We start from the raw sequence: 112037 nt of genomic DNA on the forward strand, positions 1-112037 counted from the left end.
AGTTGGTCAGCAGCACGTGCGGGCCGAACTCCTCCAGGGGCACGCCCGTGTAGCGCGGCAGCCAGTTGGAGACGATCTCGTTCTTGTCTTTCATCGGGTGTCCTTCTTTTCTCGTTTGCCCTGCGATTTTGCCACGCGCGCGGCCCCGCCCTCGCGGGGGAACCATGACCTTCGGCCTAGTGGTTGCACCGGGGCCGCGGGCTAGGGTGTCCGCTTCCCTCGCTGGAGCCCGCGATGCGACCGCTTGACCTCCGAACCACCGCCCTTGCCGCCGCCCTGGCGCTCGGCCTCGGCCACGCCGCCGACGCCCGCGTCACCGTGCTGAAGGACGACCCGTACCCGAGCACCTACGAGCGCGTGGCGGCGCCGGATACCCTGATCCGCAATGCCACCGTGCTGGTCGGTGACGGTTCGCGACTGGAGAACGCCGATGTGCTGCTGCGCGACGGCAAGGTGGCCCGCGTGGGCTCCGGCCTCGACGCCCCGAGGAATGCAACGGTGGTGGACGGCACCGGCAAGTGGATCACGCCGGGGCTCATCGACGTGCACTCGCATCTCGGCGTGTACCCGTCGCCGGGCCTCGACGCCCACAGCGACGGCAACGAGATGACCAACCCCGTGACCGCTCAGGTCTGGGCCGAGCATGGCGTGTGGCCGCAGGATCCGGGGTTCGGGACCGCGCTCGCCGGCGGCGTCACCTCGATGCTGATCCTGCCCGGAAGCGCGAACCTCATCGGCGGGCGCGGCGTGGTGCTGAAGAACGTGCCCGGCGAGACCTACCAGCAGATGAAGTTCCCCGGCGCGCCGTGGAGCCTGAAGATGGCCTGTGGCGAGAACCCGAAGCGGGTCTACGGCGGGCGCGGCTCGGCGCCGATGACCCGCATGGGCAACGTGGCCGGCTATCGCAACGCCTTCATCGAAGCGCGCGAGTACCTGGAAAAACTCGAGGGCGAGGAGCCGCCGACGCAGGACCTGCGCCTGGAAACGCTGGCCGGCGCCATGACGGGCGAGATCCAGGTGCAGGTCCACTGCTACCGCGCCGACGAGATGGCGATCATGCTCGACCTCGCCGAGGAGTTCGATTTCCAGGTGGCGGCCTTCCACCACGGCACCGAGGCCTACAAGATCGCCGACCGCCTCGCCGAGGCCGGCACTTGCGGCGCGCTGTGGGCCGACTGGTGGGGCTTCAAGGCCGAGGCCTACGACGCCGTGCAGGAGAACATCCTGATCGTCGATCGCGCCAACGGCGGCCGGGGATGCGCCGTGGTGCACTCGGATTCGGCGGAAGGCATCCAACGCCTCAACCAGGAGGCCGGCAAGGTGATCGGCGTCGGCCGCCGGGCCGGCATCGACATCGCCCCGGAGCACGCGGTGCGCTGGATCACCCAGAACGCCGCGCGCACGCTCGGCATCGAGGAACAGGTCGGCACGCTCGAGCGCGGCAAGATGGGTGACGTGGTGCTGTGGAACCAGAACCCCTTCAGCGTCTACGCCAAGGCCGAGAAGGTCTGGATCGACGGCGCGCTGATGTTCGACCGCAACGACCCGGCGCTGCAGCCGGTGTCCGACTTCACGCTCGGCCAGGAGCCCCTCTGATGCGCGCCCTCTCCGTCCTCGCCGGCGCCGTCGCGCTGGCCCTCGCCGGCCTCGCCTCCGCGCAGTCGGTCGTCTTCATCGACAACGCCAAGGTGCACACCGCCGGTGCCGCCGGCACGCTGGCCAATGGCGACGTCATCATCACCAACGGCGTCATCAGCGCGGTCGGCGCCGAACTGGCCGCCCCTGCCGGCGCCACGCGCATCGATGCCCAGGGCCAGCCGCTGACGCCGGGCCTGTTCGCCGGCCTCACCGCGCTCGGCCTCGAGGAGATCAGCGCCGAGTCGAGCACCGTGCACCAGAGCCTCGGCGCCGCCACGCCGCACGTGCATCCGGGCGAGACGCGCTGGCGCCCGGAGTTCGACGTGCTGCCCGCCTACAACCCGCGCTCGCAGGTGATCGGCGTCAACCGCATCGAGGGCCTCACCTTCACCGTGCTCGCCCCCGGCGCCCTCGAGGAGGGCAGCTTCGTCGCCGGCCAGGGCGGCGCCGTGCGCTTCGACGGCGGCTTCGACGCGCTCGTCGACGGCAGCCGCTCACTGTTCGTCGACCTCTCCAGCGGCGCCGTCGCGATGTCAGGCGGCAGCCGCGCCGGCCAGTACATGCTGCTCGACCAGGCGATCCGCGAGGCCAAGCCGCCGGCGTCGCCGATGATGATGGTGTCGCCCGGCCACGGCCTGCTGACGCCCGCCGGCCGCGACGCGATGAGCCGCTACCTGCGCGGCGGCCGCGTGGTGTTCACCGTCGATCGCGCCGCCGATATCCGGCAGGTGATCGCGCTGGGCCAGCGCTACGGTTTCCAGCCGGTGATCAACGGCGGCGCCGAGGCTTGGGTCGTGGCCAACGAACTGGCGGCGGCGAAGGTGCCGGTGCTGCTCGACGCGCTCGTGAACCTGCCGAACAGCTTCGACCAGCTCGGCGCGCGGCTCGACAACGCGGCCAAGCTGCACGCCGCCGGCGTCACGGTCGCTTTCTCGCAGGCCGGCGACGCGACGCACAACGCCCGCAAGATCCGCCAGCTGGCCGGCGTGGCCGCGGCCAACGGGCTGCCTTGGGAGATCGCGCTCGCGGGCCTCACCTCCGCGCCGGCGAAGGTGTTCGGCATCGACGCGAAGATCGGCAGCATCGAGGTCGGAAAGACCGCCGACCTCGTGTTGTGGAACGGCGATCCGCTCGAAGTGACGACGACCGCAACGCAGGTGTTCGTGGGCGGGCGCGCCGTGCCGATGCAGTCGCGCCAGACCCTGCTGCGCGACCGCTACCTTGCGCCGAAGGGCGAGCGCTCGCGGCTGTACCCGACGGGGCGATGAGCGTGGCAGCGGCGAACGGCACCCTGCACTTGCGACGCGTTCCTGCCCTCTGGCAGGACCGGGTACGCGACTACGTGGTGCTGGTCGATGGCGAGGAAGCGGGCCGAATCGCGAACGGCGCGGCCCTCGCGATGCCGCTCGCGGCCGGCGAGCACCGCGTGCAGCTCGCCATCGACTGGTGCCGCTCGCCCGAAGTGCGGGTCACCGTGCCCGCGGACGGGACCGTGGCGATGGCGTGCGGGCCGAACGCGAACCCCTTGCTCGTCCTGCTTTACATCAGCGTGTGGCGCGACCGCTACCTCTGGCTGCGGCGCGACGCCGCCTGACCGGACGGCCCGTCTTCAGAGCCCGAGCGCGAACAGGCCGAGGCAGAGCAGCAGGCCGAGGCCGGGGACGATGACCGTCAGGGCGCCGACCGGCAGGTAGGCGTCCCTGTGGGTCTCGCCGCAGATCGCGCGGATGGTCGTCACCACGTAGCCGTTGTGCGGCAGCGAATCGAGCACGCCCGAGCTGATGGCGACCGAGCGGTGCAGCTGTTCCGGATTGACGCCTTGCGCGAGGAAGATCGGCGCGAGGATCGGCAACGCGATGGCCTGTCCGCCGGAAGCCGAACCGGTCATGGCCGCGATCAGGCTCACGGCGATGGCGGCCGTGGCGACCCCGGAGCCGGGCATGTGGGTCACCGCATCGACGGCGACGTCGAAGGCGGGCGACAGCTTCGCCACCGCGCCGAAACCCACCACGGCGGCGGTATTGCCAATCGCGATCAGCGCGCCCGTGCTGCCCTCGCCGATGGCCTTGCCCGGCTGCCGGAGCATGCGCAGGCACAGCAGGGCGACCGCGGCGCAACCCGACAGCAGGGCGACGATCAACGCGGAGACGCCGAAAGCGTCATGCAGCGCGAACGAAACACCCAACACCACGAGGGTGGGCAGCAGCGCCGCCCACAGCGGCGGCAGGTCGGCACGCAGCTCGCCGGGGTCGCCCTCGCGCGCCTCGAAGCGCTCGCCGCGCGCCTTGGCGCGCCTCAGCATCCAGCCAAGCCAGAGCTGGCCGAGCACCGCCATGAACAGCGCCGTGGCGAGGCTGGCTTCCCAGGCCGCCCAAGGCGTCGTGTCGAGGTAGGGGATCGGGATCCAGTTCTGGATCTCGGGTGAGCCGGCGGAGGTCATCGTGAAAGTGACGGAGCCGAAGGCCAGTGCCGCGGGGATGAAGCGACGCGGCAGGTCGGCGGCACGGAACAGGGCCAGCGCGGCCGGGTACACCGAGAACGCGACCACGAACAGGCTGACGCCGCCGTAGGTCAGGATGGCGCAGGCCAGCACGACGGCGAGCGCGGCATGCGACGGGCCCAGGTGGCGCATCACGGCTGCGGCAATCGCGTCGGCGGCACCGCTGTCCTCCATCAGCTTCCCGAAGATGGACCCGAGCAGGAACATGAAGAACCAGTTGGTGACGAAGCTGGTGAACCCGCCCATGTAGGCACCGACCAGGTTCGGCGCGCCCTCGACGGCCAGCGGCGGCAGCAGGGCGATGCCCGACGTGAGGGCGACCAGCAGCGCGCACAGCGGCGTGGCGACGAACAGGTTCCAGCCGCGCATGGTCAGCACGACCAGCAGGGCGAGGGCGAGGGCGAGGCCGAGGGCGCTCAGCATCGGGACGGCTCCGGACGGGACGGCGGCAGCATGATCGCCACCCGGCCGGGACGTGATTGGACGAACGTACAGGTGCTGCCCCCGGGGCACAGGCCTAGTCTGCGCAGCAACCGCGCCGGGGGGCGCGCTCCACACCTTTGGGGGAAGACCGATGTTCCGCAGCGCACTCAGCACCGCCATCCACGCCGCCCTGCTCGCGGGCCTCGCCGCCACGCCGGTGGCCTTTGCCCAGTCGGCCCCGGCCGACGCCAACCCGGAAGCGAAGACGCTCGATGCCGTCACCGTCACGGCCCGCAAGCGCGAGGAAACGCTGCAGGAGGTGCCGATCGCGGTGACCGCCTTCACCGCGGACGCGCTGGATCGCCTGGGCACGCGCGACATCGCCGACCTCGACGCGCAGGTGCCGAACCTGACGATCTACGCGGCGCGCGGTTCCAGTTCGACGCTCACGACCTTCATCCGCGGCGTCGGCCAGGCCGATCCGCTGTGGGGCGTCGACCCGGGCGTTGGCCTCTACCTCGATGATGTCTACATCGCCCGCCCGCAGGGCGCGCTGCTCGACGTGTTCGACGTCGAGCGCATCGAAGTGCTGCGCGGGCCGCAGGGCACGCTGTACGGCAAGAACACCATCGGCGGCGCCATCAAATACATCTCGCGCGGCCTGCCGACCGAGCTCGACGGCCATGCCTCGGTGACCGTGGGCAACTACGGCCAGATCGACGTCAAGGCCGCCATCGGCGGCCCGATCGCGGCGAACGGCGGCCTCCGCGGCCGCCTCGCCGTCGCCAAGCTGGACCGCGACGGGTTCGGCGAGAACCGGGTCACCGGCGACGACGTCAGCGACAAGGACGTGTTCGCCATTCGCGGCCAGCTCGGCGCCTTCGTCAACGACCAGCTCGACATCCAGTTCGCCTTCGACATGGTCGACGACCAGAGCGGCGTGCGCGGCGCGCAGATGCTGGAGGCCAACCGCTTCAACGCGGTGCTGTTCCCGACGCTGGGCGCCTTCCCGCCGCTCGCCGATCGCTACGACGTGCGCAACGGCATGCCGAACATCAACGACACGACCATCGAGGGCGCCTCGACGACGGTGAACTGGCGCGCCACCGAGGACCTGACGCTGAAGTACGTGCTGGCCAAGCGGCAGAGCGACACCGAGACCAACATCGACTTCGACACCACCACCGCGCCGATCGCCGACGTCAAGGCCTTCTACGCCGACGAACAGGTCAGCCACGAGCTGCAGGCGAACTGGGACGCTGGCGGCCGCTCGCGCGGCGTGGTCGGCCTCTACGCCTTCGACGGCGAGGCCGGCGGCCAGGTGCTCAACAACTTCTTCAACCTGAGCTTCGGCGACACGCAAGGCACGGTGTTCACCGAGAGCGTGGCGCTCTACGCCGACTGGACGTTCGACCTCAGCGACCGGCTGTCGCTCGACGTCGGCGCGCGCTACACGGACGAGGACAAGCGCGCCAAGGTGCTGAACCGCTGCTACACCAGCGCCACCTTCACCACGCTGCGCGACTGCACGCCGGCCATCGCCACCGACGACCCGGCGGCCGCGAACTTCGACCGCACGATCAACTTCAAGAACACCTCGCCGAAGATCGCGCTGAACTTCGACCTGAACGACGACGTGATGCTCTACGGCCTCGCCTCGCGCGGCTTCAAGTCGGGCGGCTACAACATCCGCGCGCAGGCCACGCTGGTGCCGCGCTCCGCCCTGCCCTTCGACGACGAGGTGGTGGACAGCTTCGAGGTCGGCGCCAAGATGGGCCTGCTCGACCAGCGCCTGTTCCTGAACCTCGCGGCGTTCCACAACAAGTACGAGGACATCCAGCTCTCCGTCTTCACGGCGAACCCGGCGGGCGGCTTCTTCGGCGACTTCACCAACGCCGGCAAGGGCACGGTGCAGGGCGTCGAGGCCGAGTACCAGTGGCTGCTGAGCGACGCGTTCACCGTCAGCGGCAACCTCGCGTGGCTCGACGCCGAGTATGACGAGTTCCTGTTCGCCGGCGTCGACATCGCCAACGAGCAGGAATTCACCAACGCGCCCGAGTTCTCCGGCGCGATCAACCTCGAGTGGCGCACGGCCGTCGGCAGCGCCGGCGAGCTCACGGCGCGCGTCGGCTACAGCTACCAGAGCGAGGTCATCGCGACGACCGAGATCATCCGCAGCAACGTGCCGCCGGCCGCGCCCTTCGGTCGCCTGCCGATCAGCCAGGACGGCTACGGCCTCGTCAGCGCCGGCGTCGTCTGGCAGAGCGGCGGCCCGTGGTCGGTGTCCCTGCAGGGCACCAACCTCACGGACAAGGAGTACCTGACGACCGGCTACAACCTGGCGCAGGCCCTCGGCGTCTACACCGGCTTCTACGGCGCGCCGCGCCAGTACAGCCTGTCGGTCCGCTACGACTTCTGAGTCCGCGATGACCCACCGCCGCCCGCTGCCCCTCGTCCTCACCGCGATGCTCGGCGGCCTCTCGGGCTGCGGCGGCGAGCCGGCACCGCCGCTGGCCGCGATCACGCTCGACGCGTCGCGCGTGGCCGTGGCCGGGGTGTCGTCCGGGGCGTACATGGCCACGCAGGTGCACGTGGCGCTCAATGCCCGCGTGCACGGGGCGGCCCTCGTGGCCGGCGGCCCGTACGGCTGCGCGCAGGGGCAGCTCGAGACCGCGCTGGGCCCGTGCATGACCGCCCAGCCGGCGCCTCCGGCGGCGGCCACGCTGGTCGCCGTCGCGAGGCAACGGGCGGCCGACGGAACGATCGATCCGCTGGCGACGTTCACCGGTGATCGCGTGCTGGTGCTGCACGGCAAGGACGACGCGACGGTGGCGCCACCGCTCGCGCCGATCACCGCCGCGGTGTTGCGGGATCTTTCCGGCAACGCGGCCACGGTCACGCTCGACGACCAGCGCGCCTTCGGCCATGGCTGGCCCACGCCCGATGCCGGCGTCCCTTGCGGGCAACCGGGATCGCCGTGGCTGCTCGACTGCGACATCGATGCCGCCGGCGAGGTGATGGGCGCGCTGTTCGGCGAGGCCGGTGAGGCCGGTGCCGGCACCGGCGCCCTGCTGCGCTTCGACCAGCGCGAGTTGGCCCCGGAGGGCGCGGTGGGCCTGGCCGATACCGGCTTCGTCTATCGGCCCGGCGCCTGCACGGACGCCGCCTGCGGCGCACTCGTGGTGTTCCACGGCTGCCAGCAGAACGAGGAGAGCGTCGGCGAGGCCTTCGTCCGCGACGCCGGTTTCAATCGCTGGGCCGACGTGCATCGCGTGGTCGTGGTCTATCCTCAGGCGCAATCGAGCTACATGCCGCTGAATCCGAAAGCATGCTGGGACTGGTGGGGCTACGGCGGCGCCGACTACGACCTGAGGACGGGCGGGCAGATCCGCTTCGTCGCGGCGTTGCTCGACCGGCTGGCGGGGACGCGCTGATCCCCGAACCGGCCGCATCGCGGCGCGGGGGAGGACCCGCATGTTGAGCGAATGGGGCGTGCTGTTCGCCGCGGTGCTGTGGCTGGGCCTGCTGTTCGGCACCGCGGTGTGGGGGGAGCGCCATCCGGGCGCGATGGCGCGGCACTGGGGATGGGTGTTCGCCCTGTCCCTCGCCGTGTACTGCACCAGCTGGACCTTCTTCGGCACGGTGCAGCAGGCGCGCGATTCGGGCTGGGCGCTGCCACCCACCTTCCTCGGCACGATCCTGCTCTACGCGCTGGCCTTTCCCGTCCTGCTGAAGCTCTTCCGCCTCGCACGCGAACTCAACAGCACCTCGCTGGCCGATTTCATCGCCACGCGGCTGGGCCGCAGTTCCGCGCTCGCGGCGACCGTCACCGCCATCGCGGTGATCGGCATGGTTCCCTACCTCGCGCTGCAGCTGAAGGCCGTGGCCATGAGCCATGGGCTCGTGACGCGCGGCAGCGACCTGGCCGCGCCGCCCGAGCAGGACAGCGCGCTGTACGTGGCGATCGCGCTCGGCGCTTTCGCGATGCTGTTCGGGACGCGCCGGGCCTCCGCGGTCGAGCACAACCGCGGCCTCGTGTTGGCGATGGCGGCGGAGTCGCTGCTCAAGCTCACCGCCATGCTCGGCCTCGGCCTGTGGCTGCTGACGCGCCCCGGCGGCCTCCCCGATGCCCCGCTGCCCCACGTCGAGGGCGGCACCGCGGGCTTCCCCGCGCTGGTGCTGCTGGGCGCGCTCGCGATGCTGACCCTGCCACACCAGTTCCACGTCGGCATCGTCGAAGCCCGCGACGAGACGCACCTGCGCACCGCGCGCTGGCTGTTCCCGCTCTACCTCGCGCTGATCGCCCTGCCGGTGTTGCCGCTGGCCATGGCGGGCGAGCAGACGCTGGGCGCGATGGGCGTTCCCGCCGACCTGTACGTCCTGGCCCTGCCGCTGGCCGAGGGGGCACCGGGGATGGCCCTGCTCGCCTTCCTCGGCGGGCTGTCCGCCGCGACCGGCATGCTGATCCTCGCGACGCTGACGCTGAGCGTGATGATCGGCAACCACTGGCTGACGCCGCTGCGGCTGCGCGGCGGCTGGCGTGCCGGCGACGGCGACCTGCGCGGCGCGGTGCTGCGGCAGAGGCGTTTCGCCATCGCCGCGGTGCTGGCACTCGCCTGGGCCTACAGCCGCGTCCTCGGCGACAACGATGCGCTGGCCGATATCGGCGCACTCTCGTTCTCGGGCCTCGGCACGCTGGCCCCCGCCGTCGGCTTCGCCCTGTGGCGACCGCAGACCCCGCCATGGGCGGTGCTCATCGGGCTGGTGGCCGGTTTCCTCACCTGGGCCTGGGTGCTGCTGCCGGGCGTCGCGGAGCCCATGGGCCTCGCCCTGGTCGATCGCGCCGGTGCGCCCTTCGGCTGGTCATGGCTGTCGCCGGACGGCCTGTTCGGCCTGGGCGGGTGGAGCCCACTGAGCCGCGGCGTGGCCGCCAGCCTCGTCGTCGGCACGGCGCTCCCCCTGCTGCTCGCGAGCTGGCGCGGTACCGCCGGCGATCGTCGCGACGGCCCGCTCGACGTCACCGCGGTGAAGCGGCTCGCCTCGCGCTTCCTTGCCGCCGACCGGCTCGATGCCGCGCTGAGCGACGCCCCCGCCACCGGGCTGCTCCCGGCCGGGCAACTGGCCCGCGTGGAGCGGGAACTGGCCGCCGTCGTGGGCGCGTCCTCGGCACGCCTGCTCCTCGACGCCCTGCGCCAACCAAGCGGCCCGGCGCCCGAGCAGGTCGCGGAACTCGTCGACGAGGCGACGCAGGGGCTTCGCTTCAACCAGCAGCTCCTCGAGGTGGCGCTCGAGCACATGAGCCAGGGCATCAGCGTCGTCGACCGCGAGCTGCGGCTGGTGGTGTGGAACCGCCGCTATCGCGAGATCTTCGGCTACCCCGACGACCTGCTCCAGGTCGGCATGCCGGTGGCCGCGCTGGTCGAGCACAACCTGCGCCGTGGACTCACTGGCGACATCGACGTGGCCCGCGGCCTCGAGCAGCGCCTGCAGCACATGCGCGCCGGCACGCCCTACCTGAGCGAGCGGCGCATCGGCGATGCGGTCATCGAGATCCGCGGCGAGCCGATGCCCGGCGGCGGCTTCGTCGCCACCTTCACCGATGTCACCGTGTTCCGTGCAAGCGAGGACGCGCTGCGCCGCGATGCCGAGACGCTGGAGGCCCGCGTGGGCGACCGCACGCGCGAGCTGGCCGAGGCGAAAGCCGAGGCGGAACGCGCGAACCAGGCCAAGACGCGCTTCCTCGCGGCGGTCAGCCACGACCTGACGCAGCCCCTGCACGCCGCGCGGCTGTTCACCGATGCACTGGCGCAGCGCAGCGACGCCGCCGGCGTGGCGCCGCAGGTGGCGCGCATCGCCGGCGCGCTGGAATCGGCGGAGGATCTGCTCGGCGGCCTGCTCGACATCTCGCGGCTCGACGCCGGCGGCCTCGCGGCGCAGCCCATCGACCTGCCGCTGCAACCGCTGCTCGACGGATTGGCACGGGAGACAGGCGTCATGGCGGAAGCGAAAGGCCTCTCGCTGCGCTGCGTGCCGACGACGGCCTGGGTGCGCAGCGACCCACAGCTGCTGCGCCGCGTGCTGCAGAACTTCCTCGCCAATGCCGTGCGCTACACGCCGCGCGGCGGGCTCGTGCTGGGCGTACGCCGTCGCGGCGCGGACGCGCTCGCCATCGAGGTCTGGGACAGCGGCATCGGCATCGCGCCCGAGCAGCAGCGCCTGGTGTTCGAGGAGTTCCGTCGCCTGCAACGTGGCGGGCAAGGCCTTGGGCTTGGCCTCGCCATCGCCGATCGCCTGGCGCGCCTGCTCGACGCGCCGCTGGCACTGCGCTCGCGGCAGGGGCGCGGCAGCGTGTTCTCGATCACCGTCCCGCGCGCGGCGGCGCGATCCGCGACCACCGACGCCCCGCCCCGTCCCGCCGAAGCCGCGGCCGACCTCGCGCTGCGCGTCCTGGTGGTCGACAACGACACCGTGGTGCTCGACGCCACGCGCCACTTGCTCGAGGGCTGGGGCGCCACCGTCCGGACGGCCGGCACGCCGGACGAGGCCCTGCGGGCGGCGGCGGAACTGGGGCCGCAGGCGTGGGTGCTCGACTTCCACCTCGACGACGGCGCCACGGGCGACGCCCTGCACCAGGCCCTGACGCGCCGCCATCCGCGCGGCGCCGGCATCATCGTCAGCGCCGACCATGGCGAAGCGGTGCGGCAAGCCGTGCTCGCCGTGGGCGCCACGCCGCTGACCAAGCCACTGAAACCACTGCGACTGAAATCGCTGCTGGCCGCGATGGCGCGGGCCTGAGGCGCCACGCGGGACGGCGCGGGCGCGGTCGGCGCCGCTATTCCCCGGCGAGCCCGCTCAGCAGCACGCCGGCCTGCGTGCGATTCCGCACGCCGAGCTTCTCGAAGACGACGGTGAGGTGGGCCTTCACCGTGCGTTCCTGGATGCCGAGCTCGTCGGCGATCTGCTTGTTGAGGCGCCCTTCGGCCACGCGCTGCAGCACCTTCAATTGCTGCGGCGAGAGCGTCGCCAGGCGCGCGGCCAGCGATTCGGATTCGCCATCGCGCGGCGTGCGGGCGAGCAACTCGCGCAGGGCCGCCGGCATCCAGGTCTCGCCGGCCAGCAGGGCGCGCACGCCCGCGTGGAGTTCGTCGGTGCCGGCGTGCTTGGTCAGGTAGCCGCAGGCGCCCATGGCCAGCGCGCGGCGCACGGTGGCCGGGTCGTCCTGGCCGGAGAGGATGGCAACGGCGACGCCCGGATGCGCCGCGCGGAGTTCACCAAGCGCCAGCAGCCCGTGCGTGCCGGGCAGTTGCAGGTCGAGCAGCACGAGGTCGATGTCGGGCGATGTCGCGAGCACGGACTGGGCGCTGGCCAGATCACCGGCCTCGTCGATGCGCGCGCCGGGCAGCCCCGACGCCAGGGTCTGCCGCAGCGCGAGCCGGTAAAGCGGATGGTCGTCGACGATCAGCAGATGGTGCATGGCGGCAGCTTAGCCGCTCACTGCGCCGTCCACCCGCCATCCACCGGCAGCGCGGCGCCATTGAGGTTGTGGGCCTCGCGACGGCACAGCCAGAGCGCCAGTGCGGCGATCTCGGTCGGCAGGGTCATGCGCAGGCTGGGCTGCTTCTCGGCCAGGAGGGCGCGGATGCCGCTGTCGCGATCACCATTGACCGTTCGCGCGGCGATCTGCGGTTCGATCAACGGTGTCTCCACCCAGCCGGGGCACACGCAGTTGACGGTAACGCCGCCCGAGGCGCGCGAGCCCTGCGCGGCCATCTCCAGCGCAGCAACCTTCGACAAGCCGATCAGCCCATGCTTCGCCGCCACGTAGGGCGCCTTGTTCACCGAAGCGACAAGCCCGTGCACCGAGGCGATGTTGATGACGCGGCCGAAGCCGCGTGCGGCCATGCCCGGCAATGCCGCCTTCATCGTGTGGAAGCAGGCGCTGAGGTTGATGGCGATCAGCGCGTCCCAGCGATCGTCGGGCATCTCCGCCAGCGACGCCGTGTGCTGGATGCCGGCGTTGTTCACGAGGACATCGATCTCGCCAGCCGCGGCCATCATCGCGTGGATGGCTTGGGGATCGCGCAGGTCGGCATCGTGGTGCACCGCGGACGCCGCACCCGCCATGCGGACGGCCGCCAGCGCGGCGGCCACCTGGCCACTGCCGCCAAGGCCGTTGATGTGCACGTGCGCGCCGGCGGCGCCGAGGGCCTCCGCGACGGCGAGGCCAATGCCGGAGGTGGCGCCGGTCACCAGCGCGACGCGGCCTTCGAGGAATCGATCAGTCATGGCGCCAGCTTGCCGTGCGGGGGCGCGCCCGGCCTTTGGACGAAAGTACGATGGCCCCGCCGCCCCCGGCTCGCAGACTGCCGTGATGAGCATCGAACCGCCCTCGCCCTCCCGTCCGCGTGCCCTCGCCGCGACGCCGCCCATGGCCCTTGCCCTGCTGGCGCTGGTGGGCGGCGGCGCGGCGCTGGCCGGCACGCTCCCCATCGCCGGCACGGTGCCGGTGCCCGCGTCCAGCGTGCATCGCGACAGCGATGACCTGCTGACCGCCGGGCTCGGCCTCGAGGGCCTGCGTGGTCCGATCCCCGCCCTCGCCGATCCGGCGGCGCCGACCTTCGCCGAACTGCGACGCCGGGCGGTCTGGACGAACTGGCGCGGCATCGCCGACGTGAGCGCGGCCGGCGGCCTCGGCACGACCTACGGCGATCTCCGCCCCGTGCCGGGCCGCGAGTTCCACGGCCGCGCGACCGTGCCGGGGGCTGCGCACCCGCATCGCGTCCTGCTGCAGCTGCCTGACACCTTCGACCGCGAACGCCCCTGCCTGGTCGTCACCGCCTCCTCCGGTTCGCGCGGCGTGTACGGCGCCATCGCGCTGGCCGGCGGCTGGGGCCTGCCCAAGGGCTGCGCCGTCGCCTACACCGACAAGGGGGCCGGCACCGACTGGACGCGCCTCCCCGTCGAGGGCCGCGAGGACGCGGTGCACGTCCCGCACGCGCATTCCGGCGACCACCCGGAAGCCGACTGGGGCCGCCACGTGCTGCAGGCCGCCGCCTTCGGGCGGGACGTGCTGGTGCGCGAAGCGGCGATCCACCCGGACGCGCTGCGGGTGATCGCCGCCGGCGTGTCCAACGGCGCCGGCGCCGTGCTGCGCGCTGCGGGCGATGAGGCGGACGCCTCACGCCGTATCGCCGATGCCCCACGCATCGACGGGGTGGTGGCGGTGTCGCCCAACATCCATCTCGATGGTGCGCGGCCGCTCTTCGACGTCGCCACCCACGCCGCCCTGCTGATGCCCTGCGCGCTGGCCGCGCCGCACTTCGACGGCGACGCCCTGCTCCGTCCGGGCGGCACGCTCCCGCCGGCCTACGCCGCCGGCTGCGCCACCTTGGCGAAGCACGGCCAGATCGACGGCGACGGCCTTCCCGCCCAGGCCACGGCCGCATGGAACGCCATGCAGGCCGCGGGATGGACCGACGCCGCCCTGCGTGCCGGCGGCTTGAGCGTGGCCTTCGACCTCTGGCGCGCCGTGGCGGCGGGCTATGCCTCGGCCTACGCACGCGCACCCGCGGACGCGATGCCGCTGGGCTACCGCTATGCGGTGCGCGACGCGCAGGGCGCACCGGTCGCGGCCACGCCGGCGGAAGCGGCGCTGTGGTGGAGCGACAGCAGCGGCATCCCGCCCGGCAACGGCGTGGTGCTGCTCGATCCGCCCGGCGACGACGGCCGCGTGGCCGGACTGCTCGGGCTTCGTGCGCTGGCCAAGGACGACGCTGCGGTGCGCGACGCCATCATCGCCACGCGTGCGCTGCCCCCGCGCGACGGGCTGCCGATCCTGCTGCTGCATGGCCTCGATGACGGCCTCGTGCCCGAATGGACGACGAGTGCGCCTTACGCCGCGTTCGCCCGCCAGCACGGCGCACGCCTCGGCTACTGGCGGATCGCCTTCGCCCAGCACTTCGATGCGTTCCTCGGCATGCCGGGCCTGACCGGCCGCTACGTCCCGCTGATGCCGGAGGCCTACGCGGCGCTCGACGCGATGCTGTCGCACCTGCGCGACGGCGCAGCGCTGCCCGGTGATCGGACGATCGGCGTGCCGGCGCCCTGAGGCGCCGGCGCGACACCCTCGTTCCGCCGCCGGGAAACTCAGGCCCTCCTGAACACGATCGTCCCGCCCTCGCTGCTCACCTGCAGCGTGTCGCCGGCGACGAACTCGCCACCGAGGATCTTCTGCGCCAGCGGGTTCTCGATCTGCTGCTGGATGGCGCGCTTCAGCGGCCGCGCGCCGTACACCGGGTCGAACCCGACGTTGCCCAGCACGTCCAACGCCTTGTCATCGATGCCGAACTTGATCTGCCGCTCGGCGAGGCGCTTGGCCAGGTAGGCGGTCTGGATGCGCGCGATCTCGCGGATCTGCTCGCGGCCCAGCGGGTGGAACACGACGATCTCGTCGAGGCGGTTGATGAACTCCGGGCGGAAGTGCGACTGCACCACGCCCATCACCGCCGCCTTCATCTGGATGTAGGCCGCGTCGCCCTCGCCGCTCAGCTCCTGGATGTGCTGGCTGCCGAGGTTGCTCGTCATCACGATCACCGTGTTGCGGAAGTCCACGGTGCGGCCTTGGCCATCCGTCAGGCGGCCGTCGTCGAGCACCTGCAGCAGCACGTTGAACACGTCCGGGTGCGCCTTCTCGACCTCGTCGAGCAGGATCACGCTGTAGGGGCGGCGGCGCACGGCTTCCGTCAGGTAGCCGCCTTCCTCGTAGCCGACATAGCCCGGGGGCGCACCGATCAGGCGGGCCACGGAGTGCTTCTCCATGAACTCGCTCATGTCGATGCGCACCATGGCCTCCTCGGTGTCGAACAGGAAGCTGGCCAGCGCCTTGCACAGCTCGGTCTTGCCCACGCCCGTGGGACCGAGGAACAGGAAGCTGCCGTTGGGCCGGTTCGGGTCGGAAAGGCCCGCGCGCGAGCGACGGATCGCATCGGACACCGCGCGCACGGCTTCGCGCTGGCCGACCACGCGGTTCGCCAGCACGTCGTCCATCTTCAGCAGCTTCTCGCGCTCGCCCTCCAGCATCTTGCTGACCGGGATGCCGGTCCAGCGCGACACGACCTCGGCGATCTCCTCGGCCGTCACCTTGTCCTGCAGGAGGGTGAAGCCCTTGGTCTCGGTCGCCTGCGCATCACTGAGCTGCTTCTCGAGCTGCGGCAGCTTGCCGTACTGGATCTCGGAGGCGCGCGCCAGGTCCTGCCGGCGGTGCGCGGCCTCCAGCTCGGACTTCAGCTGCTCGATCTGCTCCTTGAGCTTCGTGGTGCCGGTGACGGCGGCCTTCTCGGCCTTCCACACCTCTTCGAGGTCGTTGAACTCGCGCTCCAGCTTGGCGATCTCGGCCTCGAGGTCGGCGAGACGCTGCTTCGATTCGTCGTCCTTCTCCTTCTTCAGCGCCTCGCGCTGGATCTTCAGCTGGATCAGGCGGCGCTCCTTGCGGTCCATCTCCTCCGGCTTGGAGTCGATCTCCATGCGGATGCGCGAGGCCGCCTCGTCCATCAGGTCGATGGCCTTGTCGGGCAGCTGGCGGTCGGCGATGTAGCGGTTGGAGAGCGTGGCCGCGGCGACGATGGCCGGGTCGGTGATCTCCACGCCGTGGTGCACGGCGTAGCGCTCCTTCAGGCCGCGCAGGATGGCGATGGTGTCCTCGACGCTCGGCTCGCCCACGAACACCTTCTGGAAGCGGCGCTCCAGCGCGGCGTCCTTCTCGACGTACTTGCGGTACTCGTCGAGCGTGGTGGCGCCGATGCAGTGCAGCTCGCCGCGCGCCAGCGCGGGCTTGAGCATGTTGCCGGCGTCCATCGCGCCCTCGGCCTTGCCGGCGCCCACCATGGTGTGCAGCTCGTCGATGAACAGGATCACCTGCCCTTCGTTCTTGGCGAGGTCGTTGAGCACGGCCTTCAGGCGCTCCTCGAACTCGCCGCGGAACTTGGCACCGGCGATGAGCGCGCCCATGTCGAGCGAGAGCACGCGCTTGCCGCGCAGGCCTTCCGGCACCTCGCCGTTGATGATGCGTTGGGCGAGGCCCTCGACGATCGCCGTCTTGCCCACGCCCGGCTCGCCGATCAGCACGGGGTTGTTCTTGGTGCGCCGCTGCAGCACCTGGATGGTGCGGCGGATCTCCTCGTCGCGGCCGATCACCGGGTCGAGCTTGCTGTTCTCGGCGCGGGCCGTCAGGTCGATGCAGTACTTCTCCAGCGCCTGGCGCTGGTCCTCGGCGTTCTCGCTCTGCACCTTCTCGCCCCCGCGCATTTTCTGGATGGCCGCCTCGAGCTTGGCCTTGTCGAAGCCGGCGGACTTCAGCAGCTTGCCGGCCTCGCCGCTGTCCTCGACGCAAGCCAGAAGGAAAAGCTCGCTGGCGATGAAGGCGTCGCCGCGCTGGCTGGCCAGCTTGTCGGTCACGTTGAGCAGGCGCGCCAGCTCGTTGCCGAGGTTCACCTGGCCGGCCTGGCCGGTCACCTTCGGCAGTTTGTCGAGCGCCTCGCCGATCTTCTCGCGCAGCAGCACCACGTTGCCGCCGGCCTGCGCCAGCAGCGGACGCGTGCCGCCACCTTGCTGATCAAGCAAGGCCGAGAGCAGGTGCGCGGGTTCGATCAGGTTGTGGTCGCGCACGAGCGCCAGCGACTGCGCGTCCTGCAGGGCCTGGGCGAAGCGCGAGGTGAGCTTGTCCATCCGCATGGGTCGTCTCCGAAAGGGGCGGCGGCCCACGGAACGGGCCGCGATGGCTTCCAGATGCGGATGATGGCGAGGTGATTCAAGGCCGGCTTGATCCGGCGCAAGCCGGGAGGGGCCGACCGTTCAGCCCGATCGCGCCCCGTCGGACAACGGGCGCGACGCCGGCGCGCGCATCACAGCGCCTCGAGGTCTTTCTTCGCCTCGCTGTTGCGGGGATCGAGCCGTACGGCCGTCTGGAACGCGATGCGCGCCGCAGCGGTGTCGCCCTGCTTGGCCTCGATCTGGCCGAGGCGCCACCACGCGGCCGTATCCCGTGGATCGTTCTCGCCGCGCGCCAAACCGCCATCGAGGTAGCGCTCCAGCGCGGCGCTGCCTTCGTCGAGGAACTGGCCGCTGATCGCGGCAAGGCGGCCCAGCTGGTAATGCGGCGCGGCCTGCTGCGGCTGCGCCGCCGCCCACGCAAGGAGGAATGTCCGGGCCTCGGCATAACGCTCGAGCGCGACGAGGCTGTTCCCCACCATCACGCGGGTGTCGATGTCGTCGGCCGGCAGCGCCGGCACCGCGGCCACCGCGGCATCGATGGCGCGCATCGCCGCGGCGTTGTCCTCGAAGTGCGCGCGTTGGATGGTGGCTTCCGCCAGATGGCCGCGCGCCGCGTTGCGCTTGGCGATCTCGGCCTGCTGCGCTTGCGCCTTCTCGACGCCGCCGCCGATGGCCCCAGGGGCCTGCAAGTAGAACTGGATCAGGGCCGATCGCGCGTCGAGGAGGTTGCCGTCGAGCCGAACCGCGGCCTCGAAGGCGTCGCGCAGGTCCGGCGCCATCCCCATCTTGCGGAGCATGTTCACCTGCCCGATCCGTGCCCCGAGGCTGTTGCCGAGCCAGAACTGCGCCTGCGCGTCGTTGGGCGCGATCGCGACCGCCTGCTCGGCGCTCTCGACGGCGTCCTCGGCCTCGCCCTTCTGCAGCTGCGCACGGGCCAGCAGCACCCAGGCGCGGGCATTGGCCTCGTTGGCCTCGACGAAGGCCTGCGCCTTGGGCAGCGCGCCCGGGTCACGGTTCTTCAGCAGGGCTTCGATGTCGGCGACGTTCGCGAACGCTGCGGCGGAGAAACCGGCCAACAGGAGGCCGAAAGCGAGGGGGGCGAGGCGCATCACGACACTCCGGGGGACAAGGGCGGTGAGTCCAGCATCACCGCACGGCCGGCCCGTCGTCGCCCTGCCGTTCGTCATGACGGCACCTGCCGTTCAGCGGCCGGTCGGAGCCCGCCACAGCAGGCTGGCCATCCGCCCGGTGCGGGCGTCGCGTCGATGGGAGAAGAACGCGTCCGGCTCGCCGATCGTGCAGCGCCCGCCGCCGGCAACGCGCGACACGCCCAGTGCCGCAAGACGGCGCCGCGCGAGCGCGTACAGATCGACGCGCCAATGGCCCGGCCGCGTGGCGATGAACGCACCTGCGGCACCATCGTCGGGATCGACGAAGGCCGCGCGCACCTCGTCGCCCACCTCGTAATGCGCCGGTCCCGCCGCCGGGCCGAGCCAGGCGATCACGCGCTCGCCGGGCACGCCCATCGCCGCGACCGTCGCCTCGATGACGCCGGCGGCCAAGCCGCGCCAGCCGGCATGGGCCGCACCGAGCACGGTGCCATCGTCGGAACACAGCAGCACGGGCAGGCAGTCGGCGTGCAGCACCGCGAGCACGACGCCGGCACGACGCGTCACCGCGGCGTCGGCCTCGGGCTCATCAGCGGTGGCTGGCACCGGCACACCGTCGACCGTGCCGGCATCGGCATCGAACACCGCCGTGCCGTGCACCTGCCGCAACCAGTGCGGCGTCGAGGGCAGCCCCAGCGCCTCGCGGAGAGCCTCGCGGTTCGCCCGCACGTTCGCCGCGTCGTCCCCGTCGGCGGCGCGGTGGCCGCCAAGGTTCAGCGTGTCGAAGGGCGGGGGCGACACGCCCAGCCCCCGCCGCTGCGTCGAACCACCGCACACGCCGGCAGGCGCAAGCCCCTCGGCGACGTCGAAGAACGTCAACGCGGCGTCCACCAGCGCGATGCGATGCCGATCGCCGCCGTCACTTGATGCCCTTGGCGGCGGCTTCCGCGGTGTCCTCGCGCAGCCGCGCCAGCAGGGCGAGCATGTCGTCCGGCATGCCGGCTTCGAAGCGCAGCGTCTCGCCGCTGGCGGGGTGCACGAAGGCCAGCGATTCGGCGTGCAGGGCCTGCCGCTTGAAGCCGCGCAGGCCCTCGACCAGGGCCTCGGTCGCCCCCTTCGGCAGGCGCAGGTTGCCGCCGTACAGCGGGTCGCCCACCAGCGGATGGCGCACATGCGCCATGTGCACGCGGATCTGGTGCGTACGCCCGGTTTCGAGGCGGCATTCCACCAGCGTGTGGCTGCGGAAGCGCTCGCGCACGCGGTAGTGGGTGACGGCCTCGCGGCCGCTCTCATTCACCGCCTGGCGGATGCGGTCGGTCGGGTGGCGGCCGATGGGGGCATCCACCGTGCCGCCGGCCACCATCGCGCCGCAGGCCACGGCCAGGTACTGCCGGTGCACCTCGCGGTTCGAGAGCTGCTCCACGAGCGAGGCATGGGCGCGCAAGGTGCGCGCCACCACCATCAGGCCCGAGGTGTCCTTGTCGAGGCGGTGGACGATGCCGGCGCGCGGCAGCTCGGCCAGCTTCGGGTCGAAGTGCAGCAGCGCGTTCACCAGCGTGCCGCGCGGGTTGCCGGCACCGGGGTGCACCACGAGGCCGGCCGGCTTGTTCAGCACGATCACCTCGTCGTCCGCGTGGCGGAGGTCAAGGGCGATGGCCTCGGGCTCGGCCGTGGTCTCGATCGAGGGGGTCACCCACACCGTGACGGTCTCGCCGCCGCGCAGCGCCTGCTTGGGTTTCGCCTCGGCACCGTCGAGCAGGGCCTCCCCCGATTTGATCCAGCCGGTCAGCCGTGAGCGGGAGAAATCCGGGAACAGGTCGGCCAGCGCCTGGTCGAAACGTCGGCCGGCGTGCTCCAGCGGCACCACCGCCTCGAGCAGTTCACGCTCGTCCTCGCCACGCGCATCGTCGGTGTCCGGGCGGGCGGAATGGGGAAGGGTCATGGTCGGGGCGGCTCGGCGGCGATTCAGGGGATTCCGCTATTATCGACCGTCCTGAACCCCGCTGGTGCCCGTTCCGTGCCGTCCATGCCGTCCACGCGCGTCCTGACCCGCCTCGCCCTCCTGTCGCTGCTGGCCCTCGGCACCACCGGCTGCCAGACCATGAAAGGCTGGTTCGACGGCGGCGAGCCGGACACCGAGACCCTGCCGGTCGAAGCCCTGTACGCCGAAGCCCGCGAATCGCGCGAAGCCGGCAACTACGCGCGCGCCGAGACCTACCTGACGCGCCTGACCGGCCGCTTCCCCTTCGGCCCGTACACCGAACAGGCCCAGCTCGACCTGGCCTACGCGCAGTACAAGCAGGGCAAGCACGAAGACGCCACGTCGACGATCGACCGCTTCATCCGCACCTACCCGACGCACCCGGCGATCGACTACGCCTACTACCTGCGCGCCCTGAACGGCTTCGACCGCGACAGCTTCTTCCTGCAGCGCATCGCCCGCGCCGACATGTCGGCCCGCGACCTGACCCGCGTGCAGGCCAGCTTCGAGGCCTTCGCCGAGCTGCTGCGCCGCTACCCGAGCAGCCGCTACGCCGCCGACTCCCGCCAGCGCATGGTCTACCTGAAGAACTTCCTGGCCCGCCACGAGGCGACCACGGGGCTCTACTACCACCGCCGCGGCGCCTACGTCTCCGCCATCAACCGCGCGAAGTACCTGCTCGAGATCTACCCGCAGAGCGAGTTCGAGGCCGATGGCATCGCACTGCTCGCGTCCAGCCATGCGGCACTCGGCCAGGACGACCTCGCGGCCGACGCCCGCCGCGTGCTCGAGAAGAACTACCCCGACCACCCCTACCTCCGCGGCGAGTGGCCGGAGCGCGGTGGCCTCTGGGGCCAGCTGAATCCGTTCGGCGCCGGCCGCTGACGCCACGCCGCGCCTCGCGCATCGATGAAGGCCGCCTCCGGGCGGCCTTCGCGTTTCCGGGGCTCAGCGTCGCCAGCCGTTGGTGATCGGGTAACGCCGCTCGCGGCCGAAAGCGCGGCGCGAGAGCTTGGGCCCCGGCGCGGCCTGCCGGCGCTTCCACTCGCTGATGCGGACGAGGCGCAGCACCTGGTCCACGGCCTCCACCGGAAAACCGCGCGCCAGCAGCGCGTCACGGCCCTCGCGGCCTTCGATGTGCGCCTCCAGGAGGGCATCGAGCAGGTCGTAGGGCGGCAGCGAATCCTGGTCGGTCTGGTTCTCGCGCAGTTCGGCCGAGGGTGGGCGGGTGATCACCGCCTCGGGGATGGCCGGCGGCGCGCCGGCGGGCTGCCGCGCATTGCGCCAGCGCGCCAGGGCGAACACCTCCATCTTGTAGAGGTCCTTGATCGGCGCGTAGCCGCCGCACATGTCGCCGTAGATGGTGGCGTAGCCGACGGCGTACTCGCTCTTGTTGCCCGTGGTCAGCAGCAGGCCGCCGTGCTTGTTGGCCAGCGCCATCATCAGCGCACCGCGGCAGCGCGACTGCAGGTTCTCCTCCGTGACGTCCGGCGCGAGGCCGGCGAACAGCGGCCCGAGGGCCTGGAGGAAACCCTCGAACGGCGCCTCGATCGCGACGGTCTCCAGCCGCACGCCGAGCGCGGCCGCCTGCTCGGCCGCGAGGTCGTTCGAGAGATCGGAGGTGTAGCGCGAGGGCAGGCGGACGGCGGTGACGTTCGCGGCGCCGAGCGCATCGACCGCCATCGCCAGCACCAGGCCGGAGTCGATGCCGCCCGACAGCCCCAACCACGCCGAGCCGAAGCCGTTCTTGCCGCAGTAGTCGCGCAGGCCGCGCACCGCCGCGCGATAGGCGAGCGATTCACGGGACTCGTCGTCCTCCGTCGGCCACTGCACCGGGGTGAACCGGCCGCTGCCGGCGTCGAAATCCGTGATGAGCCACTGGTCGTCGAAGGCGCGCGCCGCCGGGTGCAGGCGGCCATCGGCGTCGGCCAGCACCGACGCCCCGTCGAACACCAGCTCGTCCTGCCCACCGACGAGGTTGAGGTAGGCGATGGCGGTGCGCGCTTCGGCCGTGCGCAAGGCCATCAACGCATCGCGATCGGCGAGTTTGTCGCGCTCGAAGGGCGAGGCGTTCGGCACCACCACCAGGCGCGCGCCGGCCGCCACCGTCGCCGCGATCGGCTCCGGATGCCAGAGGTCTTCGCAGACGATCACGCCCACCGGCACGCCGGCCACGTCGACCACGCAGTCCTCGTGGCCCGGCGCGAAGTGGCGGCGCTCGTCGAACACCGCGTAGTTCGGCAACTTGCGCTTGCGGTAGGTCGCTTCAACACGACCGTCGCGCAGCACGCTGGCCGCGTTGAACACCACGCCGCCGACGGCCTCGGGCCAACCGACCACCGCCGTGATCCCGCCCGTGCAGCACGCGGCCACGCGCTGCAGCTGCGCGGCACACTCGGCGAGGAAGCCGGGGCGCTCCAGCAGGTCCTCCGGCGGGTAGCCGGAGAGCGTCAGCTCGGGGAAGACGACGAGGTCGGCGCGATGCGTGTCGCGCGCCTCGGCGATCCACGCGATCACGCGGTCGGCGTTGGCGGCGACGGCACCGACGGGGCAGTCGAACTGGGCGAGGGCGAGGCGCAGCGTCATGCGGCACGCGTGTCGCGGATGGCCTGCTCGAGCAGTTCGGGATCGACACCGCGCGCCTTCAATGCTTCGGCAAGGCGTCGCGCCGGGTCGCTCAGCAGCTCAGCCTCGTCACGGCGCAGGCCTTCGCTGATGTAGGCCTTCAGCAAGGTCTGATAACCGGACATGCCGCGCAATGGCGCGATCGCCTTCATGGACGCGACGACATCCTCGGGGATACGCATCGTGATCGAGGTCATGGTGCGGGCAGTCGCCAGACGCTGGCGGATTCGGTCATTCGGCATAGCGGGCCTCCTCGTCGCGCGTCGCGCGTCTAGCGGAAATCAGGCGAAGCACACCGTCGACAATGTCGACGTGCACGACATACAGCAGGCGCGCATGCGCATCGAAGCCGATCACCGCGTGCCGCGCCTCATCGTTTCTCGACGCATCGACGACCACGAACAGCGGATCGAAGAACACCGTCGCGGCCTCCTCGAAACGGACACCGTGCTTGCGCACGTTGGCATCGGCCTTTGCCTCATCCCAGACAAACCCCTGCCCATCGATGTCGATGCGTATGTCCATGCTGGCCGACTATCCCTCCGACGTATTTACTTTGTCAATACAGAACACACTGGCCGCGACGAAACGACGAAGGCCGCCCTCGCGGGCGGCCTCCGGTACTCACGAACCCCGGCGCTTGCGCGCCGCGGCCCTTACTTCTTGACCAGCTTGGCGATGGCGGCACCGAGGTCGCCGGGCGACTTCACGGTGACGACGCCGGCCTTCTCCAGCGCGGCGAACTTGCCTTCGGCCGTGCCCTGGCCGCCCGAGGCGATGGCGCCGGCGTGGCCCATGCGCTTGCCCGGAGGGGCCGACGAGCCGGCGATGAAGCCGACGACCGGCTTGGTCACGTACTCGCTGATGAACTCGGCCGCTTCTTCCTCGGCCGAACCGCCGATCTCGCCGACCATGATGATGCCTTCGGTCTGCGGGTCGTCCTGGAACAGCTGCAGGGCGTCGATGAAGTTGGTGCCGTTGATCGGGTCGCCGCCGATGCCGATGCAGGTCGACTGGCCGAGGCCGGCGTCGGTGGTCTGCTTCACGGCTTCATAGGTCAGCGTGCCCGAGCGCGAGACGATGCCGATCTTGCCCGGCATGTGGATGTGGCCCGGCATGATGCCGATCTTGCACTCGCCCGGCGTGATCACGCCCGGGCAGTTCGGGCCGATGAGCACGACGTCGTCGTACTGCGCCAGCACGTGCTTGACGCGCAGCATGTCCAGCACCGGGATGCCTTCGGTGATGCAGACGATCAGGCGGATGCCGGCGGCGGCCGCTTCGAGGATGGCGTCGGCCGCGAACGGCGGCGGCACGTAGATGACCGAGGCGTCGGCGCCGGTCTCGTCGACCGCGTCCTGCACGGTGTTGAAGACCGGCAGGCCGATGTGGGTGGTGCCGCCCTTGCCGGGCGTGACGCCGCCGACGACCTTGGTGCCGTAGTCGAGCATCTGCTCGGCGTGGAAGGTGCCCTGCTGGCCGGTGAAGCCCTGCACGATCACCTTGGTGTTCTTGTTGACCAAAACGCTCATGGTTCGATTCCTTGGTGTCGGGTTCAGGCAGCGGCGGCGACGGCTTTCTTGGCGCCGTCGTTGATGTCGTCGGCCGGCTGGATGGCCAGGCCCGAGCTCTTCAGCAGCTCCTTGCCCTTCTCGACGTTGGTGCCTTCGAGGCGCACGATCACCGGCACCTTGACGTCCACTTCCTTGACCGCGGCGATGATGCCTTCCGCGATCATGTCGCAGCGGACGATGCCGCCGAAGATGTTGACGAAGATCGCCTTGACCTTGTCCGAGCTCAGGATCAGCTTGAAGGCCTCGGTGACGCGCTCCTTGGTGGCGCCGCCGCCGACGTCGAGGAAGTTGGCCGGCGAGCCGCCGTTCAACTGGATGACGTCCATCGTGGCCATCGCGAGGCCCGCGCCGTTGACGAGGCAGCCGATGTTGCCGTCCATCGTCACGTAGTTGAGGTTGTACTTGACGGCCAGCACCTCGGCCTCGTCTTCCTGCGCGATGTCGCGCATGGCCGTGGTCTTCGGCTGGCGGAACTCGGCGTTGTCGTCCGAGTTCACCTTGCCGTCGAGCGCCACGAGGTCGCCGTGGGTGTTGATGGCGAGCGGGTTCAGCTCGATCAGCGACAGGTCGTACTTGTTGAAGAGGGTGAACAGGCCCAGCATGATCTTGGTGAGCTGGCCGCACTGCTTGGCGTTCAGGCCCATCGCGAAGCCGACCTGGCGGCACTGGTAGGGCTGCAGGCCTTCGACGAAGTTCACGTGCACCGTGTGGATCAGCTCCGGCGTCTCGGCCGCGACCTTCTCGATCTCCACGCCGCCTTCGGCCGAGCAGATGAAGGTGATCGACTTGGTGGCGCGGTCGACGAGGGCCGAGATGTAGAGCTCCTTGGCGATGTCCGAGGCCTCGGTCACCAGCACCACGTCGATCGGCAGCGCGCGGCCACCCGACTGGTAGGTCTCCATCTTGCGGCCGAGCATGCCGGCGGCGGCTTCCTTGACGGCGTCGAGGCTCTTGCAGAGCTTCACGCCACCGGCCTTGCCGCGGCCGCCCGCGTGGATCTGCGCCTTGACCACCCAGAAGTCGCCCCCGAGCGCCTTGGCGGCTTCGACGGCTTCATCGGCGGTGCGGGCGATCTTGCCGGCGGGGACGGGGATGCCGACCTCGGCGAACAGCTCTTTGGCCTGGTACTCGTGGAAATTCATGGGACACCTGGGTCTGGGCGGCACGGCGCCGCGGGGATGAGGGCCATCGGGGTGGCGATCCGGGAGACGCCCGCCGACGGGGCGCGTATTGTCGTCGCTCGGGTGCAGGAAGGCAAAGCGAGCGCCCGCCCCGCCCGGTGCGGCCTGCCGCTACAGTGCGGCCATGCCCTTCGTCCGTTCGTCCAGCCAGCTGCCCAAGGGCGGCGTCCAGCAGCGCGAGCTGTTCGGCTTCGCCCTGTACCGGGTGCTGGAAGCCGTCCTCCTCGTCACCCTGGGCTGGGCGCCGGAGCACCTCGGCCTGCTCACCGCCGTCGACGCCCCGCTGCTGCGCGGCGCCGCCACCTTCTACCTGCTGCTGTCGCTGGGCCTGCTCTGGGCCAGCCGGCGCGAGGGGGCGAACCTGCCCATCCAGGGCGGCTGGGGCCTCGCCCTCGACATCGTGGTGGCGGCCACGGTGCTCTCGGCCCAGCAGGGGCTGGATGCCGCCATCGGCCTGCTGCTGCTGTTCAACATCACCATCGGCAGCCTGATCGTCGGGTTCCGGCTGGCGATGGCGCTGGCCACCCTGGCCGCCGCCGCCGTGTTCGGCGAGTTCGCCCTGAGCACCCTCGCCGCGCGCGACGACCGCCCCCTCGTGGAGCCGGCGATGTTCGCCGTCTGCTACCTCGCCGGCGCGGCGTTCTCGCAGTTCCTGCGCCGCGAGCTGGCCCGCTCCGAGGCGCTGGCCGACGAGCGCGGCAGCGAGGTGGCGCAGCTGGCGGAATTGAACGAACTGGTGATCCGCCGCATGCGCACGGGGGTGCTCGTGGTCGACGGCCAGCACCGCATCCGCCTGTTCAACGAGGCCGCCTGGGCCCTGCTCGGGGCGAAAGGCGAAGCGCAGCGCCTCGCCGACCTCTGCCCGCCGCTCGACACCCTGCTGCGCCGCTGGCGCAGCAGCGGCGAGGTGCAGCCGCGCAGCCTGCGCGTCGGCGAGGACGGGCCCGAGCTGCTGCCGCGCTTCGCCGCCACCGGCGTGCGCGACGAGCTCTACCTGTGCTTCCTCGACGATGCCCGCCACTACAGCGGCCGCGCCGAAGAGCTCACCCTGGCCACCCTCGGGCGGCTCGGCGCCAGCATCGCCCACGAGATCCGCAACCCGCTCTCGGCCATCCTGCACGCCGCGCAGCTGCTCGACGAATCGCCCGGCCTGCCCGAGGCCGACCGCCGCCTGCTCGACATCATCCAGGGCCAGTGCCAGCGCATGGACGGCATCGTCGACAGCGTGCTCGGCCTCGCCCGCCGCGAGCGCGCCCAGGCCGAGGTGGTCGACCTGCCGAAGCTGCTGCAGCGCTTCGTCGAGGACTACCGCGGCCTGCACCCGCTCGGGGCCGACCAGCTCGACGCGCGCGGCAGCACGGGGCTGAGCGCCATGGTCGATCCGCGCCACCTGCAACAGGTGCTCACCGTGCTGGTGGACAACGCCCGCGCCTATGGCCGCCTGCCGGGCCAGCCGGCCCGCGTGCTGCTGCGGGCCCAGGCCGCCGGGGGCGACGGCGCCGAACCCGGCGCGGTCGATCTCGACGTGGTCGACCACGGCCCCGGCATCCCGCCCGCCGTGGCCGCGCGCCTGTTCGAGCCCTTCTACACCACCAGCGAACACGGCACCGGCCTCGGCCTGTACATCGCCCGCCAGCTCTGCGAAGCCAACCAGGGCCGCCTGCGCTTCGTGCCGGTGCCCGGCGGCGGCGCCTGTTTCCGCATCCGCTTGCCGGGCCGTTACGCTAACGATCGGCCAGGACGCCCCGGAACCCCATGATTTCGCGCAGCGCCCTCATCGTCGACGACGAACGCGACATCCGCGAGCTGGTGGCCCTCACCCTCGGGCGGATGGGCCTGCGCGTGGAAACCGCCGGCGACCTCGCCCAGGCCCGTGCCCAGCTGCAGGTGCACGATTTCGACTTCTGCCTCACCGACATGCGCCTGCCCGACGGCAACGGCACGCAGCTCGTCGAGCACATCGCCGCGAAGCACCCGCACACGCCGGTGGCGATGATGACGGCCTACGGCAACGTCGAAGCCGCCGTCGCCGCGCTGAAGGCCGGCGCGTTCGACTTCGTCACCAAACCGGTCGACCTCGCGGTGCTGCGCCAGCTCGTCACCCACGCGCTGAACCTCGGCGTGCAGCGCCGCGCCGCCGCGCAGGCCCCGGTGCCGCGGCTGATCGGCGACGCCCCGGCGATGCGCCAACTGCGCGAGACCGCCGCCAAGGTGGCCCGCAGCCAGGCCCCGGTCTTCATCTGCGGCGAGTCCGGCACCGGCAAGGAGCTGGTGGCGCGGCTGGTGCACGCCCACAGCGGCCGCAAGGACGGCCCCTTCGTGCCGGTGAACTGCGGCGCCATCCCGGCCGAGCTGATGGAAAGCGAGCTGTTCGGCCACCGCAAGGGCAGCTTCACCGGCGCCCACGCCGACAAGGACGGCCTGTTCCAGGCCGCGCAGGGCGGCACCCTGTTCCTCGACGAGATCGCCGAGCTGCCCCTGCCCATGCAGGTCAAGCTGCTGCGCGTGCTGCAGGAGAAAGCCGTGCGCCCCGTCGGCGCCCCGGCCGAAGTGCCGGTGGACGTGCGCGTGCTCTCGGCCACCCACAAGGACCTCGCCACGCTGGTGGCCGAGGGCCGCTTCCGCCACGACCTGTTCTACCGCATCAACGTGATCGCGCTGCCCGTACCGCCGCTGCGCGAGCGCCGCGACGACATCCCGGCCATCGCCGAGGCCGTGCTGGCCCGCCTCGCCCAGGAGCAGGGCCGGGCCCTGGGCCTGGCCGACGACGCCCGGGCGGCGCTGGCCGCCTACCCCTTCCCCGGCAACGTGCGCGAGCTCGAGAACGTGCTGGAGCGCGCCGCGGCCCTGGCCGACGGCCCCACCCTGCACGCGGCCGACCTCGGCCTGCCGGCCGCCCCCGCCCCCGACGCCCCGCCCCACGCCGGCGAGGCTGCCGACGCCCCGCTGCCCGGCAGCCCCGAGGGCGCCCTGCCCGACGCGCTGGCGCAGATCGAGCGCGAGGCCCTGATCGCCGCGCTGGAGGCCCACCGCTGGCACCGCACCCGAACGGCGGAGGCGTTGGGCATCACCTTCCGCGCGCTGCGCTACAAGCTGAAGAAGTACGGCATCGAATAGCGGATGTGACGGCGCTCACCGAGTGACGCGGCCCGTCGCGTCACTTTCTGACCCGGCGCGGCCGCGGGATGATGCAAAGCCGCATCCATGCCCCACGTTTTGCAACGCGTCACAAAATCAAGGGTTCCCGGCTTGGCACGGATGGTGCATTGTTCGCCCCGTGCCGGCGTCGGCACCGACGGGTGCCATCACGGCTCCGGGCACGAATCCACCACCACTAGCTAGGGGTTACCACCATGAAGAACCAGCAGGGCTTCACCCTGATCGAACTGATGATCGTCGTCGCGATCGTCGGCATCCTCGCCGCCATCGCGCTGCCGGCCTACCAGGACTACACCATCCGCGCTCGCGTGACGGAAGGCTTGGGCATCGCCTCGGCTGCGAAGACGACCGTCTCGGAGAATTTCGCTAACGATGCGAACGACATGTGCGCTGGCGTGAACGAAGTGACGGATGCTGGCCGCACGAGCCTGACCTGCGACGCGGGCACGATCAGCGTTGCGGTCGACGCCGGCGCCGCGGCCGACGTGACCTTCGACCTCGTCCCGACGTACGACGAGGAGACGGGCACCGAGTGGGATTGCAACAACCCGAGCGATGTCCGCTACGTCCCGGCCGAGTGCCGCGAGTAATCGCTCAGCATTGATCGGAGACAAGGCCGCCCTCGGGCGGCCTTGTTTTTTTGTGGTGCGGGAGGCAGCCTGAGGTACATTAATTCTCTGTTTCCTAGGGCCTGCGCCGCGGCATGAACGCCCAAGTCACCCCCAATCTGGTCGGCATCACCGGCATCGCCCGCCGGCTAGTCATGGACGGCGCCCTGAGCGAGGCCGATGCCCGCCGGGCCATGGACGAAGCGCCCAAGGCCAAGCAGCCGGTGGTTCGCTGGCTGCTGGAGAAAAAGTTGGTCGGCAGCGCCGCCGTGGCCGCCGCCAACAGCATCGAGTTCGGCATCCCGCTGCTCGAGATCAACGCGTTTGATCTGGGCCGCGCGGCCGTGAAGGCCGTCAACGAGGAACTGATCACCAAACACGGCGTGCTGCCGCTGTACAAGCGTGGCAACCGCCTCTTCCTCGGCATCAGCGACCCGACCAACACCCGGGCGATCGAGGAGATTCAGTTCGCCGCCGGCGCCACCGTCGAGCCGATCCTGATCGACGAGGAGCAGCTCAAGCGCGCCATCGATCGCGCGTTCACCGCGGCGGAAGCCTTCGACGCCGGAGGCGACGATGAAGGCTTGGACGCCCTCGACTCCGAAGCCGGCGACGACGACAAGGCCGACGCCGGCGGCAATGACGCCAAGGGCGATGACACCCCGGTCGTCAAGTTCGTCAACAAGATGTTGCTCGACGCCATCAAGCGCGGCGCCTCGGACCTGCACTTCGAGCCTTACGAGCACGACTTCCGCGTGCGCTTCCGCATGGACGGCGTGCTGAAGATCGTCTCCAAAGCCCCGATCAAGCTGGCCCCGCGCATCACCGCGCGCCTCAAAGTGATGTCCGGGCTCGACATCGCCGAGAAGCGCCTGCCGCAGGACGGCCGCATCAAGCTCAACATCAGCAAGACCAAGGCGATGGACTTCCGCGTGTCCACCTGCCCCACGCTGTTCGGCGAGAAGACGGTGCTCCGTATCCTCGACGGCAGCGCGGCCAAGATGGGCATCGACAAGCTGGGCTACGAGGACTACCAGAAGGCGCTCTACCTCAGTGCGCTGGACAAGCCCTACGGCATGATCCTCGTCACCGGCCCCACCGGCTCGGGCAAGACGGTCTCGCTCTACACCGGCTTGAACATCCTCAATACCGAGGAGCGCAACATCAGCACCGCCGAGGACCCGGTCGAAATCCGCGTGCCCGGCATCAACCAGGTGCAGATGAACCCGAAGAAGGGCATGAACTTCGCGGCGGCCCTGCGCAGCTTCCTACGCCAGGACCCGGACGTGGTGATGGTGGGCGAAATCCGCGACCTCGAAACCGCCGAGATTGCCATCAAGGCCGCGCAGACCGGCCACCTCGTGCTGAGCACCCTGCACACCAACGACGCCCCGCAGACGGTCGCCCGACTGATGAACATGGGCATCGCGCCCTACAACATCACCAGCTCGGTCACCCTGATCATCGCCCAGCGTCTCGCCCGCCGCCTGCACGACTGCAAGAAAAAGGTGCATATTCCCCAAGGCGCCCTGGTGGCCGAGGGCTTCAAGCCCGAGGAATGCGAGGGCGGGCTGGACGTCTACGAGCCGGTCGGCTGCGACGAGTGCAACGGCGGCTACAAGGGCCGCGTGGGCATCTACCAGGTGATGCCGATGACGGAAGAGATCCAGAAGATCATCCTCGAAGGCGGCAACGCCATGGACATCGGGCTGGTCTGCGAACGCGAAGGGATCGGCGACCTGCGCCGCTCCGCCATCAACAAAGTCAAGGCCGGGCTGATCAGCCTGGCCGAGATGAATCGAGTGACGAAGGACTAAGCCATGTCTGCCACCGCACGCACCGCCAAGACCCCCCCGAAGTCGGCTGCCCGGGAAAACCCGCTCAGCGAATTCGTCTGGGTGGCCACCGACAAGCGCGGCAAGACCCTCAAGGGCGAGATGGCCGCGAAATCGGCCAACTTCGTCAAGGCCGAGCTGCGCAAGCAGGGCATGAACCCGGGCACCATCCGCCCCAAGCCCAAGCCCCTGTTCGGCAGCGCCGGCAAGACCGTCAGCGGCCAGGAGGTCACCTTCTTCAGCCGGCAGATGGCCACGATGATGGCCAGCGGCGTGCCCATGGTGCAGGCGCTGGAGATCCTCTCCAACGGGCAGAAGAACCCGAAGTTCGCCCAGATGATCAAGGCGCTGCGCGACGACGTCTCCGGCGGCAATGCTTTGAGCGAGGCTCTGAAGGCCTTTCCGGTCCAGTTCAACGAGCTGTACCGCAATCTGGTCAAAGCCGGCGAGGGCGCGGGCGTGCTTGACACCGTGCTCGACACGCTGGCCACCTACCTGGAGCGCATCCAGGCGCTGAAGGGCAAGATCAAGAAGGCCCTGTTCTACCCGGCCGGCGTGCTGGCGGTCGGACTCATCGTGAGCCTGATCCTGCTGATGTTCGTGATCCCGCAGTTCAAGACCACCTTCGCCAGCTTCGGCGCCGATCTCCCCGCGTTCACTCAGATCTACGTTGATTTGTCTGAGTTTGTCGTCGGAAACTGGTGGTGGATGCTGGGATTGTCGATTGCGTCGGTGTTTGCCTTTTCATTCGCCTACAAAGCGTCCGCCAATCTGCAGCGAAACGTGGATCGTATGGCGCTGAAGATCCCGGTAATCGGACAGATCCTCCACCAGTCGGCCATCTCGCGCTTTGCCCGCACGCTGGCGCTGACCTTTAAAGCCGGCGTGCCGCTCGTCGAGGCGCTGGACACCGTCGCGGGCGCCACGGGCAGCGTGATCTATGACGAGGCCGTGGCCAAAGTCCGCGATGACGTGGCCGTCGGTTATTCCCTGAATCTGGCCATGAAGCAGGTCGGCATCTTCCCGCCCATGGTGGTGCAGATGGTGGGCATCGGCGAGGAATCGGGCGCACTGGACTCCATGCTGTTCAAGGTCGCCGAGTTCTACGAGGGCGAGGTCAACAACTCCGTCGATGCCCTGACCAGCCTGATGGAGCCCTTCATCATCGTGGTGCTCGGCACCCTCGTCGGCGGCATGGTGGTGGCCATGTACCTGCCGATCTTCAAGCTCGGTGCGGCGATCTGATCGATGCTTGAGCTCCTGATGCAGAACCGGACGGCCGCGATCGCGGCCGTCTTCCTGTTGGGCCTGCTGGTGGGCAGCTTCCTCAACGTCGTCATCCTGCGCGTGCCGCCGCGGATGATGTGGGGCTGGCGCCGCGAAGCGCGCGAGGTGCTCGACCTGCCCGAGAGCGACGAGCCCCAGCCGCCGGGCATCGTCGTCAAGGGTTCGCATTGCCCCAAGTGCGGCCATGCCCTGCGCTGGTACGAGAACATCCCGGTCCTCAGCTGGCTGGCGCTGCGGGGGCGCTGCTCGGCCTGCAAGACGCCGATCTCGGTGCAGTACCCGATCGTCGAGCTCATCACCGGCCTCGCCTTCGCGGCCTGCGTGTGGCGCTTCGGCACGGGGCTGGAGGCCGGGGCGGCGCTGGTCTTCACCGGCCTGCTGATCGCACTGGCGGGCATCGACTGGCGCACCAAGTTCCTGTTCGACGACCTCACCTACCCGCTGCTGTGGCTCGGCCTCGGCGCCAGCGTGATGACGCTCTTCGTGCCCCCGCACAGCGCCATCCTCGGCGCGCTCGCCGGCTACCTGAGCCTGTGGTCCGTCAGCACGGCCTACGCATTGATCAAGGGCCGCCAGGGCATGGGCAACGGCGACTTCAAGCTGCTGGCCGCCCTCGGCGCCTGGTGCGGGGCCTCGGCCATCCTGCCGATCGTGCTGCTCTCCTCCCTGGTGGGCGCGATCATCGGCGGCGTCGGCCTGAAGCTGCTGGCCAAGGACAGCGACACGCAGATCCCCTTCGGCCCCTTCCTCGCCATCGCCGGCTGGGTGTGGTTCCTGTTCGGCCCGGAGCTGTCGGCCTTCTATTGGGGCCTGATGCTGCCGCCGGGCGCCACCGCGCCCTGACCGCCGCACGCCTGCCCCCCTCATGGCCGCTGCCGGCCCGCTCATCGGACTCACCGGCGGCGTCGCCTCCGGCAAATCGAGCGTGGCCCGCGCCTTCGAGGCCCGGCACCCGGGCTGCGTGGTCGACGCCGACCTCGCCGCCCGCGCGGTGGTCGAGCCGGGCACCGAGGGGTTGGCCGCCGTGGTCGCCCACTTCGGCGCCGCGGTGCTGGGGCCGGACGGTCGGCTCGACCGCGCGGCCCTGCGGGCGCGCGTGTTCGCCGCCCCCGAGGAACGCCGGGCGCTGGAAGCCCTGCTGCACCCGCGCATCCGCGCCTGGATGATCGGGCGCGCCGCCGCGGCCACCACGCCCTACGTGGTGATGGACATCCCCCTGCTCGCCGAGGGCGGCGGGCGCGACACCTGGCCGATGCTCGACCGCATCGTCGTGGTCGACGTGCCCACACCCGTGCAGTGCGCGCGCCTGATGGCCCGCGACGGTGTCGATGCCGCCCTCGCCGCGCGGATGATCGCGACCCAGGCCACCCGCGCGCAGCGCCTGGCGCTGGCCGACGACGTGCTCGTCAACCTCGGATCGCTGGACGAGCTCGACGCCGCGGTTGGGAGGCTGGAGGCACGCTTGTTGCGTGATGCGCAACAGTCTACGATGCGGGAATGATCAAGTCGTTCAGGCACAAGGGATTGCGCCGGTTCTTCGAGACGGGCTCCGGGGCCGGGATTCGCGCGAGCCATGCCAACCGACTCCGCATGCAACTCGCGGCACTGGATACCGCACGTTCGATTGACGATCTGGACCTGCCGGGCTTCCGCCTTCATCCCTTGAAGGGCGATCGGAAAAGGCAATGGTCCATTACCGTCAACGGGAACTGGCGACTGACCTTCGAGTTCGTGGACGGTGACGTCCACGTTCTGGATTACGAGGATTACCACTGATGGCCATGTTCAACCCCCCGCATCCCGGTGAATTCATCGCCGCGACTTACCTTGAGCCCCTCGGCATGAGCGGACGGGAGCTCGCCGCGTTGCTGGACGTTTCTCCATCGACGCTCAGCCGTATTTTGAAGGGCAGCAGCCGGGTGTCGCCGGAGATGGCACTCAGACTATCCAAGGCCTTGGGGCGTAGCGCGGAAAGCTGGCTGGCCATGCAGGACGCGCATGACCTTTGGATCGCGCGAGACACAGTGGACCTGCGCGGCGTGAAGTCCTACACCGCCCAAGCCGCCTGATCGGGCCAGAACGCCCGGATCCCCGCCACGCCCTGGGCCCCATGATGGCGGGCTTCGGCGAGATCGCCCGGGCCCACCCCGCCCAAGGCGTACACCGGCCGCGTCGTCAGCGAGCGGAGCCGCTCGAAGGCGACCCAGCCGAGGCCTGGCTGGCCCGGATGGGTGGCCGTGGGCTTCACCGGCCCGAGCAGCAGGTCGTCGACGCCAAGGCTTTCAGCCAACGCCAACTCGTCGGCGTCGTGCACGGCAGCGCACACGCGTCCGCCGGCCTCCCGATGCCGGTGCGTGAGGGCCGCGGTACCCGCCTCCCGCAGTTGGCCAGCCCGCCAGTGCAGGCCCACGCCGAGTGCAGCAGCCAAGGCGGCGTCGCCATGCACCCACAGCCCGGCATCGGCGGCCCGGCAGAGCGGCGCGAGGGCCACGGCAAGGCGCTGGCGCCGCTCGGCGTCCGCGAGGCGCAAATGCACGCGACGGACGCCTTGAGCCAGGGCCGCGTGGGCGGCCGCTAGCCACGCGGCTTCGGCCCCGGGCCCGTCGCCGGGTTCCGGGGTGATCAGCACGCGGTCGGGCTCGCGCAGGGCCGCCACCACCGGACGATCGGCCGGAGGCATCGGGTAAGCGTCGAGGTCGTCCAAGGCCACCCAGGCCAAGGCGTCATGCGCGTGGGCCACGGGGGCCCCTTCGAAGGCGCGGACCTGCCAGGTGTCGAGGTGGAGGCGCAGCGCGGCGGGCTCGCCCGCGGCAGCCACCGGCACGCGGATCAGCGGCACGCCGTCGAGGACGCGCACGCCCAGCTCTTCGTGGAGTTCGCGCCGCAGCGCGTCGAACGGGGCCTCGCCGCGCTCGACCTTGCCGCCGGGGAACTCCCACAGGCCGGCGTCGGCCTTGCCGGGCGGACGACGCGCGAGCAGCACGCGCCCCTGCCCGTCGTGCAGCACCCCGGCGACCACATGGAGCGGCGCGGCCGCGGCCATCGGCGAGGAGCGCGCGCCGCGGCGGGCGAGGCCGGCCCTCAGGCCTGGCCGTGGCAGTGCTTGTACTTGCGGCCCGAGCCGCAGGGGCACGGGTCGTTGCGGCCGATGGCGGGGCCGGCCGCGGCGGCGGCCGAGGCGGCGGCGACGCGGGCCAGGCGCTGCTGCTCCTCGCGCACGTCGGCGGCTTCTTCGTCGGCGCTGTAGCCGCCGGTTTCCGGATGCTGGAACTGCATGCGCTGGGCCTGGGCCTCGGCGCGGCGGCGCTCCTCGGCCTCCATCGCGGCGACTTCCTCCTCGCTGCGGATGCGCACGCGGGCGAGCAGCGTGACGATGTCGCGCTTCACCTTGTCGAGCATCTCCTCGAAGAGCTCGAAGGCCTCGCGCTTGTACTCCTGCTTCGGCTGCTTCTGCGCGTAGCTGCGCAGGTGGATGCCCTGGCGCAGGTAGTCCATGCGCGCGAGGTGCTCCTTCCAGTTCTGGTCGAGCATCGAGAGCATCACCTGGCTCTCGAGCTGGCGCATCAGCTCCGCGCCGAGCTGGGCCTCCTTGCCGGCGAAGTGCGCGCGACCGGCCTCGACGACCTTGGCCACGATGCCCTCGTCGTCGAGCTCGGCGCCGGCGGTGATGGCGCCGCGGATGTCGACCTGCACGCCGAACTCGTCGCGCAGGCTGTTCTCGAGCGCGGGCAGGTCCCACTGCTCGTCGATCGACTGCACGGGCACGTACTTGCGGGTGTGCGCGGCGAGCACGTCGTCGCGGATCGCCTCGATGGTCTCGTGGACCTCGCCCTGGTCGAGCAGCTCGTTGCGCTGTTCGTAGACGACCTTGCGCTGGTCGTTGGCGACGTCGTCGAAGTCGAGCAGGTTCTTGCGGATGTCGAAGTTGTGGGCCTCGACCTTGCGCTGGGCGTTCTCGATCTGGCGGGTGACGAGGCCGCTCTCGATGGCTTCGTCCTCCTTCATGCCCATGCGCGTCATCGCCTTCTGCACCCAGTCGCTGGCGAAGATGCGCATCAGGTTGTCTTCGAGCGACAGGTAGAAGCGCGAGGAGCCGGGGTCGCCCTGGCGGCCGGAGCGACCGCGCAGCTGGTTGTCGATGCGGCGGCTCTCGTGGCGCTCGGTGCCGATGATGTGCAGGCCGCCCGCGGCCTTGACCGCGTCGTGGCGGGCCTGCCAGTCGGCCTTGATGCGCGCCTTGGCGACCTCGTCGACCTCGCCGGCGGCGTGCAGCTCGGCCTCGAGGCTGCCGCCCAGCACGATGTCGGTGCCGCGGCCGGCCATGTTGGTGGCGATGGTGACGGCGCCGGGCTTGCCGGCCTGCGCGACGATGTGGGCCTCGCGCTCGTGCTGCTTGGCGTTCAGCACCTCGTGGACGATGCCGGCGGCCGTCAGCTGCTCGCTGATCAGCTCCGAGGTCTCGATCGAGGTGGTGCCGACCAGCACCGGCTGGCCCTTGGCGTGGCGTTCCTTGATGTCCTCGATGACCGCGAGGTACTTGCCGTTGCGGTTGAGGAAGACCAGGTCCGGCATGTCCTTGCGGATCATCGGACGGTGCGTCGGGATCACCGCCACCTCGAGGCCGTAGATCGAGTTGAACTCGAAGGCCTCGGTGTCGGCGGTGCCGGTCATGCCGGCGAGCTTGCCGTACATGCGGAAGTAGTTCTGGAAGGTGATCGAGGCCAGCGTCTGGTTCTCGCGCTGGATCGGCACGTTCTCCTTGGCCTCGATGGCCTGGTGCAAGCCGTCCGACCAGCGGCGGCCGGCCAGGGTACGGCCGGTGAACTCGTCGACGATCACCACCTCGCCGCCGCGGACGATGTAGTCGACGTCGCGCTGGAACAGCGCGTGGGCGCGCAGCGCCTGGTTCAGGTGGTGGACGACGGCGATGTTGTGGCCGGCGTAGAGGCTGTCCTCGCCCTGCAGGATGCCGGCGGCGCGCAGCAGCGCCTCGGCGTGCTCCATACCGCCCTCCGACAGGTGCACCTGCTTGCCCTTCTCGTCGACCCAGAAGTCGCCGTCGGCGTTTTCGTCGGCCTGGCGGCGCAGCTGCGGCACCACCTTGTTGACCTTCACGTACAGCTCGGGCGACTCGTCGCCGGGGCCGGAGATGATCAGCGGCGTGCGCGCCTCGTCGATGAGGATCGAATCGACTTCGTCGACGATGGCGTAGTTCAGGCCGCGCTGGTGGCGGTCTTCCTTGCGCAGCGCCATGTTGTCGCGCAGGTAGTCGAAGCCGAACTCGTTGTTGGTGCCGTAGGTGATGTCGGCGGCGTAGGCGGCCTTCTTGTCGCCCATCGGCATGCCCGGGTAGACCACGCCCACCGACAGCCCGAGGAAGTTGTAGAGCTTGCCCATCCAGCCGGCGTCGCGGCGGGCGAGGTAGTCGTTCACCGTCACCACGTGCACGCCCTTGCCGGACAGCGCGTTGAGGTACACCGGCAGCGTCGCCATCAGCGTCTTGCCTTCGCCGGTGCGCATCTCGGCGATCTTGCCGCTGTGCAGCACCATGCCGCCGATCAGCTGCACGTCGTAGTGGCGCATCCCGAGCGCGCGGCGGGCGCCCTCGCGGCAGACCGCGAAGGCTTCCGGCAGCAGGGCGTCGAGCGATTCGCCATTGGCCACGCGCGCCTTGAACTCGGCCGTCTTGGCCTGCAGCGCGGCGTCGTCGAGCTCCTTCAGCCCCGCCTCGAGGGCGTTGACCTTGGCGACGGATTTCGAGAGCTGGCGGACCAGGCGCTCGTTGCGGCTGCCGAACAGGGCGGTGAGAAGGCGATTGAGCATGGACGGGTCTTTGCGGTGTGGGGGCGCGCCGGTGGCCGCCCTTGAAAACGGAAGCGGCCGCCGGAGGGCAGCCGCATATTCTAGCTGGTGGCGATGGACCCCGCTTTCAAGCGGGCTGCGGTGCCCGCTGCGACGACCGGTCAGCCCTTGATGCGCTCCAGGTAGGCCATGGGGTTCACCGGGCGGCCGTTGACGTGCACCTCGAAGTGCAGGTGGGCGCCGGTGGAACGGCCGGTCGAGCCGACCTTCGCGACTTCCTGCCCCGCGCGCACGACATCGCCGACGCGGACCAGGTTGCGCTGGTTGTGGCCGTAGAGCGTCCGGTAGCCGTCGCCGTGGTCGACGATGACGGTGTTTCCGTAGCCGTTCTTCCAGCCGGCGAAGCTGACGATGCCGTTGGCGGCGGCACGCACCGGGTCGCCGTAGTTGGCGTCGAAGTCGACGCCGAGGTGGTGGTCGCGTCCGCCGGTGAAGGGGTCGGCCCGGGTGCCGAAACCCGAGGAGATGTAGCCCGGCGCGGGAGCGCGGCTCGGCCGCGACGCCTCCGCCAGCTCCTGGCCTTCGAGCAGGGCACCGAGCACATCGAGCTGCTTCTCGGCCTGGGCGAACTGCGACTCCACCGAGCCCAGCACGACCGCCACGTCCTGCGGCTGGCCCGGGTTCTCCGGCCCGCCCATGGCCGGGCGCTCGCTGAAGTCGAACTCCCCGTCCTTCAACTGGCCCATGGCCGTGAGGCGGTGGCCCAGGGCATTGAGACGGTTGGCCTGGGCCTGCAGCTCGCCGAGCTTCGCCGCCATCGCATTCACGTCGCGCTGGGCCTCGGCGCGCGCCTGCTCGACGGCGGCACGGCTGGCCTGCACTTCGGCGCGAAGTGGCGCCAGCGCCGCGTCCGCGCCCGCCACCCAGTGCCCGATGCCGGCGCCCAGCAGCCCGATGGCCGCGACGGCTGCCGCGAGGCCGCCCGCGCAAAACCAGCGGTGGCGCTTCGATTCCAGACTGAGGGTCAGGGGCGCGCGCAGGCTGCGGGAAACGACGATGATGTTGAGCATGCTTCGATCCAAACCTCGCAACACGACGGAACCGGCCTCCGGCCCCTCCAGCGCCCCCCGGCCGGCCGGCCAGTGGGTCGCGGAAGGCGACCTCGCCGCGGTGATCGCCCGCGCCCAGTGGTTGGACGCCATCGACCAGCGCTTCCGCCGCCATCTGCCGCCGGCGTTGGCCGGGCAGGTGCGCCTGGCGAACGTCGACCGCGGAACCATGGTGGTGGTGGTCCCCTCCCCGGCCTGGAAGGCCCGGCTGCGCATGGACACCGCGCTGCTGCTGGCGGCGGCCGACGCGGCCGGGATCGAAGCCCGGTCGGTGACCCTCAAGGTGGTGCCCCCCGACGCGCCGTTGCCGGAACGCCATGGAGCACCGCTCTCGGCGAAAGCCCGAGCCACGCTCGAAGCCGCCGCCCAATCCGTTGCGGACCCCGATCTCAAGGCCCAACTCCTGCGCCTGGCCGCAAGCGGCCGGGCCCCCGACCTCGCGGGCGGGAACCCGGAGTCTACGGACGGGTCGTTAAAAACCCGCTAACAATCGGTGAAGCGGGCCCGGAAACGAGGAAGCCCGCCGGGGTCACCGGCGGGCTTCGGGCGTCACGATGGCCGTGGAGCCCCGCTGTGCGGGCCTCCGCGACGCGGTGGGGTCAGACCGCCGCGGCCGGGCTCACGTAGGAGATGGGCGATTTCGCCGGGTCGCTGAAGGTCACCTCTTCCCAGGCCGTCTTGTCGGCCAGCAGGGTACGCAGCAGGCGGTTGTTGAGGGCGTGGCCCGACTTGTGGCCGTAGAACGCGCCGATCAGGCTGTGGCCGAGCAGGTAAAGGTCGCCGATGGCGTCGAGGATCTTGTGCTTCACGAACTCGTCCTCGTAGCGGAGGCCGTCGTCGTTGAGCACGCGGTAGTCGTCGAGCACGATGGCGTTGTCCATCGAGCCGCCCAGCGCCAGGTTGCGCTCGCGCAGGTATTCGATGTCGCGCATGAAGCCGAAGGTGCGGGCACGGCTGACTTCCTTCACGAACGAGGTCGTGGAGAAATCGATCTCGGCGCTCGAGGTCGAGCGGCGGAAGGCCGGGTGCTGGAAATCGATGGTGAAGCCGACCTTGAAGCCTTCGAACGGCTCGAAGCGGGCCCACTTGTCGCCGTCCTCGACGAGGATCGGCTTCTTGATGCGGATGAAGCGCTTGGCGGCGTTCTGCTCTTCGATGCCCGCCGACTGCAGCAGGAAGACGAAGGGGCCGGCCGAGCCATCCATGATCGGCACTTCGGCCGTGGACAGGTCGACGTAGGCGTTGTCGATGCCGAGGCCGGCCATGGCCGAGAGCAGGTGCTCGATCGTCATGACGCGGACCTGGTCCTTCACCAGCGCGGTGCACAGCGAGGTGTCGCCCACGGCCAGAGCCGTCGCCTGGATCTCGACCGGCTGGTCGAAATCGACGCGACGGAACACGATGCCGGTGTCGACGGCCGCCGGGCGCAGGGTCATGTAGACCTTCTCGCCGCTGTGCAGGCCGACGCCGGTGGCGCGGATGACGTTCTTGAGGGTGCGCTGCTTGAACATATCGTCAGGATCCCCGAGGGGGTTGACACGGTAGGGCGCGCACATTAGCACGCCCCTGCTTTAACGAAACCTTAAAAACTGAACTTCTCCGTGTCAAATCTGCAACAGAGCGGGCAGCCCCCTGCCCGCCTGTTGTCCAGCCGGCGACTGAGACGAGCAGTCCCCGGCCCGGAGCCCTACCGGCTCCGTGATCGGCCGGGACCGGGTCTCAGTCCGCCTGGCGACGCAGGAAGGCCGGGATGTCCAGGTAGGCCTGGTCGGCCGGCAGGTCGGACAGCGCCGTCGGGCCGGCCACGTCGGCCGAGCGGCCGCGAAGGCTACCGGCGAAGCTGCCGGTGTCACGGCCGGCCGCGACCGGGGCCACGGCATCGGCGTACTCGGGCAGGCCGGTGCTGCCGTTGCGGATCAGCTGCACCTTCGGGCGGGCCACTTCGCGCTCGACGGCCCGGGCCAGCTCGCGGTGGCTCTCGCGGTTCGGCAGGCGGCCGGCCTGCACGCCGCGGTTGAGGCCGGTGGCGACCACGGTGACGCGGACGTCGTCCTGCATCTCCGGGTCGAGCACGGTGCCGATGACCACGGTGGCGTCTTCGGAAGCGAACTCCTCGATGGTGCGGCCGACCTCGTCGAACTCGCGCATGGTGAAGTTCGGGCCGGCCGTGATGTTGACCAGCACGCCGCAGGCGCCGGCGAGGTTGACCTCGTCGAGCAGCGGGTTGCTGATGGCGGCCTCGGCCGCGGCCTGGGCGCGGTCGTCGCCGCGGGCGGTGCCGCTGCCCATCATGGCGAGGCCCATCTCGCTCATCACGGTGCGGACGTCGGCGAAGTCGACGTTGATCAGGCCCGGGCGGACGATCAGGTCGGCGATGCCCTGCACGGCGCCGAGCAGCACGTCGTTGGCGGCGCGGAAGGCCTGCACCATGGTGGCGTCGCGGCCCAGCACGGTGATGAGCTTCTCGTTCGGGATGGTGATCAGCGAGTCGCAGTGGCTGGCCAGTTCCTCGATGCCCTTCAGCGCCACCTGCATGCGGCGGCGGCCTTCGAACGGAAAGGGCTTGGTGACCACGGCGACGGTCAGGACGCCCATCTCCTTGGCCAGCTGCGCGACGACCGGCGCGGCGCCGGTGCCGGTGCCGCCACCCATGCCGGCGGTGATGAAGACCATGTCGGCGCCGTCGAGCGCCTGCATGATGCGTTCGCGGTCTTCCAGCGCGGCCTGGCGGCCGACTTCCGGGTTGGCGCCGGCGCCAAGGCCCTTGGTCACGTTGGCGCCGAGCTGCAGGTGCAGCTTCGCGCCGACGTTCTTGATGGCCTGCGAATCGGTGTTCGCGACCACGAACTCCACGCCATCCACGTTGGCATTGACCATGTGCGACACGGCGTTGCCGCCGCCGCCGCCCACGCCGATGACCTTGATCACTGCGTTCGGTGCCAGCTTCTCGATGAGTTCAAACTGCGCCATGGTCTCGTCCTCTCGTCTCGGGGTGTTTCTACTTCGGTGGGAAAAACGTCGGGGGGCCGACGGTCAGAACGCGCCCCGGAACCAGTTCCGGAAGCGCGTGAAAGCGACGCCGGCCTTGCCGGCGTTGAGGCTGGGGCGGGGGCCCGCTTCGAGCGAGCGCCCCCAGAGCAGCAGGCCCACGCCGGTGGCATGGACGGGATTGGTGATGACTTCGCCGAGGCCGGTGACGTGCTGCGGGATGCCGACGCGCACGGGCATGTGCAGCATCTCCTCGGCCAGCTCGACCACGCCCTCCATGCGGGCGCTGCCGCCGGTCAGCACCATGCCGGCGCGCACCAGCTCCTCGTAGCCGGCGCGGCGGAGTTCCGCCTGCACCATCTCGAAGATCTCCTCGTAGCGGTTCTGCACCGCCTCGGCGAGCGCCTGGCGGGCCAGGCGGCGCGGCGCGCGGTCGCCGACGCTGGGCACCTGGATGGTTTCCTCGCGGCCGGCGAGCTGGGCCAAGGCGCAGGCGTAGCGCACCTTGATCTGCTCGGCTTCCGGCGTGGGCGTGCGCAGCAGGTGGGCGATGTCGTTGGTGATCTGGTCGCCGGCGATCGGCAGGCAGGCCGAGTGGCGGATGGCGCCCTGCACGAACACATTGATGTCGGTGGTGCCGGCGCCGATGTCGACCAGCACGACGCCGAGCTCCTTCTCGTCGGCGGTGAGCACGGCGGTGCTCGAGGCCAGCGAAGACAGGATCAGGTCGTCGACCGAGAGACCGCAGCGCTGGATGCACTTGCTGATGTTGGCGGCCGCGGCGGTGGCGCCGGTGATCAGGTGCGCACGCACTTCGAGGCGCACGCCGGACATGCCGACCGGGTTGCGGATGCCTTCCTGCGAGCCGTCGACGATGTACTCCTGCGGGATGGCATGGAGGATGCGCTGGTCGGCCGGCACCGCGACGGCGCGCGCCGCCTCGAGCACGCGGTCGAGATCGGCGTAGCTCACCTCGCCCGAGGCGATCGGCACCACGCCGTTGGAGTTGCGGCACTGGATGTGGCTGCCGGCGATCGAGGCATAGACCGAACGGATCTCGCAGCCGGCCATCACGTCCGCTTCCTCGATGGCGCGCTGGATCGACTGCACCGTGCTCTCGATGTCGACGACGACGCCGCGGCGCATGCCGCGCGATTCGTGCGAACCGATGCCGATCACCTCGATGGGCTGGTCGGGGGCGTACTCGCCGACGAGGGCCGTCACCTTGGAGGTGCCGATGTCGAGGCCGACGATGAGGGACTTGTCGCTCTTGCGGTTCATGCGTTGCTCGATGCGGAAGGCGCGGCGGGGGCCGCCGCGGCGTCGCCCCACGTGAGGGCGAAACCATTGGTGTAGCGGAGATCAGCGCGCTGCAGCACGCGTCCGGCCGGATCGCGGCCGAGCGTGGGCAGCAGGCGGGCGAAGCGCGACAGCCGGGCCAGGGCGTCGTGGCGACCGAGCTCGACCTGGAGGCCGTCCACGGTCGTGATCGACCAGCCGCCGCGCGCCGACAGGTGCAGCTCGCGGATGTCGCTGCCGACGCGCACCAGCACCGGGCGCGCTTCGCGATGGAAGGCGATGACCTCGGCGACGCGGCCGTCGGCCGCTTCGAAGCGCGGCAGCGGCGTGGCGAGGCCGGCGGGGAGGACGAAGAGCCGGCCGTCGTCGGACAACAGCCGGTCCTCGCCCCAGTGCGCATAGGGGCGAAGCTCGGTGAGCCGCACTTCGAGGCGGTCCGGCCAACGCTTGCGCACATCGACCTGGTCGACCCACGGCAGCGCGGCAACGGCCCGGCGGATCGCCACCGGATCGACGGCGAAGAACCCGCCCTGCGCCATCGGCGCGATGGTCGCGCGCAGCGTGGCCTCGTCGACCAGCTTCAGCGGCGCCTGCAGGGCCAGCGTGCGGATGGGCCAGCGCTCGGCGCCGATCCAGCCGTTCACGACGGCCACCACCGGCATCGCCAGAAGCAGCAGCGCGAAGGCCCATCCCAGCAGTTGCCACACGCGGGTCATGCGCGACGGGCCTCCAGGGTCTGGGCGAGGATGGCGAGACACAGGTCTTCGAAGCCGATGCCGACCTCGCGCGCGGCCTTGGGCACGAGCGAATGGCTGGTCATGCCCGGCGCGGTGTTCACCTCCATCAGCAGGAAGCGGCCGTCGGCATGCCGCATCACGTCGACGCGGCCCCAGCCGGTGCAGCCGGCCGCGCGGAATCCCGCCAGCGCGAGCGCGCGGATGGCGGCCTCGTCGTCGCCGGCGAGGCCGGGGCAGTGGTACTGCGTGTCGTCGCTGATGTACTTGGCGTGGTAGTCGTACCACTCGCCGGGCGGAACGATGCGCACCGACGGCAGCGCGACGCCGCCGAGGATGCCGACCGTGAACTCGCCGCCGGTGATCATCTGCTCGGCCAGCAGCTCGCCCGGATAGGTGGCCGCGAAGGCGATGGCCGGCGCGAGCCCGGCCTCGTCGACGATGCGGAAGACGCCGACGCTCGACCCTTCGGCCGAGGGCTTGACGAACACCGGCAGGCCCAGCGAGCGCACGGCCGCGGCGAGGTCGCCACCTGGCGGAATGCGCACGAAACCCGCGGTGGCGAGGCCTTCGGCCATCCACACCTGCTTGGTGCGGATCTTGTCCATCGTGAGCGCGCTGCCCAGCACGCCGGGTCCGGTATACGGAACCCCCAGGGCGTCGAGCGCCCCCTGCAACACGCCGTTCTCGCCGCCGCCGCCGTGGAGGATGTTGAACACGCGATCGAAGCGCTCGCCGCGAGCGAGCCCCGCCAGCAGCGTGGACACGCCGTCGACCGCATGGGCATCGACACCGCGCGCCTGCAGGGCGGCCAGCACGTTGGCACCGGAATTCAGCGACACGTCGCGTTCCGCCGAATCGCCGCCCATCAACACGGCCACGCGGCCGAACACGGCCGGCGCAAGCGCTTCGACGCGCGCCTTCAAGGCGTCCACGGCGGCGCGGCTGGCGGCGTCGAGGCTCATGCGCTCCGCTCCGGCAGGCCGCGGTCGGCCAGCTGCTGGGCCACGGCGCCGATGTCGCCGGCGCCGAGCAGGATCACGAGGTCGTCCGGTTGCAGCACGTCACCGAGCATCGCCGGCAGCTCCTTCGCCGTGCCGGCCAGCACCGGATCGACGCGGCCACGGGTGCGGATGGCGCGCGCCAGCGACTTGCTGTCGGCGTTCGCGATCGGTGCTTCGCCGGCCGGATAGACGTCGCACAGCACGAGGCCGTCGACGTCACTGAGCACCTTGGCGAAGTCGTCGAACAGATCGCGCGTGCGGCTGTAGCGGTGCGGCTGGAAGCACGCCACCAGGCGGCGTTGCGGCCAGCCGCCGCGCGCGGCGGCGAACACCGCCGCAAGCTCGGCCGGATGGTGGCCGTAGTCATCGACGAGCAGCGCCGTGCCGCCGTTCGGCAGGGCCATCTCGCCCTTGAGGTTGAAGCGACGGCCCACGCCCTGGAAGGCCGAAAGCGCGCGGGCGATGGCCTCGGCGGGCACGCCGAGCTGCCAGCCGATGGCGGCGGCGGCCAGCGCGTTCTGCACGTTGTGGCGACCCGGCAGGTTCAGCGCCATCGGCACCGGCGCCTCGCCCGGCAGGTGCAGCAGGAAGTGCATCTGCTGGCCCCGCTGCGAGACCTCGCTGGCGCGCACGTCGGCGCTCTGGGCGAAGCCGTAGCGCAGCACGTGGCGCGGCGTGCGGGTGGCGAGCATCGCCACTTCCGGATCGTCGATGCACAGCACGGCCAGGCCGTAGAACGGCAGGCGATGCAGGAACTCGTCGAAGGCCTGCTTCACGCGGTCGAAGTCGCCACCGTAGTTCTCGAGGTGGTCGGCATCGATGTTGGTGACGACGGCCACCAGCGGGTTCAGGCGCAGGAAGCTGCCGTCGCTCTCGTCGGCCTCGGCCACCAGCCACTCGCTGCCGCCAAGGCGCGCGTTCGCGCCGGCCGACAGCAGCTTGCCGCCGATGACGAAGGTCGGGTCGAGCCCGCCCTCGCTGAGCACGCTGGCCACCAGCGAGGTCGTCGTGGTCTTGCCATGCGTGCCGGCGATGGCGATGCCGCGCTTGAAGCGCATCAGCTCCGCCAGCATCTCGGCGCGCGGCACCACGGGGATGCGGCGGGCGCGGGCTTCGATGAGCTCCGGGTTGTCGGCCTTGATGGCGCTGGAGACGACCAGCGCATCGACGTCGCCGACATGCTCGGCGCGATGGCCGCGGTGGATGGTCGCGCCCAGCGCAGCGAGACGCTGCGTGGTGGCGTTGTCGGCGGCGTCCGATCCGGAGACGGCATAGCCGAGCGTGAGCATCACTTCGGCGATGCCGCTCATGCCCACGCCGCCGATGCCGACGAAATGCACGCGGTTGAAGACGCGGGCGAGGTCACCGGGGTGCTTCAGGCGTCCGCGCATCATGCGTGGGCTTCCTTGTAGGCGATGTCGGCGACGCGCTCGGCCGCGCCCGGCAGGGCCAGGGCGCGCGCGGCGCGGGCCATGTCGAGCAGGCGGCGGCGGTCGCCGAGCAGGGTTTTGAGGCGCTCCGCGAGGTCGGCCGCGAGGGTGTCGGTCTGGCGCAGCCACAGTGCGGCGCCGCCTTCGGCGAGGTACTCGGCGTTGCGCGCCTGGTGGTCGTCGACGGCACCGGGGAACGGCACCAGCACGCTGGCCACGCCAGCGGCGCAGAGCTCGGCGAGGGTGGACGCACCCGCGCGGCTGATGACGAGATCCGCCCAGCCGTAGGCGTCGGCCATGTCGGTGATGAAGGGTTCGATGCGTGCGTTCAACTTCGACACCGCATAGGCGGCGCGCGCTTCGTCGACCAGCTTCTCGCCACACTGGTGGCGGATCTCGAGGTTCATCCAGCCGGCCAGCGCCTTCGGCACGGCGAGGTTGAGGCCGCGCGCGCCCTGGCTGCCGCCGAGCACGAGCACGCGGACCGCGCCGCTGCGACCCTGCAGGCGACGCACCGGGTCGGGCAGCGCCGCGATGGCGTCGCGCACCGGGTTGCCCACGGCCTCGGCCGGCGGCGGGAAAACGCCGGGGAAGCCGGTGAGCACCCTGCGGGCGACGCGGGCCAGCACGCGGTTGGTGAGGCCGGGGGCGCGGTTCTGCTCGTGCACGATCAGCGGCAAGCCGAGCGTGCGCGCCGCAAGGCCGCCGGGGCCGCTGGCGAAGCCGCCGAAGGCGAGCACCGCCTGCGGCCGCTGGGCCTTCAGCAACGCACGGGCCTGCAGCACCGCGCGGGCGACGTTGAGCGGGGCCGCCAGCAGGGCCAACGGACCCTTGCCGCGCAGCGCACCGATGCGGATGGCGTCGATGGCGAAGCCGCCCTGCGGCACCAGGCGTTCCTCCATGCCGCCGGCCGACCCCATCCAGCGCACGTCGGCGCCGCGCTCGCGCAGCACCCGCGCCACGGCCAGCGCCGGGAAGATGTGGCCGCCGGTGCCGCCGGCCATGACGGTGAAGCGCGGCGTGCTCATCGGGGGCCTCCGAGCACGGGTTCGATGCGCGACGTGCCACGACCACCGACCGCAGGCACCTTGGGCTTGGCCCGGACGGCGGCGGCCTGGGCCGCGACGAGCGCGGCCGGCAGGACCGTCTCGCCCGGCTCGTCGATCCCGCGCAGTTCGCCACGGGCGCGCTGCACCTGGCGCTCGGAACGATCGAGTTCGTAACTGACGCGCAGCAGGACGCCGAGCATCGCGCAGGTCATCATCACGCTCGAGCCGCCGGAGCTGATCAACGGCAGCGTCAGGCCCTTCGTCGGCAGCAGGCCGAGGTTCACGCCGATGGACACGGTGGCCTGGATGCCGATCGACAACCCGATGCCGAACGCCAGAAGCCCGGCGAATTGGCGGCGAAGCGCCATGCAGCGCAGGCCCACCGAGAACGCGCGCCAAAGCAGCACGGCATAGAGCGCGAGGACGACGCACACGCCCAGGAAGCCCAGCTCCTCGGCCAGCACGGAGAAAATGAAGTCCGTATGCACCTCGGGGAACGCCTGCAGCTTCTGCACCGAGGCCCCGAGGCCGACGCCGTCGAAACCGCCGCGGCCGATGGCGATCAGCGCCTGCACCAGCTGGTAGCCGCCGCCGAAGGGGTCCTCGAACGGCTCGCGGAAGCTGGTGATGCGCGCGAGCCGGTACGGCTCGAGCACCGCGATGCCGATGAACAGCACGACCACCGGGGCACCGAGCATCATGAGCTTGCCGAGCGGGGCGCCGCCGAGGAAGATCATGCCGCCGACGATCGCCAGTAGCAGTGCCGACGAGCCGAAGTCGGGCTGCGCCAGCAGCAGCAGCACGAGCAGGCCGACGATGCCGAGCGGCTTGATCAGGCTGGGCCAGTGGGCCGCGATCTCATCCTTGCGGCGCGCGAGGTAGCTGGCGGTCCAGACGATGAGCAGCAGCTTCACCGCCTCGACGGCCTGGAAGTTCAGCACCATGAAGTTGAGCCAGCGCCGCGCGCCGTTGACGCGCACGCCGAATCCCGGGATGAAGACCAGCAGCAGGGCGACGAAGCAGGCGACGAGGGCGAGCTGCTGGTAGCGCTCCACCGTCTTCAGTTCGAGGTTCATCGCCACCCAGGCCAGCGTGCCGCCCAAGGCGAGCGCGAACAGGTGGCGCTGGACGAAGTAGAACTCGCCGACGCCCATCACGTCGGCCAGGCCGAGCGACGCCGACGTGACCATGACGATGCCGAGCACGGCCAGCGACAGGACGGCCCCGAGCAGCCAGCGGTCGTAGCGACCGCCGATGGCGTCGAGGCGGGTGGCCTGGGCCGGGACGTCGATGGGCTTGGCGAGCGTCATCAACGCACCTTCAACGTCGCCAGCGCGACGAGGGCGAGCATCACGGAGATGATCCAGAAGCGCACGATCACGCGCGGTTCCGGCCAGCCCTTGAGCTCGAAGTGGTGGTGGATCGGGGCCATGCGGAAGATGCGGCGGCCGGTGAGCTTGAACGAGGCCACCTGCGCCATCACCGACAGCGTTTCGATGACGAAGATGCCGCCGACGATCACCAGCACGATCTCCTGGCGGACGATGATGGCCACGCAGCCGAGCACCGCCCCGAGCGCGAGGGCGCCGACGTCACCCATGAACACCATCGCGGGATAGGTGTTGAACCACAGGAAACCGAGGCCGGCACCGCCGATGGCCGCGCAAAGGATGGCCAGCTCGCCGGCGCCGGGGATGCGCGGGATGCCGAGGTATTCGGAGAACACCGCGTTGCCGGAGGCGTAGGCGAACACGGCGAGCACGCCGGCCGTCAGCACCACCGGCATGATCGCCAGCCCGTCGAGGCCGTCCGTGAGGTTGACCGCGTTCGAGAAGCCGACGATCCAGAAGTAGGCGACGACGACGAACATCAGCCCCAGCGGCAACGCGAAGTTCTTCAACAGCGGCAGGTAGAGCGTGGTATTCGAGGGATGGTCGGCCGTCGCGAACAGGACCACCGCCGCGACCAGGCCGAACACCGACTGCAGCGCGTACTTGTGCCGCGACTTCAGGCCGTTCGGATCGCGGCGGACGATCTTGATCCAGTCGTCGAGCCAGCCGATCAGGGCGAACGAGAGCATCACCGCCAGCGCGATCCACACGTAGCGGTTGGACAGGTCCGACCACAGCAGGGTGGACAGCGTCACCGCGAGCAGGATCAGCGCGCCGCCCATGGTCGGCGTGCCCGCCTTGCTGAAGTGGCTCTGCGGGCCGTCCGTGCGGATCGGCTGGCCGCCGCTCTTCAGCGCGCGCAGGCGGTCGATGACGAAGGGCCCCATCCACAGCGACAGGGCCAGCGCGGTGCCGGCGCCAACGATCGCGCGCATGGTGATGAATTCGAACAGGCCGAACCCGGGGAACAGCCAACGGAGCAACTCAAGCAGCATCGGCGCCCTCCTTGGCCAGAACCCCGGCCACCACCACGTCCATCGCGCTGCCGCGCGACCCCTTCACCAGGCAACGCACGCCCGCGGCAGCGGAGAGCGCCTCGCGGAGCGCCAGCACGAGCGATTCGCGCGAATCGAAATGCCGGCCACCTTCGCCGAAGGCCGAACTGGCCTCGGCGGCGAGCACGCCGATCGTCCAGATGCGCTTCAGGCCGGCCGCACGCGCCTGCCGACCGGCCTCGGCATGCAGGGCCGGGCCACCCGGCCCCAGTTCGCGCATGTCGCCAAGCACGAGCCAGGCCTCGTTCGCACCCGCCAGCGTCGCGATGGCGGCGGCGAGCGAGCCCGGATTGGCGTTGTAGCTGTCATCGACGAGCACGTTGCCGTTGGCCAGCGCATGCGCGACCTGGCGGCCCTTGACCGGCTCGGCGCCCCGCAGGCCGTCGACGATGGTGTCGAAGCCGGCGCCGGCGGCGAGCGCCATCGCCGCGGCCGCCAGCGCGTTGGCGACCGCATGGCGCCCCGGCAGCGGCAGGTGGATGTCGGCGCGGCCCGCCGGGGTCACGAGCATGAATCGACTGCCGGCGGCGTCGAGGCGCAGGTCGCGGGCGCGCACGTCGGCGTCGTTCTCGATGCCATAGCGCAACACGCGGCGACCGCCGATGCGCTGCATGAAATACGGCGCGAAAGCGTCGTCGGCATTCACCACGGCGATGCCGTCGTCGGGCAGCGCCTCGTAGATGGCGCCCTTGGTCTCGGCGATGCCATGCAGGCTGCCGAGGCGCTCGATGTGCGCGGCGGCGATGTTGTTCACCAGCGCCACGTTCGGCGCGACGATGCTGCACAGGTAGGCGATGTCGCCGGGCTTGCCGGCACCCATTTCATAAACGGCGAACTGCGCGTCTTCCGGCGCGCCGATGACGGCGAGGGGCAGGCCGATCTCGTTGTTGAGGTTGCCCGGGTTCACGTGGGCGCGGCCGGCGCGGGACAGGATCCCGTGGAGCAGGGTCTTCACCGAGGTCTTGCCATTGCTGCCGGTGAGCGCGAGCACGACGGCCGGGCGCCCCTGCTGCAGTCCGGCGGCGAGTTCGCCGAGCGCCTCCTCCGTATCGGCCACGTGGACCTGAGGCAGCGCGGTCTCGACCGGACGGCTCACCATCACGGCGGCCGCGCCGGCGGCTTCGGCCTGGGCGACGAAGTCGTGGGCGTCGAAGCGCTCGCCGCGCAGCGCGACGAACAGTGCGCCCGGTGCGATGGCACGGGTGTCGGTCGAGATCGCGGTGACCGTCGCATCGGCGCCGATCAGGCGGCCCTCCGTCCAGCGCGCGACGTCCGCGAGCGTGATCGGCCTCATGCGCAGGCCTCCAGCGCGGCCCGGGCTTCGGCCACGTCGTCGAAAGCGTGCTTCACGCCCGCGATTTCCTGATAGGGCTCGTGGCCTTTGCCGGCGAGCAGGACCACGTCGCCGGGGCGCGCCGCGGCAACGGCTGCACGGATCGCGGCGCGGCGGTCGCGCACCACGGCATGGCGCGCCGGCTCGCGGAAGCCGGCCAGGATGTCGGCGACGATGGCGTCGCCATCCTCGCCACGCGGGTTGTCGTCGGTGACGGTGACGCGGTCGGCATGGGCCTCGGCGATCGCCGCCATCTGGGGACGCTTGCCACGGTCACGCTCACCGCCGCAGCCGAACACGCAGGCGAGCAGGCCGTGCACGTGGCCGCGCAGCGACACCAGCGCCTGCTGCAGCGCATCCGGCGTGTGGGCGTAGTCGACCACCACGAGCGGCTTTGCGCCGCCGCCGAGCCGGGTCATGCGGCCATGCACGGGCTCGAGCGTCGGCAGCACCGCCGCCACCCCGGCGAACGCGATGCCCAGCGCGCGCAGCGCACCGGCCACCGCCAGCAGGTTGTCGGCGTTGAATCGACCCAGCAGCGGCGAGGCGATCGCGGCGCGTTCGTCGCCCTCGACCAGCGTGAAGCGAAGGCCATCGGCGGTCAGGGCCAGAGCCTCGGCGCGCAGTCGCGCGGCCGGATCCCCGTTCGCCGAGACCGTCCAGCGAGACCCTTCGGGCAGGCGCGCCGCCAGCGTGCGGCCGAAGTCGTCGTCGAGGTTAACCACCGCGCCGTGCAGTGTTGGCCACGCGAACAGCTTGGCCTTGGCCGCGCCATAGGCCGCCATCGTGCCGTGATAATCGAGATGGTCGCGCGTCAGGTTCGAGAACACCGCGACCTCGAAGCGCACGCCGTCCACGCGACCTTGGTCGAGCGCATGCGAACTCACCTCCATCGCCACGGCGCGGGCGCCGTCATCGCGGAGCTGCGCCAGCAGCGCGTGCACGCTGAGCACGTCCGGGGTGGTGCGCTCGCCTTCGACGATGCGTCCCACGCGGCCCGCGCCCAGGGTGCCGATGGTGCCGGCGGGCGTGCCGAGGCGCTCGAGCGCCTGCGCGATGAGCTGGACGGTCGAGGTCTTGCCGTTGGTGCCGGTCACGCCGACCACGCGAAGTGCGCCGGACGGTTCGCCCGCCACCCGGTCGGCGAGCCCACCGAGCGCGGCGCGCAGCCCTGCAACGGCGACCGTGCGGGCGCCGTCCGCCTCACTCAGCACCACGTCGGCCGGCGCCTCGCCGTCATGGAGGATGGCCACCGCCCCCTTCGCGAGGACGTCGGCCGCATGGCGGAGGCCGTGCGTGGTCGCCCCGGCCAGCGCGATGAAGACGTCGCCGGGCCGCACGTGTCGACTGTCGGCGACGAGCCGCGACACCGGCACGTCGAGTGCCGAAGGGACGACGGCGAGCCCGGCGAGCAGGTCGGCGAGTCGGAGCATGCTCACGGCTGCACCCCCGCATCCACGCCGGCGCCCGGCGCATCGAGCGGAACGAGCCCGTCGGTGCCGATCTCCGTCGTATCGGCCTCGGGGGCGGTAGCGAACCAGCCGCGCACGTTGTCCGGAGGCACGTCCATGAGGCGCAGGGCCCCGTCCATCACGCTGTGGAACACCGGGGCCGCCACGGCACCGCCGTAGAACGCACCGGCGCTCGGGTCGTGGATCGCGACCACCATGGCGAAGCGCGGCTGCTGCACCGGCACGATACCGGCGAACATCGACACGTAGCGCCGCTCGTATCCGCCGGCGACCGAGCGGCGCGTGGTGCCGGACTTGCCGGCCACGCGGTAGCCGGCCACGGCGGCCGTCGTTGCGGTGCCGCCGGGCGCGACCACGGTCTCCAGCATGCCGACGACGCTGCGGGCGATCTGCGGGTCGATCACCTGCCTGCCGTGGCCCTGCCCGACGTTGCCACCGCGCACGAAGGTCGGCGACAGCAGGCGGCCGCCGTTGCCGAGCGCGGCGTAGCCCTGCGCGACCTGCAGCGGCGTCACCGAGAGGCCGTACCCGTAGGAGATGGTCGCCTTCTCCACCTCGCCCCAGCCGGACGGCGCCTCGAGCCGCCCGCCCGCCTCGCCGGGGAAGCCGCTGTTGGTCGACTGCGCGAAGCCGAAGCGGTTGAGCACGTCGTAGAAGTGCTCGTTGCTCATCTCCAGCGCCAGCCTCGTCGAGGCGATGTTCGAGCTCTTCTGCAGCAGCCGGGCCATGTCGACCATGCCGAAATTGCGCACGTCGCGGATGGTGTGGTTGTGCAGGGGGAAGAAGCCGGGGTTGGTGTCGATCTGGCGCGTCGGATCGGCGCCGTTCTCCATCGCCGCGGCGACGGTGAAGGCCTTGATGACCGAACCGGGCTCGACGAGGTCGGTGACGGCGCGGTTGCGTCGCGCCGCCTCCTGCCCCGGCGCGCGCGCGTTGGGGTTGTAACTCGGCTGGTTGACCATGGCGATCACCTCGCCGGTCGGGATGTCGAGCACCACCACCGATCCGCTGTTCGCGTTGTGCAGCGCCAGGGCGGCCTTGAGTTCTCGATAGGCGAGGTACTGCACGCGACGGTCGATCGACAGCACCAGATCGCGCCCGGGCTCGGCCGGCCGCAGCAGGTCGACGTCGTCGATGATCTGCCCCTGGCGATTGCGGATGACGCGCTTGCTGCCCGGCTTGCCGGTGAGCCACGGGTCGAAGGCCAGTTCGAGCCCTTCCTGCCCCCGGTCGTCGATGTTGGTGGTGCCCAGCACGTGCGCCAGCACTTCGCCATGCGGGTAGAAGCGGCGGAACTCGCGCTGCTCGTGCACGCCGGGGATGCCGAGCGCCACGACGGCCGCGGCCGCATCGGGGTTCATGTGCCGGCGCAGGTAGACGAACTCGCGGTCGGCGCGCTCGCCGAGGCGCCGCGCCAACTCGCGCTGCGGCAGTCCAAGGGCCGCCGCCAGCTCCCCCAGCCGCTCGGGATGCCGCAGCGTTTCCTTGGGGTTGGCCCATACGGAGGCCACCGGCGACGATGCGGCCAGCGTCTCGCCGCTGCGGTCGAGGATGCTGCCGCGCGAGGCCATGATCGGCACGTCGCGCACGAAGCGAGCATCGCCCTGCTGCTGGTAGAACTCGGGACTGAGCAGCTGGAGCCAGGCGGCGCGTGCGGCGATCGCGAACCCGCAGGCGCCCAGCACCGCGGCGAGGAACAGCAGGCGGCCGCGCGGGTCGAAGGTGTTCGGCTTCACGCGCGGGCTCACGGCTGCACCACCACGACGTCCGCGCCTTCCGGGAACTTCATGCCGAGCTTCGACGTCGCGACCTGCTCGATCCGGTTCATCTCGGACCACGTGGCCTGCTCGATCTGCAGCCGGCCGAACTCGATGTTCAGCTCGTCGCGCTCGTTCTCGGCCCTCGAGAGCGCGATGAAGGCCTCGCGGTGCTGGTGGCGCGTGAGCACGACGGCGATCGCGCTGGTGGCCACCAGCCCGAGCAGGAGAAGCAGGACGAAGGCGCGCAGGCTCATGGGCGCGCTCCCGCGGCCCCGAGCTTCTCGGCGACGCGCAGCACGGCGCTGCGGGCGCGCGGGTTGGCGGCCAGCTCGGCCTCGTCGGCCTTGATCGCGCCCGACACGTCGCGCAGACCCGGCGTGAACGCCACTTCGACCAGCGCGCGACGGTTCGACGGCGGCGCCTTGGCGCGCTCGTTGATGAACTGCTTGGTGATGCGGTCTTCCAGCGAGTGGAAGCTGATCACCGCGAGCCGGCCGCCGACCTTCAGCGCCCGCTCCGCGGCTTCGAGCCCGGCGACGAGATCGTCGAGCTCGGCGTTCACGTGGATGCGGATGGCCTGGAAGCTGCGCGTGGCGGGGTGGGTCTTGCCGTCGCCGCGACCGAGCAGCTTGGCGATGACGTCGGCCAGGTCGCCGGTCCGCTCGAACGGCCGCTCGGCGCGGCGCGCGACGATCGCCTTGGCGATGCGCCGGCTCTGGCGCTCCTCGCCGTGCAGCCAGAGCACGCGGGCGATCTCGGCCTCGTCGGCGGTGTTGACGAAGTCCGCGGCGCTCATGCCCTGCGTCGGGTCCATGCGCATGTCGAGCGGGCCGTCGTTGCGGAAGCTGAAACCGCGCGCGGCCTTGTCGAGCTGCGGCGACGAGACACCGAGGTCGAACAGCACGCCATCGAGGCCGCCGGCCGTCTCCGGCCACTCGCCGAGCGTGGCGAAGCTGGCCTGGCGCACGCGCACCCGCGCGTCATCGGCGGCCAGCGCGTTCGCCACGCGGATCGCCTCGGGGTCCTTGTCCATCACCAGCAGGCGCCCTTCCGGCCCGAGTTGGGCCAGCACGCCGCGCGCGTGGCCACCGCGGCCGAAGGTGCCATCGAGGTAGGTGCCCGCCGGCTTGACGGCAAGACCGTCCAGCACCGGCGCCCAGAGCACCGGCACATGTTGCGAAGGCGGTGCGGCGGACGCGCTGGCCATCGGCACTAGAGCCGCAAGTCCTGCATCGCCGCACTGACGCCGGCCGACCCGATGGTCTGCCGCATCAGCGCGAGATGCGCCTGCTCGCTCCACAGCTCCAACCGTCCCCCCATGCCCATCAGCACGGCCTTCTTCTCGAGGCCGGCGGTCGTCCGCATCGACGGCGGCAGCAGCACGCGCCCGGCGGAATCCGGCTCCAGCGGCGTGGCGGCACCGACCAGCATGCGCTGCAGCACGCGGTGCTCCGGCACGAAGGGCGAGAGCGCGACGATCTGGTCGCGCACCGCCTGCCAACCGGCCTCGGGGTAGAGGTAGAGCGAGCCCTGGTCGAACGGGTTGTAGGTGAGCACCAGGCGGTTGCCGCACTCACGCGCCACGACATCGCGGAAGGCGACCGGAATCGCCAGCCGCCCCTTGTCGTCGATTGTGATGGCCGTCTCGCCCTGGAACATGCCCGTCGGTGGATCCCCACCTTCTCCCACAAAAAACCAGAAATTCCCTCAGGCGCCCACGGTAGGCCCGCGTCAGGGGAGTGTCAATGACTTTTTGGAGGCAAATTCGCTTGGCGGATCAATCGCTTACGCCACACTTCAAGTGTTACTTGAAGTATTTATCCACAGCCGTTGTTTTGCTTGGATTCACTCCTCGGCGGGCTGCCGATAGCGCTCGAACCAGGCCAGGATGTTGTCGATCTTGGCGATGAACTGGCTGGGGCGTCCCGTCAGCCCATGGGACGCCTCCGGCACCCGGACCATGGCGGTGGGCACCCCCCGCAGGCGCAGGGCCTGGAAGTACTGCTCGGTCTCGCCCATCGGCGTGCGGTAATCGGCCTCGCCGGTCAGCAGCATGGTCGGCGTCTTCACATTGCCCACCAGCGACAGCGGCGAGCGCGCCCAGTAGTCCGCCTGCGACTCCCACGGGAAGCCCTTGAACCAGTGGCGGTGGAAGTACGGCGTCATGTCGGCCGTCAGCACGAAACTGGTCCAGTTGATGACGGGCTTGGCCACGACGGCGGCACGGAAGCGATCGGTCTTGCCGACGATCCACGCGGTGAGCACGCCGCCGCCCGAGCCGCCGGTGACGAAGAGGTTCTTTTCGTCGATGAAGCCGCGCGCGATCACCGCATCCACGCCCGACATGAGGTCGTCGTAGTCGAAGCCCGGATACGCGAGGTGGATGCTGTTGGCGAAGGCCTCGCCGTAGCTCGTGCTGCCGCGCGGGTTGGTGTACAGCACCACGTAGCCGGCGGCGGCGTAGCGCTGCAATTCCACGCTGAAGACCGGGCCGTAGGCCGTGTGCGGCCCGCCGTGGATCTCGAGCAGCAGCGGGTAGCGCTTCGACGGATCGAAACCGGGCGGCGTGACCAGCCAGCCCTCGATCTCCTTTCCATCATGCGAGGACGCCCAGGTGAGGGTTTCAACCTGGCCGAGCGTCTTGTGCGCGAAGAGATCCTCGTTGATCGCGGTCAGCGTGCGCACGCGGCCGCGCGCGTCGCTGACGGCCACGTCGCCGGGCCGCGTGGTCGAGGCCTGCACGAAGGCGAAGCGGCCATCGCGCGACACCGAGAATCCGCCGCCGGTGTACGGGCGGCCGACGTCGCTGGCGCCGAGCGGCGACGCGATCACGTCCAGCCTGCCGTCCATCGCGATGCGCGCGAGCTTGCGCACGCCGCGCTGGTCGAAAGCCACGTAAAGGTGCCGGCCATCCGCCGACCACGTCGGCTGTTCGAAATCGAGATCGTGCTCGCCGGTGAGATCGCGCACGTTGCCGCCCTCAGCGTCCATCACGTACAGACGGTGGTGCTGGTGGCTGACGCGGCGATCGTCGAAGCCGAGGTAGGCGATGCGCGTCCCATCGGGCGATACCGCCGGATTCGCGTCCGGGCCGTCGCGGCGCGTCAGGGTGCGCAGTGCGCCGGTCGCGATATCGACGGCGTGGATCTCCGAATCCAGCGGCGCCTGCTCGCGATCGGCGCGGCGATTCGCCGAGACGTAGAGCGTCCGGCCATCCGGAGAGAACGCCAGCGGCCCGCCATGGTCGGCGTCGCCCGCGGTCAGCGCACGCGGCGTGCCGCCCTCCGCCGGAACGATGAACACATGCGTGCTGCCGCTGCGCAGCGTGCCCTCGCCGTCCATGCGGAACACGGCGCGATCGACCACCGTCACCGGATCGGCCCACTCCGCGCCCTCGGGCTTCGGCGGCGGCGTGGCCATCGTAGAAGGCGCGGCCGGCACGAAGGCGGTGAACGCGAGCTGCGTGCCATCCGGCGACCACGTGAGGTCCCCCGGCGCTTCCACGAGATCGGTGATGCGCGCGGTCTGCCCGCTGTCCATCCAGCGCACGAACACCTGCGGCTTGCCGTCGCTGTTGGAAATGAAGGCGAGGCGCGTGCCGTCCGGCGACCAGCGCGGCGAGCGGTGGCTGTCGCCATCGGAGCGCAGGGGGCGATGCGCGGAACGCCCGCCCTCGGTATCGACGATCCACAGGTTCGCGATCGGCCGATCCTTCATCACGTCGTAGCGCGTGCGCACGTAGACGACGCGACGGCCGTCCGGCGAGATCTGCGCATCGCCGGCGGTCTCCAGCGCGAAGATGTCGGTACTTTCGAAGCGCGGGCTGGCCGACACCGTCGTCGCCGTGGCTGCCGCGCGCGCGGGGGAGGCCGATTGGGCGTGCAGTGGCACGGCGATGGCCAGGCCGAGGGCCAGCGGAAGAAGCGGGAACAAGCGGATCGACATGGTCGGAGCGTCCTGGCGGCGAATGCGCACGCAAGGGTGGCGGGCGCAGCCCGGCTTGGCAAACCGCCGTGCAACGCGACGCCAGCGCGCTGTCGGGACCTCAGTCGAGGTGCAGGCCCTTGTAGCGCGTGTTGTGCGGATCGCGGATCTCATCCGCGGGGCGCTCGGCGGTGTAGTAGTAGGCCGCGATCGACTGGCGGAAGACGCCTTCCGGGCAGGCCAACGGGCGCGGATGGCCGTGGAAGGTGTCGCTGCGCGTGTTGAACACCACGGCGCGGTTCATCAGCGGGGCGATGCGGCGCACGCAGGCTTTGGCGCCGGTGTCCCAGAGCTCGAGGTCGCTGCCCCAATCCGCCTGCCACACCGGGTTGAGGTAGATGAGCAGGTTGATGCGACGGTGCAGCTTGAGCGCGGGGTGCCAGTTGAAGTCGGCATGGATGCCCAGCAGGTCGCCGGGGCGACTCAGGTGGATGCCGCCACCCAGCATCGTCGGATCAGGGATGAGGCCCTCGATGCCGGTCAGGGCTTCGAGGAAGGCGATGAAGGGCGCGGTGTTGAGTTCCTGCAGCGTGCGGCGCAGCAGCGGCGGCAGCAGCTGCTCCTTCGACGTGGCGATCTTCTTCTCGAAGCCTTCGTAGCCGTAATGGTCCCAACCCACCGGGTCGTTCGGCCGCGGGAAGTCGCGCGCCAGCGCATCGGCGACCTCGGGCCGCAGCAGCGACTCGAACACCGCGTGCGGATAGGGATCGGCGGCCGCGTACTCCGCCGCGCGCGCCTTGGCCAAGGCCGCGAGGGCGGCCGGGTCGAACACGTAATCCACGCCTGCATCCATCGATGAAGAGGGTGACGGAGCCGGCCGATAAGCCGGGTTCTGTAAGCACCGTTGCCGGTGCCGGCAGCCATTCCTCTCGGCCCCACCTCGCGATGGGGCTCCAGCAACCTACCCGGGTGCGGGCCGGGCCAACCCAATGCACCCCTATTTGGTCTTGCTCCGAGTGGGGTTTGCCGTGCCCTGCGGCGTTGGCCCCGCAGGCGGTGGGCTCTTACCCCACCGTTTCACCCTGACCACGCACCCTTGCGGGCCGTTCGGCGGTCTATTCTCTGTTGCACTTTCCGTCGGCTCGCGCCGCCCAGGCGTTACCTGGCACTCTGCCCTGTGGAGCCCGGACTTTCCTCGGCGGGATTGCTCCCGACGCGACTGCCTGGCCGACTCCGTCAGGGCGCAGTGTACGCGCCGAACGCGGGTCGAAACGGAATGCCGGCTGTCGCGCCAGCCACGCCCCGCGCCGATCAGTCGGCGTCGCCACCGACGTAGAGCGCTTTCCGCGGCGCGCCGCTGAGCTCCGCCGCGAGCTTCGCCGCCTGCGAGGGCTTCAGGTGGGAGGCGAGCTTGGCGTACAAGCGTTTGCCTTCCGCCAGCTGCGCGGCCTCGCGGTCGACGCTGCCGCGCACCACCAGCACGAACTCGCCCTTGCGCTGGTTCGCATCGGCCGCGACGGCCTGCTGGATCGCCGCCAGCGTGGGCCCGAGCAGGGTTTCGAAGCGCTTGGTCAGCTCGCGCCCGAGCGTGGCCTCGCGCTCCGCGCCGAACACCGCGACGAGGTCGGCCAGCGATTCCTCGATGCGGTGCGCGCTCTCGTAGAAGACCAGCGTGCGCGTTTCCGACAGCAGTTCACCCAAGCGCTCGCGGCGTGCCCCGCCCTTTACCGGCAGGAAACCTTCGAAGCAGAAGCGGTCGCTGGGGATGCCGGCCACGCTGAGCGCGGCGATGGCCGCGCAGGCGCCCGGCACGGGCACCACCGGCAGCCCGGCCTCGCGCACCGCACGCACCAGCCGATAGCCGGGGTCGCTGACCAGCGGGGTGCCGGCGTCCGAGACGAGGGCCAGGCTGTCGCCGGCCTGCAGCCGCGCCACCAGCTTCGCGGCGATGTCGTCCTCGTTGTGGTCGTGGACGGCGACCAGCGGGGTGCCGATGCCGAACTGGCCCAACAGCACGGCCGTGTTGCGCGTGTCCTCGGCACCGATGGCCGAGACGCCGGCCAGCACCTCGCGGGCCCGGGGCGTGAGGTCACCGAGGTTCCCGATGGGCGTCGCCACGACATACAGCGTTCCCGCGACGATCTCCGACATCGTGTCCTCCCTTCGACCCGTATCATTCTAGGCCCGGTTCACCGAGATTCCCCCGCATGGCCCGCTGGCTGCTCCTCGCCCTCCTCGCCGTTTCGCTCGCTGGCTGCGCCACGGCCCCCACGTCGCGGCCGGACACGCCGGCGGAATCGCAAGCGCGCGCGCTCGACGCGCAAGGCCGCCATGCCGAGGCCGCGCAGGCCTGGCGCTCGATCGCCGCCACCGCACGCGGGGCGGACGTCGCCATGGCCCGACTCAATGCCGCCGAGGCCCTGCGTCGGGCCGGCGATGCCGCTGGCGCCCGCGCCGAGCTCGCGGAAGCGCCGCGTCGGCGCCTCGTGCCCGGCGACCAGTTCCGCCACGACCTGCTCACCGCCGGCTTCGCGCTGGACGATGGCCGCGGCGCCGAGGCCCTGGCGCTGCTGCAGCAGGACCGTGCCGCCGTGCCCGGCGGCCGCGTGGCCGACTGGCTGGCGCTCCGGGCCCGCGCGCTCGACGCCACCGGCGACCGCTTCGGCATGGCCGCCGCGCTCGCGGAACGCGCCGGCCTCCTGCAGGGCGCCGAACGCGCCGCCGAATTGCGCAACGCGGAGCGCCAGCTGAAGTCGGTGCCCGACGCCGCCCTCGTGCAGCAGGCCGGCTTCCTGGGCGAAGACGCCGCGATCCTGCCCCTGGCCCTGCGCGAAGCGCGCCGCCGCGGCCTCGAGGTGGCCCGCACCGCGGCCGCGCCGGCCCCGGCGGATCGCCCGCCGCCGGCGTCGGACGGCTACCACCCGCCACGCCGCATGGCGGTGCTGCTGCCGCTGAGCGGCGAACTCGCCCCGGCCGGCCTCGCGGTGCGCGATGGCCTGCTCGCGGCCTACTACGCGGAATCGCGCGCCCGCCCGTCGGTGGCCTTCCATGACACCAAGGGCACCGTGGACGGGGCGAAGGCCGCGCGCGACCGCGCGGTCGCCGAGGGCGCCGACCTGCTCGTCGGCCCGCTCGGCCGCGAGGAGGTCGCCGCCCTGGCCGCGGCGCCCATCGATTCGGCCGCGTGGCTGGCGCTCAACCGCACGCCGGTGGCGACCGCCGGCGGCGGCAGCTTCGCCCTCGCCCCCGAAGACGAGGGCGCCGCGGTCGCACAGCGCCTGATCGAGCGCGGCCTCACCCGTGCCGTCGCGATCGCCGAGGGCGACGACAGCGCGCAGCGCGCGCTGGCCGGCTTCCGCGAACGATTCGTTGCCGATGGCGGTGAGCTGCTCGCCGTGGCGCCGATCGATGCCTTCGGTGGCAATGCCGCCGAAGGCCTCGCCACGCTGGCCACCCACGCGACGCGCGCGCAGGCGCTGTTCGTCGCGGCCCGCGCGCCCGCCCTGCGCATCCTCATGCCGCAGCGCGAAGAAGCCGGCTTGGTCGCCCTGCCGGTGCTGGCGACCTCGCTGGTGCAGTCCGGTGGCGACCCGCGCCTCGATCGCGAGCTCGATGGCCTGCAATACCCGGAGCTGCCGTGGCTGCTCGGCGACCTCGTCGGCCCCGGCGATGCGGAAAGCCTCGGCCGCCGCCTGCCCAGCGCCCGCGGCAGCGCCGCGCGCCTGTTCGCCTTCGGTTTCGACGCCTGGAAAGTGGCGACCTACCTCGATGCGCTGCGCGGCGGCGCGCAGCTGCGCGGCGCCACGGGCGAGCTCGGCATCGATGCCGCCGGCATCGTGGAGCGCGTGCCGGCCTGGGCCGAATACAGCGGCGGCGTGACGCGCCGCGCCTCGGATGGCGCGCTGGTGCCCGTCGACGCGACGCCACCGCCGACGCCCTGACTCCCGCCACACCCACGAGGCACCGCGCATGGATGCGCCACAGCGAAGGACACCCGGCCCCTCCGCCGGGACGACACGCACCCGCGCCCAGCAGCTCGGGGACGCCGGCGAAACGGCCGCCCTCGCCTTCCTGATGGCGCAGGGACTGCGGCCGCAAGCGCGCAACGTCCGCTTCAAGGGCGGCGAGCTGGACCTGGTGATGCTCGACGGCGAGACGCTGGTGTTCGTCGAGGTGCGCCGCCGCGGGCGCAGCGACTTCGGCGACGCGCTCGACAGCGTCGACACGCGCAAGGCAAGAAAACTCGTTCTCGCCGCGCGGCTCTACCTTCAGCGTGAACCGCGGCACGCGCGGCGCGATTGCCGGTTCGACGTGGTGGGATTCGATGGCGGAGCCGAACCGCGCTGGGTGCGCGGCGCGTTCACACTGGACGACGTCTAGCCGCGCAGCATCGGCCAGAGGGCCAAAGCCACCTGCAGCACGCCGAAGGCCATCAGGCCGGCCAGGGCGTCGTCGACCATCGTGCCGAAGCCGCCCTTGAGCGAGCGGTCGGCCCAGCGCACCGGCCAGGGCTTCCAGATGTCGAACAGACGGAACAGCCCGAAGGCCGCGAGCACCCACGGCCACTCGCGCGGCAGCAGCCACAGGGCCAGCCACATCCCGACGAACTCGTCCCAGACGACGAGCGAGGGGTCTTCGATGCGGCTCTCGCGGATGGCCCAGCGCGCCGCCCACACGCCGACGACGAAGGCGAGGATCAGCACCGCCGCGTAGTCGCGCGGCGCGAGGTCGTGCATCCACAGCCACCACGGCGCGATGGCGACGACCGAGCCCACCGTACCCGGCGCCTTCGGGGAAAAGCCCGCGCCGAAGCCGGCGGCGATCCATCCCCGCGGGTGTCGCATCATCCTTCGACGCGTGCCGACCGGCAGCACCGTCATGCGCCGGCCCCTGCGAAGTGCACGTAGCCGCGGCGCGGCGGCAAGGGCAGCGGCAGGCCGTCGGCGTCGAACAGACGAAGCGAGGCCCCTTCGGTGATGCGGCCCACGCGCGTGGCCGGGGTGGCCACGGCGTCGAGGGCGGCTTGCACCGCGGCACGCTTCTTCGCTGGCGCGGTGAAGCAGAGTTCGTAGTCGTCGCCGCCGGTGAGCTGCAGCGCGCGGCAGGCGGCGAGGTCGGGGAAGGCCTCGCGCAGCGCCGGCGACGCCGGCAGCGCATCGGCCTCGACATCCGCGCCGACGCCACTCATCGCGAGGATGTGGCCGAGGTCGGCGAGGAAGCCGTCGCTGACGTCGATGCAGGCCGTGGCCAGCCCACGCAGCGCGAGGCCCGCGCCGAGCCGCGGTGCGGGGCGGTCGAGCCGCTCGCGCAACACGCCCGTCCGCAGCATCGGGATGCCGGATTTCCACAGCGCCAAGGCGCCGGCGGCATCACCGAGCGTGCCCGTCACCCAGAGGTCGTCGCCGGGCTCGGCGCCGGCGCGGGTGAGCGCCTTGCCCTTGGGCACGTAGCCCATGACGGTGACGCTGGCCGCGAGCGGGCCGCGCGTGGTGTCGCCGCCGATCAGCGCGACGCGATGCGTGTCGGCCAAGGCGCTGAAACCGGCGGCGAACTCATCGACGAAGGCGCCGTCTTCGCTCGGCAGCGTCAGCGCCAGCAGGGCGACGGCAGGCTCGGCGCCCATCGCCGCGAGGTCGGAGAGGTTGACGGCCAGGGCCTTCCAGCCGATGGCCGAGGCCGGGACGCCGCGGCTGAAGTGCACGCCTTCGACCAGGGTGTCGACAGCCAGCACCACCTGCTGGCCCTTGGGCGGCTCGACGAGGGCGGCATCGTCGCCGATGCCGAGCGCCACGTCCGGGCGGGACCCGGCGCGCTGGCGGAGGCGATCGATGAGGGCGAATTCAGCCATGCCCGGCGACGTGCAACCCGCGTGCCTCAGCGGCGGCCCTGGGCCGCCTCGCCGGGGCGCCACTCGGCGGCGGCCCGGTCGAGCACGCCGTTCACATAGGTGTGGCCGTGGTCGGCGCCGAAGCGCTTGGCCGTCTCGATCGCCTCGTTGAGCACGACGCGGTAGGGCACGTCGATGCGATGCAGCAGCTCGAACGCGGCGATGCGCAGCACCGCGCGCTCGATCGGGTCGACCTGCTCGATGCCGCGGTCGAGGTAGGCGGCGAGCTTCTCGTCGAGGCCGGCGCGATGTTCGGCCACGCCCTTCACCAGCGCTTCGAAGTACTCCTGGTCGGCCACTTCCATGTCCTGCTCATGCTGGAACTGGTTGATGACCTGGGGGATCGACGTGCCGGACACCTGCCAGGCGTAAAGGGCCTGCAGGGCGCGGCGGCGCGCGCGCGAACGCGCGGCGGGGTCGATGCCATCGGTGCGGATCGGCTTCATGCGGTGGTCTTCTGCCAGTGTTTCAGGAGGTCGCTCATCTCGAGGGCGGCCAGCGCGGCCTCCTCGCCCTTGTTGCCCATCGCGCCGCCGGCGCGGGCCTCGGCATCAGCATAAGCCTCGACGGCCAGCACGCCATTGGCCACGGGGAGCTGGAAATCGAGCTGCACGCGCATCAGCGCGTCGGAGCAGCCGTCGGCCACCTGCTCGTAGTGGCGGGTGTCGCCGCGGACCACGCAGCCGAGGGCGACGATCGCGGTCGTGCCGCCCGCGCGGGCGAGGGCCGCAGCGGCCAGCGGGATCTCCCAGGCGCCGGGCACGCGGACGACGTCGATGCGTTCGGCCTCGACGCCGTTGTCGACCAGCGCCTTGCGGGCCCCATCGACCAGCACGTCGGTGATCTTCGGGTTCCAGCGGCTGGCGACGATGGCGTAGCGGCCGGTCGGGTGCGGCCGGAGGTCGCCTTCGAAACGGGGCATGGGCGGATCTGGAAGCGGGCGGTCGCGCAGTTTACGCCCTCCGGGCCCCGGGTCGGCCCGTCGGGCCTCGCCGGGCCCCGGCTGGAGCGGGGCCGGTTCAGCGCAGGGGCAGGTACTCGACCACGTCGAGGCCGTAGCCACCGAGGCCGATCTGCTTGCGCGGTGTCCCCAGCACGCGCAGGTGCCGCAGGCCCAGGTCCGCCAGGATCTGCGAGCCGGCGCCGTTCCGGCGCCATTCCTGCACCTTGCCGCTGCCGGCTTCGGGCTGCTCGGTCACGCGCGCCAGCAGGGCATCGGGGGTGACGGCGTCAGCCAGCACCACCAGCACGCCCTCCCCCTCGGCCGCGATCCGGGCCATGGCCTCGGCGGCCGAGCCGCCGAAATCCGGGCGTCGCCACTGCAGCACGTCGGCCAGCGGGTTCTTCACGTGCACGCGCACCAGGGCCGGGCGCTCGCCCGAGGGCGTGCCGCGGACCAGGGCGAAGTGCAGCTCGCGCGAGACGCGGTCGCGGTAGGTGAGCAGGCGGAACGGGCCGTGGGCGGTGTCGATGGCGCGCTCGTCGACGCGCTCCACGGTGTGCTCGGTGGCGAGCCTGTAGCGGATCAGGTCCTCGATCGATCCGATCTTCAGGCCGTGCTCGCGGGCGAAGACCTCCAGCTCCGGGCGGCGCGCCATCGAACCGTCGGGATTGAGGATCTCGACCAGCACGCCGGCAGGTTCGAGCCCGGCCAGCATCGCGAGGTCGCTGGCCGCCTCGGTGTGGCCGGTGCGCGTGAGCACGCCCCCGGGCTGGGCCATCAGCGGGAAGATGTGCCCCGGCTGCGAGAGGTCTTCGGGCGCGGCATCGGGCCGCACCGCGGTGCGGATGGTGTGCGCGCGATCGTAGGCGCTGATGCCGGTGGTGACGCCCTCGGCGGCCTCGATGCTCACCGTGAAGTTGGTGTGGTGCGGCGAGGTGTTGCTGACGACCATCGGCCCGAGGCCGAGCTGGCGGCAGCGTTCGCGCGTCAGCGACAGGCACACCAGGCCGCGCGCGTGCGTGACCATGAAGTTGATGTCGGAGGGCCGCACCAGTTCGGCGGCCATGATCAGGTCGCCTTCGTTCTCGCGGTCTTCGTCGTCGACGATGACCACCATCTTCCCGGCGCGGATGTCCTCGAGGATCTCCGGGATCGTCGCGAAGCAATTCGGCTCCGTGGAAGAACCAACACCAGCCATCGTGGACCTCTCCGCTTACGTCGGGCGAGTCAGGCGAACCAACGCCGTTCTCTGGGGATACCCGGGAAGGCGCCGCGGGTCGGGGCGGGAATTCTACCCTCAGGCCGAGCCATCACCGCACCCGCGATCCACGCCCCGCAATCGAATCGCAACACCGCCTCAATCCTCACGGGACGCTTCGCAAGCAAGCTCCACCCCGGATGGCCACCGCGGCCGCTCGCCCCGACTCAGGCCCAGACGTCGCGGCCTGCACTCGCTCTTCACGCCGGACCTCACCAGGAGATCCACCTTGCTGCGCATGCTCGTTCTCATGATGGTCGCGACGCTCGGCGCGCACCCCTCCATTCTCGTGGCGGCGCAAACGGCCTCGACATCCCTCGTCGCGAATCCAACGCTGCAAGCGATCGATGATTCAGGCGCACCGCGTGGATGGCGTCTGGACGGAACGGCCGTCGAGGTCGCATCCGACCCCACCGTGACACGGGATGGCTTGAACTCACTCCGTGTCACGTTCGAAAAGGGCGCACCCTATGCCGGCATCGTCCAGAGATTGGATGGCGATAGGGCCAAGGACGCGACGGTGGTCATTGAAGGTTGGCTAGCACGCGACACGGCCACCGCCGCTGTCGGCGTTTGGGCCCGCGCGTTTGACAAGGAAGGCGGGAGCATTGGGTATGCGAACTCATACGAGCTTGACCTGCCGGCCGACAAGCGCTTTCGTCGCCACAGCATCGAGCTGAAGGTGCCGCCCGAAACGAACACCTTGCTCGTCGGTGCGTCGATCTATGGAGACTCCGGCATGGCGTGGTTCGGCGGCGTGGACGCCAGCATCAAGCGCGACAGCGATACTCAGTGAAAGCCATGCTCTCGTTCAACGCGGCGTCCTCTGGCGTGGATGCGCCGAGCATCACCGTTTTCCCTCCCGGCTCTGCCACTCTGGCAGACGCTGGTCGGCTCTAGCGATAGCATCACCACGCCCGTGGCGTTTACCGCTGGGGCCCCCTGAGCAAAGCTTGCACCCAACGTCGTCCGGAAAGTCCGTGAAGAACCTGCTGGAAGGCCGCAAGATTCTCATCGCCGAGGACGAACCCGCCTTGGCGGACGTTCTTCGCGCCTACTTGGCGAGGGAGGGCGCCCTCGTCAGGATCGCGCCGGACGGCCGGATCGCCAGCGAAGAGGTCCATCGATGGCGGCCGGACGTGATCCTCCTCGACATCCGGATGCCCAACAAGGACGGCCTTTCGGTACTGGTGTCGGTGCGGGAGGACGATGCCAACATTCCCGTCATCCTGATCAGCGCGTTGGGCGACGACGTCGACCGTCTTTCCGGATTTCGACTCGGCGCGGACGATTACATCGTCAAGCCCTTCAATCCCCTCGAGGTCGTCGCACGCGCCGCCGCCGTGCTGCGTCGGCAGGAGGGCGCCAAGCAACTTGCATCGACCCCGCCTATCGTCCACGGGGGGCTGCGCATCGAAGTCGAAAGCCGGCGTGCGTTCGCCAACGACAAGCTGATCAACCTGACCCCGACGGAGTTCCGACTCCTCACGACCATGGCACGTCGCCCGGGCCGGATGTTCACTCGGGCAGAATTGGGCGATGCCGTGCTGAGCGAAGTGGCGGCCGACCGGGGCGTCGACGCCCACCTCAGTCGATTGCGCGCGAAGATCGCCATTGTCGAATCGGTGAGGATCGTCGCCATCCGCGGCGAAGGCTACAGGCTGGACATCGAATGATGAATTCCTTGCGGATGCAAATCGCCTGCCTCGCGATCGCGATCAGCGTGGCGGCGGCCCTGATCGCCGCCTTCGTCCCCGACGTGCTGTACTGGCTGCGCGATTACCTCTTCATGGCATCGCTGCCGGCGCAGGAGCAGGAGACGTTGCGCAAGCTCACCGAGGCCTACGGGAGTTGCTCCGGCATCGTCCGTTCCTTCGAGAGCCAACATGGCATCGAGCGCTGGAACCTCAATTACCACGTGGCCCTGACCACCGTGATCGTCGCCACCGCGTTGATCGGCGGAGCCTTGGCGTTCAAGTTGGCGGGTGGCATCGCCGCGCCGATCATCGGACTGTCGCGGGCCGCCAGGGCGATCGCCGGTGGATCGCGCGACGCCGCGCTGCTGCCGCCGCGTTCCGGCCCGCGCGAGGTCGGCGACCTGATCGGCGACTTCGCGCTGATGACCGAATCACTGGCCGCCGCGGATCGCGACCTCCGCTTGCGGTCGAACGGCATCGCGCACGAACTGCGCACGCCCTTGGCGGTGATCCGCGCCCGATTGATGGGCGCGAAGGACAAGGTGTTCGTCGCGGACGGGGCGTTTTTCGACAGCCTGCTCGGCCAGGTCTTGCAGATCGAGCGCCTCGCCAGCGACCTGAGCATGCTCTGCGACAGCCAGGGCATCGGGTTCTCGCTTGAGCGCGCCCCGACCTCGGTCGACGACGTCGTCGATGCGGTGATCCACTGCCTCGAGCCGATGGCGGAGGAACACCGCGTGGACCTGACGCGACAGAGCAGCGGGCGGGTGATCGCCGACGCCGATCCCGCCCGCCTGGAACGGGCGATCTCCAACCTGGTCGAGAACGCGATCCAGCACGCTGGCGCCACCCGGGTGACCATCACGGTGGACGACGTCGGCGATCAATGCCGGATCATCGTCGCCGATGACGGTCGCGGCTGGCCGGTCAGCGATCCCGAGGCGCTCAAGGAGCCGTTCGTCACCGGTGACTCCGCGACCCGAGAGCGCAGCAAACGCACGGGCCTTGGCCTTGCCATCGTGCAGGCGATCGCACGGGCGCACCAAGGCTCGCTCGTGCTGGAGAGCTCTCCTGGTGGTGGCGCACGAGCAGTGCTCACCATACCGAAGACGATCAACTGAACGAGAAGGCAACGCGGCCCGCGCGCAACGGTCCCGCAATCGAGAGCGCATTCTCCCGAAAGGCTTCGAAACCATCGTGCATGCACCAACCCTGCACGAGATTGTCGACATGCCCGCGTCACCGGATCGCCACCGCGCACTCAACCTACTCGCACTTTCCATTGCCCTTGCCATCAGCTCGCCAGCGCGTGTGCAGGCCGAGGAGGCTCCAGAAGCCGAGGCAGGGACGCGGACCTACGCGCCAGAGTTCTTCGCTTCGTCCGCGCCGGTCAATGCGCTGCAGATGGTCGAGCGCGTGCCCGGGTTCACGATCGACGAGGGCGGCATGGAACGCGGATTCGGCACCAATGCCGGCAACGTCCTGATCGATGGCGAAAGGCCGTCCACCAAGTCCGACGACATCCGCACGCTCCTCGCCCGCATCCCCGCGGATCGCGTCACGAGGATCGAGCTGATCGAGCGCGCCGGCGTCAACCAGGAAGCGCAAGGCCAAAGCCGCATCGTGAATGTCGTCCGAAGAGCGAGCACCGGGGCCAACGGCACCTACACGCTGGGCCTCGGCGTCGACGAGGACGGCGTCGCCCGGCCGTTCGGCCAGTCTTCGCTGTCCTTCGAGCGGGGAGGAACGCAGTACGAGCTCGGCCTGGATTACCGGAACGACCTGTACCAGTTGTCCGGGGCCGAAACGAACTACGACGCCGCACGCCGGGCCGATCGCATCCTGGGCATCGGCATCGACAGCGACAGCCGGCAAACCGCCGTGACCGGCACCGTCCGCGGCGCCGTGGGATCGGCGCGTTGGGGGGTCAATGCAAGGCTCGATCGTGATTCGTACACGACCGTCCGGATCAGCGACGTCTTCAACCCGCAGGGGGCCTTGCAGGGTCGGGAAGTGCTTGAAAGCGGATCGCCGACGAACCGCGACGGTTTCGAGCTGGGCGCGGACCTTGAGTTCAGCCCCATGCCATCGATCACCACCAAGCTGGTGGGGTTGTACAGCAGGTACGACATCCTGTCCCGCAACGATCTTTCGCGGTCTGGACCGGGCCTGTCCGCACTGTCGCAGAGCTCACGCAACGACAACCGCGAGGATGAAGCCATCCTGCGGATAGGCAACACCGTCGCCGCCGGCGACCGCCATTCGATCCAGTTCGGCGTCGAGGCGGCCCGCAACCAACTTCGCGGCCGCTTCACCAGCGCGATCGCGGGCCTTCCCCCGCTGCCCGCGTCGAACGTCGATGTCAGCGAACTCCGTATTGAGCCCTTCATCTCCGACGTGTGGTCGATCCGTCCGACATGGAAGATCGAGGCCGCGATGATCGCCGAGCGATCGACGCTTCGCGTCCGCGGCGATGCCACGGCGAGCCGACAGTTCCTGTTCTGGAAGCCCCGCCTCGTGTCGACGTGGACACTCGACCCTGTCACGACCCTCGATCTTCGCTTCGAACGACGGGCGGCGCAGCTTGATTTCAACGACTACGCGACGTCCGTCGATCTCGGCCTGGGCGCCCTGGTCGATGCCGGGAATGCCGAGCTGGTGCCGGAACGGACCTCGACCTTGACGGCCACGCTGCGTCGCGCGTGGCTGGGCAGGGGCAGTGGCCAGGTCCGCGGGTGGATCACCCACATCGACGATACGCAGGATTTGGTTCCGATCACGATCCGCGACGGCACGGGCGCGATCGTGTCGGTGGTCGACGGCCCGGGGAACATCGGCCGCGGCCGCGAATGGGGGGTTTCGCTGGACTTGAGCCTGCCTCTGGAGAAAATGCTCCCGCTCGGCGATTCCGGGGAGGTCACGCTCACGTATGCCGGGACGTACCGGCACAGCCGCGTCACCGACCCGGTCACCGGCCTGGAACGGCGCTTGCAGCCGAAATTCGGACCGTCCTGGGCCCCGGAGCAGCAGCACGCCCTCGCGCTGCGCCATGACGTCCTCGACTCGCCCTTCGCCTGGGGGGCGACCCTGGACTGGTCGTCGAGCCAGACGCGCTACTTCTATGGCCAGACCCTGCGCTTCGGGGAAACCCCCTCGCTGGGTCTGTTCGCGGAGTATGCGGTGGCACGCGGGAAGTTCCGGTTCGAAGTCGACAACGCCAACAGTTACGACATCGGCCGGGAACGCGTCTTCTATGCCGGAAGCCGGGCGGACGGCGTGGTCGCGGGCTCGGCATCGCGGACGCTGAATCGCAACACGCGCGTGCTGCTCTCGTTCAACGGCCGTTTCTGAACAGCCCGATGAGGATGGGCCAGCGGTGTCGCGAAACACCGCCGGCCTTGCTCGAAGGCATCAGGCGAAGCGGACCAGCGCCCAGACGCCCGCGGCGACGAGGGCCCCGAGGACGATGGCGCGCGACAAAGGCGCCATGAAAGGCGCGGGTCCCTGCAGATCGGCATCGCGCCCCGTCAGCATCGGCACGATGAGGTTGCGGCGCTTGAGCACGGCGTAGCCCAGCGCGGCCACGATGTGCAAGGCGACCACCGCCTGCAACAAGGTGAACCCCCATTCGTGCACGTCCCCCAGCCAGCGGGTCATGCGCCCGCCGACCCAGCCGCTCAGCGGGGCTTCGACCACGAAGAGATCGCCGCCGGAGAGAAACAGCCCGGACAACGTCTGCACACCCACCAGGAGCAGCAGCAGGATCACGGCCAGTGCGCCGGCGGGGTTGTGCCCCGGATGGGCCGGAAGCGGTCCCGGGCGGGCGAGCTCACGAAGGTGTTCAAGCACGGCGGCCGGACCGCGGACGAAGTGTCGAAACCGCGCGGTCTCGCTTCCGACGAAGCCCCACGCGACCCGAAAGAGCACCAGACCCAACGCGCCATAGCCGAACAGCATGTGGCGCTCCCAATCCTCGTTCTCCGCCGTCCACCAGGAGCCGGCGAGACAAACGACCAGCCCCCAATGGACGACCCGGACCGGGAGGTCCCAAACGCGAAGGGACCGTTCGGAATCAGCCGGGGCGGTCATGGGGATCAGTCCAGCTTGTAACTGTCGTGGCAGGCTCCGCACTCGCGGCCCACGGCGTTGAGGGCCGCGCCGATGCGGGCCCGATCGCCCGTGGCGGCGGCCTGCACCAGACCGGGGAGTGTCGCCTCAAAGCGCTTCTGGAGGGCGAGGAACTCCGCCTTGTTGGTCCAGATTTCGGGTTTGGCTTCGCTATCGCCCACGCCGACGGCCGTTCCTTCAGGCCACCAGCCACCGATGCGGCGCCCCGTCTCTGCAAGGGTGGCCGCCGCCGCTCGGGCGTCCTCGGCCGTGCCACCCTCGCCCTTGACGAAGGTATCGAGGGTATTCATCGCCCGCCCAAGCGTCTTGAAGTTGGCCTTTCTCTCCTCGACCTGGGCGACCGGATCGGCCGGAGTGGAGCCCGCTTGGGCCGAGGCGCCCGAAGCAACGGCCAGAAAGGTGCTGGAAAGGGCGGCCAAGACCAACGGGCCAAACAAACGATTTGCTTTCATCGACTTCTCCGTTGCTTTCGCTGCCGGACGGCGGGCCGGCACCGTGGTCATCCGACGTTCGGCCCTCATGGCCGGACTTCGCCGGAAGCCCAGAGACGAGCGTGCGGCGCCAAAGACGCAGGACGATTGGTGCGCTGTTGCGATTCGATTGCGGGCGGAGCGTCATGCGGCCGAACGGACCATCGGCGCGTCCGATCGGCCAGAGGGAAGGCCCGTCAGGCCCAGCCCTCGGTCTCGGCGAGACGGGCGACATAGCGCGCCACGGTGTCGACCTCGAGATTCACCGGGCTGCCCACCGGCATCACACCGAAGCCAGTGTGGGCCAGCGTGTGCGGCACCAGCATCACCTCGAAGCCCGCCTCATCCACCGCGTTGACGGTGAGCGAGGTGCCATCGACGGCGATCGAGCCCTTGGTGGCGATGAAGCGCAGCAGGGCTTTCGGCGCGCTGAAGCGCCAGCGCTGGCCGCGGGCGTCGTCGTGCACCGCTTCGACCGCACCAACGCCATCCACATGCCCGCTCACGAGGTGGCCACCGAGGCGGTCGCCGACGCGCAGCGCGCGCTCCAGGTTCACGGCCGCGCCCACGGGCAACGCGCCGAGCGTCGTCAGGACGAGGGTTTCCGTCGAGACATCGGCATCGAAGTGCGCGGTGCCGAAGGCGACGACCGTCAGGCAGACGCCGTTGCAGGCGATCGACTCGCCCAGCTGCACGTCGTCGAAGGGCATGGCGCCGACGGTGAAGCGCAGGCGCACGTCGCCCCCGAGGGGCGTGCGGTCGACGAGGCGGCCGACGGCCTGGATCAGTCCGGTGAACATCGCGGGGTCCCGAGCGGAGAGCCCGCGATTATAGGGAGCGCCCCCGGGCCGGGCGTCGCCGTGGTGGCAACGCGGCGTTGCGCGGCGGCTGGCGAACCGCGCCGCGGGCGGCTCAGTAGGGCAGGCCGGCCTTGCGGAAGGCCTTCACCAGCAGGAACAGCGGCCCGACCAGCAGGAACTGCAGGTCTTCGAGGAAGCTGGGCTTCTTGCCTTCGATCTTGTGGCCGATGAACTGCGCGATCCAGGTGACCACGAAGGCCGCCAGCGCGACCCAGCCCACGTGCGGCAGGACGAAGAACGACGCCACCGACGCGGCCGTGAAGCCCGCCATCACCACCGCCATGGGCACGGACAGGCGCAGGTAGTACACGAGCGAGGCCGCGACGAACGCGTAGCAGAGCCACGGGTGCACGACGAACATCAGCGCCAGCGTGCACCAGACGATGATCGGCACGCAGACCCAATGCACGGCGACATTGGTCGGGTGGCGATGCGACTCCGCGTACTGGCCGACCAGCAGGTCGATGCGGCGGCGTTCAGGCGAGGGCGGAAGATCGGCGGCAGTCGTGGTCATGGGCGTCGTGGCCGGTCGGCGAAGTTGCCCGGCAGGCTAGGCGCCGGGCGTCCGGCGGGCATGAACCAGCGCACTGAACGGTTCGCCCCTTGCGTCGCCCTCGGCACCATCGCGCGGCCGGGCGCCTCTACCGGCCGGGCCGCAGCGAGGACGGCGCGGCCCCGATGATGCGGCGGAAACTCCGCGACAGATGCGCCGCATCGGCGAAGCCGGTGGCATGGGCGACCGACGTGACGGGCTCGCCACCCTGCAAACGGGCCGTGGCTTCGAGCAGTCGCCGCCATAGCAGGTAGTTGCGCACCGGCAGGCCGGTGGCTTCGCGGAACAGGACCTGGAATCGGCTTGGGGACAGGTGCGCACGTTCGGCGAGCGCGCGGTGCGTCCACGGCGCGAGCGGATCCGCATCGAGGGCATCGAGGGCGCGCTTCAACCGTGCGTCGGCGGGGGCCTGCACCGCGAGGCCCGGCCAGCATTCGGCGCACCAGCGCGCCGCCAGGGCTTCCATCCCTCCGGCGGCGCCGGCGTCCGCATCGCGCCCGGTCTCCAGCAGCCCGGCAAGGGCCTCGCGCAGCGGCGCCTCCGGCGCCCGGGGCTCGCCGCCCCCCTCGCGCCACGCCTGCCAGGCGCGTGGGCCGGCGTCGAAGAACAGGTAGGCGATCGGCGTATCGCCACCGCGGATCCGGTGGCGCTCCATCGGTGCGAAAGCCGCGAAATGGCAGGAGGCCTGACCCCGCCCCTCGCGCTCGACGCAAAAGCCCTTGCCCACGGCCACCATCGCCTGCAGGGCCCGGTGCGCGTGCCAGCCGGAGTCCGCCGTCCGCGTCAGCACCAGCGCCCGCTCGCGGAAGAAGTGCAAGCGCGCAGGCATGGTCAGCGCTTCGGACGGTAGGTCAGCCGCAGGTCGCCGTCATCGAAGGAGTGGACGTCGGTGCGCTCGAGCCCGAGGCGTTCATCCATGCGCTCGATACCGAGACCGCCGAACAACGGCCGGGCACGCTCACCCAGCAACACGGGGGCGACGTAGAGCAGGAGTTCATCGACGAGACCGGCGCGCAGGAAGGCGCCGGCCAGCGTGGCGCCGCCCTCCACCTGCACTTCGTTCACCTGCCGGGTGGCCAGCTGCGCGAGGACCGCGAGCAGGTCGAGGTGCCGGCCACGCCTGGGCACGGCGAACCCCTCGACCGTCGGGCCGTAGTCGGGAACGATGTCGTCGGCGTGCGCCACCAGGGTCGAAGCCTCGCCGTCCAGCAGGTGGCAGGCGCGCGGCAGCGCACCGTGGTGGTCGAGCACCACGCGCATCGGCGGCACCACCGCCACGCCGCCGGGCACGCGGGCCGTGAGCCGCGGGTCATCGGCGAGCACCGTGCCCAAGCCGGTGAGGATCGCCGACGCTCGGGCGCGGAACGACTGCACGTCGGCGCGTGCCGCCTCGCCGGTGATCCACTTGGATTCACCATTGGCCATCGCCGTTCGGCCGTCGAGGCTCATGGCCAGCTTGACGCGCACCCACGGGCGGCCTTCGCGCGCGCGCATCAGGAAGCCACGGTTCATCCACTCGGCCTCCTCCGCGAGCAGGCCGTGCTCGACGGCGATGCCCGCGGCTTGCAGCGCGGTGAAGCCGCGGCCGGCGACGGCATGGAAGGGGTCGCGGATCGCCGCCACCACGCGCGTCACGCCGGCGGCCACCAGCGCATCGGCGCAGGGCGGCGTGCGGCCGAAGTGCGCGCAAGGCTCGAGCGTCACATAGGCCGTCGCACCGACGGCACGCGCACCGGCTTCGCGCAGTGCAAACACCTCGGCGTGCGGCCCTCCGGCGCGCTGGTGCGCACCGCGCCCGACCACTTCGCCACCCTGCGCGATGACGCAGCCCACCATCGGGTTCGGTTTGGTCGTGAAGGCGTGCTCGGCGGCGAGGCGCAGGGCCTCGGACATGTGGCGGCGGTCGAGTTCGGAGAACGGCATGCGGGAAGCCTACGGCACGCGGGTGAGGACATCGACGGCTTGACCGCCGACGCGGGCGCCCGCCTCGAAGGACCAGCCAAGGCGTTCGTAGAACGCGCGATGGTGCGGGGTAAACAGGCGCAGACGCGGGATTCCGGCCGCGAACGCGCGACGCACCGCATGGTGCACGAGCGCTTCGCCGAGACCGCGACCGCGAAACACCGGGCCGACGTAGAGGCTGGCCAACCACGGCCCCCCGAGGGCTGCAAGGTCCGGCGCATCCTCGACGAGCAGGCTCACCGACCCCAGCGGCGCCCCGTCCTCGCCCAAGGCCACCCACGTCGACGGCAGCACGACCTCGCACGCAGCGTGGGCCTGCAGTTCGGCGAACGCGTCGTCTTCCGACCAGCCCGCGTAGAGCGCACCCCACTCGGCGTGGTGCCAAGCCGCCAGGGTCGGCAAATGTTGGATCGCCGCCGACGCCGGCACGATGTGCCAGCGCGCGCCGGCGCTCATCCCTTCTTCGACTTCGCCGGCTTCGGCACCGTGTCCTCGAGCGGCAGGTCGAGGGTCTGCGCGGCGGGCAGGTCGCGCTGCAGCTTCTCGATCTCCTCGCGGAAATCCTGCACGTCCTCGAAGCTGCGGTAGACCGAGGCGAAACGCACGTAGGCGACCTGGTCGAGCAGCTTCAGCTGCGCCATCACGAACTCGCCGACACGACGCGTGGGAAGCTCGCGCTCGCCGCTCTTGCGCAGTTCGTTCACCACCGCGAGCACGGCGGCATCGACGTCATCGGCAGGCACCGGCCTCTTCTGCAAAGCCTTCTCGAAGCTGGCACGCAGCTTGCGCTCGTCGAAGGCTTCGCGGCGGCCGTCGCTCTTCACCACGGAGGGCAGTCGCCACTCCACCTGCTCCACCGTGGAGAAACGTTCGCCACAAGCCGGGCATTCGCGCCGGCGCCGGATGCTGCTGCCGTCCTCCGCCACGCGCGAGTCGATCACGCGCGTGTCCTCGTGCGGGCAGAAGGGGCAATGCATGCGTCAGGCGCTCAGCCGTACACCGGGAACTTGCGGCACTGCGCCGTCACCGCGGCGCGCACGCGCTCCAGCACGGCGGTGTCGGCCGGGGCGTCGAGCACGTCGGCGATCCAGCCCGCGAGCTCCACGCAGTCGGATTCCATGTAGCCGCGGGTGGTCACGGCCGGGGTGCCGATGCGCAGGCCTGAGGTGACGAAGGGCGAACGCGGGTCGTTCGGGACCGAGTTCTTGTTCACGGTGATGTGCGCGGCGCCCAGCGCGGCTTCCGCGTCCTTGCCCGAGACCTCGCGACCGATCAGGTCGATCAGCATCAGGTGGTTCTGCGTGCCGCCGGAAACGATCTTGTAGCCGCGGGCGACGAGGGTCTTCGCCATGGCCTGCGCATTCTTCACCACCTGCTGCTGGTAGGCCTTGAACTCCGGCTCCAGCGCTTCCTTGAAGGCCACGGCCTTCGCGGCGATGACGTGCATCAGCGGGCCGCCCTGGATGCCCGGGAAGACGATGCTCTGCAGCTTCTTCTCGAGCTCCTCGGCCTTGTCGCCGGCGCCGACCTTGCTCATCACGATGATGCCGCCGCGCGGGCCGCGCAGGGTCTTGTGCGTGGTGCTGGTGACCACGTGCGCGTGCGGCAGCGGGTTCGGGTAGACGCCCGCGGCCACGAGGCCGGCGATGTGCGCCATGTCGACGAACAGGACCGCGCCGACCTTGTCGGCGATCGCGCGGAAGCGCGCCCAATCGAGCACCTGCGAGTAGGCCGAGAAGCCGGCGATGATCATCTTCGGCTGGTGCTCGACGGCGAGGCGCTCGACCTCGTCCATGTCGATGAGGCCCTGCTCGTTCACGCCGTACTGCACGGCGTTGTAGAGCTTGCCCGAGGCGTTGACCTTGGCGCCGTGGGTCAGGTGGCCGCCGTGGGCCAGCGACATGCCAAGGATGGTGTCACCCGGCTGCAGCAGGGCCATGAACACGCCCTGGTTGGCCTGCGAGCCCGAGTGCGGCTGCACGTTGGCGTAGTCGGCGCCGAACAGCGCCTTGCAGCGCTCGATGGCCAGTTTCTCGGCGACGTCGACGTACTCGCAGCCGCCGTAGTAGCGCTTGCCCGGGTAGCCCTCGGCGTACTTGTTGGTCAGCACCGAGCCCTGGGCTTCCATCACGCGCGGGCTGGCGTAGTTCTCCGAGGCGATCAGTTCGACGTGGTCTTCCTGGCGCTGCCGCTCGGCCGCCATGGCCTGGGCGAGTTCGGCGTCGTAATCGGCAATGCGCATGCTGCTCGGGAACATCGGGCGGGCCTCGGGCGAAGGGGAGCCCGCATTGTAGCCGCTCCCCTCCCCCTCCCCGCCCCGGCCTGCATTCGAATGCAGGCCGGGGGCGGCCTTCACGGCACCGGCGGCGGCGCGGCGCCCAGCCTTGCCCAGTCGATGCGCCGTGTCAGCACCATCGTGGCCGCCAGCGTGCCGAACAGCAGGACGGCGCCGAGCAGCAGGGCGTGGTCCTCGGACTGCAAGAGGCCATAGAGCGCGCCGTAGAGCGCGCCAAGCAACGCCGCAAGACCGAGCCCGCGCCTCGCGCCGCCCAGGACCCCGCTCAGGTAGTAGCCGATCAAGGCGATGCAGGCCCCGGCGGCCAGGGCGTAGGCGAGCCCGAAGCCCACGTGCTCGGCCAGAGCGAGCAGCAGCAGGAAGAACAGGGCCAGGGCGAGCCCGACCAGCAGGTAATGCAGCGGGTGCACGGCCGCGCCGCGCAGCACTTCCAGCAGGAACACCGCGCCGAACACCAGCCCGAGGAACAGCAGGGCGTACTTCATCGCGCGGTCGGTCATCAGGTAGCGGTCGACCGGGTCGAGCAGTTCGAGGCTCACGGCCGTCGCCTCGAGGCCGGGGCACAGGGCTTCGGGGCCGCAAGCGGCGAGGCGCTGCGGCGCCTGGCTGGCCAGCGAGGACAGGCGCCATTCGGCACGGAAGCCGTCGGCCCGGACCTCGCGCTCGATCGGCAGGGCGAAGCCGGCGAAACGCGGGTGCGGCCAATCGCCGGCGAGCTGCCAGCGGAAGTCCTCGGCCACGGGCAGCCAGGCGAGCTGGCTGGTGCCGGTGAGGTCAAGGGCCGCTGCCGTTTCGATGACTTCGCCACCGACCAGGCCACCGGGCAACACCGCTTGGACGCCCTCCGGGAGCCAGGCGACGCCGGTGCCGGGTTCCGGCTGCAGGGCCCGCCCCTGCGCGCGGACGCCCAGTGCCGTGATGCCGCGATTGTCCCCGAGTCCCAGCACCCAACGGGCATCGCGCAGGCGCACCGATTGCTGACCGGGCACCTCGACCGGCGTCGGCACGCGGAACCGCGCGCTGATCTGTGCCTTCTGCTGGAAGATGCGGGCCTCGAACAGCCCCCGTTGGCGGGTCTCGGTACCGAGCGTGGCCGTGACGTCGACCGCGTCCGCCGCCACCAGCAGGGTTTCGACCTCGGTACGGTCGACCGCCTGCAGCGGGACCCGCTCGTCGTTGCCGACGCGCTCCATCCGCCGCACCACGCGCTCGATCTCCAGTCGAAGCAGCGGCGCGGTGATCCGTTGTGCATTCGCGCTGGCCTGCGCGATGTCGGCGACCACCCCGGCCGCGCGCTGTTGGCGCTCATCGACGAGGCCATGGAGCAGCGCGATCGGGATCAGCAACAGCAGGATCAGGCCGCCGATGGCCAACAGTTTCCGTCCAAGACGCATGGGGCACCTCCGGGAGTCACAGGAGGGTGCAGGGTCGCGGGGCGGAGGGGCGATCCGCGACCCGCCGGCGGGCGGCGGGCGGGCGAATTCAGGCAGCGTGGGGCAGCCGCCGGCCGGTCAGTTCCCGAGGATCACGTCGGCGATGATCCCGCTGGCGATGGCCACGAGCAGCCAGTCGCCGCGATCATCGCGGCGCCAGTGGTAGCCGCGCGGCGGATGGCGCAGGCCGTATCGGTTGTAGTCGACGACCACGTAGGTCGGCGCCCAGCCGTAGTCATGGATGCGATGGCCACGGGCCCAGCGCGGCGGACCGTAGTGGCGCGGCGGCGGGCCGTAGCCGTAGCCATAGGCGGGGACGCGAACGACCTCCCGGTAAACGACACGGCCCCGATGGTCGCGGCGCCAGTCGCGGCGGTCGTCGTGGCGCTCCCAACGCCGATCGGCATGGCGATCCCAGCGCCGGTCGTCACGACGCCCGTCCCGGTAGCCCTGGCGGTAGTCGCGGTCGTTCCAGTCACGGTGCTCGTAGCGACGGTCGTAACGGTGGTCGTCGCGATCGCGTCGACCGGCATCGGCCGGGGACGCAGCGAGCATGGCGGCCCCCATCAGGAGCGCGGCAGCCAGGCGGGGGAAGATGGCGAGGGTCATGCGGGGCCTCCGTGTGTGGGACGTCGAGGGGTTGCAGCCCGAGCATCCGCGGCGCCGGCTGAATCGATTCTTGCCAGCCAGCTGAACGGTCGCCGGCATTCAGGCACGGATGGCGAAGGGGGCGTGCCGCGGGCCCATCGCGCCCCCGGGACGGGGCGCGGCGGCCCTCCGGTATACTTCACGCGTCCCCGAATGCCCCCACCCGCCGCCGGCGCCGCCGCGGCCGGGCGCGTCTGAATGGAGTGAGCGATGCAGTACATCTACACGATGAACGGTGTGTCCAAGACCGTTCCGCCGAAGCGCCAGATCATCAAGGACATCTCGCTGTCCTTCTTCCCGGGCGCCAAGATCGGCCTGCTCGGCCTGAACGGCGCCGGCAAGTCCACGGTGCTGCGCATCATGGCCGGCGTCGACACCGATTTCGTCGGCGAGGCGCGCCCGCAGCCCGGCATCAAGGTCGGCTACCTCGAGCAGGAACCGCGCCTCAACCCCGAGCACACCGTGCGCCAGGCGGTCGAGGAAGGCCTCGGCGAGATCTTCAACGCCCAGGCGCAGCTCGATGCCGTGTACGCGGCCTACGCCGAACCGGATGCGGATTTCGACAAGCTCGCCGCCGAACAGGCGCGGCTCGAAGCCATCCTCGCCGCCGGTGACGCGCACCAGGTCGAACAGCAGTTGGAAGTCGCGGCCGACGCCCTGCGCCTGCCGCCGTGGGACGCCATCGTCGGCAAGCTCTCGGGTGGCGAGAAGCGCCGCGTGGCCCTGTGCCGCCTGCTCCTGCAGAAGCCCGACATGCTGCTGCTCGACGAACCGACCAACCACCTCGACGCCGAATCGGTCGAGTGGCTGGAGCAGTTCCTCGCCCGCTACCCGGGCACCGTGGTGGCCGTGACCCACGACCGCTACTTCCTCGACAACGCCGCCGAGTGGATCCTCGAACTCGACCGCGGCCGTGGCATCCCGTGGAAGGGCAACTACACGCAGTGGCTCGAGCAGAAGGACGAGCGGCTGAAGCAGGAAGAGAACCAGGAGAAGGCCCGCCAGAAGGCCATCCAGAAGGAACTCGAGTGGTCGCGGCAGAACGCCAAGGGCGGCCGCACCAAGGGCAAGGCGCGCCTCGCCAAGCTCGAGGAACTGCAGTCGGTCGACTACCAGCGCCGCAACGAGACCAACGAGATCTTCATCCCGCCGGGCGAGCGCCTCGGGCAGAACGTCATCGAGTTCAAAAACGTCTCGAAGAGCTACGGCGACCGCGTGCTGATCGACGACCTCTCCTTCATCATCCCGAACGGCGCGATCGTCGGCATCATCGGCCCCAACGGCGCCGGCAAGTCGACCCTGTTCCGCATGATCACGGGGCAGGAAAAGCCGGACAAGGGCGAGATCGTCATGGGCTCGACGGTGAAGCTGGCCTACGTCGACCAGAGCCGCGACAAGCTCGAGGGCAACCACAACGTCTTCCAGGAGATCTCGGGCGGCGCCGACATCCTCAACATCAACGGCGTCGAGATCCAGTCGCGCGCCTACATCGGCCGCTTCAACTTCAAGGGCCAGGACCAGCAGAAGATGGTCGGCTCGCTCTCGGGCGGTGAACGCGGCCGCCTGCACCTCGCCAAGACCCTGCTGCAGGGCGGCAACGTGCTGCTGCTCGACGAACCGTCCAACGACCTCGACATCGAAACGCTGCGTGCGCTGGAAGACGCGGTGCTGGAGTTCCCGGGCTGCGCGATGGTCATCTCGCACGACCGCTGGTTCCTCGACCGCATCGCCACGCACATCATCGCCTTCGAAGGCGACTCGCACGTCGAGTTCTTCATGGGCAACTACCGCGAGTACGAGGAAGACAAGAAGCGCCGCCTCGGTGCCGACGGCGCCGCGCCGAAGCGCATCCGCTTCAAGGCGCTCAAGTAATCGGCGGCGCGACCGTGAGCTTCCACGCAGCCCTCGCCGCCCGCTGGTCCAGTGCCGACACCCTGCTCTGCGTCGGCATCGACCCGGAGCCGGGGCGGTGGCCCGCGGGCCTCGTGGACGACCCGGACCGCGTGTTCGCGTTCGGCAAAGCCATCGTCGACGCGACGGCCGGGTTCGCCTGCGCCTTCAAGCCGCAGATCGCGCACTTCGCGGCGCAGGGGGCCGAGGGCGCGCTGGAACGGCTCATCGCCCACATCCACGCCGCGCACCCGGGCATCCCGGTGATCCTCGACGCCAAGCGGGGCGACATCGGCAGCACCGCGCTGAACTACGCCCGCGAGGCCTTCGACCGCTTCCGCGCCGACGCCGTCACCGCCAACCCCTACCTCGGCAGCGATTCGCTGGCGCCCTACCTCGAGCGCGCCGACAAGGGCGTGGTCGTGCTGTGCCGCACCTCGAACCCGGGGGCGGCCGACCTGCAGGACCTTCCGGTCGCCGGGGCCGACGGCACGACGCGACCGCTCTACCAGCGCGTCGCCGAGAAGGCCGCGCGCGTCTGGAACCCCCACGGCAACCTCTCGCTGGTCGTCGGCGCCACCTGGCCGGCACAGCTCGGCGAGGTGCGGGCCATCGTCGGCGGCGACGTGCCGCTGCTCGTTCCCGGCATCGGCGCGCAGGGCGGCGACGTCGAAGCGGTGCTGGCGCACGGCCTCAACGCCGATCGCACGGGGCTGATCATCAGCAGCTCGCGCGCGATTCTTTATGCGAGCAGCGGTCCGGATTTCGCCGACGCGGCCGCACGGGTCGCGCGGGAGACGCGGGACCTCATCAACCGCCACCGCTGACCCCCCGCGAGGGCCGCGCTGCCCCTGGCGCTCACGCGTCGATCGACGCCCAGAACGAGGGCCCTTCGTTGCCGGCCGGCCCGACATCGCACTCGCCGCACACCGGCATCGCGCGGCGGTTGGTGCGCATCGCCTCGATGAAGTCCGCGCGCGCCTTGCCGGCGAGCATGTCGTTGAAGCTCATCGCGCCGAGGTTGCCCAGCACCGCGGCGCCGGGGTGCATGCAGCAGGGGACGATGCTCCCATCGGCATCGACATAGAGCAGCGTCACCTGGCCGTCCCAATCACGGGACTGGAACTCGCTCCAGTGCGCCATGAAGAAGCAGGGGCCCTCGGGCGTCGTGATCGACCGTCCGGTCATGTTGCGCTCGGCGCCCGGCAGCCACATCCAGCGCCGGAACTCCGGCGTCCAACCGCGCGTGACCAGCACCTCGCGCCAGCGCTCGCGATGCTCCGGCACCTCGCTGACGCTCTTGCACACGAGCTGCATCGAGGGGCACAGGCGATCGCGCAGCGCCTTGGTGCGCTCGAGGAACTCGACGAGCTTCGCCCACTTCGAGGGCGGCCGCAGGCTCTCGTAATCCTCGGGGGTGCCGTCGCCGTCGGCACTGACCACGAGCCGGGTCACCACGTTGGCCGCCAGCACCCGCTCGAAGTCCTCCCAGTGGACCTTCTGCGCATTGGTCGAGATCTCGACCTCCTGCACCGTCCAGCGCTGGCGCGGAATCATCGCCACCAGCTCGGACAGCCGCTTGTGCAGCAAGGGCTCGCCGAAGTTGAACAGGCGCAGCGTATGGATGCGCTCGACGTCGATGTTGCCGAGCATGCGCTCGAAGAAGGCCGGATCCACCGGCACCACTTTCGGCTGCAGCACCGAGTTGGGGCAGCCGACGCAGCGCAGCTGGCAGCCGTGCACGACGTCGATGTGCGCGACGAACAGGCTCGTGGCTCGGGTGGCGGGGGGCGTCATGGGGCCGCGAGTATACGGACGCGGCGTGAAGCGCTCCGCCTCAATGGCGGCGCTGCCGCAACGCACGGGGCCACGCAACGAGCAGCAATCGCGCGACCAAGGCCATGAGCACGACGGGCGCAAGCAACGCCGCGGCGCCGCGGGCCTCGAACCGCCACCAGTAGCGCCACAGCCCCCGGTGCTTGTGCCACTCGACGAAGAACGGGCGGGCGCGGCTCGATACGCCGCGATGGTGCAGCACGGGCACGTCGTTGGCGACCGCGACGTCGAATCCGGCGGCGCGGATACGCCGGCAGAAATCGAGGTCCTCCACGTGAAGGCGGTAGCCCTCGTCCCACCCCCCCACCGCGTCGAACGCGTTCCGGCCCACCAACATCAGCGCACCGGAGCAGGCCTCGACGCGCTGCAGGCTCACGCCAGGCGCCACGGTCACCGCCAGCGCTGCGCGCGCGCCGGCGGCATCCAGCATCCGAGCCAGGGACAGGTCGTGACGTCGGGCCGCGGGATCGCGCCGCCCGTCGGCGTCGCGCAGGTCGGCACCGAGCGCACCAAGGCGCGGCGACGCGACGGCGTGGCCCAGCAATCGCGCCAGCGACGACTCCGGCAGCTCGAGGTCAGGATTCACGAACAGCAGCCACGGCGCGACGCTACCGGCCACACCGGCGTTGCAGCCCGCCGCGAAGCCCGGATTTTCGGGCTGCACCCGCACCTCGATGCGGGAATCGCCGACCGCGAGCCGGCGGACCCGGGCCAGCGTGTCGTCGCTCGATCCGTTGTCGACCACGCACACGCGGGCCACGCCGGGCTGGGCGAGCAACGCCTCGAGGCAGCGCTCGATCGTGGACGCGCTCTGGTAGGTCACCACCACGGCATCGACGACCGCGACCTTGGCGCCTTCCGCGGAAACAGGAGCCCCCGTCACCGCGTGCCTCAAGGGCCGTCGGGCAGGCCCGCCGCGCGCAGGCGCTCGCGCAGCGCATGGGCGTAGCGGTCGGTCGCCATCAGCTCGCGGATCACCTGCTGGTAGTGGGCATAGACGCTTTGCTGCGCGTCCGAGAAACAGGACAACGCGGGAAGCCCGGCGAGGGATTCCCCGCGCTTGGCGCAGACCGCCACGTGGTACATCGGCAAGGCGCGCACGCCACCGAACACGTCGTCGCCGTCTTGGGTGTAGCTCGTCGTCGCACCCGTCCCACCGTCGAGTCGCCACAGCATCGAGTGCGCGACGACGCGCTGGCCATAGAGGCGGTGGCGGGCGAAGTGTCGCCCGATCAGGGCTTCGAACTCCTCGCGATACAGCTCGCGGACATGGTGCGGATTGCGGTAACCGGTGAGCTCGCTGTAGGTGTGCCGGTCCGGGGTGGAGACCACGAGCAGGCCCTCGGGCCTCAGCACGCGCGCGAAGCTCGCCATCAGCGCGTCATGGTCGGCCAGATGCTCCAGCGTCTCGAAACTGACCACGAGGTCGACGCTCGCATCGTCGATGCCTTCGAGGGTCAGCACGTCGCCCTGGCGGAAGCAAAGCCGCGGATGGATGTAACGGGCGCTGGCATGGGCCACGGCCTCGGCGGCGAGGTCGACGCCCACGACCGATGCGGCGGTGCGGGCCAGCAGCGCGGCGCCGTAGCCCTCGCCGCACGCGGCGTCGAGCACGGTCCGTCCGCGCGCCAGCTCCATCGCAAAGGCGTAGCGATGCCAGTGCTCGTAGGCCATCTCCCGGGGCAGCTCGGGGTGGTAGCGCTCGCCGGTGAAGGCCAGCGGAGTCGCGGTGTCGCTCATCGGGTCGCTCTCATCGGAACAGGTCTCCCTGCGGGCTCCCGGCCGCCAGCATAGCGAGGCCGTCGTCGAGGCGGGCACGCGCGGCACGCAAGGGATCATCGAGGATGAACCGGGCGATGCGCTCGTTGTAGCCTGGCCAACGGGCGTTGAGCCGCCGCAGGTTCTCGCCGCCCGGGGCATGTCCGGTCGCGGCGAACGACGCATGCCCAAGGTGCACGACATAAGCGTCGTCGCAAAGGACGTGGCGCCAGCCGTGGGCCTCGGCGCGGAGGCACCAGTCGTTCTCCTCGCCGTACCCTTTGCCGAAGGTTTCCGCGTCGAATCCACCGATCGCGTCGAGCGCGGCACGGCGGATGAACATGCAGAACCCCACGGCGGTCGGCAGGTCCGGGTAGGACGGCGCGTGGCGTGCGGCCGCGAGCGCCAGGGCCTCGGGGTCGTCGGGGCGCGCGTTCGGCGACACGAAGCGGGGGTAGGACACGATCTCGCCGTTGTTGCTCCAGGGGGTCGCCGTCGCGATGCGCGGATCGCTCGCCGCGCAGGCGGCGAGGCGTGCCAGCCAGTCGCCCGCTGGCTCCGTATCGGCATTCAGCAACACGAGGTCGGCATCGCCGGTCTCGGCGAAGGCGGCGTTGCAGTTCCCGGGGAAGCCGAGGTTCGCGCTCCGGCGGACAAGCCCGACGTCAAGCCGCGTACGCCGCTGCCAATCCTCGAGCAGCGCCGGCACGCGCGGATCGGTCGAGGCGTCGTCGGCGAGGTGCACGCGGGCGCCTGCGGGCAGGGTGCGGTCCAGAGCGCCGAGGCAAGCGTCGAGCGCCTCGAGCGCGTTGAACACCGGCACCACGACCGTCGGGAGCGCGGCGGCGGTCGTTCCGGCGCGTCGATCGGGGCTCCGGCTCATGGCGTCTCCCAGCGATGCGGCAATCGAACGAGGCCGAACTCCCGCGATGCGCCGCGCACGCGGAGACGCGCCTCCATCGGCGGGAAGAGGCGCAAGCCCTCGGCGTCCATCGGAAAGGCGCGAACCACGTACTCGCCGGGCAGCAACGGAAGGCGGGTGTAGACAAAGCGGAAGGCGAACCCTGCGGTCGAAGGCGCCGCCTCGACGCCGTCCATCGCACTGTCGACGCCGTACACCGGCGTGCCGTCCGCGCGCAGCAGGCCGAGGCTGAGCCGCGGCGGTCGTTCGTCGCGGCTGGCGATGTCGACGTCCACCCGGAGGTCCTCGCCCATCGCCATGTCCACGGCCGCCTCGAGGCCGTTGAGCGCGAGCCGGAGCACGCGCATCTCGGCGACGCCATCGCCCGCCGTCGCGCGATCGCCGGATTCCCGCTGCTCCAGCCAGGCCTGGTAGCGCTGCGTCACCTCGAAGGCGTCGCCTCGCGCCTCGACGCGGCCGTCCTTCAGCCAGATCGCGTGCCGGCAGAGTTTCTGGACATGGTAGGTGCTGTGCGAGACCAGCAGCAGGGTGCCGCCCCCGGCGAGATAACCGTCGATCCAGCGGATGCACTTCTTCTGGAAGCGATCATCGCCCACGGCCAGCACCTCGTCGGTGATCAGCAGGTCGGGCCGCGTCGCCGCGATCACCGCGAAGCCGAGCCGCACCACCATCCCGCTGCTGTAGTGCTTCACCGGCTCGTCGAAGTAGCGGCCGATCTCGGCAAACGCCTCGATTTCGGGCAGCTTGGCCGCCAGCGCCTCTCCTGACAACCCGTGGATGGCCGCGGCCATGCGCACGTTGTCGCGCCCGCTGTACTCCGGATGGAAGCCGGCGCCCAGCTCCAGCAACGCACCGACCCGCGCTTCCGTGACCACGCGGCCCGCGCTCGGCGTCAAGGTGCCGGTGATCAGCTTCAAGAGGGTCGACTTGCCCGCGCCGTTCTCGCCGACGATGCCGAGCGATTCGCCACGACGGATCGCCAGGTGGATGCCCGACAGCACCTCGACCTCTTGCCGTGGCGCTCGGCCGAGCAACAGACGCCCCAGCGCGCTCAAGCGGTCGCCGCGCGCGCCGACGACGGGGTAGCGTTTCGACACGCCTTCGACGCGGACGAGGGGCGTTCCGCACGCCATCGCGGAGGTCGATGCACCGGCGCTCACAGGAAATCCTCGATGTGGCGGCCGGCGCGACGCTGCAGCGCGAGCGACAGGCCGAGGAGCGCACACGCCACGAGGGCCGAGATTCCCAGCGCCACCCAAGGCAGGGCGCCCTCGCCCGACAAGCCGTGGCGGACGGCCTCCAGCGGCGCGACCAGCGGGTTCCAACCCAGCGCCTCGGCGGTGGCCGGCGGCAGCTGGCTTCGCTCGTAGAGCACCGGCGCGAGGAAGAACCCAAGCCCCGTGAGCTGCCCGACCAGCGCCGCGAGGTCGCGGACAAAGACCTGCAGCAGGGCGGCAATGCGGGCCAACGCCAGCGCGGCCAGTGCCAACACCGCCACGCCGCCGAGCGCCGCCAGCGCGCCAGCGGCATCGAACCGGAGGCCGAAGGCGACCAGCACCCCGAGCACCAGTACCAGCCCAGCGCCATCCACGATCACGCTGCCGAGCACACGCGCATGGACGTACAGCGATGGCGGCAGCGGCACGCGGGCGATGAGCCCCGCGTTGTCGAGATAGGCCGTCACGCCGCGGTTCAAGGCGTTCGCGAAGAGCAGCCACGGAAACAAGCCGAGCGCGAGGAACATGGGGTAAGGCAGCGCACCCGACGAGGCACGCGCCGGCAGCAGGGTGCCGAACACGAAAGCCAGCACGGCCAGCTGCGCGAGCGGCAGCAGGCCGAGCCAAGCGACGCCCAACACGCTGCCCTGGTAGCGCTCGCGCCACTCGCGGACGAGCAGTTCGCGCAGCACAGGGCCCGAAGCGAGCCGCATGGGCGGTCAGCCGCCGGGCGCGCGCAATGGCGCCATGCCCTGGAAGCGCTGGATGTAGTCGTCGGTCAGGGTACGGGTGGCCTGCGCACTGCGGACCACCCGAGGGGTGATGAGCAGGATCACTTCGCTGCGCGACTGCGAGCGCCCCTGGGTACCGAACAGCCCGCCGACCACCGGCAGGCGGGCGAGCCCCGGCACGCCGGAGCTCGAATCGCCATCCGATTGTCGGATCAGGCCCGCCAGCATCACCGTTTCCCCGTCGCGGACCATGGCTTCGGTCGTCACCGTGCTCTGGTTGACGTTCGGATTGCCGCCGGCGCCCGCATCGTCCGAGGGAGAACTGATCTCCTGCTCGATCTCGAGGAACACCATACCGTCGCCGCCGATGCGCGGCCTCACCTTCAGCTTCGTGCCGGTGCTGAGGTACTGCACGCTGCTGATGGTGTTGTTGCCCGGGGTGGTCCCCGTGCCGGGGTTGAAGCTGGTGCTTGCCACGGCAAGGCTCTGGCCGACGTTCAGGGACGCTTCGGCGTTGTTGCGCACGAACAGCGAGGGGGTCGACAGCACGCGGACGTCCGACTCGCGCTCCAGCAGGTTCACCACCGCGACCGCGTCGCTCGACGTGAAGGTCGCGCCGACCGACGAGGTGCCGTCCGTCCCCTGCGCGACCGACGCGCCGACCAGGCCGAGGCTGCTGCGACCGGGCCTCAGGGCACCGGCGAGGCTGCCGGGGATGGCGTTTTCGAAGTACCAGTTCACCCCGTAGCTGAGGTTGCCCTGCAGCGTCACCTCCAGCACCTGCGCCTCGATGTGCACCTGCGCGGGCATCACGTCGAGGCGCTCGATGGCGCGACGGATCGACTCCCACTGCGCCGGGCTGGCGCGCACCATCAACGCGTTGCTCTCCTCGATGGCGCTGATGCCGATGCCAGACCCGCCGCTGCCGCCACCGGTCGCGGCGCCACCGCCGCCAGACGCCGCCGGCTGGGAGATCTGCCCGGCCTCGCGCGACACCGCACCCAGCTCCACGGGCGTCAGGCCGGGCGAGATCGACGCACCGCCGTCGCCACCACTGCTGCTGACGCTGGCGTCGAACACCGTGCCCAGCTGCGAGGCGAGGTCCTGCGCCTTCATGTACCTGACCTCGTAGACGAACAGCCGCGCGCCCTCCCCGGCCATGTCGAGCTTCTCGATCCACTCGCGCGCGCTCTGCAGGTACTGGCGCTGCGGCGTGATGACGATGATCGAGTTGCTGCCTTCCACCGGCAGGAAGCGGAACATGCCGGCCAGCGGCGTGCCGCTCTCCGGGCCGAAGACGCGTTCCAGCGCGGTGACGATCTTCTCAGGCTCGGCGCTCTGGATCGGGAACACGCCGACCGACATGCCCTTCAGCCAGTCGACGTCGAAGATGCGTACGGTGCGCAGGTAGTTCTCGAGCTCGCTGCGGCTGCCCGAGAGGACGATCAGGTTGCGGGCGGCGTCGGTCTGCACCACGCCCCCCTGGCGCACGTAGGGCTTGAGCAGCTTCTCCATCTCGACGGCCGAGACGTACTGCAGCGGCACCGCGCGCAGCTCGAAGCCCCGCGCGTCCGCGGTGCCGCCGGTGCGCGGCGAAAGGTTGCCGGCCACGGCCTGGTCGGCGGGCAGGATCGCGTAGCGGCCGTTGTTCCAGACGAGGCGGGCATTGTTCCAGCCCAACACCATTTCGAGCAGCGACAGTGCCTGCGCGGGGCTCACCGGCCGAGGCGTGGCCAGCGTCACCGTGCCCTGCACGGTCGGTGCGATCACGTAATTCTGCTGCAGCAGGTCGCCCAGCACCGCCTTGACCACCGCGTGCAGCGATTCGCCCTCGAAATTGAAGGTGGCCTCGCCGCCTTCCGGCAGCTGGGGCGGCGCCTGCGCGGCCAGCGACTCGTTGATGACGATACCGCTGCCCGGCGTGAGGTCGGGCTGGCCGGCGGCGGAGGGGCCGCCGATCGCCTCACCATCGGCATTGCGCGCGATGGTCGGCATGGTCGCCGGATCGGGATTGCGCGCGATGTCGGGCACCGGCGTCGTGGCGCAGCCGGCCAGGGCCGTCATCACGGCGGCGGCGAGCAGGAGGCGCTTGGGGGTCATGTCGGTCATTGCTCGGCCACGGGGGCGTTGTTGTTCTTGGCCTGCTGCTCGGCCAGTTGGGCACGGCGCGCGTCGATGCGGGCACGGATGGCGTCGATCTGCGCCTGGTCGGCGGCACTGCGCTGCGATTCGGCGCTGGCCTGGGACGCCTGCTGCAGGAGGTTGGGTGGGTTCGACGCGCCGGGCTGGCCCGCGCCCGCCGGGATGCCCGGGCGGTCCGGCTTGTCCTCGGTGATCACCGAGACCGGCGTCGGCGCGGCACCGCCCTGCCCGTCGAAGACGCGCAGATCGAGCACGCGCTGTCCCTCGGGGCCCTCGAGCACCGCGCGACGCGGCTCGAGCGAAGCGAGCCGCCAGGCGGTGCCGGGCAGCGTGTCGCCCAGACGCACGCGCTTGCTCACCTGGCCGTTCTCTTCGCTGAAGATCGCCAAGCGCAGCGCGTCGGTGATCAGCACCGAGGTGAGGACGCCATTGAACGGGGCCTGCTGTTCGTCGCTGACGATGGCGACCGACGCGGGGCGGCGGTCCGGATTGAACAGCGGCCGCTCGCCGACGGCGAGGTAGTCGGTCGCGGCACCGAGGCGCTGCGCGCTCTCGCTGAGGCGCAGTTCCGGGATCGGCGGGCCGAGGGATGGATCGGCCGGGTGAGGGCCGACCCGGCCGCCGAGGCCGGCGATCGCCAACAGGAGCAGGCCGAGGCTCCACGCGGCGACGGCACCGCAAAGCCAGGTGGCGGGACGCAGCGCATCAAGCATTCGGATCGCCCTCGGGCGTCGGTGCCGTGGGGCGCAAGTAGCCGTAGAGATCGAACACGGCATCGACGCGGCTGTCGGTGGCGCTCTGTCCTGCGCCGAAATAGGCCGCCATGCTGTTGAAAGCGAGGTTGTCGATGAACAGTTGGGGGCTGCCGCTTTCCAACCCGTGGAGCAGCGCCCCGAGCATCGCGGCGTCGCAGCGCAGGCGCACCTGCACGGTTACGCGCGGGTAAGGCTCGCTGCCCTGCGCCTCGAGCGGCGTGCGCGAGACCACTTCGCAGGCCACCGGGTTGGGCGCCACGCGACGCACCTCGGCCTCCAGCCGCTGCACCAGCGCCGCGGTGGCGAGATCCTTGTTCGGCTCGGCGAGGAAGCCCGGGTTCGCTGCCTCCGCCGCACGCACCTCGGCCAGCCGGGCTTGCAGTTGAGGGATCTGCTCGCCCTCCATGCGGAGACCAAGCTCCTCGTCGCGCACCTCGGCGATCTGGTCGCCCAGCGCCAGCATCGGCACGGTCCACCACCAGTGCACGAGCAGGCCATAGCCGAGCACAGCGGCGATGCCCAGCCACAGCAGCGGGCGGAGGCGCTCAAGGCTTCGGCGCATCGCGACCTCCCGGAACGAGTTCGGCGACGACGGTGAAGCCATCGCGTCCGGTGCTCCGATCCTGCTGCACGGCACCGGCCAGCGCCGGGCCCTTCAGGTAGGGCGAACCCTGCAGCGTGGCGACGATGCTGCCTGCAGAGCGGGCCGCACCGCTGAGCGTCACCCGGCCCTGCTCGACCGAGAAACGCTGCAGGTAGACGTCGTCCGGCAAGCGGCGCGTCAGGTCGTCCAGCACTTCGAGCATGGTCGGACGCGTGCCACGCCGTTCGGCGAGGAAGTTCGCGGCGCTCGCGCCGGCATCGAGCTGCAGGCGCAGTGCGCGGGCCTGGCGCGCGGTGCCGAAGGCGGCGTCGCGCTGCGCTTCCAGGCCGGCCAGGGCGCGCTCGCGGTTGCCGAGCGTCACGAACCCCGCGGCCAACAGGGCGGCAGCGGCGACAGCGACCACCACGATGCGCACGCGTGCGTCGCGGTCGGGCCGATGAAGGCGCTGGGCCACCGGGAGGAGATTGCGGCGACGGCCGGCGCGATGCGCGGCGTCATCGACGTCCACGCCGGAAAGGCGGGCCGCCAGCGGGCCAAGGCTGGCCAAGGCGGCCTCGAGCGCGACCTTGGGGACGACCACCAACTCCGCACGCAGTTGCCCCTCGGACGGATGGCGCGACACCACGTGCGCGGCATGCACCACCTGGTCGGCGCTGAAGGGGGTCTGGCGGTCGATCTCATGGCGCAGCACGCCCTCGAGCTGCGGCTCCGCCGCCAAGGGCAGCGACAGGGTCCGCACCAGGGCCTGCGAGGCAGGGAGCGCCAGCCACAGTTCACCGTCGACGCCCCGGCGTTCGAGGCTGGCGGCCAGCAGAACGGCGCCCTCGCCGTCGGCCAACGGAACGGGCGGCATGACCACCCGATCCCGGCCCGCTTCCTCGACGGGATGCAGGACCCCGGCGTCGAGCGTGAGCCATAGCCGACGCGCCGGTGGAAACCACAGGCGGGCCAGGGACGGTGGAAGCAGCTCGACGAGCTCTCCCCACCAGCGCGACAGCGCCGCGGGGATGGGGCTTGCCGCCCAGCGGAGGCGCAGGGTGTCCCACGGGGGATTGGCAGCGGGGGGTGTGGCCATCAGTCCTGTTGTCCGTAGCGCCATGCCAGCGGCGTGTAGACCTGGCCGAGGAAGCCCCCCGCGCCGACCCGGACGGTGGCTTCGAGTTCGGCCCTGGGCCCGTCAGCACGCGCGGCGCGGCTCGAAACACTATACGTGCCGGTGCCGCCGGCAGCGAGCACGATCCCACCGGGCAGGGGCGGCGGCGGCAGGCCGGGCTGCACGCGGTCGCGGGCCGCGAGGACCTGCTCGATCACGGGCGGTGCGAGGCCCATCGCGACCAGGACGGGGCGGCCCGCGAAGGCGAGGTTGGGCTGCGCGAGGCCGGTGTAGACGGTGAGATAGGGCCGCACGCGCCGGTACAACGCATGCCGCATGCCGAGCACGCGCTGGACGTCAGACACCTGGGCGAAGGGCCGGTTGGCGGGACCGTAAGGCAGGCCGGCGCTGCGGTAGTCACGCTCTTCGCCGCCGCCCGCCGCGCTGACGAGCCCATCGGCATCACGCCAATCGACGATGGCACCGGCCAGCCGGGCGGCCTCGTCGCTGGCCACGCCAGTGGCCTCGAACAGGCGCTGCAACAGCAGTGCGTCGGCGACGTTGAGGTCCACCTTGCCGCTTTCGTCGGTGACGGCCACGGTCACCGTGATGCCGTTGCCGAACGCGAAGTGCGTTTCACGACCATCGGGTACGGGGCGGCGGCGCGCATCCACGGCCAACAGCCGCGCGGCGACCGCCTCGATGCCGGCCTCCGCCGCATGGTCGAGCTCGGCACGTTGGCGCACCGCCGAGGCCTGTACGGCCTCCGCATGCGAATTCAGCGCGAACAACCCGATGATCGCCGCCAGCAGGACCAGCAGCCACATCACCACGATCAATGCGATACCGCGCTGGTGGCGGGAACCGCCGCTGCACACGCTCAGGACGATCATTGCCCACCCTCGCCGCCGGTGTCGCGGCGCGCGGCCTCCGGCAGGGCCCCGGTGGCGCCGGACAGGCTGTAGCGCAGCGGCACCACGAGGTCGGGGAAGCGAAGCCGTGGCTCGGCGAATCGCGCGGTGAAGCGCACCTGGCTGGGCAGCTGGCCGAGGCGCGTCCACTCCGAGGCCCAGGCCTCCGGGCGACCGTCCGGGCCGAAGGCCCGTGCGCTGAAGCGGGCCTCGGCGAGGCCGTCGATCAGCACCTCCGCCGGGCGCTCCGCAGCAAGCGGCCCCTCCGGCGTCATCAGTCGATGTTCGAACATCAGGGCCGTCCCGCGCGCGCCGCGCTGCAGGCGCAGCACCTGCAGGTAGGGGCCGCCGCGACCGAGGTAGCCCGGCATCTCGCCGATGAACTCGAGGCGATCCGACGACAGCCGGAGCAGGCGGATGTCCTCGAAGCCGGCCTCCGGGTCGATCGGCTGCGGCAACGCGGCGGCGACCTGCCGGCGCACGAACCCATGGACCGTGCGCACGCGGTCGCTGTGCGCGGCCACTCGCTCGGCCGAGGTGGACGCACGCACGCTGCCCTGCGCGATGCCGAACGCCAGGGCGAGTCCGGTGGCGAGCAAGGCCACGGCGACCAGCATTTCCAGCAGCGAAAACCCCCGCGCCCTCACCGGTCCTCCGGCAGCGGATACAGCGCGCGAAGCGTCGACGTGCGGAAGGTCTGCCTCGGCCCGCCCTCGCCCCACTGCAGCGTCAGGTCGAGGCGGTAGAGCACGGGCTCTGCGGCGTCGACGATCCCGTCCGCGCCGGGCCCCGGCACCGCCTCGCCCGGAAGCGGCAACGCGGCCGGCAACGGATCCTCGACGCGCTGCACCTCGAGCGCCCAGCGGTAGCGGCCATCGTCGAGTTGACCGCTCCGGCCGCCGGGCCGCAGGCGTTCCATGCGTCCGAAATTGTCCATCAGGCTGCGCGCATGCAGGGCCGCTTCGCCATGGCGCTCCGCATCGGCGACATCGCGCAGGCCGTTCGAGAGAATCGACAGCAGCAGCACGGCCGCCCCAGCCAGGAGCGCGAAGGCCAGCAGCACTTCAAGCAGCGTGAAACCGCGCTGGCGCGTGACCGCGACGCGACGGGACGTGCGCGACCGGGCGCTCATCGTCCGCCCTCGCCGCGCTCGACGCGCACGGCGCCGGTCAGCCAGTTCACGTCGACGCGCCATGCCGCATCGCCACGACGGACGACCACGCGCCCGCCGGTGCTGCTGCCGTCGGCGAAGAAGCGGATCGCCGCGAGGCCGGGACCGGGCTGTTCCTCGCGCGCCACCGTGGCCCCCAGCGCGAGGACGTCGTCGAGTTCGCCCTGGCGACGTGCACCGCTGTGCGGCAAGGCACCTGGCGTCATTCCCGCGGTCGGGGCGACTGCATCGATGAACGCATCGCTGGCCCCACTGCGCCAGGTGCGCGCCTGCGTGTCGATGACGAAGCTCTGGTCGATGCCGGTCGCCACCGCACGCGCGCGGGTGGCGCGCATCTCGGCGGCGAGGCGATGCGTGGCATCGCGCAACTGCTGGCCGGGCAGCGCGCCGACCAGCGCGCCGGCGAACAGCGCGAAGGCCGTGGCCATCAGCGCCATCACCACCAGCGCCTCGATCAGCGTGAAGCCGGCCGCTCGCGTCGCGTGCTTCATCCGTGGGCCTTCATCGGATCACGCGACGTCCGCCCGCCTCAGGGCTTGACGAGGTCCGCGGCGGTGCTGTCGCCGCCGGGCTTGCCGTCGCTGCCGAGGCTCACCAGCTCGAACTCGCCGTTCGCACCGGGCGCGCGGATCTGGATGGGGCGGCGCCACGCGTCCTGCAGGTCTTCGGTCTTGCGCACGTACGGGCCCAGCCAACCGCTGGCGCCCGGGTTGGTGACCAGCGCGTCCAGCGAGGACGGGATCTGCCCGGTGTCCATGCGGTACTGCTCGACCTTGGCCGCCAGCGATTCCAGCTGCGTCTGGGTCAGGCGCACGTTGGCCTGGTCCTTGCCACCGAAGATCTGGCTGGCGGCGAACGCCATGATCGCGGCGATGATGCCGACGACGATCAGGATCTCCATCAGGCTGAAGCCCGACTGCGAACGGGCGGCGAGGCGGGGGGACGTCAAGCGCATCACAACACTCCTGCGGAACTCGTGAGTTGGTAGATCGGAACCAGCACGGCCATGATCACGACGCCGACCAGCAGCGCCATCAGCACGGTGATGACGGGCACCAGCGCGGCCAGCGCCCGCTGGATGGCGCGCTGGGTTTCGGCGTCGAAGGTGTCGGCCACCTTCAGCAGCATCGCGCCCAGTTCGCCGGACTCCTCGCCCACCTGCACCATCTGGACCGCGAGGCGGGGGAAGCGTTTCGTCCGCGACAGCGCGAAGGCGAGGCCCTGGCCGGTCTTCACCTCGTCGGTGGCGCGCTCCAGCGCGGCCCCGAGGGCGCGGTTGTCCATCACCTGGCGGGCGATGCCGAGGCCGTTCAGCAAGGGCACGCCGTTGCCCAGCAGCGTACCCAGCGTGCGGGCGAAGCGCGCCGTCTCGTAGCGGGCCAGCAGCTCGCCGATGCGCGGTCGGCCGAGCAGCCAGGCATCCAGCCGCGCACGCGGCTCCGGCTGGCGGACGTGGCGGGCACCGAGCAGCAGGGCCACCGCGCCCGCGACGAAAACGTACAGGCCGTAGTTGCGCAGCAGCATGCCGCTGCCCAGCACCAGCTGGGTGTACCACGGCAGCACGACGTCGGTGCTGGCCAGCAGGTCGTTGAACTGCGGCACCACCACGCCGAGCAGCAGCGCGCAGACCGCCAGCACCATCACCAGCAGCAGGATCGGATAGATCAGGGCCGAGATCACCTGCGCCTTCAGCGCCGCGGCGCGCTCGAGGTATTCGCCGAGCCGCAGCAGCGCCACCTGCAGGCCGCCACCGGCTTCGCCCGCGCGCACCAGGTTCACGTAGAGCCGCGAGAACAGGCCATGCTGCTGTTCGAGGGCGGCCGACAGCGGCAAGCCGCCGCGCACGGCGTCGCGGATGCGTTCGATCACGCGCCGGCTCTGCGGGTTGTCGGGCAGTTCCAGCAAGGTGCCGAGCGCGCGGTCCAGCGCCTGCCCGGCCCCCAGCAGCGTCGCCAGCTGCTGGGTGAACTGCAGCACCGCCGCGTCATCGAGCGCCTTCTTGCGGAATAGCGTCGCGAGCCCGGCGCCCGCCCCCTCCTCCAGCGAGGTGCCGACGTCCAGCGGCAGGTGGCCCTGCTCCTGCAGGCGCGCGACGACGTCCTCGGCACGCGCGGCCTCCATCGTGCCGGCGAGGGCTTCGCCGGCAGCGCTCAGGGCCTTGTAGCGGAACAGCGCCACGCGACCTAAGCCTCTTCCGTCACGCGCAGCACTTCCTCGATGGTCGTCTGGCCCGCGAGGGCCTTGGCGAGCCCGTCCTCGTACATCGTTCGCATGCCGCGGGCGCGGGCCTCGCGCTCGATCTCCACACTCGTGGCGTGCTGCATCACCAGCTTGCGGATGGCGTCGTCGACAACGAGGAATTCCATGATCGTCGTGCGGCCGAGGTAGCCCGTGGGCGTCAGCGCCGAGGGCTTCGGGCGGTACAGGTGGATCGTTCCTTCCGGCTGCAGGCGGCGCAGGCCGAACTTCTCGATCTCTTCTGGCGAAGCCTCGTAGCGCTCGGCGTGCGTCGGCTCAAGGCGGCGCACCAGGCGCTGGCCGAGGATGCCGTTGATCGTCGAGGTCAGCAGGTAGTCCTCGACACCCATGTCGAGCAGGCGGGTGATGCCGCCGGCCGCGCTGTTGGTGTGCAGCGTACTGAGCACGAGGTGGCCGGTGAGCGCCGACTGGATGGCGATCTTCGCCGTCTCTAGGTCGCGCATCTCGCCGATCATGATGATGTCGGGGTCCTGGCGGACGATGCTGCGCAGCGCCGTCGCGAAGTCGAGGCCGATCTGCGCCTTCGCCTGGATCTGGTTGATGCCCTCGATCTGGTACTCGACCGGGTCCTCGACGGTGATGATCTTGACGTCGTCGGTGTTGAGCTTCGACAGCGCGGTGTACAGCGTCGTCGTCTTGCCCGAGCCGGTGGGGCCGGTGACCAGCAGGATGCCGTGGGGCTGGTCGAGTACCTTCATGAACCGGGGCAGGAACTCGTCGGTGAAGCCCAGCTGGTGGAAGTCGAAGACCACGGACTCGCGGTCGAGCAGTCGCATCACCACGCTCTCGCCGTGCTGCGTCGGCACCGTGCTGACGCGCAGGTCGAGCTCCTTGCCCTGCACGCGCACCATGATGCGGCCGTCCTGCGGCAGGCGGCGCTCGGCGATGTTGAGCTTGGCCATGATCTTGATGCGCGAGATCACCGCCGCGGTCAGCGCGGCCGGGGGGCTCTCGGCGTCGATCAAGACGCCGTCGATGCGGTAGCGCACCTTCAGCCGCGTTTCGAACGGCTCGATGTGGATGTCCGATGCGCGCGTCTCGACCGCGCGCTGGATCAGCAGGTTCACGAGGCGGATCACCGGCGCCTCGGAGGCGAGGTCGCGCAGGTGCTCGACGTCGTCCTCCTCGCGCGATTCCTCGCCCACATCCTCGACGATGCTGCCGAGCGCGCTTCGGCCCTGGCCGTAGTAGCGCTCGACGAGATCGCTGATCTCGGAACGCAGGCCGACGGCGAGCTTCACCTCGCGGCCAGTCGCCAGCCGCACGGCATCGGCGAGGTAGGCGTCCTGCGGATCGGCGCAGAGGATGGTGACGCTCTGCGCGTCCTCGCCCACCGGGCAGACGGCGTGATGCTTCAGGAACTTGAGCGACAGCGCCACGCCGGCCGGCGGACCCTCCGGGCAATCCTTGGCCGCCATCAGCGGCAGGCCGAGCACGTCGCCCAGTGTGTCGGCCATGTCGCGCTCCGACACCATGCCGAGCTTCACCAGCAGCGACGGCAAGCCACCGCCGGTTTCCGCCCGCAGACGTTCGGCGCGGACAAGATCGGCGTCCTTCAGCCGGCCACGAGCCACGAGGGCCGCGGCGATGCGGGCGTCCAAGTCGGTGTCGAGGCCGCTGTCGGGGGGGGCGGGGGCGTCGGTGTCAGCCATCGCCCAAGGGTATCAGGGGCGCGTGACCGCGATCACGCGGGCGCGCCCCTCGCTCTCGTTCAGCCGACGAAGGCCCGGGCGTTGCGGAACAGCCGCAGCCACGGCGACGCTTCGCCCCAGCCGGCCGGGGCCCAGCTGAGCTGCACGGTCCGGAACACGCGCTCCGGGTGCGGCATCATCAGGGTGGCGCGGCCGTCGCGCGAGGTGAGGCCGGCGATGCCGTCCGGCGAGCCGTTCGGGTTGGCTGGGAAGGCCTGGGTCACGCGGCCTTCGCCGTCCACATAGCGCATCGCCACGGCGGCCGCCGTGCGATGGGCCTCGTCGCTGAAACACGCGCGGCCTTCGCCGTGCGAGACCACGATGGGGATGCGCGAGCCGGCCATGCCCTTCAGCAGCACCGAGGGCGAGTCCTCGACGAGCACCTGCGCCACGCGGGCCTCGTACTGCTCGCTCAGGTTGCGGACGAAGCGCGGCCAGTGCTCGGCGCCCGGCACGAGGTCCTTGAGCTGGGCCAGCATCTGGCAGCCGTTGCAGACGCCGAGGCTGAAGCTGTCCGGCCGCGCGAAGAACGCGGCGAACTGCTCGCGCAAGGCGTCGCGGGTGAGGATGGATGTGGCCCAGCCGCGGCCGGCGCCCAGGACGTCGCCGTAGCTGAAGCCGCCGCAGGCCGCGAGGCCCTTGAAGCCGTCGAGACGCAGGCGGCCTTCGATCAGGTCGCTCATGTGCACGTCGACCGCGGTGAAGCCGGCGCGGTCGAACGCCGCCGCCATCTCGATCTGGCCGTTGACGCCCTGCTCGCGCACGATCGCCACGCGCGGGCGCACACCCGTGTTGATGAACGGCGCCGCGATGTCGTCCTGCGGCTCGAAGCTGAGCTTCGGGTTCAGGCCAGCGTCGTCGAAGCGGCGGCGGGCCTCCTTCTCCTCGTCCGCGCAGCCGGGGTCGTCGCGGCGCTGCTGCATGGCGTGGCTGGTGGCCCACCAGGCGTCGAAGAGTTCGGTCCACGTCCACTCGGCCAGCGTCTTCCCGTCGTCGTTGACGCGGACGCGCGGCGCGCTGGCGGGCTTGCCGACGCGCTGCGCGCACTCGGTGAGGCCATGGCGCTCGACCAGGTCGGCGAAGGCGGCACGGTCTTCGACCGCCACCTGCACCACCGCCCCGAGCTCTTCGGCGAACAGCGTGCGGAACGGGTCGTCGCCCCAGCCGTCGAGCGCGAGGTCGAGGCCGACGTGGCCGGCGAAGGCCATCTCGCACAGCGTGGCGAAAGCACCGCCGTCGCTGCGGTCGTGGTACGCCAAGAGCAACTGGTCCTCGCGCGCCTCGTTGATGAGCGCGACGAAATCCTTCAGGCGCTGCGGGTCGTCGAGGTCGGGTGCGGTGCCGCCGAAGGCGTTGTAGCACTGCGCGAGGATCGAGCCGCCGAGGCGCTTCTTGCCGGCGCCGAGGCCGATCAGCCACAGCTCGGAATCGACGCCGCGCTTCAGGTCGGCCGTGAGCTGCGCGCGCACGTCGGCCACGCGGGCGAACGCGGTGATGATCAGCGAGACCGGCGAGACCGACTTCTGCGGGCTGCCGTCGACGGCGTACTGCGCCTGCATCGACAGCGAGTCCTTGCCGACCGGGATCGACAGGTCGAGTTCGGGGCAGAGCTCGAGGCCTACCGCCTTCACCGCATCGAACAGCGCGGCGTCCTCACCGGGGTGCGAGCAAGCGGCCATCCAATTGGCCGAGAGCTTCACTTCCTCCATCGAGGCAATGGGGGCCGCGACAAGATTCGTGATGGCTTCGCCGACCGCCATGCGCGCGGAGGCCTTGGGGTCGATCAGCGCCAGCGGCGTGCGCTCGCCCATCGCCATGGCTTCGCCAGCAAAGCCGTGGAAATCGGTGAGCGTGATGGCGACATCGGCCACCGGCAGCTGCCACGGGCCGACCATCTGGTCGCGGGCGGTGAGGCCGCCGACGCTGCGGTCGCCGATGGTGATGAGGAAGCTCTTGCTCGCCACCGTCGGATGCGCGAGCACGCGCAGGCCGGCCTCGCGCAGATCGAGCGCGGCGGTGTCGAGCTTCGGCCAGCGCGTCGCCGCCACGTGGGCGGTGTCGCGGTGCATCTTCGGCGCCTTGCCAAACAGCACGTTCATCGGCAGGTCGATCGGGCGCGACCCGTCGGCGTCCTCGAGCACGAGGCGCTCCTCGGCCGTCGCCACGCCGACCGCGGCGTACAGGCAGCGCTCGCGCTTCGCGATGGCGTCGAAGGCCGCGAGGTGCTCGGGCGCGATGCCCAGCACGTAGCGCTCCTGCGACTCGTTGCACCACAGCTGCATCGGCGACAGCGACGGGTCGTCGCTGGGGATCGTCGCCATCTGGATGCGGCCGCCGAGGCCGGCGTCGTGCAGCAGTTCCGGGATGGCGTTCGACAGGCCGCCGGCGCCGACGTCGTGGAAGGCGCGGATCGGGTTGTCGGCACCGAGCGCCACGCAGCGGTCGATGACCTCCTGCACGCGGCGCTCCATTTCCGGGTTGTCGCGCTGCACCGAGGCGAAATCGAGGTCCTCGCTGCTCTGGCCGCTGGCCAGCGAGCTGGCCGCACCGCCACCGAGGCCGATCAGCATCGCCGGGCCGCCGATCACGATGACGAGGTCGCCGTCGCGCAGGCCCAGCTTCTTCACTTGGACGCGGTCGATGGCACCCAGGCCGCCGGCCAGCATGATCGGCTTGTCGTAGGCGCGGACGAGGCCCGGCGTTTCCGTCGGCAGTTCGAAGCTGCGGAAGTAGCCGACCAGGGCCGGGCGGCCGAACTCGTTGTTGAACGCCGCCGCGCCCAGCGGGCCGTCGCGCATGATCTCGAAGGCCGGAGCCATGCGCGGGTTCAGCGCGCGGGGCTGTTCCCACGGCTGCGCCGCACCGGGGATGCGCAGATGCGAGACGGTGAAGCCGGTCAGGCCGGCCTTGGGCTTGCCACCGCGGCCGGTGGCGCCCTCGTCGCGGATCTCGCCGCCGGCGCCGGTGGAGGCGCCCGGGAAGGGCGAGATCGCCGTCGGGTGGTTGTGGGTCTCGACCTTGATGCAGTACGCGCTGTCGGCGACCGGCTCGGCCACGTACTCGCCGCTGGCAAGGTCGGGGCGGAAGCGGCGGCCCGGGTGGCCCTCGACCACGGCGGCGTTGTCGGCGTAGGCCGTGAGCGTGAACTGCGGCGTCGCGGCGTGCGTCGCCTTGATCATCTTGAACAGCGAGTGGGTCTGGTCCTCGCCGTCGATGGTCCAGCTGGCGTTGAAGATCTTGTGCCGGCAGTGCTCGGAGTTCGCCTGCGCGAACATCATCAGTTCGGCGTCCGTCGCCGGCCGGCCCAGCTGGGTGTAGGCGTCCTGCAGGTAGGCGATCTCGTCCTCGGACAGCGCGAGGCCGAGGCGGCCGTTCGCCGCCGGCAGCGCCGCCGGAGCGATGTGCTCCACGGCGCCCTTCGGCGGCACGCGGAACAGGGCTTCGGCTTCGTCGAGCGTCGCCACGAACGACTGCGTCATCGGATCGTGCAGCGCCCGCGAAAGGCGGCGCGCGGCGTCGGCATCGGACGGCCAGTTCGCGAGATCGATGCGCAGGCCACGCTCCACGCGGGCGATGGCGTGACCGGCACCGCGCAGGATCTCGGTGGCCTTGCTGGCCCAGGGCGACAGCGTGCCAAGGCGCGGCACCACGAAGCGGCTGACCGCGCCGGCCGGCGTCGGCGTGGTCGCGATGCAGCCCTCGAGGATGGCCCCGACCGCGCCGGTGTCGATGGCGGCGCCGTCGCGGGGTTGGATCAGGTAGACGTGGTGGGTGCCCAGCACCTCGACCGCGGGATGGATCGCCTGGCACTCGGCCCGGAGGCGTTGCAGGCGGAAGGCGGACAGGGCCGGCAGGCCCTCGAGCACGATCATGGACCAGCGAATCCGACGAGGCGGGGCGCGAATTCTAGCAAAGCGCCCACCCTGCCCCGCCGATCCCTCGGAGAGCGCCCCCCTTCGAGGGCGGGCGCCTGCGACGCGCGGCCTCAGCGCGCGGCGGTGGCGGCGTTTGCCGCGGCCTCGGCGGCCGCGTTGGCCTCGAGGGCGGCCAGCAGCCGCTGCGGCTCGAGGTAGCCGCCAAGCTGGGCGCCGTTCGCGGCGAACACGGCCGGCGTGGCGTTGACCCCGACGTCCTGCCCGAGCGCGTACTCGGCACCGACAGGGTTGTTGCAGCCGCCGGGCGGCAGGGCCTTGCCCGCCTTTGCATCGGTCATGGCCTGACGCGGGTCCCTCGCGCACCAGACCGACTCGGCCTTCGCCCAGCTCTCGGACCCTTCGCCCGCACGCGGGAAGAAGAGGTATTCCACGGCGATGCCGAGTGCGTTGTATTCGGCGACATGCTGGTGGAACATCCGGCAGTAGCCGCAGTCGATGTCGGTGAATACCGTCACCGTGTACTTCGGGTCGCGCGGCGCGAAGACGATGCGCTGCGACGTCGGGATGGCTTTCAGGCCCTCGACGCGGATGTCGTCCATCGCCGCGTCGGTGATGTTCCGGCGCTCCCGCATGTCGATGACGGCGCCATCGATGATGTAGCGGCCGTCGTTGCTGACGTAGAACACGCGCCCTGCGACCACGGCCTCGGTGAAGCCGGCGATCGGGGCCGGGCGCAACCGGCGGATGTCGGCGCCGGGCAAGGCGCCCGCGAGCGTTGCCCGAACCGCTGCCTCACCCGCCGCAGGCGTGGTCGCGGGTGCCGACGGCGCCGGTTGGGCGCAGGCCGAGAGGCCGAGGCCCAGCGAGAGGGCGAGGACGGAGAGCGGGGCAAGGCGACGACGCATGGGCATTCCAAGGCAGAAAGTCGGGGTCTGGCGGCGGGGGCCGCAGCGGGGCTTCACGTTGCGTATTGAAGCACAGCCCCCGACCCGGGACCGTGAGCGGGACGCGGTCCGCCGCGGTTAACCGCGCGGGTGGTGGGCGGCGTGCAGGCGCTTGAGCCCCTCGCGCGCCACGTGGGTGTAGATCTGCGTGGTCGAGAGGCTGCTGTGTCCGAGGAGCATCTGGACCACGCGGAGGTCGGCGCCACGATTCAAGAGGTGCGTCGCGAAACTGTGACGCAGGCCATGGGGGGTGACCTTGGCGGGGTCGATACCGGCTCGCGCGGCCAACGCTTTCAGGCGCGCCCAGAACTGCTGGCGCGTTGGCGGCGCGCCGTCCGCCCCGAGGAACAGCGCGCCCGGGTTCGCGGAGCGGCCATCCGCCGCGCGCGCCAGTGTGGGCCGGGCCTCGGCCAGATAGCGCTCCAACCAGTGCTGGGCCTCGGCACCGATCGGCACGAGACGCTCCTTGCCTCCCTTGCCGCGGACGCGAAGCACGCCCTGTCGGAGATTCACCGCCAGCGTCGGCAAGGCCACCAGCTCGGAAACACGCAAGCCGGTGGCGTACAGCAATTCGAGCATGGCGCGCTCGGCAAGCCCGGCGGGCGTGCCGGGGTCCGGCGCCTGGAGCAGGGCGTCGACCTGCGATTCGGCGAGGGCCTTGGGGAGTGGACGCGGCAGGGTCGGCAGCTCCAGCAGGGCCGTCGGGTCGCTGGACATCCGCTGCTGGCGCATCGCATCAGCGAAGAAAGCGCGCAAAGCGGCCATCAGCCGGGCGGTGCTCCGCGCCGCGTACCCGGCCCCGGCGCGCATCTCCAGAAGCGCGAAAAGCTCGGCCCGAGTGGCGGCGCGAAGGCCCGCCACGCCACGCGAGGCCAACCAGCGCGCGGCCAGCTCCAGATCGCTCCGATAGGCGGAGAGCGTGGCGCGGGCGCTGCCGGTTTCCGCCCAGTGGCGGCGGAGAAAGGCCTCGATGTCGGCCGCATCCGTGGCCGGGACATCGGGCCATGTCGCGCCGAGCCTCCGGCGTTCGGCGGTGGAAGCCGGCGGGCCACTGCGGCGGCGGGCGGCGGGAACGTCGGTCATGACGGCACTCTAGCCGAGGCGGCCGGTATCCTTGGGCGATGACCGCACTGATTCCGCAGGCCCGGCCTGCCTCCTTGGGCTGGCGCCTGCTCGCCCTCGTCTACGACCTGTTCCCGGTGTTCGCGCTGGTGCTCGCCTTCGGCGGCGTCGTCACCGCCATCGCCGCTGCCCTGGGCCATCCCGACCTCAGCGACCTGCCGTGGATGGCACCGGTGATGGTCGCCGGCACGTGGAGCGCCGCCGGCGCCTATTTCGTGCTGAGCTGGTCGCGCGGCGGACAAACCCTCGGCATGCGCCCATGGCGACTCAAGGTGGTGGGCGACGACGGCCATCCGGCGTCGCGGCTCGTGCTGCTGCGTCGCTACGCGCTCGCCACCGTGCCGGCCATCCTCGGCATCGAAGTGGCCGCGTGGCTTCCGGGTATCGAGCGCCTGCTCCCGTTCTGGATCGGCGCTGGCATCGCCGCGGCGGGCCCGCTCTGGTCGCTGGTCGACCGCGATTCGGCGGCGCTTTACGACCGCTGGGCGGGGACGCGGTTCGTTCGCCTCGAAGCGCCCTGATCAACGCCGGCGGACCCACCACGCGCCGAACGCGACCAGCAGCAGCACCGGCAACGCATACGCGACGACGATCGGCCACTGGTAGGCCTTCGCGAGGTTCACCAGCATCGGCTGGACCAGACGCGCGACGAGCGCGAACACGATGCCGATGAAGAGCCGTTGGCCGAAGCCGCCGCTGCGCTGCTGCCCGAAGGCGACCGGCAGTGCGGCGAACACGAGGGCCAGCGTGGTGAGCGGGAAGAACCAGCGCGCCCAGTACGCCTCGCTCATGGCCCCCGCATCGAGCCCATTCCGCCGCAACTGCTCGATGCGGCTGCCGAGCGCCATGGTCGTCAGCAGATCGGGATGCTGGAGGCTGGCCTCGATGGCGCCGGGTCGCAGTGCCGTCGACCACGACTGGACGTCGAACCGCTCCACCGCGACGCTGCGCGCGCTGAACGTGGTGCGCTTGACGTCACGGAGCTGCCAGCCGCGGGTCTCGTCGTAGTCGGCTTCGCCGGCTTCCTGGATCCACGCGAGGCGCCCCTGCGGGTCGAAGGCGAACACCCGCACCTGGTTGAAGACCAGCATGGTGCGGCCATCCACCACGCGGCGTTCGCCGCCCTGAGCGTTGAAAACCTCGCCGCCCTCGCGCGCCCACACGTTGGCGCCCCCGGCCAAGGCGACCTCGCGCTGCATCGCGCCGAGCTTCAACGCCTGCGCCCGCTGCTCGGCGCCGGGGATGACGACCTCCATCGCGACCATCAACGGCACGATGATCATGGCGACGGCCAGCAGCGACGTCGCCCCGATGCGCAAAGGCGAAAGGCCCGACGCGCGCAGTGCCACCAGTTCGGACTTCGCCGCGTGCGCCCCCAGCGCGAGGACGGTGCCGATGACGGCCGCCATCGGGAAGCTCTCGTAAGCCCGCCGCGGCGCCTGCAAGGCCAGGTAGAGGAGCGCATGGCCCACGCCGTAATCGCCTTGGCCGATGTCGTCCATCTGCCCGACGAGCGCGCCCAGCACGGCAAAGCCGGTGAGCACGAGCCAGCTGAGGAGGACGCTGGACAGGACCGAACGCCCGATGAAGCGGTGATGGACCCGCAACGTGATCACGAGCGCACCACGGAAGCGCGGCGCCACAGCGGCGGCTCGCCGTCGCGCCACACCAGCCAGATCGCCAGTGCCAGTGCCGGCAGCAACAGCCACCACAGGCCCAGGGCCATCGGGATCTGGCCGGTGCCCAACCATGTGCGGCCGAGGATCAACAGGTTGCTGCCGAAGGTGTAGGCCAGCGTGGCGAGGATCATCCGGCCGTAGCGGGCCTGCCGCGGCGGGCTGCGCGACAGGGGCAGCGCCAGCAAGGCCAGCACCACCGAGAACAGCGGGATGCCGACGCGGTAGTGGAACTCCGCGCGGGCGCGCGGCGTGGCCGTCTCGCCGATGAGGGCGAGGGAGGGTCGGCCAGCGAGCGGGTTGCGCTCCTCGCTCTCGACATCGGGCAGCCTCACTTCGTTCACATCGAAACGCTGCAGCCGGAAGTCCGGCTCGCCGGGCTGCCCTTCGGCGCGGAAGCCGTCGCGGAGGCGGAGGAAGCGACCACCGCGATCGACGAACATCTCGCCCTCGACCGCGGTGATCACGTCGACGCGGTCCCCCCGCTGCATCTGCACGAAGAGGCGCTTGAACTCCCGGCCATCGGGCGACAGCGCACCGACGAACACCACGCCCCGCCCACCGGGCAACTCGACGAAACGCCCCGCATCAAGTCCCGCGACCAGGAAGCTGCGATTGGCGTTCGCGACCGCCGCCGTGGCTTCGCGCTCGGCCAAGGGGCCCAGCCAAAGGCTGCACAGGGCGATCACGGTCGCCACTGGCAGGACAACGAGCATCATCGGCCCGAGGAGCTGGCGGGGCCCCTGTCCCAGCGAGAAGAGCACGGCCATCTCGCTGTCCCGATACAGGCGGCTGATCCCCATCAACAGGCCGATGAACAGACCGAGCGGCAGCACCAGCGGCAGGTAGGAGACGAGGCGCAGGCCCATCTGCGAGAACAGCAACGGCGCTGGCACGCGGCCGCGCGCGATCTCGGACACCAGGTCCGCGAACACGCCGCCCAAACTCACCAGCAGCAGCACGACCACGGTCGCCGCGGTGGTCGCGGCCAGCTGTCGCACGAGGTAGCGCTGCAGGGTCGTCAAGGCGGTCCTCGCACGGGATCGATTACACTCGCGGCCCCCGCGGGGCACCGCCGTACTGGCGGCCGGCGCCTCAGCACCGACCTGCCTTGCCGGCAACGCCGGTCAAGGCGCTGCATTCTACGGAAACTCCCCGATGGCACTCGAATTCGACCTGAACCCGTCCGCCGCTGCGTCGGTGGCCACCGACGCCGTCATCGTCGGCATCCACGCCGATGGCCGCCTGAGCGACAGCGCCGCGGCCATCGATGCCGCGAGCGGCGGCCGCCTCTCGGCCCTCCACGCCCGCGGCGACCTGCCGGGCAAGGCCGGGCGCACCACCCTGCTGACCGACCTGCCCGGCGTCGCCGCGCCGCGCGTCATCGTGGTGGGCGCCGGCGAGGCCGGCAAGCTGAACGCCGCCGGCTACCAGAAGCTCATCGGCGACGCGGTGCGCGCGGTGAAGGCCACCCCGGCGAAGCGCGCCCTTTTCACGCTGAGCGAACTCGCCATCGAGGGCCGCGACGCCGGCTTCGCCATCGAGCAGGCGGTGGCCTGCGCCGACCACGCGGCCTACCGTTACACCGCGACCCGCAACGCCGGCCCGGCCCCGGATCTCGTGGGCCTTTCGATCCGCGGCGACGACGCCGCGGCGCTCGAGCGTGGCAAGGCCATCGCCGCCGGCACGGAGCTGGCCCGCGAGCTCGGCCACCTGCCGCCGAACATCTGCAACCCGGCCTACCTCGCCGACACCGCGCGGAAGATCGCCGCGGACCATGCGGGCGTCGAGGTCGAGGTGCTGGAAGAGGCGGATCTCGAGGCGCTGGGCATGGGCTCGCTGCTGGCCGTCGGCCGCGGCTCGCACAACCGCCCGAAGGTCATCGTCCTGAAGTGGAACGGCGGCGGCGACGCCAAGCCGCACGTGCTCGTCGGCAAGGGGATCACCTTCGACACCGGCGGCATCAACCTGAAGGTGCAGGGCGGCATCGAGGAGATGAAGTTCGACATGCTCGGCGCCGCCAGCGTGCTCGGCAGCTTCCTCACGGCCGCCAAGCTCCGGCTGCCGATCAACGTGGTCGCGATCGCCGCCGCGGTCGAGAACATGCCGGACGGCAACGCCTACCGTCCGTCCGACGTGCTCACCTCGATGAGCGGCAAGACCATCGAGGTCGGCAACACCGACGCCGAGGGCCGACTGATCCTCTGCGACGCCCTGACCTACGCGCAGCGGTTCGAGCCGAAGGCCCTGGTCGACGTGGCCACGCTGACGGGGGCGGTGATCATCGCGCTGGGCAAGCACGCCACCGGCCTGATGTCGCACCACGACGACCTCGCGGCCGAGCTGCTCGCCGCGGGCGAGTACGCGCACGACCGCGCCTGGCGCCTGCCGATCTGGGACGACTACCAGTCGCAGCTCGATTCGATCTATGCCGACGTCTACAACATCGGCGGGAAGGCGGCCGGCTCGATCACCGCGGCCTGCTTCCTCTCCCGCTTCGCGGAGGGCCAGCGCTGGGCGCACCTCGACATCGCCGGCTCGTCCTCGGACGAGGGCCGCAAGGGCATGGCCACCGGCCGTCCGGTCGGCCTGCTGACCCGCTGGCTGATCGACCAGGCCCGGGCGGCCTGAGCGTGACGCGCCCCGCGACCCCGCGGGGCGCCCGCCGATGAGCGCGCGCGCCGACTTCTACCTGATCGACAAGCCTCGCTTCCGCGAGCAGCCCCTGCTGCTCGTGTGCGAACTCGCCAAGCGCTGCCACGGCACCGGCAAGCCGACGCTGGTGCTGTGCGCCACGGCGCAGCAGGCCGAGGAACTCGACGACCTGCTGTGGTCGTTCGAGGAGGACAGCTTCATCGAGCACCAGATCGCCGGCCTCGACGAGGACGAGGACGACGTCCCCGTGCTCGTGGTGCCTCCCGGCATCGAGGCGCCGATGCGCGCCATGGTGATCAACCTGCGCGCCGAGACGGTGCCCGAGGGCTTCGAACGCGTGCTGGAAGTGGTGCCCGCCGATCCGTCCGCGCGCGAGCCGCTTCGCGCACGCTGGAAGCAGTACCAGGCCCGCGGCCTGGCCCTGAACAAGCACGACATGTGAGGCGCGGGCTCAGCCCGCCATCCACGCCTCGACTGCATCGGCGTCTTTCGGCACGGCGCCGGTCAGCACTTCCCCGCCGTCGTCGGTGATCCTGACTTCGTCCTCGATGCGGATGCCGATGCCCCGCCACTTGGCCGGGACCGCGGCATCGGGCGCGATGTAAAGCCCGGGCTCGACGGTGAACACCATGCCCGGCTCGAGCAGTCGCGATTCGCCCGCCACCTTGTAGTCGCCGACGTCGTGCACGTCGAGGCCGATCCAGTGCCCGGTCTTGTGCATGTAGAAGGCCTTGTAGGCCTCGCTCTCCAACGCCTTCCGCAGCGTGCCCTTCAGCAGGCCGAGCGAGAGCAGGCCTTCCGTGAGCACCTCGACCGCGGCGTCGTGCACGCCGGCGTAGGGCCGCCCGGGCACAGCCTGGGCGATGGCCGCCGCCTGCGCCGACAGCACGAGGTCGTACAGCGCGCGCTGCTCTTTCGAATAGCGGCCATTGACCGGCCACGTCCGGGTGATGTCGCTGGCGTAACCGCGAAACTCGGCGCCGGCGTCGCAGAGCAGCAGGTCGCCGTCCTTCAGCGGGCCGTTGTTCTCGCGGTAGTGCAGCACGCAGGCGTTCGGGCCCGCGCCGACGATGGGGTTGTAGGCCGGCACGCAATCGTGCGCGCGCCACACGCCCCACAGCGCCGCCTCCACCTCGAATTCGCGGCCGCCCGCGCGGGTCGCTCGCATCGCCGCCTTCTGCGCCTCGGCCGCCACGCTGGCGGCGAAGCGCATCTGCCTCAATTCGGCCGGCGACTTGAACAGGCGAAGTTCGTGCAGCAGGTGGCCCAGCTCGAGGAACTCGTGCGGCGGCTGCGCGCCCTGCCGCGCCTGCGCGCGGACCCGGTTCACCCAGCCGATGAGCTTCAGGTCGAAGTCGGTGTCGCGGCCGAAGTGGTAGTAGACCCGCGAACGACCCTCCAGCAGGCCCGGCAGGATCTCGTCGATGTCGTCGATGGGGTAGGCATCATCGATGCCATAACCCGCCACCGCCCCTTCGGGACCGGCGCGCCGTCCGTCCCAGAGTTCGCGCTCCGGGTGGCGCTCTCGGCAGAACAGCAGGGTCTCGCCATGCGCGCGGCCCGGCACCAGCACCAGCACGGCTTCCGGCTCCGGGAAACCGGTGAGGTAAGC

Annotated in this window: 101 protein-coding genes, 1 other RNA gene and 1 pseudogene (2 of these 103 cut by a window edge); 29 read left to right on the top strand and 74 right to left on the bottom strand. The window is 70.8% G+C overall.

The annotated features are described in order from the left end of the window. Positions 1 to 94: the start of an AMP nucleosidase gene (locus ACYVAK_RS02820; RefSeq protein WP_461057767.1), read on the bottom strand. 680 nt of this gene lie to the left of the window's left edge; the window shows 94 of its 774 coding nt (coding positions 1-94); its start codon is at positions 92 to 94; its stop codon lies off the left edge, out of view. A gap of 236 nt (positions 95 to 330) precedes the next feature. Here ACYVAK_RS02820 and ACYVAK_RS02825 point away from each other — a divergent pair. From ACYVAK_RS02825 to ACYVAK_RS02835, 3 genes and pseudogenes are all read left to right on the top strand, one after another. Then, positions 331 to 1596: pseudogene (locus ACYVAK_RS02825) on the top strand (amidohydrolase); the annotation flags it as partial. Further along, positions 1596 to 2906, top strand: coding sequence for an amidohydrolase family protein (locus tag ACYVAK_RS02830; RefSeq protein WP_461057769.1), 1311 nt, complete (start codon positions 1596 to 1598; stop codon positions 2904 to 2906). The pseudogene ACYVAK_RS02825 and the gene ACYVAK_RS02830, both read left to right, overlap by 1 nt. Next, positions 2903 to 3232 carry a hypothetical protein gene (locus ACYVAK_RS02835; RefSeq protein ID WP_461057771.1) on the top strand — a complete coding sequence of 110 codons (330 nt, stop codon included), beginning with the start codon at positions 2903 to 2905 and terminating at the stop codon, positions 3230 to 3232. Before ACYVAK_RS02830 ends, ACYVAK_RS02835 begins: the two co-directional genes overlap by 4 nt. 15 nt (positions 3233 to 3247) lie before the next feature. On the opposite strand, the gene ACYVAK_RS02840 is transcribed toward ACYVAK_RS02835, so the two are convergent. Continuing rightward, the gene (locus ACYVAK_RS02840; protein WP_461057773.1) at positions 3248 to 4561 is read right to left on the bottom strand and encodes a GntP family permease; all 1314 of its coding nucleotides are present in this window, start codon (positions 4559 to 4561) and stop codon (positions 3248 to 3250) included. Between the two features lie 151 nt (positions 4562 to 4712). Here ACYVAK_RS02840 and ACYVAK_RS02845 point away from each other — a divergent pair, with 151 nt between their 5' ends. Genes ACYVAK_RS02845 through ACYVAK_RS02855 form a run of 3 tightly spaced genes read left to right on the top strand, consistent with a single transcriptional unit; the run spans position 4713 to position 11356 of the window. After that, positions 4713 to 6980, top strand: coding sequence for a TonB-dependent receptor (locus tag ACYVAK_RS02845; protein ID WP_461057775.1), 2268 nt, complete (start codon positions 4713 to 4715; stop codon positions 6978 to 6980). Positions 6981 to 6987: 7 nt separating this feature from the next. Beyond that, positions 6988 to 7995 (top strand): extracellular catalytic domain type 2 short-chain-length polyhydroxyalkanoate depolymerase, encoded by a 1008-nt coding sequence (locus ACYVAK_RS02850; RefSeq protein WP_461057777.1) that lies wholly within the window; start codon positions 6988 to 6990, stop codon positions 7993 to 7995. 40 nt (positions 7996 to 8035) lie between these two features. Beyond that, on the top strand, positions 8036 to 11356 hold the full coding sequence (locus ACYVAK_RS02855; protein ID WP_461057779.1) for a hybrid sensor histidine kinase/response regulator: 3321 nt from the start codon (positions 8036 to 8038) through the stop codon (positions 11354 to 11356). A gap of 37 nt (positions 11357 to 11393) precedes the next feature. Here the strand turns inward: ACYVAK_RS02855 and ACYVAK_RS02860 are convergent, their stop codons facing one another. Both ACYVAK_RS02860 and ACYVAK_RS02865 read right to left on the bottom strand, forming a co-directional pair. Then, on the bottom strand, positions 11394 to 12035 hold the full coding sequence (locus tag ACYVAK_RS02860) for a response regulator (RefSeq protein ID WP_461057781.1): 642 nt from the start codon (positions 12033 to 12035) through the stop codon (positions 11394 to 11396). A 17-nt stretch (positions 12036 to 12052) separates the two neighbouring features. Next, positions 12053 to 12847 (bottom strand): 3-hydroxybutyrate dehydrogenase, encoded by a 795-nt coding sequence (locus ACYVAK_RS02865; RefSeq protein WP_461057783.1) that lies wholly within the window; start codon positions 12845 to 12847, stop codon positions 12053 to 12055. Positions 12848 to 12932: 85 nt separating this feature from the next. Between ACYVAK_RS02865 and ACYVAK_RS02870 the strand changes: the two genes are divergently transcribed. Beyond that, positions 12933 to 14669, top strand: coding sequence for a 3-hydroxybutyrate oligomer hydrolase family protein (locus ACYVAK_RS02870; protein ID WP_461057785.1), 1737 nt, complete (start codon positions 12933 to 12935; stop codon positions 14667 to 14669). Positions 14670 to 14707: 38 nt separating this feature from the next. Here the strand turns inward: ACYVAK_RS02870 and clpB are convergent, their stop codons facing one another. The 4 genes from clpB to rluD form a co-directional block, all read right to left on the bottom strand. Next, positions 14708 to 17290 carry an ATP-dependent chaperone ClpB gene (clpB, locus tag ACYVAK_RS02875; RefSeq protein ID WP_461057787.1) on the bottom strand — a complete coding sequence of 861 codons (2583 nt, stop codon included), beginning with the start codon at positions 17288 to 17290 and terminating at the stop codon, positions 14708 to 14710. A gap of 170 nt (positions 17291 to 17460) precedes the next feature. Beyond that, positions 17461 to 18438, bottom strand: coding sequence for a tetratricopeptide repeat protein (locus ACYVAK_RS02880; protein ID WP_461057788.1), 978 nt, complete (start codon positions 18436 to 18438; stop codon positions 17461 to 17463). Positions 18439 to 18531: 93 nt separating this feature from the next. Continuing rightward, the gene (gene pgeF, locus ACYVAK_RS02885; protein WP_461057790.1) at positions 18532 to 19329 is read right to left on the bottom strand and encodes a peptidoglycan editing factor PgeF; all 798 of its coding nucleotides are present in this window, start codon (positions 19327 to 19329) and stop codon (positions 18532 to 18534) included. A 28-nt stretch (positions 19330 to 19357) separates the two neighbouring features. After that, entirely contained in the window at positions 19358 to 20380 is a 1023-nt protein-coding gene (gene rluD / locus ACYVAK_RS02890; protein WP_461057792.1) for a 23S rRNA pseudouridine(1911/1915/1917) synthase RluD, read from the bottom strand. Positions 20381 to 20464: 84 nt separating this feature from the next. Here rluD and ACYVAK_RS02895 point away from each other — a divergent pair, with 84 nt between their 5' ends. Beyond that, positions 20465 to 21304 (top strand): outer membrane protein assembly factor BamD, encoded by an 840-nt coding sequence (locus ACYVAK_RS02895; protein ID WP_461057794.1) that lies wholly within the window; start codon positions 20465 to 20467, stop codon positions 21302 to 21304. A gap of 63 nt (positions 21305 to 21367) precedes the next feature. Here the strand turns inward: ACYVAK_RS02895 and ACYVAK_RS02900 are convergent, their stop codons facing one another. From ACYVAK_RS02900 to sucC, 5 genes are all read right to left on the bottom strand, one after another. Next, the gene (locus ACYVAK_RS02900) at positions 21368 to 23005 is read right to left on the bottom strand and encodes an NAD+ synthase (protein WP_461057796.1); all 1638 of its coding nucleotides are present in this window, start codon (positions 23003 to 23005) and stop codon (positions 21368 to 21370) included. Further along, the gene (locus ACYVAK_RS02905; RefSeq protein ID WP_461057798.1) at positions 23002 to 23286 is read right to left on the bottom strand and encodes a hypothetical protein; all 285 of its coding nucleotides are present in this window, start codon (positions 23284 to 23286) and stop codon (positions 23002 to 23004) included. Before ACYVAK_RS02905 ends, ACYVAK_RS02900 begins: the two co-directional genes overlap by 4 nt. Beyond that, the gene (locus ACYVAK_RS02910; RefSeq protein ID WP_461057800.1) at positions 23276 to 23569 is read right to left on the bottom strand and encodes a BrnT family toxin; all 294 of its coding nucleotides are present in this window, start codon (positions 23567 to 23569) and stop codon (positions 23276 to 23278) included. The genes ACYVAK_RS02905 and ACYVAK_RS02910 overlap by 11 nt, the downstream gene beginning before the upstream one ends. Positions 23570 to 23700: 131 nt before the next feature. Continuing rightward, the gene (sucD, locus tag ACYVAK_RS02915) at positions 23701 to 24576 is read right to left on the bottom strand and encodes a succinate--CoA ligase subunit alpha (RefSeq protein WP_461057802.1); all 876 of its coding nucleotides are present in this window, start codon (positions 24574 to 24576) and stop codon (positions 23701 to 23703) included. A 23-nt stretch (positions 24577 to 24599) separates the two neighbouring features. Next, positions 24600 to 25760: an ADP-forming succinate--CoA ligase subunit beta gene (gene sucC / locus ACYVAK_RS02920; protein ID WP_461057804.1), complete on the bottom strand. Its 1161-nt coding sequence runs from the start codon at positions 25758 to 25760 to the stop codon at positions 24600 to 24602. 163 nt (positions 25761 to 25923) lie between these two features. Between sucC and ACYVAK_RS02925 the strand changes: the two genes are divergently transcribed. The 9 genes from ACYVAK_RS02925 (at position 25924) to ACYVAK_RS02965 (ending at position 34757) form a co-directional block, all read left to right on the top strand. Continuing rightward, positions 25924 to 27558: a sensor histidine kinase gene (locus ACYVAK_RS02925; protein WP_461057806.1), complete on the top strand. Its 1635-nt coding sequence runs from the start codon at positions 25924 to 25926 to the stop codon at positions 27556 to 27558. Then, positions 27555 to 28916, top strand: a complete 1362-nt coding sequence (locus ACYVAK_RS02930; RefSeq protein WP_461057808.1) for a sigma-54-dependent transcriptional regulator — start codon at positions 27555 to 27557, stop codon at positions 28914 to 28916. Before ACYVAK_RS02925 ends, ACYVAK_RS02930 begins: the two co-directional genes overlap by 4 nt. 236 nt (positions 28917 to 29152) lie before the next feature. Continuing rightward, positions 29153 to 29548, top strand: coding sequence for a pilin (locus tag ACYVAK_RS02935; protein WP_461057810.1), 396 nt, complete (start codon positions 29153 to 29155; stop codon positions 29546 to 29548). Positions 29549 to 29661: 113 nt separating this feature from the next. Further along, positions 29662 to 31383, top strand: a complete 1722-nt coding sequence (gene pilB, locus ACYVAK_RS02940) for a type IV-A pilus assembly ATPase PilB (protein ID WP_461057812.1) — start codon at positions 29662 to 29664, stop codon at positions 31381 to 31383. 3 nt (positions 31384 to 31386) lie between these two features. Beyond that, positions 31387 to 32646, top strand: coding sequence for a type II secretion system F family protein (locus tag ACYVAK_RS02945; RefSeq protein WP_461057814.1), 1260 nt, complete (start codon positions 31387 to 31389; stop codon positions 32644 to 32646). A gap of 3 nt (positions 32647 to 32649) precedes the next feature. After that, the gene (locus tag ACYVAK_RS02950; protein WP_461057816.1) at positions 32650 to 33531 is read left to right on the top strand and encodes a prepilin peptidase; all 882 of its coding nucleotides are present in this window, start codon (positions 32650 to 32652) and stop codon (positions 33529 to 33531) included. Between the two features lie 22 nt (positions 33532 to 33553). After that, positions 33554 to 34189, top strand: coding sequence for a dephospho-CoA kinase (gene coaE / locus ACYVAK_RS02955; protein ID WP_461057818.1), 636 nt, complete (start codon positions 33554 to 33556; stop codon positions 34187 to 34189). Further along, positions 34186 to 34464: a type II toxin-antitoxin system RelE/ParE family toxin gene (locus ACYVAK_RS02960; protein WP_461057820.1), complete on the top strand. Its 279-nt coding sequence runs from the start codon at positions 34186 to 34188 to the stop codon at positions 34462 to 34464. Before coaE ends, ACYVAK_RS02960 begins: the two co-directional genes overlap by 4 nt. Next, positions 34464 to 34757 (top strand): HigA family addiction module antitoxin, encoded by a 294-nt coding sequence (locus ACYVAK_RS02965; protein WP_461057822.1) that lies wholly within the window; start codon positions 34464 to 34466, stop codon positions 34755 to 34757. The genes ACYVAK_RS02960 and ACYVAK_RS02965 overlap by 1 nt, the downstream gene beginning before the upstream one ends. Here ACYVAK_RS02965 and ACYVAK_RS02970 read toward each other — a convergent pair. From ACYVAK_RS02970 to ACYVAK_RS02980, 3 genes are all read right to left on the bottom strand, one after another. Further along, a complete protein-coding gene (locus ACYVAK_RS02970) occupies positions 34736 to 35731 on the bottom strand; it encodes a Nudix family hydrolase (RefSeq protein WP_461057824.1) in 996 nt (331 codons plus the stop codon). The two genes, ACYVAK_RS02965 and ACYVAK_RS02970, sit on opposite strands and share 22 nt — an antisense overlap. A gap of 38 nt (positions 35732 to 35769) precedes the next feature. Next, the gene (gene secA / locus ACYVAK_RS02975) at positions 35770 to 38511 is read right to left on the bottom strand and encodes a preprotein translocase subunit SecA (RefSeq protein ID WP_461057826.1); all 2742 of its coding nucleotides are present in this window, start codon (positions 38509 to 38511) and stop codon (positions 35770 to 35772) included. A 140-nt stretch (positions 38512 to 38651) separates the two neighbouring features. Continuing rightward, positions 38652 to 39560 carry a M23 family metallopeptidase gene (locus tag ACYVAK_RS02980; RefSeq protein ID WP_461057828.1) on the bottom strand — a complete coding sequence of 303 codons (909 nt, stop codon included), beginning with the start codon at positions 39558 to 39560 and terminating at the stop codon, positions 38652 to 38654. Between ACYVAK_RS02980 and ACYVAK_RS02985 the strand changes: the two genes are divergently transcribed. Further along, positions 39559 to 40086: a DciA family protein gene (locus tag ACYVAK_RS02985; RefSeq protein ID WP_461057830.1), complete on the top strand. Its 528-nt coding sequence runs from the start codon at positions 39559 to 39561 to the stop codon at positions 40084 to 40086. The genes ACYVAK_RS02980 and ACYVAK_RS02985 overlap by 2 nt on opposite strands. Positions 40087 to 40198: 112 nt before the next feature. Here the strand turns inward: ACYVAK_RS02985 and lpxC are convergent, their stop codons facing one another. The 19 genes from lpxC to rsmI form a co-directional block, all read right to left on the bottom strand. After that, positions 40199 to 41110, bottom strand: a complete 912-nt coding sequence (gene lpxC, locus ACYVAK_RS02990) for a UDP-3-O-acyl-N-acetylglucosamine deacetylase (protein ID WP_461057832.1) — start codon at positions 41108 to 41110, stop codon at positions 40199 to 40201. Positions 41111 to 41318: 208 nt separating this feature from the next. Next, complete coding sequence (gene ftsZ, locus ACYVAK_RS02995; RefSeq protein WP_461057834.1) at positions 41319 to 42569, bottom strand: cell division protein FtsZ; 1251 nt, start codon at positions 42567 to 42569, stop codon at positions 41319 to 41321. A 63-nt stretch (positions 42570 to 42632) separates the two neighbouring features. After that, a complete protein-coding gene (gene ftsA, locus ACYVAK_RS03000; RefSeq protein WP_461057836.1) occupies positions 42633 to 43868 on the bottom strand; it encodes a cell division protein FtsA in 1236 nt (411 codons plus the stop codon). Then, positions 43865 to 44602: a cell division protein FtsQ/DivIB gene (locus ACYVAK_RS03005; protein ID WP_461057838.1), complete on the bottom strand. Its 738-nt coding sequence runs from the start codon at positions 44600 to 44602 to the stop codon at positions 43865 to 43867. Before ACYVAK_RS03005 ends, ftsA begins: the two co-directional genes overlap by 4 nt. Continuing rightward, entirely contained in the window at positions 44599 to 45585 is a 987-nt protein-coding gene (locus ACYVAK_RS03010; RefSeq protein ID WP_461057840.1) for a D-alanine--D-alanine ligase, read from the bottom strand. The genes ACYVAK_RS03005 and ACYVAK_RS03010 overlap by 4 nt, the downstream gene beginning before the upstream one ends. Further along, on the bottom strand, positions 45582 to 47015 hold the full coding sequence (gene murC / locus ACYVAK_RS03015) for a UDP-N-acetylmuramate--L-alanine ligase (protein ID WP_461058618.1): 1434 nt from the start codon (positions 47013 to 47015) through the stop codon (positions 45582 to 45584). Before murC ends, ACYVAK_RS03010 begins: the two co-directional genes overlap by 4 nt. After that, positions 47015 to 48082 carry an undecaprenyldiphospho-muramoylpentapeptide beta-N-acetylglucosaminyltransferase gene (gene murG / locus ACYVAK_RS03020; RefSeq protein WP_461057842.1) on the bottom strand — a complete coding sequence of 356 codons (1068 nt, stop codon included), beginning with the start codon at positions 48080 to 48082 and terminating at the stop codon, positions 47015 to 47017. The genes murC and murG overlap by 1 nt, the downstream gene beginning before the upstream one ends. Beyond that, complete coding sequence (gene ftsW / locus ACYVAK_RS03025; protein ID WP_461057844.1) at positions 48079 to 49413, bottom strand: putative lipid II flippase FtsW; 1335 nt, start codon at positions 49411 to 49413, stop codon at positions 48079 to 48081. Before ftsW ends, murG begins: the two co-directional genes overlap by 4 nt. Beyond that, positions 49413 to 50489 carry a phospho-N-acetylmuramoyl-pentapeptide-transferase gene (mraY, locus tag ACYVAK_RS03030; RefSeq protein ID WP_461057846.1) on the bottom strand — a complete coding sequence of 359 codons (1077 nt, stop codon included), beginning with the start codon at positions 50487 to 50489 and terminating at the stop codon, positions 49413 to 49415. Before mraY ends, ftsW begins: the two co-directional genes overlap by 1 nt. Beyond that, entirely contained in the window at positions 50479 to 51849 is a 1371-nt protein-coding gene (locus ACYVAK_RS03035) for a UDP-N-acetylmuramoyl-tripeptide--D-alanyl-D-alanine ligase (RefSeq protein WP_461058620.1), read from the bottom strand. Before ACYVAK_RS03035 ends, mraY begins: the two co-directional genes overlap by 11 nt. Beyond that, complete coding sequence (locus ACYVAK_RS03040) at positions 51840 to 53315, bottom strand: UDP-N-acetylmuramoyl-L-alanyl-D-glutamate--2,6-diaminopimelate ligase (RefSeq protein WP_461058622.1); 1476 nt, start codon at positions 53313 to 53315, stop codon at positions 51840 to 51842. Before ACYVAK_RS03040 ends, ACYVAK_RS03035 begins: the two co-directional genes overlap by 10 nt. A 2-nt stretch (positions 53316 to 53317) precedes the next feature. Continuing rightward, positions 53318 to 55102: a peptidoglycan D,D-transpeptidase FtsI family protein gene (locus ACYVAK_RS03045; RefSeq protein ID WP_461057848.1), complete on the bottom strand. Its 1785-nt coding sequence runs from the start codon at positions 55100 to 55102 to the stop codon at positions 53318 to 53320. After that, positions 55099 to 55362: a cell division protein FtsL gene (ftsL, locus tag ACYVAK_RS03050; protein WP_461058624.1), complete on the bottom strand. Its 264-nt coding sequence runs from the start codon at positions 55360 to 55362 to the stop codon at positions 55099 to 55101. The genes ACYVAK_RS03045 and ftsL overlap by 4 nt, the downstream gene beginning before the upstream one ends. Positions 55363 to 55364: 2 nt before the next feature. Beyond that, positions 55365 to 56321, bottom strand: coding sequence for a 16S rRNA (cytosine(1402)-N(4))-methyltransferase RsmH (gene rsmH, locus ACYVAK_RS03055; RefSeq protein WP_461057850.1), 957 nt, complete (start codon positions 56319 to 56321; stop codon positions 55365 to 55367). Positions 56322 to 56326: 5 nt separating this feature from the next. Continuing rightward, on the bottom strand, positions 56327 to 56773 hold the full coding sequence (gene mraZ / locus ACYVAK_RS03060) for a division/cell wall cluster transcriptional repressor MraZ (RefSeq protein ID WP_297865742.1): 447 nt from the start codon (positions 56771 to 56773) through the stop codon (positions 56327 to 56329). 186 nt (positions 56774 to 56959) lie between these two features. After that, entirely contained in the window at positions 56960 to 59059 is a 2100-nt protein-coding gene (locus ACYVAK_RS03065; RefSeq protein WP_461057852.1) for an LpqB family beta-propeller domain-containing protein, read from the bottom strand. 100 nt (positions 59060 to 59159) lie between these two features. Further along, positions 59160 to 59891, bottom strand: a complete 732-nt coding sequence (locus tag ACYVAK_RS03070) for a 2OG-Fe(II) oxygenase (protein WP_461057854.1) — start codon at positions 59889 to 59891, stop codon at positions 59160 to 59162. Positions 59892 to 59903: 12 nt separating this feature from the next. After that, an RNA gene (gene rnpB / locus ACYVAK_RS03075) (RNase P RNA component class A) lies at positions 59904 to 60273 on the bottom strand. A 76-nt stretch (positions 60274 to 60349) separates the two neighbouring features. After that, complete coding sequence (gene rsmI / locus ACYVAK_RS03080; RefSeq protein ID WP_461057856.1) at positions 60350 to 61189, bottom strand: 16S rRNA (cytidine(1402)-2'-O)-methyltransferase; 840 nt, start codon at positions 61187 to 61189, stop codon at positions 60350 to 60352. A 56-nt stretch (positions 61190 to 61245) separates the two neighbouring features. Between rsmI and ACYVAK_RS03085 the strand changes: the two genes are divergently transcribed. Together ACYVAK_RS03085 and ACYVAK_RS03090 are read left to right on the top strand one after the other, a co-directional pair. Beyond that, positions 61246 to 62979: a penicillin-binding protein activator gene (locus tag ACYVAK_RS03085; RefSeq protein ID WP_461057858.1), complete on the top strand. Its 1734-nt coding sequence runs from the start codon at positions 61246 to 61248 to the stop codon at positions 62977 to 62979. Positions 62980 to 63007: 28 nt separating this feature from the next. Beyond that, positions 63008 to 63418: a YraN family protein gene (locus tag ACYVAK_RS03090; RefSeq protein WP_461057860.1), complete on the top strand. Its 411-nt coding sequence runs from the start codon at positions 63008 to 63010 to the stop codon at positions 63416 to 63418. On the opposite strand, the gene ACYVAK_RS03095 is transcribed toward ACYVAK_RS03090, so the two are convergent. The 5 genes from ACYVAK_RS03095 to ribB form a co-directional block, all read right to left on the bottom strand. Then, the gene (locus tag ACYVAK_RS03095; protein WP_461057862.1) at positions 63415 to 63918 is read right to left on the bottom strand and encodes a phosphatidylglycerophosphatase A family protein; all 504 of its coding nucleotides are present in this window, start codon (positions 63916 to 63918) and stop codon (positions 63415 to 63417) included. The two genes, ACYVAK_RS03090 and ACYVAK_RS03095, sit on opposite strands and share 4 nt — an antisense overlap. Continuing rightward, the gene (thiL, locus tag ACYVAK_RS03100; protein WP_461057864.1) at positions 63915 to 64886 is read right to left on the bottom strand and encodes a thiamine-phosphate kinase; all 972 of its coding nucleotides are present in this window, start codon (positions 64884 to 64886) and stop codon (positions 63915 to 63917) included. The genes ACYVAK_RS03095 and thiL overlap by 4 nt, the downstream gene beginning before the upstream one ends. A 26-nt stretch (positions 64887 to 64912) precedes the next feature. Then, a complete protein-coding gene (gene nusB / locus ACYVAK_RS03105; protein WP_461057866.1) occupies positions 64913 to 65371 on the bottom strand; it encodes a transcription antitermination factor NusB in 459 nt (152 codons plus the stop codon). Next, positions 65368 to 65847: a 6,7-dimethyl-8-ribityllumazine synthase gene (gene ribH / locus ACYVAK_RS03110; RefSeq protein ID WP_461057868.1), complete on the bottom strand. Its 480-nt coding sequence runs from the start codon at positions 65845 to 65847 to the stop codon at positions 65368 to 65370. Before ribH ends, nusB begins: the two co-directional genes overlap by 4 nt. Positions 65848 to 65944: 97 nt before the next feature. Beyond that, positions 65945 to 67066, bottom strand: coding sequence for a 3,4-dihydroxy-2-butanone-4-phosphate synthase (ribB, locus tag ACYVAK_RS03115; protein WP_461057870.1), 1122 nt, complete (start codon positions 67064 to 67066; stop codon positions 65945 to 65947). Between the two features lie 289 nt (positions 67067 to 67355). On the opposite strand from ribB, the gene ACYVAK_RS03120 reads away from it, so the two are divergent. Genes ACYVAK_RS03120 through ACYVAK_RS03135 form a run of 4 tightly spaced genes read left to right on the top strand, consistent with a single transcriptional unit; the run spans position 67356 to position 72174 of the window. Then, a complete protein-coding gene (locus ACYVAK_RS03120) occupies positions 67356 to 67922 on the top strand; it encodes a hypothetical protein (RefSeq protein WP_298337760.1) in 567 nt (188 codons plus the stop codon). Then, entirely contained in the window at positions 67852 to 68802 is a 951-nt protein-coding gene (locus ACYVAK_RS03125) for a response regulator transcription factor (RefSeq protein ID WP_461057872.1), read from the top strand. The genes ACYVAK_RS03120 and ACYVAK_RS03125 overlap by 71 nt, the downstream gene beginning before the upstream one ends. Then, positions 68799 to 69944, top strand: a complete 1146-nt coding sequence (locus ACYVAK_RS03130) for a sensor histidine kinase (RefSeq protein ID WP_461057874.1) — start codon at positions 68799 to 68801, stop codon at positions 69942 to 69944. Before ACYVAK_RS03125 ends, ACYVAK_RS03130 begins: the two co-directional genes overlap by 4 nt. Further along, on the top strand, positions 69898 to 72174 hold the full coding sequence (locus ACYVAK_RS03135; protein WP_461057876.1) for a TonB-dependent receptor plug domain-containing protein: 2277 nt from the start codon (positions 69898 to 69900) through the stop codon (positions 72172 to 72174). The genes ACYVAK_RS03130 and ACYVAK_RS03135 overlap by 47 nt, the downstream gene beginning before the upstream one ends. 60 nt (positions 72175 to 72234) lie before the next feature. Here the strand turns inward: ACYVAK_RS03135 and ACYVAK_RS03140 are convergent, their stop codons facing one another. From ACYVAK_RS03140 to ACYVAK_RS03190, 11 genes are all read right to left on the bottom strand, one after another. After that, positions 72235 to 72912 carry a cytochrome b/b6 domain-containing protein gene (locus ACYVAK_RS03140; RefSeq protein WP_461057878.1) on the bottom strand — a complete coding sequence of 226 codons (678 nt, stop codon included), beginning with the start codon at positions 72910 to 72912 and terminating at the stop codon, positions 72235 to 72237. Positions 72913 to 72917: 5 nt separating this feature from the next. After that, complete coding sequence (locus tag ACYVAK_RS03145; RefSeq protein WP_461057880.1) at positions 72918 to 73454, bottom strand: c-type cytochrome; 537 nt, start codon at positions 73452 to 73454, stop codon at positions 72918 to 72920. A 164-nt stretch (positions 73455 to 73618) separates the two neighbouring features. Then, positions 73619 to 74221 (bottom strand): riboflavin synthase, encoded by a 603-nt coding sequence (locus ACYVAK_RS03150; protein WP_298337781.1) that lies wholly within the window; start codon positions 74219 to 74221, stop codon positions 73619 to 73621. Positions 74222 to 74333: 112 nt separating this feature from the next. Then, complete coding sequence (locus ACYVAK_RS03155) at positions 74334 to 74795, bottom strand: Mpo1 family 2-hydroxy fatty acid dioxygenase (RefSeq protein ID WP_461057883.1); 462 nt, start codon at positions 74793 to 74795, stop codon at positions 74334 to 74336. Positions 74796 to 74922: 127 nt separating this feature from the next. Next, positions 74923 to 75663, bottom strand: a complete 741-nt coding sequence (locus ACYVAK_RS03160; protein WP_461057885.1) for a helix-turn-helix transcriptional regulator — start codon at positions 75661 to 75663, stop codon at positions 74923 to 74925. A 2-nt stretch (positions 75664 to 75665) separates the two neighbouring features. Then, positions 75666 to 76757 (bottom strand): bifunctional diaminohydroxyphosphoribosylaminopyrimidine deaminase/5-amino-6-(5-phosphoribosylamino)uracil reductase RibD, encoded by a 1092-nt coding sequence (gene ribD, locus ACYVAK_RS03165; protein WP_461057887.1) that lies wholly within the window; start codon positions 76755 to 76757, stop codon positions 75666 to 75668. 9 nt (positions 76758 to 76766) lie between these two features. Next, the gene (locus ACYVAK_RS03170) at positions 76767 to 77252 is read right to left on the bottom strand and encodes a GNAT family N-acetyltransferase (protein WP_461057889.1); all 486 of its coding nucleotides are present in this window, start codon (positions 77250 to 77252) and stop codon (positions 76767 to 76769) included. After that, positions 77249 to 77773 carry a transcriptional regulator NrdR gene (nrdR, locus tag ACYVAK_RS03175; protein ID WP_461057892.1) on the bottom strand — a complete coding sequence of 175 codons (525 nt, stop codon included), beginning with the start codon at positions 77771 to 77773 and terminating at the stop codon, positions 77249 to 77251. Before nrdR ends, ACYVAK_RS03170 begins: the two co-directional genes overlap by 4 nt. A gap of 11 nt (positions 77774 to 77784) precedes the next feature. Next, positions 77785 to 79053, bottom strand: a complete 1269-nt coding sequence (gene glyA / locus ACYVAK_RS03180; RefSeq protein WP_461057894.1) for a serine hydroxymethyltransferase — start codon at positions 79051 to 79053, stop codon at positions 77785 to 77787. Between the two features lie 95 nt (positions 79054 to 79148). After that, positions 79149 to 80486: a cell envelope integrity protein CreD gene (gene creD, locus ACYVAK_RS03185; RefSeq protein ID WP_461057896.1), complete on the bottom strand. Its 1338-nt coding sequence runs from the start codon at positions 80484 to 80486 to the stop codon at positions 79149 to 79151. 117 nt (positions 80487 to 80603) lie between these two features. Beyond that, positions 80604 to 81134 carry an RcnB family protein gene (locus ACYVAK_RS03190; RefSeq protein ID WP_461057898.1) on the bottom strand — a complete coding sequence of 177 codons (531 nt, stop codon included), beginning with the start codon at positions 81132 to 81134 and terminating at the stop codon, positions 80604 to 80606. 249 nt (positions 81135 to 81383) lie between these two features. Between ACYVAK_RS03190 and ettA the strand changes: the two genes are divergently transcribed. Both ettA and pyrF read left to right on the top strand, forming a co-directional pair. Next, a complete protein-coding gene (ettA, locus tag ACYVAK_RS03195) occupies positions 81384 to 83045 on the top strand; it encodes an energy-dependent translational throttle protein EttA (RefSeq protein WP_461057900.1) in 1662 nt (553 codons plus the stop codon). 14 nt (positions 83046 to 83059) lie between these two features. Then, a complete protein-coding gene (pyrF, locus tag ACYVAK_RS03200; protein WP_461057902.1) occupies positions 83060 to 83890 on the top strand; it encodes an orotidine-5'-phosphate decarboxylase in 831 nt (276 codons plus the stop codon). A 31-nt stretch (positions 83891 to 83921) separates the two neighbouring features. Here the strand turns inward: pyrF and ACYVAK_RS03205 are convergent, their stop codons facing one another. From ACYVAK_RS03205 to xerD, 20 genes are all read right to left on the bottom strand, one after another. Further along, positions 83922 to 84860, bottom strand: a complete 939-nt coding sequence (locus ACYVAK_RS03205; protein WP_461057904.1) for a radical SAM/SPASM domain-containing protein — start codon at positions 84858 to 84860, stop codon at positions 83922 to 83924. 40 nt (positions 84861 to 84900) lie between these two features. Continuing rightward, a complete protein-coding gene (locus tag ACYVAK_RS03210) occupies positions 84901 to 85782 on the bottom strand; it encodes a glycosyltransferase family 2 protein (RefSeq protein ID WP_461057906.1) in 882 nt (293 codons plus the stop codon). Positions 85783 to 85790: 8 nt separating this feature from the next. Beyond that, positions 85791 to 86639: a class I SAM-dependent methyltransferase gene (locus ACYVAK_RS03215; protein WP_461057908.1), complete on the bottom strand. Its 849-nt coding sequence runs from the start codon at positions 86637 to 86639 to the stop codon at positions 85791 to 85793. 10 nt (positions 86640 to 86649) lie between these two features. After that, positions 86650 to 87540, bottom strand: a complete 891-nt coding sequence (locus tag ACYVAK_RS03220; protein WP_461057910.1) for a glycosyltransferase family 2 protein — start codon at positions 87538 to 87540, stop codon at positions 86650 to 86652. After that, positions 87537 to 88676, bottom strand: coding sequence for an ABC transporter ATP-binding protein (locus ACYVAK_RS03225; protein WP_461057912.1), 1140 nt, complete (start codon positions 88674 to 88676; stop codon positions 87537 to 87539). The genes ACYVAK_RS03220 and ACYVAK_RS03225 overlap by 4 nt, the downstream gene beginning before the upstream one ends. A 59-nt stretch (positions 88677 to 88735) precedes the next feature. Continuing rightward, on the bottom strand, positions 88736 to 89509 hold the full coding sequence (locus ACYVAK_RS03230) for an ABC transporter permease (protein WP_461057914.1): 774 nt from the start codon (positions 89507 to 89509) through the stop codon (positions 88736 to 88738). Positions 89510 to 89515: 6 nt separating this feature from the next. Then, positions 89516 to 91636, bottom strand: a complete 2121-nt coding sequence (gspD, locus tag ACYVAK_RS03235; RefSeq protein ID WP_461057916.1) for a type II secretion system secretin GspD — start codon at positions 91634 to 91636, stop codon at positions 89516 to 89518. Continuing rightward, on the bottom strand, positions 91633 to 92382 hold the full coding sequence (locus tag ACYVAK_RS03240; protein WP_461057918.1) for a hypothetical protein: 750 nt from the start codon (positions 92380 to 92382) through the stop codon (positions 91633 to 91635). Before ACYVAK_RS03240 ends, gspD begins: the two co-directional genes overlap by 4 nt. Next, positions 92375 to 92986, bottom strand: a complete 612-nt coding sequence (gene gspM / locus ACYVAK_RS03245; RefSeq protein ID WP_461057920.1) for a type II secretion system protein GspM — start codon at positions 92984 to 92986, stop codon at positions 92375 to 92377. Before gspM ends, ACYVAK_RS03240 begins: the two co-directional genes overlap by 8 nt. After that, positions 92970 to 94103 carry a PilN domain-containing protein gene (locus tag ACYVAK_RS03250; protein ID WP_461057922.1) on the bottom strand — a complete coding sequence of 378 codons (1134 nt, stop codon included), beginning with the start codon at positions 94101 to 94103 and terminating at the stop codon, positions 92970 to 92972. The genes gspM and ACYVAK_RS03250 overlap by 17 nt, the downstream gene beginning before the upstream one ends. After that, positions 94103 to 95014: a type II secretion system minor pseudopilin gene (locus ACYVAK_RS03255; RefSeq protein WP_461057924.1), complete on the bottom strand. Its 912-nt coding sequence runs from the start codon at positions 95012 to 95014 to the stop codon at positions 94103 to 94105. Before ACYVAK_RS03255 ends, ACYVAK_RS03250 begins: the two co-directional genes overlap by 1 nt. After that, entirely contained in the window at positions 95011 to 95754 is a 744-nt protein-coding gene (locus ACYVAK_RS03260) for a prepilin-type N-terminal cleavage/methylation domain-containing protein (RefSeq protein ID WP_461057926.1), read from the bottom strand. Before ACYVAK_RS03260 ends, ACYVAK_RS03255 begins: the two co-directional genes overlap by 4 nt. Further along, a complete protein-coding gene (locus ACYVAK_RS03265) occupies positions 95676 to 96164 on the bottom strand; it encodes a prepilin-type N-terminal cleavage/methylation domain-containing protein (protein WP_461057928.1) in 489 nt (162 codons plus the stop codon). The genes ACYVAK_RS03260 and ACYVAK_RS03265 overlap by 79 nt, the downstream gene beginning before the upstream one ends. Beyond that, positions 96161 to 96694: a GspH/FimT family pseudopilin gene (locus ACYVAK_RS03270; RefSeq protein ID WP_461057930.1), complete on the bottom strand. Its 534-nt coding sequence runs from the start codon at positions 96692 to 96694 to the stop codon at positions 96161 to 96163. The genes ACYVAK_RS03265 and ACYVAK_RS03270 overlap by 4 nt, the downstream gene beginning before the upstream one ends. A 38-nt stretch (positions 96695 to 96732) precedes the next feature. Beyond that, positions 96733 to 97158: a type II secretion system major pseudopilin GspG gene (gspG, locus tag ACYVAK_RS03275; RefSeq protein ID WP_461057932.1), complete on the bottom strand. Its 426-nt coding sequence runs from the start codon at positions 97156 to 97158 to the stop codon at positions 96733 to 96735. Next, on the bottom strand, positions 97158 to 98381 hold the full coding sequence (locus tag ACYVAK_RS03280) for a type II secretion system F family protein (protein ID WP_461057934.1): 1224 nt from the start codon (positions 98379 to 98381) through the stop codon (positions 97158 to 97160). Before ACYVAK_RS03280 ends, gspG begins: the two co-directional genes overlap by 1 nt. 5 nt (positions 98382 to 98386) lie before the next feature. Continuing rightward, positions 98387 to 100114 (bottom strand): type II secretion system ATPase GspE, encoded by a 1728-nt coding sequence (gene gspE, locus ACYVAK_RS03285; RefSeq protein WP_461057936.1) that lies wholly within the window; start codon positions 100112 to 100114, stop codon positions 98387 to 98389. A 59-nt stretch (positions 100115 to 100173) separates the two neighbouring features. Continuing rightward, the gene (gene purL / locus ACYVAK_RS03290) at positions 100174 to 104025 is read right to left on the bottom strand and encodes a phosphoribosylformylglycinamidine synthase (protein ID WP_461057938.1); all 3852 of its coding nucleotides are present in this window, start codon (positions 104023 to 104025) and stop codon (positions 100174 to 100176) included. A gap of 113 nt (positions 104026 to 104138) precedes the next feature. Then, a complete protein-coding gene (locus ACYVAK_RS03295; RefSeq protein ID WP_461057940.1) occupies positions 104139 to 104933 on the bottom strand; it encodes a DsbC family protein in 795 nt (264 codons plus the stop codon). A 117-nt stretch (positions 104934 to 105050) separates the two neighbouring features. After that, positions 105051 to 106055, bottom strand: a complete 1005-nt coding sequence (gene xerD, locus ACYVAK_RS03300) for a site-specific tyrosine recombinase XerD (RefSeq protein WP_461057942.1) — start codon at positions 106053 to 106055, stop codon at positions 105051 to 105053. 38 nt (positions 106056 to 106093) lie between these two features. On the opposite strand from xerD, the gene ACYVAK_RS03305 reads away from it, so the two are divergent. Then, positions 106094 to 106615, top strand: coding sequence for an RDD family protein (locus tag ACYVAK_RS03305; RefSeq protein WP_461057944.1), 522 nt, complete (start codon positions 106094 to 106096; stop codon positions 106613 to 106615). Here ACYVAK_RS03305 and lptG read toward each other — a convergent pair whose 3' ends face one another. Together lptG and lptF are read right to left on the bottom strand one after the other, a co-directional pair. Then, complete coding sequence (gene lptG, locus ACYVAK_RS03310) at positions 106616 to 107737, bottom strand: LPS export ABC transporter permease LptG (protein WP_461057946.1); 1122 nt, start codon at positions 107735 to 107737, stop codon at positions 106616 to 106618. Further along, positions 107707 to 108795 carry an LPS export ABC transporter permease LptF gene (gene lptF / locus ACYVAK_RS03315; protein WP_461057948.1) on the bottom strand — a complete coding sequence of 363 codons (1089 nt, stop codon included), beginning with the start codon at positions 108793 to 108795 and terminating at the stop codon, positions 107707 to 107709. The genes lptG and lptF overlap by 31 nt, the downstream gene beginning before the upstream one ends. 133 nt (positions 108796 to 108928) lie before the next feature. Here lptF and ACYVAK_RS03320 point away from each other — a divergent pair, with 133 nt between their 5' ends. Together ACYVAK_RS03320 and ACYVAK_RS03325 are read left to right on the top strand one after the other, a co-directional pair. Further along, positions 108929 to 110401, top strand: a complete 1473-nt coding sequence (locus ACYVAK_RS03320) for a leucyl aminopeptidase (protein WP_461057951.1) — start codon at positions 108929 to 108931, stop codon at positions 110399 to 110401. Positions 110402 to 110438: 37 nt separating this feature from the next. After that, complete coding sequence (locus ACYVAK_RS03325) at positions 110439 to 110867, top strand: DNA polymerase III subunit chi (protein WP_461057953.1); 429 nt, start codon at positions 110439 to 110441, stop codon at positions 110865 to 110867. 9 nt (positions 110868 to 110876) lie between these two features. On the opposite strand, the gene ACYVAK_RS03330 is transcribed toward ACYVAK_RS03325, so the two are convergent. Beyond that, positions 110877 to 112037: the 3' portion of an aminopeptidase P N-terminal domain-containing protein gene (locus tag ACYVAK_RS03330; RefSeq protein ID WP_461057955.1), read on the bottom strand. It continues 168 nt past the right edge of the window; the window shows 1161 of its 1329 coding nt (coding positions 169-1329); the start codon falls outside the window, past its right edge — the gene reads right to left on this strand; its stop codon occupies positions 110877 to 110879.

This window comes from Silanimonas algicola, assembly GCF_054777375.1.

Bases quoted from the DNA above. Each gene is read 5' to 3' on its own strand.
- ACYVAK_RS02830 (WP_461057769.1), top strand. From the start codon at position 1,596: ATGCGCGCCCTCTCCGTCCTCGCCGGCGCCGTCGCGCTGGCCCTCGCC.
- ACYVAK_RS02835 (WP_461057771.1), top strand. From the start codon at position 2,903: ATGAGCGTGGCAGCGGCGAACGGCACCCTGCACTTGCGACGCGTTCCT.
- ACYVAK_RS02840 (WP_461057773.1), bottom strand. From the start codon at position 4,561: ATGCTGAGCGCCCTCGGCCTCGCCCTCGCCCTCGCCCTGCTGGTCGTG.
- ACYVAK_RS02845 (WP_461057775.1), top strand. From the start codon at position 4,713: ATGTTCCGCAGCGCACTCAGCACCGCCATCCACGCCGCCCTGCTCGCG.
- ACYVAK_RS02850 (WP_461057777.1), top strand. From the start codon at position 6,988: ATGACCCACCGCCGCCCGCTGCCCCTCGTCCTCACCGCGATGCTCGGC.
- ACYVAK_RS02855 (WP_461057779.1), top strand. From the start codon at position 8,036: ATGTTGAGCGAATGGGGCGTGCTGTTCGCCGCGGTGCTGTGGCTGGGC.
- ACYVAK_RS02860 (WP_461057781.1), bottom strand. From the start codon at position 12,035: ATGCACCATCTGCTGATCGTCGACGACCATCCGCTTTACCGGCTCGCG.
- ACYVAK_RS02865 (WP_461057783.1), bottom strand. From the start codon at position 12,847: ATGACTGATCGATTCCTCGAAGGCCGCGTCGCGCTGGTGACCGGCGCC.
- ACYVAK_RS02870 (WP_461057785.1), top strand. From the start codon at position 12,933: ATGAGCATCGAACCGCCCTCGCCCTCCCGTCCGCGTGCCCTCGCCGCG.
- clpB (WP_461057787.1), bottom strand. From the start codon at position 17,290: ATGCGGATGGACAAGCTCACCTCGCGCTTCGCCCAGGCCCTGCAGGAC.
- ACYVAK_RS02880 (WP_461057788.1), bottom strand. From the start codon at position 18,438: ATGCGCCTCGCCCCCCTCGCTTTCGGCCTCCTGTTGGCCGGTTTCTCC.
- rluD (WP_461057792.1), bottom strand. From the start codon at position 20,380: ATGACCCTTCCCCATTCCGCCCGCCCGGACACCGACGATGCGCGTGGC.
- ACYVAK_RS02895 (WP_461057794.1), top strand. From the start codon at position 20,465: ATGCCGTCCACGCGCGTCCTGACCCGCCTCGCCCTCCTGTCGCTGCTG.
- ACYVAK_RS02900 (WP_461057796.1), bottom strand. From the start codon at position 23,005: ATGACGCTGCGCCTCGCCCTCGCCCAGTTCGACTGCCCCGTCGGTGCC.
- ACYVAK_RS02905 (WP_461057798.1), bottom strand. From the start codon at position 23,286: ATGCCGAATGACCGAATCCGCCAGCGTCTGGCGACTGCCCGCACCATG.
- ACYVAK_RS02910 (WP_461057800.1), bottom strand. From the start codon at position 23,569: ATGGACATACGCATCGACATCGATGGGCAGGGGTTTGTCTGGGATGAG.
- sucD (WP_461057802.1), bottom strand. From the start codon at position 24,576: ATGAGCGTTTTGGTCAACAAGAACACCAAGGTGATCGTGCAGGGCTTC.
- sucC (WP_461057804.1), bottom strand. From the start codon at position 25,760: ATGAATTTCCACGAGTACCAGGCCAAAGAGCTGTTCGCCGAGGTCGGC.
- ACYVAK_RS02925 (WP_461057806.1), top strand. From the start codon at position 25,924: ATGCCCTTCGTCCGTTCGTCCAGCCAGCTGCCCAAGGGCGGCGTCCAG.
- ACYVAK_RS02930 (WP_461057808.1), top strand. From the start codon at position 27,555: ATGATTTCGCGCAGCGCCCTCATCGTCGACGACGAACGCGACATCCGC.
- ACYVAK_RS02935 (WP_461057810.1), top strand. From the start codon at position 29,153: ATGAAGAACCAGCAGGGCTTCACCCTGATCGAACTGATGATCGTCGTC.
- pilB (WP_461057812.1), top strand. From the start codon at position 29,662: ATGAACGCCCAAGTCACCCCCAATCTGGTCGGCATCACCGGCATCGCC.
- ACYVAK_RS02945 (WP_461057814.1), top strand. From the start codon at position 31,387: ATGTCTGCCACCGCACGCACCGCCAAGACCCCCCCGAAGTCGGCTGCC.
- ACYVAK_RS02950 (WP_461057816.1), top strand. From the start codon at position 32,650: ATGCTTGAGCTCCTGATGCAGAACCGGACGGCCGCGATCGCGGCCGTC.
- coaE (WP_461057818.1), top strand. From the start codon at position 33,554: ATGGCCGCTGCCGGCCCGCTCATCGGACTCACCGGCGGCGTCGCCTCC.
- ACYVAK_RS02960 (WP_461057820.1), top strand. From the start codon at position 34,186: ATGATCAAGTCGTTCAGGCACAAGGGATTGCGCCGGTTCTTCGAGACG.
- ACYVAK_RS02965 (WP_461057822.1), top strand. From the start codon at position 34,464: ATGGCCATGTTCAACCCCCCGCATCCCGGTGAATTCATCGCCGCGACT.
- ACYVAK_RS02970 (WP_461057824.1), bottom strand. From the start codon at position 35,731: ATGGCCGCGGCCGCGCCGCTCCATGTGGTCGCCGGGGTGCTGCACGAC.
- secA (WP_461057826.1), bottom strand. From the start codon at position 38,511: ATGCTCAATCGCCTTCTCACCGCCCTGTTCGGCAGCCGCAACGAGCGC.
- ACYVAK_RS02985 (WP_461057830.1), top strand. From the start codon at position 39,559: ATGCTTCGATCCAAACCTCGCAACACGACGGAACCGGCCTCCGGCCCC.
- ACYVAK_RS02980 (WP_461057828.1), bottom strand. From the start codon at position 39,560: ATGCTCAACATCATCGTCGTTTCCCGCAGCCTGCGCGCGCCCCTGACC.
- lpxC (WP_461057832.1), bottom strand. From the start codon at position 41,110: ATGTTCAAGCAGCGCACCCTCAAGAACGTCATCCGCGCCACCGGCGTC.
- ftsZ (WP_461057834.1), bottom strand. From the start codon at position 42,569: ATGGCGCAGTTTGAACTCATCGAGAAGCTGGCACCGAACGCAGTGATC.
- ftsA (WP_461057836.1), bottom strand. From the start codon at position 43,868: ATGAACCGCAAGAGCGACAAGTCCCTCATCGTCGGCCTCGACATCGGC.
- ACYVAK_RS03005 (WP_461057838.1), bottom strand. From the start codon at position 44,602: ATGACCCGCGTGTGGCAACTGCTGGGATGGGCCTTCGCGCTGCTGCTT.
- ACYVAK_RS03010 (WP_461057840.1), bottom strand. From the start codon at position 45,585: ATGAGCCTCGACGCCGCCAGCCGCGCCGCCGTGGACGCCTTGAAGGCG.
- murC (WP_461058618.1), bottom strand. From the start codon at position 47,015: ATGCGCGGACGCCTGAAGCACCCCGGTGACCTCGCCCGCGTCTTCAAC.
- murG (WP_461057842.1), bottom strand. From the start codon at position 48,082: ATGAGCACGCCGCGCTTCACCGTCATGGCCGGCGGCACCGGCGGCCAC.
- ftsW (WP_461057844.1), bottom strand. From the start codon at position 49,413: ATGACGCTCGCCAAGCCCATCGACGTCCCGGCCCAGGCCACCCGCCTC.
- mraY (WP_461057846.1), bottom strand. From the start codon at position 50,489: ATGCTGCTTGAGTTGCTCCGTTGGCTGTTCCCCGGGTTCGGCCTGTTC.
- ACYVAK_RS03040 (WP_461058622.1), bottom strand. From the start codon at position 53,315: ATGCTCCGACTCGCCGACCTGCTCGCCGGGCTCGCCGTCGTCCCTTCG.
- rsmH (WP_461057850.1), bottom strand. From the start codon at position 56,321: ATGGCCAGCGCGTCCGCCGCACCGCCTTCGCAACATGTGCCGGTGCTC.
- mraZ (WP_297865742.1), bottom strand. From the start codon at position 56,773: ATGTTCCAGGGCGAGACGGCCATCACAATCGACGACAAGGGGCGGCTG.
- ACYVAK_RS03065 (WP_461057852.1), bottom strand. From the start codon at position 59,059: ATGTCGATCCGCTTGTTCCCGCTTCTTCCGCTGGCCCTCGGCCTGGCC.
- ACYVAK_RS03070 (WP_461057854.1), bottom strand. From the start codon at position 59,891: ATGGATGCAGGCGTGGATTACGTGTTCGACCCGGCCGCCCTCGCGGCC.
- rsmI (WP_461057856.1), bottom strand. From the start codon at position 61,189: ATGTCGGAGATCGTCGCGGGAACGCTGTATGTCGTGGCGACGCCCATC.
- ACYVAK_RS03085 (WP_461057858.1), top strand. From the start codon at position 61,246: ATGGCCCGCTGGCTGCTCCTCGCCCTCCTCGCCGTTTCGCTCGCTGGC.
- ACYVAK_RS03090 (WP_461057860.1), top strand. From the start codon at position 63,008: ATGGATGCGCCACAGCGAAGGACACCCGGCCCCTCCGCCGGGACGACA.
- ACYVAK_RS03095 (WP_461057862.1), bottom strand. From the start codon at position 63,918: ATGACGGTGCTGCCGGTCGGCACGCGTCGAAGGATGATGCGACACCCG.
- thiL (WP_461057864.1), bottom strand. From the start codon at position 64,886: ATGGCTGAATTCGCCCTCATCGATCGCCTCCGCCAGCGCGCCGGGTCC.
- nusB (WP_461057866.1), bottom strand. From the start codon at position 65,371: ATGAAGCCGATCCGCACCGATGGCATCGACCCCGCCGCGCGTTCGCGC.
- ribH (WP_461057868.1), bottom strand. From the start codon at position 65,847: ATGCCCCGTTTCGAAGGCGACCTCCGGCCGCACCCGACCGGCCGCTAC.
- ribB (WP_461057870.1), bottom strand. From the start codon at position 67,066: ATGGCTGGTGTTGGTTCTTCCACGGAGCCGAATTGCTTCGCGACGATC.
- ACYVAK_RS03125 (WP_461057872.1), top strand. From the start codon at position 67,852: ATGGAGACTCCGGCATGGCGTGGTTCGGCGGCGTGGACGCCAGCATCA.
- ACYVAK_RS03130 (WP_461057874.1), top strand. From the start codon at position 68,799: ATGATGAATTCCTTGCGGATGCAAATCGCCTGCCTCGCGATCGCGATC.
- ACYVAK_RS03140 (WP_461057878.1), bottom strand. From the start codon at position 72,912: ATGACCGCCCCGGCTGATTCCGAACGGTCCCTTCGCGTTTGGGACCTC.
- ACYVAK_RS03145 (WP_461057880.1), bottom strand. From the start codon at position 73,454: ATGACCACGGTGCCGGCCCGCCGTCCGGCAGCGAAAGCAACGGAGAAG.
- ACYVAK_RS03150 (WP_298337781.1), bottom strand. From the start codon at position 74,221: ATGTTCACCGGACTGATCCAGGCCGTCGGCCGCCTCGTCGACCGCACG.
- ACYVAK_RS03155 (WP_461057883.1), bottom strand. From the start codon at position 74,795: ATGACCACGACTGCCGCCGATCTTCCGCCCTCGCCTGAACGCCGCCGC.
- ACYVAK_RS03160 (WP_461057885.1), bottom strand. From the start codon at position 75,663: ATGCCTGCGCGCTTGCACTTCTTCCGCGAGCGGGCGCTGGTGCTGACG.
- ribD (WP_461057887.1), bottom strand. From the start codon at position 76,757: ATGCCGTTCTCCGAACTCGACCGCCGCCACATGTCCGAGGCCCTGCGC.
- ACYVAK_RS03170 (WP_461057889.1), bottom strand. From the start codon at position 77,252: ATGAGCGCCGGCGCGCGCTGGCACATCGTGCCGGCGTCGGCGGCGATC.
- nrdR (WP_461057892.1), bottom strand. From the start codon at position 77,773: ATGCATTGCCCCTTCTGCCCGCACGAGGACACGCGCGTGATCGACTCG.
- glyA (WP_461057894.1), bottom strand. From the start codon at position 79,053: ATGTTCCCGAGCAGCATGCGCATTGCCGATTACGACGCCGAACTCGCC.
- creD (WP_461057896.1), bottom strand. From the start codon at position 80,486: ATGCGTCTTGGACGGAAACTGTTGGCCATCGGCGGCCTGATCCTGCTG.
- ACYVAK_RS03190 (WP_461057898.1), bottom strand. From the start codon at position 81,134: ATGACCCTCGCCATCTTCCCCCGCCTGGCTGCCGCGCTCCTGATGGGG.
- ettA (WP_461057900.1), top strand. From the start codon at position 81,384: ATGCAGTACATCTACACGATGAACGGTGTGTCCAAGACCGTTCCGCCG.
- ACYVAK_RS03205 (WP_461057904.1), bottom strand. From the start codon at position 84,860: ATGACGCCCCCCGCCACCCGAGCCACGAGCCTGTTCGTCGCGCACATC.
- ACYVAK_RS03215 (WP_461057908.1), bottom strand. From the start codon at position 86,639: ATGAGCGACACCGCGACTCCGCTGGCCTTCACCGGCGAGCGCTACCAC.
- ACYVAK_RS03220 (WP_461057910.1), bottom strand. From the start codon at position 87,540: ATGAGCCGGAGCCCCGATCGACGCGCCGGAACGACCGCCGCCGCGCTC.
- ACYVAK_RS03230 (WP_461057914.1), bottom strand. From the start codon at position 89,509: ATGCGGCTCGCTTCGGGCCCTGTGCTGCGCGAACTGCTCGTCCGCGAG.
- gspD (WP_461057916.1), bottom strand. From the start codon at position 91,636: ATGACCGACATGACCCCCAAGCGCCTCCTGCTCGCCGCCGCCGTGATG.
- ACYVAK_RS03240 (WP_461057918.1), bottom strand. From the start codon at position 92,382: ATGCTTGATGCGCTGCGTCCCGCCACCTGGCTTTGCGGTGCCGTCGCC.
- gspM (WP_461057920.1), bottom strand. From the start codon at position 92,986: ATGCGCCGAAGCCTTGAGCGCCTCCGCCCGCTGCTGTGGCTGGGCATC.
- ACYVAK_RS03250 (WP_461057922.1), bottom strand. From the start codon at position 94,103: ATGGCCACACCCCCCGCTGCCAATCCCCCGTGGGACACCCTGCGCCTC.
- ACYVAK_RS03255 (WP_461057924.1), bottom strand. From the start codon at position 95,014: ATGATCGTCCTGAGCGTGTGCAGCGGCGGTTCCCGCCACCAGCGCGGT.
- ACYVAK_RS03265 (WP_461057928.1), bottom strand. From the start codon at position 96,164: ATGAGCGCCCGGTCGCGCACGTCCCGTCGCGTCGCGGTCACGCGCCAG.
- ACYVAK_RS03270 (WP_461057930.1), bottom strand. From the start codon at position 96,694: ATGAAGCACGCGACGCGAGCGGCCGGCTTCACGCTGATCGAGGCGCTG.
- gspG (WP_461057932.1), bottom strand. From the start codon at position 97,158: ATGCGCTTGACGTCCCCCCGCCTCGCCGCCCGTTCGCAGTCGGGCTTC.
- gspE (WP_461057936.1), bottom strand. From the start codon at position 100,114: ATGGCTGACACCGACGCCCCCGCCCCCCCCGACAGCGGCCTCGACACC.
- purL (WP_461057938.1), bottom strand. From the start codon at position 104,025: ATGATCGTGCTCGAGGGCCTGCCGGCCCTGTCCGCCTTCCGCCTGCAA.
- ACYVAK_RS03295 (WP_461057940.1), bottom strand. From the start codon at position 104,933: ATGCGTCGTCGCCTTGCCCCGCTCTCCGTCCTCGCCCTCTCGCTGGGC.
- xerD (WP_461057942.1), bottom strand. From the start codon at position 106,055: ATGACCGACGTTCCCGCCGCCCGCCGCCGCAGTGGCCCGCCGGCTTCC.
- ACYVAK_RS03305 (WP_461057944.1), top strand. From the start codon at position 106,094: ATGACCGCACTGATTCCGCAGGCCCGGCCTGCCTCCTTGGGCTGGCGC.
- ACYVAK_RS03320 (WP_461057951.1), top strand. From the start codon at position 108,929: ATGGCACTCGAATTCGACCTGAACCCGTCCGCCGCTGCGTCGGTGGCC.
- ACYVAK_RS03325 (WP_461057953.1), top strand. From the start codon at position 110,439: ATGAGCGCGCGCGCCGACTTCTACCTGATCGACAAGCCTCGCTTCCGC.